Genomic DNA, 82,542 nt, shown 5'->3' with positions numbered 1-82,542 from the left:
GGAAACGAATGTTCCCGGGATTTTTTATTTGGAGTTATCTCAAACGCAATCATTAAGATTCAACTTCCGGAGTAATCAGCTTATAGCCTTTTCCGTGAATATTGATAATTTCGATTGAATCGTCTTCTTTCAGGTGCTTACGCAATTTCGTGATATACACGTCCATACTACGGGCATTGAAATAGTTATCGTCAATCCAGATTGTTTTCAGAGCGAAGTCACGTTGCAAAATCTCATTGGCATGTGCGCAAAGCAATCCGAGCAGTTCAGACTCTTTGGTAGTCAGCTTAGTTTGTTTGCCTTCTGACGACAGAATTTGTTTCTGTGTGTCGAAAGTAAACTTACCAATCTTATAGATATTGCTTTCTTTGTTCTTCTTTCCACGAACACGTCTCAAGATTGCTTCAATTCTGAATGTCAATTCTTCCATACTAAACGGTTTGGTGATATAATCATCCGCACCGATTTTAAAGCCTTCCAGGATATCTTCTTTCAGCGTTTTGGCCGTCAGGAAGATAATAGGAATTTCAGCATTTGCTGCACGGACATCCTGTGCCAGTGTGAATCCGTCTTTTTTAGGCATCATCACGTCAAACACGCACAAGTCATATTTATTCTTCAAGAAAGCCTTATAACCGGCTTCTCCATCAGGATATAACTCAGCAGAATAACCTTTTGCCTGTAGATATTCTCTTAAAAGCATGCCAAGATTTTCGTCATCCTCGCACAATAAAATACGCAGTTTCTCGTCCATATCAATTATTTTTTAATAAAGGTAATGCAATAATAAATTTAGTTCCCACGTTCAGGTCGCTTTCCGCCCGGATGGTTCCCTTATGATCCAATATAATTTTTCTCACATAAGCCAATCCCAGTCCAAAGCCCTTCACATCGTGCAGATTACCCGTATGTACACGATAGAACTTTTCAAATATCTTTTTCAGGTTCTCTTTTTTGATACCGATACCATTATCCTGTATCGAAATCATCAGTTTACCCGACTCATTCCACGTTCTCACTTTCAGTTCCAGATCCTCTTCCGGTTTCTTATATTTCACCGCGTTATCCATCAGATTAAAGATTACATTCGTGATATGCATCTCGTCTGCAAATATAACAGGATCGGTGGCCTCAAGGTTCGATGTTATCTTACCATTATACCGTTCCACTTTCAGCGCAAAGGTATTGACAACTCCTGCTATTAATTCATTCGCATCAATCTCCTTCATCTTCAAAGTGGCCTTCTGACGTTCGAACATCGACATCTGGAGCACCTTTTCCACCTGGAAGCGCAAGCGCTTGGTTTCATCATTAATCACTCCCGATATATGCTGGAACATCTGCGGAGATTTTCCCACCGCCGGATCTTTCAACATCTGGGCTGCTAATGAAATGGTAGATATCGGTGTTTTAAATTCGTGCGTCATATTATTGATAAAATCATTCTTCATTTCCGTCAGTTTCTTTTGCCGGAATACGATATAAATCGTAAAGATGAATGTCACTAACAATACCAGTGTAAATATCAGCGACGGAATCATGAAACTGATGGAGTCAAAGATATAATCTTTCTTCCCCGGAAAGTGCACTTTCAAGATACTCATTTTGGCAGGCGGGTCATTCTTGAACAATGCCTGCTGATAAGCGTCTTCACTTCCCTTTGCCTCATAATCCGCACAACGGTAGACTTCCCTTCCGTCTTTGTCGATCACCGTAAAGTGATAAGGCAAATCTATACTATTATTATATAAGCTCGATTTCAGATAGTCATCCAGTTCTTTAAACCGTACTCTGTCTCCAATCGACTTGTCACTTCCCCGGTAAATCATCTGCCAGGCCACTTCATCGAGTAATGCCCGTTGATACATATACCGATTCTTGATGGCTTCCACTAATGAACGCGAAGTTTCCGGAATGGTCTTTGTCCCCCTGTAAGGAGAAATCATAGCCTTCGGAAGCTCGGAGGGCTTAGTGGTCATCACTTTCAGCTCAAAATCCGAATATACTTTTCCATCCTTAGACTTCACTGTAAACCGCTGCGTTTGCTGAATCAAGTTGTCTTGTTGTATGGAAGCATTATTCGCAATCAGCGCTTTTCTTTCTGCTTCTGAAATATCTTCGATCAACCAACGTCTGGTCTCTGCATATTCCACATCCTTGGAAACCTGATCCAGGCTATTGCGTACAGCCGAATCAAACTGTTCCTTACGGGTTTTCATCATTTCCTCTATATAACTTACCTGCAAATACAGCAAGCTAAGGAAGGAAAGCCCCATTACAATACCTAATATCCAAATTGTTGACTTCTTCATAGCAACAAAATTAACACTCCCTAATTAACACTCCTAATGCATTAACTTGATTTAACCGGAACTTCCCGGAAATTAACCGTAAGGAGCTATTTAGGTTGTATTCTGATTACTACAACAATAAAACCCCTCCTTTGGTTTGCAAATTTAATAAAAAATTAAATCTTCTCCTTGTGTTTTTCCATCTTTATTAATCATAGTTAAACAAAAACCGCCCCCTTTTACTTAAAAAAGGCGGCGGTTTTAACGTTTTAGTTGATTCTTTATGCCTAACAGATGATAAATACCGAATATTATAGTGAATATTCAATCAATTATCACCTATCATTTATACTTATTCTTCAGTTTGTTTAGCTTCAAAGTCCTTCATTAACTTATCTTGAACATCCGTCGGCACAAGCTCATAACTAGAGAATTTCATAATGAACGAAGCACGTCCACCCGTGAGAGAGCTAAGCGCCGTAGAATAAGATGACATTTCTTTCAAAGGTACTTTCGCAACCAGTTTCTCAAAACCTTTTTCACTACTCATACCCATAATCATGGCACGACGTCCCTGCAGATCTCCCATCACATCTCCCATCCTATCAGACGGAACGAACACTTCTACATCATAAATCGGTTCCAGAATTTTCGGACCGGCATTCTTGAAGGCTTCACTAAAGGCATTACGTCCGGCAAGCATAAAGGAGATTTCATTCGAATCTACCGGGTGCATCTTACCATCGTAAACAATAACGCGCACGTCACGAGCATACGAACCCGTCAACGGTCCTTGCTCCATACGAGACATAATACCTTTCATAATAGCAGGCAAGAAGCGGGCATCGATAGAACCACCGACGATACTGTTAACAAACACCAGTTTACCACCCCATTCCAATGGTATCTCTTCCGTACCTCTCACGGTAATCTTAAATTCCTGTCCATTGAACTTATACGTTTCAGGCACAGGCATACCTTCTTTATAAGGTTCTACGATCAGGTGAACTTCACCAAATTGACCGGCACCACCGGACTGTTTCTTATGACGATAGTCGGCACGGGCAGCCTTTGTAATCGTTTCACGATATGGAATCTTCGGTTCTTCATATTTTACCTGAAGTTTTTCGTTGTTTTCCAAACGCCATTTCAAGGTACGAAGATGGAATTCTCCCTGACCGTGTACCAAAGTCTGTTTCAGTTCTTTTGATTGCTCAATCACCCAGGTAGGATCTTCTTCGCGCATACGGTTCAGGATACTCATCATCTTTTCCACATCCGCTTCATTCACCGGCTTAATGGCACGGGTATATTTAGAGTTCGGATATTTGATAAAATTGAATTTGTAGTCACAATCCTTACCGTTCAGCGTATTACCGGTTTTCACGTCTTTCAGTTTCACGGCAGCACCGATATCACCGGCCTGCAATTCTTCCACCTTGACACGGTTACCACCGGCTACCACATAGATTTGCGCGATACGTTCCTTCGAACCACGGTCGGCATTCAGCAAATCGTCTCCCTCATGAACTTTACCGCTCATTACTTTAAAATAGGAAACTTCACCGATATGCGGTTCCACACTTGTCTTGAAGAAATAAAGAGATTCCGGTCCATTGGAGTCCGGAGCCACTTCTTTACCTTCCGTATTCTGTACCTTCGGCATTTCAGATACAAAAGGAACAACGTTACCCAAGAATTCCATCAAACGGCGAACGCCCATATCTTTACCTCCACAGACGCAAAATACAGGGAACATACCTCTGGCGATCAATCCCTTACGGATGCCTTCACGCATTTCGTCTTCTGACAGGGAATCTTGCTCAAAGAATTTCTCCATCAGATTTTCATCATTCTCGGCAGCAGCTTCGACCAATGCTTTGTGCATTTCCATAGCCTTATCCATTTCTTCTGCCGGAATATCTTCGATTGTCGGAGCCCCTCCTTCGGGTTTCCATGAGTATTTCTTCATCAACAATACGTCGATCAGCGCATTAAAGCCCGGACCGGTAGCTATCGGATATTGGATGGGAACAACCTTAGAGCCGTATGCCTCTTTCAGCTGTTCGAGGATATTATCATAATCGCATTTTTCATTATCAAGCTGGTTGACTAGAAAAATAACAGGTTTATTCAGCTTTTCTGTATAACGGAAGTGATTTTGTGTACCGACTTCGACGCCGTATTGGCCATTAAGAAGGATAATTGCTGTGTCGGTCACATTTAGTGCAGTCACTGTGCTGCCTACGAAGTCGTCCGATCCCGGACAGTCAATAATATTAAGTTTTTTATTATTCCATTCTACATGGAGAACGGTGGAGAAAACGGAGTAACCATACTCTTGTTCAACAGGAAAATAATCGCTAACTGTGTTTTTTGCGGCAACAGATCCGCGACGTTTTATAACACCACTCTCGAAAAGCATCGCTTCCACGAGAGTGGTTTTCCCAGAGCCAGAACTTCCCAACAAGGCAATGTTCTTGATTTCATTAGTCTGATATACTTTCATAATATATAAGATTTTAGTAATTACTCAGTATGTTTCTCACATACCATTAATTTTGTGATGCGCAAATTAGGGATTAATTGGGGGAAAAGCAACACTTATGGCAGTGTTACTAAACAATGTTATGTAACACATCTTTAACATGAACATTTTCGAAACGGGTTAAAAATTATTTTCGCATGGCTATAAACTAATTTCATAGTTGCAACGAGTAATCCGGCACGATGTTATTTTTAGTTGTTTTCCTTTCATACAATAGTTTCCCCGTTGCCTAATCAGTTTTCGTTTGACTTAAGTCAAGCGATAGTTTAACTTAAGTCATTCTATCGTTTGACTTAAGTCAAACGAAAACCCGGCTACAAGTTCGAATCTTATTTATAAAAGAAAAGATCTTAAATTCAGCATTGCAGGAAATTATCTTCTACTAATCGATGGGAGAATTATCTATTTAGCGTATTCCCGCCCACTATAAATAATTTCCGTCAACTGCTTTTTTGATATATCTAATAATAGTCTTACTTTTACACCCACAAACCCAAACAGCATAGCTATGGCAGGTATCTATCTTCATATTCCTTTTTGCAAAACGCGCTGCATCTACTGCGACTTCTACTCAACCACTCGCAGCGAACTCAAAACCCGTTATGTACAGGCTCTCTGCCGGGAGTTGACGATGCGTAAAGAATACCTGAAAGGAGAAGATATAGAAACTATTTATTTCGGTGGCGGAACCCCGTCTCAACTGGAAAAAGAGGATTTTGAACAAATATTTGATACCATCCGCGAGCACTACGGATTGAATCATTGTCAGGAAATCACTCTGGAAGCTAATCCGGATGATTTATCGCAGGAATATCTGGAAATGCTTTCCTCACTTCCTTTCAACCGCCTCAGCATGGGAATACAGACTTTTGATGACGCTACGCTCAAACTATTGAGACGCCGCCACAATGCCCGTACAGCCATCGAAGCAATTGACAGATGCCGGAAAGCCGATTTCCAGAACATCAGTATCGACCTAATTTACGGATTGCCCGGAGAAACAAAAGAACGATGGGAAAACGATCTCCGTCAAGCTATCAGTCTGAATGTAGAACATATCTCCGCCTATCACTTGATTTATGAGGAAGATACACCTATATATAATATGTTAAAACAGCACCAAATATCCGAGGTAGACGAAGACTCCAGTTTAGAATTTTTCACATTACTGATAGAGCATTTGCAGAAAGCAGGATTTGAACACTATGAAATTTCCAATTTCTGCCGCCCCGGAAAATATTCCCGCCACAACACTTCCTATTGGAAAGGAATAGCTTATCTGGGATGCGGACCATCGGCACATTCTTTTGACGGAATGACACGGGAATGGAATGTGTCTTCAATCGACACCTATATAAAAGGTATAGAAGAAGACTGCCGTGCTTTCGAGACAGAGTATCTGGACCCAACGACCCGCTACAACGAATTTATTATCACTACCATACGTACCGTATGGGGAACACCTATAGAGAAACTGAAACAGATGTTCGGCAATGAAATGTGGGAGTATTGTCAAAAAATGGCTGCACCTTATCTGAAAAATGGTAAACTGGAGGAATACAACGGGGCTTTGCGCCTGACGCGTGAAGGGATTTTTATTTCCGACAGTATAATGAGTGATTTACTTTGGGTAGACTAACCAAACAAACAAAAAGCCGATGACCGAATCAGAAGTAAGAAAGTTATTGCGGCAAATGAAAGAACTGGATTCGCAAACTGCTTTCCGGGACTTTTACAACATGACTTATGACCGTCTCTTTCGTATTGCCTATTATTATGTGAAACAGGAAGAATGGTCGCAGGAAATCGTTCTCGATGTATTCCTGAAACTATGGAAGCAACGCAGCAATTTGCTTGATGTGAGAAACATTGAAGATTATTGTTTCATTCTCGTCAAAAATGCTTCGCTCAATTATCTGGAAAAAGAATCAAGACATACGCTTATTCATCCCGATTCTCTGCCGGAGCCTCAAGAACAGAGCTATTCACCGGAAGAATCGCTCATCAGTGAAGAGCTGTTCGCTCTTTACGTAAAAGCACTCGACCGGCTTCCGGATCGTTGCAGGGAAGTGTTCATCCGCATCCGTGAAGAAAAACAGAGTTACGCACAAGTAGCAGAAGAATTAGGCATCAGCATGAATACAGTGGACGCACAACTTCAGAAAGCAATCACACGTTTAAAAGAGATGATTAGCCGGGCTGAAATAGATTAACATTCTTTTAGACAAAGAGCGTAGGGAGTTTCTGTCACCCTCCGGTCTTTATCAACAAATAAGTCAATCAATCACTAAAAAAGACAGAAAATGAAAAAGCTAAATGACGCAAACATGGGGATCTTTGTCCTTCTTTCAGTTTGTCTGTGCCTGTTTTCATGCAACAATGACAACGACAACCTACCAAAGGACTATGCAGGATTTGAACATTCGAAGGAAACAGTAGAATGTGAAAGCGACAAATCCGAATGTGAGTTGAAAATTAAAATCGTTGCAACAGAAAAAACAAAAGAAGACCGGACGGTAGTACTTGCCACACCTCCTCCGGTAATAGGACAAGCAGCAGTGGTACAGCTAACAGAAAAGAAAGTAATCATCAAAGCGGGTAAGAAGTCAGCAACAACTGTCATAAAAATCTATCCTAAACAGATGATATTGAAGAAGCAGAATGTCACTTTATCCTGCACTCCCCAGTGGAAAGAAGGAGGAATCAGCAAACTGACCATTCTGTTGAAACGAAAATAACAGATCAAAAGTAATACAGAAAGAACTATGAAATTTACCGATACGGAATTAGAAGAAATACTGAACAAGCTCGTCGCTTCCACGCGTTCACCGCGAGGGCGGTTTTCAGCAACAGCCAGTTACCCGGAACTAGAGAAAAGACTGAAGTCATATACCCGGCGTCTGACACTGATACGTACTTTCTCGGCAGCGGCGGCAGTAGCTCTACTTTGCCTATCGGTATGGACAGCCTATTTATATATGCAACCGGTCACGATACAAACGGTTTCCACCTTGGCAGAGACACGCACGGTCTGTCTTCCTGATGGCAGCACCGTCACTCTCAACCATTATTCTTCACTTTCTTATCCTGAAAAGTTCAAATCGGACAAGCGGGAAGTGGAGCTAAATGGGGAGGCTTATTTTGAAATAAGCAAAGACAAGAAACATCCGTTTATCGTGCAGACTGAAACGATTGACGTTCAGGTGTTGGGAACTCACTTCAACGTAGATGCCTATCAGAACAATCCAGATGTAAAGACAACGTTATTGACAGGTTCGGTAGCAGTCAGCAATAAAAGTAAGTCAGTTCGTATGATTTTGAAGCCGAATGAGATTGCTATATATAATAAGGTGGAAGAAAAACTCACCCGCAAGGTTTTAGAAAACGTAGAAGATGAAATTTCCTGGCGGCAGGGAGAGTTTATATTCGACGACCTACCTTTGCAGGAGATTGCCCGCGAACTATCCAATTCATTCGGAGCAACGATTCACATAGCCGACACGGCTTTGCAAAATTACCGGATCACAGCACGCTTCCGCAATGGAGAAGACCTGACAACTATTTTATCTGTATTACATAATGCCGGTTATTTCGACTACTCACAAAACAATAAACAGATTATTATCACTGCTAAACCAGACTAAGATGAATATTATATTCCAAGATCGCTTCCCTGTCAGAACCATTGTTCTGATAGGGGTAGCATTCCTTATCACCACACAAATATACGCGCAAAATGCGGACGCCCGACTTTCGCTGACACTACGAAACGCCACATTGAAAGAATTCGTCAAACGGATTGAGAATTCAACCGGATATTCCTTTATCTACAGTGAGGAAATTACCATAAAACATAAAATCAATTTGCAAGTAAAGGATAAGCCTTTGCGTGAGATACTTGACCTTGCGTTCAAAAATGAGCAGATCAGTTATCAGTTCACCGGCCGGCATATCCTTCTGCAAAAGAAAAAAGAATCAAAAACTGTAAGCCGCAAGTTCACTATCAGCGGATATGTCACTGATGGGACGTCTTCCGAGACGTTGATTGGAACCAACATCATTGAGAGTCATCAAAATCAAGGAACAACCACCAATCCTTACGGTTTTTACAGCATCACCCTGCCCGAAGGAGAAACCGAACTGCGTTTCTCCTATCTGGGCTATGCCACAGAAGCGCATCATTTTACGCTCTCACAAGATACATTATTAAATATCCGCATGCAGGGTAACACGCAATTGCAGGAAGTAGTCATCGTTTCCGACAAAACCGAGACAGGAACTATAGCCACCCAAATGGGATCTATCGAAATTCCAATGACGCAAATAAAAAATACTCCGAGCATACTGGGAGAGGCAGATGTAATGAAAGCCATCCAACTGATGCCCGGCGTACAGGCAGGAGTAGATGGATCTGCCGGACTGTATATACGTGGTGGAAGCCCGGATCAAAATCTAATCTTACTTGACGGGATTCCTGTATATAACGTAGACCATATGTTCGGATTCTTTTCGGTTTTTACTCCGGAAGCCGTCAAAAAAGTAACACTATTCAAAAGTTCTTTTCCGGCACGTTTCGGCGGACGGCTTTCTTCTGTCATCGACGTCCGTACCAATGACGGAGATATGCAGAAATACCACGGCACACTTAGTATCGGACTACTAACTAGCAAAATCAACCTGGAGGGTCCGATTGTGAAAGGGAAAACGTCTTTCAATATTTCCGCCAGACGTTCGTATCTCGACCTCATCGCTAAACCATTCATGCCGGATGACGAGGAATACAGTTATTATTTTTATGACATCAATGCCAAAATCAATCATAAATTCTCCGACCGGAGCCGCGTCTATCTATCTGCCTACAATGGAAAGGATCATTTTGCTGCCAATTATGACGGAAATACAGATTTCAAAGACGGAAGCAAAATGAATTGGGGAAACACGATTCTTTCTGCCAGATGGAACTATGTATTCAACAACCGTTTATTCTGCAATACGACAGTCTCCTACAGCAACTATTTATTCGACATCAACTCATATACCAACAATCAATATCTCGGCAGTAGCGGTACATCATTTACCAACCGGTATTCAGCCGATTACCGTTCGGGAATCAATGATTGGAATTACCAGATCGACTTCGATTATAATCCATCTCCCAAACACCACCTCAAATTTGGAACAGGATATATCTATCATCGTTTCCGCCCGGAAGTTATGACCTCTAAAATCTCCAATAAGACAGGAGATAAAATAGACCTGGACACAACCTACCACAGCATAGCCAACAACCGGATTTACGGACATGAGTTATCCGCTTACCTGGAAGACAACATCAAGATGAATGATCGTCTGCGCCTGAATCTCGGACTGCATTTCTCATTGTTTCATGTGCAAAAACAAAGTTACTTTTCCTTGCAACCACGTGTTTCCGCACGCTATCAATTGGGAAAAGATGTAACCCTGAAAGCATCTTATACCCAAATGAGCCAATATGTACATTTACTATCGTCAATGCCCATTGCCATGCCTACGGATTTATGGGTTCCGGTCACTAAAAAGATCAAGCCAATGCGCTCCCACCAATATTCATTGGGCGGATACTATACGGGAATCAAAGGATGGGAATTCTCGGTAGAAGGGTATTATAAGGATATGTATAATGTGCTGGAATATAAGGAAGGCGTCAGTTTCTTCGGTTCTTCCTCCGGTTGGGAAAACAAAGTGGAAATGGGCAAAGGACGTTCGGCCGGCATTGAGTTTATGGCACAGAAAACCCTTGGAAGAACAACAGGATGGTTGTCCTACACTTTATCCAAAAGTGATCGTCAGTTTGCCAAAGGCGGTATCAACAACGGTGAACGGTTCCCATATAAATATGACCGAAGACACAATATCAACCTGACAATCAACCATAAGTTCAGCGACCGTATCGACATCGGTGCTTCCTGGGTGTTCTATACAGGTGGAACAAGTACAATCCCTGAAGAGAAAACCGCTGTCATCCGTCCTAGTGACGGCACAAACAACGGATTTGGGGGAGGATATGGATATGGAGATTATTTTGATTCAAGCATAACTTCACCCACCATCGGAGAAGCTTCATATGTGGAGCATCGTAATAATTACCGGTTACCAGCCAGTCACCGGTTGAATGTGGGAGTCAATTTCAACAAAAAGACCAAACATGGTATGCGTACCTGGAATATCAGTCTGTATAATGCATATAATGCGATGAATCCTACCTTTGTATATCGCAGCACCAGCAAAAACGATCCCAACAAACCGATTATCAAGAAGTATACTATACTTCCATTAATTCCATCATTCACTTACACTTATAAATTCTAAACCCATTATGAGAACTCGTATATGTTATCCATTTATCCTGTTAATAGCATTGCTGACAACAGTTTCTTGCGAAAACGAACTCCCTTTTAGTGTAAAGGACAATCCCCCCAAACTAGTGATGAACGCACTAATCAACGCAGACAGTCTGACCAACGTTCTCTATCTCAATTTCACGGGAAGAGGATACGCCACTCATGTAGAAAATGCCACGGTGGAAGTACGTGTTAACGGACAGTTATCAGAAAGTTTACGTCCGCTCCCACCCCAAACGGAAGGAGATATGCAATGCCGTTTCCATATTTCCAGCAAATTTACTCCCGGAGATGTAGTTCGTATTGACGCCCTCACAGACGACGGACAATATCACGCATGGGCTGAAGTGACCGTACCACAGCGTCCACATGAAATAGCTGATATCGATACGGTCACCATTCCAATGACAAAGTATTATTATACGCAGAATTTTCTCCGATACAAAATCAATATCAAAGATCGATCCAACGAAGATAATTACTACCGGCTTATCATGGATAAGCAAATGACAGTGAAAGACTATAATGAAGAAACAGGGGAATTTGTCAGCCGGACAATACATCGCTATCATTTTATATCCCGCGAGGATATTGTGCTGACAGACGGACAGCCCACCAACAGCGATGACGAAGACAACGGCATGTTCGACACCGTAAAGAATATATATGGTGTATTCGACGACTCACGATTCAAAAATACATCTTACACAATGACGGTTTACAACCAGACAGATATTGACGGATTTCCTGAATACGGCACCAATGTAAAGATGGATATTATTGTACGTCTTTTAAGCATCACGGAAACAGAATACTACTATCTGAAAGCACTTAACCTGGTAGATTCCGACGCTTACGATGAAACAATAAATGAACCAATCAAGTACCCCAGCAATGTACATGGAGGAATTGGGATGATTGGAATCAGTACGGAGACAAGTAAGATCATTCATATAGAAAAACCACAACGATGAAAACAAATCATAAATTATGGATAGCAGACTGCGATAAACCGTAGTTTTGAAGATTCACCGTCTGTCAATGCCGCTTGCGTGGATGATATGGTCGAATGTCTGTCAATAGCCATGAAAGAAATCGTAGAAGAGATTAGCCAAGATTTACATTTAATACTATCTTTGCAGCCAAAAAGCAGGCACTAACTATGTTTATCATTATTGGAATTATGCTGACAGGCATGCTTCTTGGCTACTTGTTACGCAGTAAAAGACTATCATGGATACACAAGATAATCACTCTCCTTATATGGATTCTTCTCTTTCTTCTCGGAATAGATGTAGGGGGTAATGAATCTATCATCAAAGGATTACACACTCTTGGACTGGAAGCTGTTATCATCACGGTAGCTGCGGTCATAGGAAGTACTCTATGCGCATGGGGGTTGTGGTACCTATTATATAGTAAAGGAAAGGAGACAAAAGCATGAAAGGTAGTTTGATTATTGTCTCTTTTTTCATTATCGGCACTCTTTGTGGAGTTTACCATCTTATCCCATACGACTTCACCGACAGTAAACTTAGTTACTATGCCCTCTGCGGACTCATGTTCTGCGTAGGTATCAGCATCGGTAACGATCCGAACACCCTGAAGAGTTTTCGGTCCCTGAATCCCCGGCTTGTATTCCTTCCTATCATGACGATACTCGGCACATTAGCAGGCTGCGCCATAGCGGGAGCTTTTATGAGCCAGCGAAGTCCTTTAGACTGTATGGCAGTTGGAGCCGGATTTGGTTATTACTCGCTCTCCAGCATATTTATCACCGAATATAAAGGTCCCGAATTGGGAACTATCGCATTACTTTCCAATATCATGCGTGAAATTATCGCTTTGCTGTGTGCACCCTTATTAGTGAAATATTTTGGAAAGCTAGCTCCTATTTCTGTTGGTGGAGCCACAACGATGGATACCACTCTTCCTATCATTACCCGATATTCGGGAAAGGAATTTGTAATCATTTCCATCTTCCATGGCTTTGTTGTCGATTTCAGCGTTCCGTTCCTAGTCACATTCCTTTGCTCAATATCATTTTAACAGCAATAAATCCTAAAATAGAGAAATACTCTACTATCGTTTTCGCACACGTATTACAAAAATGTTTCATAAAAAGGTATTTTTATATCAAAAAGCAGATCATCTCTTGACTTACATCAAGAAATCAGCCTAAAAAGAATCTTTTCCTTTTCTTTATTTTTATGCTATAAAACATATTCTTATATTTGCATAGGTAAAAAGAAAAAACTAAGCGCTTAGACAGTATTTTCAATAGGTATTAGATTTGTTTTTAGGAATAGTTTTTAGGTATAACAATTAAAAAAGTAGGTATTATGAAACGTTTAGGATTAACATTAGTGGCAGCGCTCTGCCTTGCTGCTTCAACATTTGCAGCCGGAAATCAGCCTACAACTGCAAAATGGGAAGGTAACATCAATGTAAGTAAACTAGGCAAATATTTAAAGTTAAACTCCGATCAGAGTGAAGAAGTAGCCAATATTTGCGATTATTTCTCCACACAGATGTCAAGAGCCACAACAGCGAAGAAAGATAAAGAAGCAAAATTGCGCAACGCTGTTTATGGTAACTTGAAACTGATGAGAAAGACTCTTAGTGCTGAACAGTACGCCAAGTATGCAGCTTTGATGAATATCACTTTACAGAATAAAGGTATTGAACTGAATAAGTAAAATGATTAATATGTAAAAGAGAGAGAGGGTGGAAGCCGGTTGGCTTCCACTTTTTTTTATACTATTATTTAATAGTTACCATCGTAGCCCCAAACCCATATTCCTGGAAAGAAGCATCCTGATAACGGCAATTACTATATTTCCGTTTCAATTCATCAATGACAGCCTTTCGAAGTACCCCATCTCCCTTGCCGTGAATAAAGACAATCTTCTGTTCACGCTTATTCTTATAAGTTTCCATCACTTCGCGAAACTTATCCAATTGATAATTCAGTATTTCAGCATTGCCCATCCCTTGAGTATCATCCAGCAAAGAATCAATATGAAGATCTATTTCAATAATTCCGCTCTTTCCGCCATGAGTAGTATGGTTTGGTTTCACAATAGGTTGTGACTTCGGTTTATCTACAGATTTCTTCTGCAGCAGAGCCTCTTGAATCTCCTCCGCCGAAACATATACTTGTTTGGCAGGCATATCATCTTTCACAATGTCATAAATCAAAGCCGGTTCTTCAAAGAAATCAGAATCGCTAAAGGTATGAAGTTTATAGAACTTCACGGTATCGATCCGTATCTCCACACTAACAGCCGGTTTGATAGCCGCAGGCTTACCGTCCTTGAAGGCGATCAACTGAACAGCCACCCGCTCCATATCATTCAGTACATCTTTGGTGAACTCTTCCAACAGCAATTTTGTATTAGGCTCCACCAAACCGTGCGAACGGTTCTTCCATGCTTTTCCTTCTGCACTCAAATAAGTGTAATACAAATAATAATTGCTATCATTTACCAGATAAGTTTCAAAAGGAGTAGTCATCATCGCTTTTGCGTCTTCGGGCACATAAGCCAGAAATACATTCAAAGTATCTCCTCCACGCACCTCCGGCTGACGTTGAATAACAGGCATCTCCGGTTTTACCGGTTTAACAGGTTCTTCCGGTTTCGGCACAGACGAACCGGGTTTACGCCTCATATTATAGTCATCTGTTTCAATCACGACACACTCGCGTATCGGCATCGGAATATCAAACCCATCTGCATCTTCTACCAACACAAAATCCTTTCCCTGGAATCCAGTTACGATTCCACCGCCTACCTCACTAAGAAAGCGTATTTTATCTCCTATTTTCATTATTGTATATCCAATTAAAATTCAAACTCAAAAAAACGAGTAACAAAGATAGAGATTTCTATGAAATTAAATGGAGATTCGGTTCTAAAAACAAACCGTCTGCCTTTATTCCTCTTTTTATTGTAACTTTGCATACGAAATACCAAACAAATGATCTAAAATTCACCATTAACGACGAAAACCGATGAAAGAACTTATTAAAGTCATTGCTTTTGATGCAGACGATACCTTGTGGAGCAATGAACCTTTTTTCCAGGAAATAGAGAAACAATATACAGACCTATTAAAGCCTTATGGCACTTCTGAAGATATTTCAGCCGCTTTATTTCAAACAGAAATGAATAATCTGAAATATCTCGGATATGGAGCCAAAGCTTTCACCATTTCTATGGTAGAGACAGCTTTGCATGTGAGTGGACAAAAGATTTCAGGAACAGACATCCAACATATTATTGAATTAGGCAAATCATTACTGAAAATGCCAATTGAACTATTGCCGGGAGTAAAAGAAACGCTTAAAGTATTGAAAGAGAAAGGAAAATACAAATTAGTAGTTGCCACTAAAGGAGATTTGCTCGATCAGGAGAATAAGCTGGGACGTTCCGGATTAGCCTCTTATTTCGATCACATTGAAGTGATGTCCGATAAAACAGAGAAAGAATATCAACGAATGTTGAATATCTTACAGATTGCTCCTTCCGAATTTGTCATGATTGGCAATTCTCTGAAATCGGACATTCAACCTGTTCTATCGCTGGGAGGATATGGCATACATATTCCTTTTGAAGTGATGTGGAAACATGAAGTAGTAGACACATTCACACATGACCATCTGAAACAGGTGAAAAGATTTGATGAGTTGCTGCTTTGGTTTTAAATAAGTTCTGTTCTTTCTTCAGATAAGCTTCGAATCTGAAGAAAGAAATCAGTAAATAATGCCATCTTATTGGATTACAAATCCAACAGTTTCATCAATTCAGCAGCCCGACACGCTTCTATCGAATTACCGACAGAGAGTTTCTCCAAAATATTCTGGCGGTGTCGATTGACTGTATTCACACTAATATAAAGGGCAGCTGCAATTTCTTTACTAGATAGTCCTTTACGTATACAGCGAAGTATTTCCTTTTCGCGTTCGGATAGGATATTGCGATGTTCTTCCGAAAGAAAGAGGGTTTCGACTTCTCCACGTTCCATATGGGTAATAGTGGGATATATCCCCTGCTCCGTTCGTTGATCTGCAGACAAGGTATAAAGACAAAAAATCAACCATACACTTCCGGAAGGAGTATTTTCCATTATCTGCACTAGGTTATCAATATACTGATAGACTCCTTTCTCATTCATCATACGTATTCTGCATCTTCCCCGGTACTTCAACCGTTCTTCGGAAGACATCGAAAAGGTCTTCTGAAAAAACTGATACTCCAATAACCGCTTTTCTACCAAGTCTTCAGGATGAATACGCCGATAAATACAATCTTCATCCATAGAATCAATCACACTCAAAGCAGCTTCTTCGGGAGTTAAGCCTAGAAAATGCGCCCAAGGATGAACGGCAATGTAACTTTTCCTATTCGAAAGATCTGAAATAACAGCACATCCACCATTAATCTCCGTCAATGAATGAATAAAGCGTTGATGTTGCTCTACAACTCCATTGTCCAATATTTCATCGGCTATCAGTTGTGTCGCATAAACTTCATCTATTTCCTTTTGTAATACGTCCATCTTATAAAATGGTTATTATTCAGTATTGTTGCACACGGAGGTATGACCTATCTTTGCACCACAAAGATAATCAAATAAGAAATGATCATGAAACATTTAAAAATCAAAATGATGTCAATAGCCTTTATGGCAGTAACAACTTCTTCTATGGCACAAAGTTTGAATAAAATGAATTGGCTGAACGAGCCTCAACAATGGGAAATAAAAGATGGCAAAACCTTAGTGATGGATGTTCCTGCAAAAACAGACTTTTGGAGGATTTCTCATTATGGGTTCACAGTGGACGACGGACCTTTCTATTATGCGACTTATGGTGGAGAATTTGAAGCCAAAGTAAAGATAACCGGCAACTATGTCACCACCTTTGACCAAATGGGATTAATGCTGCGCATCGACCATGAAAACTGGATAAAAGCAGGTGTGGAATACATTGATGGCAAACAGAATGTAAGTGCCGTAGTTACACACCGAACCAGTGACTGGAGTGTAGTACAATTGCCGGATGCTCCCCGCTCTATATGGATAAAAGCAGTCCGTCGCCTGGATGCAGTAGAAATATTTTTCTCACGTGATGACAAAGAATATATTATGATGCGCACTTGTTGGTTGCAAGATAATTGTCCTGTCATGGTAGGATTAATGGGAGCTTGTCCGGACGGGAAAGGGTTCACCGCTACATTCGAAGAATTTAAAGTGACTCCATTAGCCGATCAACGAAGACTGGAATGGGCAAAAAGGCAAATAAACAAATAAAAATCAGTCCTGATGCTATTTATTTAAATAGAGAGAAAGCTCTTTATAATATAAATATGGTAGTATATCTTACTTTAAATGTTCTATTTTTAATATGATGAGTATAAATAGCATCACACGGATTTCCTCTTCCAGCAGTTCTGTTGTATAAAATAATGCAAGAATATACAGTTCCAGAGGAGTTTTTTACATAAAAACAGTCAAAAGATACACTATAAATAAACTTATTGACAATCGTTTCTTTAAAAGGAATAACCAGTTCCTTTTAAAGGAACGACTCATTGATCGGTGAGAAACACTTTATTCCTTTAAAAGGAGCATATAAAACTTTATTTTAAGTGCTATCCCAGAGCTAACCTACACTTGAAGCTGCCAACACTCCATATATCAATTTGAAATAAAATAAAGGAAAGTTCTACACATCTATTCTATAAAAAACATAGACTAAAACAAATTGTTCCAAAACGCAATCGATTTATTTCTTTTCTAAATTCGAAAACAGCAAATCCTTCTCATTTTCAACTCATACCTAAATATATCCTGCATATATGGAATTATGCAACGATAAAATATACGTTTTCTCATATTATCGCCAAAACCGTATATACTTATCTTTCTCACGATCCAACGCACCTTCATCGACACAATCATCCAACCGGAACCATGAATGTTCTATCAATGAGCCTCTCTTTTTAACAGACTTATCCCAGTTTCCTATCACTTGTCCTTCATGAAGAACAATCGGATAAAACAGACCATTATTGGTAAATGCTTTCGAGTAATGCTCTTTAGGCAAAACGTCTGTCCGGTCTTTATAACCAAGCAAATATTCATCATAAGAAGGAAGAAGATGCAAACTGCCGGTAACTTTTCCACGAGTCCGGCAATCTTCATGAATATACCATGTCTGTCCATTCCATTCTTCTGCCGTTAATTCCGAATCAATCAAATAAATAGCTTGACGTGCATCTGTAATAGGCAGCCCCGACCACCAGACAAAATCTTGCAAAACAGCAGGAGCATGACTACGAAAATAGCTTCTAGCCAAACGAGCCAAAGATTCATCTTTGGTCAATTCCGGCATCGGCGGAACACGCTCTTCCAAAAGCGCATACGTACATTTACTTCCTTTATCTTCCCCACTACATACAATCCCCACCTGCTCCGCACGAGCCATAAAGCGGGTCATACGATGATTATCCGCTACAATCCCCGAACGGTTAAAATGCTCGGCAATCTCCTGCCTCGTCAGGCTTTTCTTCCCACAAAGAATTTTCTCCAACAGATTATGACTTTTCGTATAGAGCTCTTCAGAAATTTCCAAGTCATGCCCCTTCGCATAAGACTCATTAGCAGATATAATACGCCCGGCGGAAAGTTTCAACATCCACCGGATATCTTCTGCTGCTACGAGATGCCATGTCGGACGCATTACATGAGTCCGCAGGATTTCACCATCACGGAGCGCTTTTTCCACAGTTTGAATCGTTGCTGACTTCAAACGCATTCCTACTGCCCATTTCACCATGGAATAATTCTGTGCCTGCATAGCTCCCATCCAGGACACAAGTTCCTTGGGTTGAAAGAAAAGAGGACTTAATAACTGTTGGTTGAGTAAACGTATATTCGGTATTTTCATCATACTTATTTATAAAAGAAAAAACAGTTGTTCTTTGATTAAATGACACGAGTAATGGAATGTAACAAAACAGAAGACAAGAAGTCTCTAATATAAATATGTTCTATCCCTTCATAAGTATTTTCAAACATTTTTTCTCCGGACACTACCACTTTCGGATAATTATCTTTAATCTTCAATAAATTCCCGAATTCTCTTTCAATAGTTTCCTGTTTAGAAAGTTCAAGAGAGACTTGCACATAGAGAATCTCTCCATTCCGTTTACAGACAAAATCTATTTCTTCCGTACCCAATGTCCCGATTTTTACATCATATCCACTATATACCAAATGATTATAAACCAAGTTCTCCAAACGCATCGCTCTGTCCTGTGGCTTGTACCCCGTAATCACATTACGAATCCCCATATTCTCAAAATAATACTTCTCCCCTCTTTCGAATAATTTCTTTCCGGCAATATCATACCTTCCTACCCTATGTACAATAAAAGCATCCGATAATGCCATCGCATACTCACTCACAACATAAGGAGAAATATCCACTTTCTGACTTTTCAGAAAATCACTAATACTCTTGCTGGAAAATAAGTTGCCAATGTTACCTGCCAAGAACGAAACTAGTTGTTCCAAAAAGACCGTATTCCTTATATTCTTTCTCTGAATCACATCTTTTAATATAATGGTAGAGTAAATGCTCCTCAAATACTCCATAACAACAGGTTCTTCCATCGGCAAATGTATCAGATAAGGCAATCCTCCATAATGAATATATTTCTCCAATGACGCATCCGTATTCTCCAGTTCATGGAAATCCAGAAATTCAATATACGACAAACTATAAACCACAAATTCAACATACCGACCTCCCAATTCATTCGCTAAATCACTGGAAAATATCTCTGAATTACTGCCTGTCACATATATATCATTATTATCATCCAATGCCAACGAACGGATAGCCAACCTGAAATCTTGTATTTCCTGTATTTCATCGACAAAAATATAGTTCATTCTATCATCTACCGATTTTGAAAGAATATAATCATTCAGTTCTTTATAAGTCTTTATATCTATGAAATTGACATCTTCCTTATTTATATAGATAATATTCGCATCACTCTCTTCTTTCCGTATCAACTCCATGAGTTGATACAAAATAAAGCTTTTACCGACACGACGATGACCGACCATCACTTTTACCAATGTTTTCCTCATGAAAGGTCTTATGCGGTCAACATAAGTGTTTCTTTGTTTAATTATGCGAGGTATTTTCATTCTACTTCTTTTTAAATACGATTGCAATACATCACAAATATAGCATTTATTTTAAATACAATTGTAATTTCTTGAGATTTTATCCTCTACTTCAAATACGATTGTAATTTTCCCATTCTAAATTTTCTATTGTTTTTCTGACTTTATAACTGCATATATACCAATTTATGTCTATTTTTGTCATCTCAAACCAAAGAAAATAGAAATGATGCTCTATAAACTCATCCCTCCTTCAGTAGTAACAGCAACTATCCAGTTGCCGGCTTCTAAAAGTATCAGTAATCGTGCATTAATCATCAATGCGCTGGGCAAAGGTATTTATCCTCCTGAAAACCTGTCCGATTGTGACGATACACAGGTGATGATAAAAGCTCTCACCGAAGGGAAAGAGACGATTGACATCATGGCTGCGGGCACTGCTATGCGTTTCCTTACCGCCTATTTAAGTGTGACTCCGGGGGAACGGACAATCACAGGAACAGCCCGTATGCAGCAACGCCCGATACAGATATTAGTCAATGCGCTTCGGGAATTAGGAGCTGAAATAGAGTATACCCGCAATGAAGGATATCCTCCCCTCCGCATCAAAGGTGCAGAATTGAAAGGAAACGAAATAACACTGAAAGGAAATGTCAGTTCCCAATATATATCTGCTCTATTGATGATAGGTCCGGCACTCAAAGACGGTTTGACTTTGCATTTAAGCGGTGAGATAATTTCCCGTCCTTATATCAATCTTACATTGCAACTGATGCAGGACTTTGGAGCCAAAGCTGCATGGACTTCTCCCAATAGCATTTCCGTTGCTCCACAACTCTATCAGAGCATTCCTTTCAAAGTGGAAAGTGACTGGAGCGCAGCTTCCTATTGGTATCAGATTGCTGCCTTATCTCCCAAAGCAGAAATTGAATTATTGGGGTTGTTTCCTAACAGTTATCAGGGAGATAGCCGGGGAGCAGAAGTTTTCTCACGCTTAGGTATAACTACCGAATTTACATCACAAGGTGTGAAACTAAAAAAAACAGGCAAAGCGCCGGAAAGACTGGAAGAAGACTTTGTCGACATTCCGGATTTGGCACAGACATTCGTTGTTACCTGTGCCTTGCTGAATATCCCTTTCCGTTTCACCGGATTACAAAGCCTGAAAATAAAAGAGACTGACCGTATTGCCGCCCTGCGAGCCGAGCTTAAAAAGCTGGGATATATGATCAAGGAAGAAAATGACAGTATATTAATGTGGAATGGCGAACGATGTGAACCGGAAGAAACTCCGGTGATTGAAACCTATGAAGACCATCGGATGGCAATGGCATTTGCACCGGCAATTATCCGCCATCCCAATTTACTTATTGCCGATCCGCAAGTCGTTACCAAATCATATCCCGGATACTGGGAAGATTTGAAACAGGCCGGATTTCAGGTTATAAACGAAGGCTAATTTTCATACGCTGTGGAAGATTTCAACAAATATACTTCCCACATCAACTACTCCCCTATTGTAGATTTTGTATTACAACAGGGGAAGCAGACCTATTATAAGAAAGGAGACTACTTTTCCCGCCAGGGAGAAGTATGCAAAACAATGGGGTTCGTCAGTTCCGGTTCTTTCCGGTACTGTTGCACCAACAGTGTAGGCGAAAACAGCATTGTAGGCTATACTTTCGATCATTCTTTTGTTGGCAACTATCCGGCTTTTCAGTTACAGGACAAATCAAATGTAGATATACAAGCCTTGTGTGACTGCTCGGTATACGTAATCAATTATCAGCAAATGGCAGACTTCTACGATACCAACGACGCTCACCAAAAATTGGGGCGTCGCATCGCAGAAACGTTATTGTGGGAAGTCTACGACCGGATGATTTCAATGTACAGCCTGACACCGGAAGAACGCTATCTTGAAATTATCAACCGTTGTCCCGACTTACTGAAACTGATAACTTTAAAAGAACTGGCTTCCTATCTTCTGATTCGTCCCGAAACATTAAGTCGTATCCGAAGAAAAGTCGTACAAAAATAAATTCTTGATTTCAATCAAGAGTTTATTTATTCCCTACCCTTACTTTTGCGGGCAAACAAAGTATATTGTATTTCATGAAAAAAATTATAATTATAGGTGCAACTTCCGGCATCGGTCGCGGATTGGCAGAAGTCTATTCTCAAGAAGATTATCTTATCGGCATTACCGGTCGCAGGGAAAATCTATTAGAAGAGGTATGCGCCCGGGACAAAGACAAACTATTCTATCAAGTGTGCGACATCACCGATACACAAGCTACCATTTCATCCCTCAAAACTCTCACTCAAAAGATGGGTGGAATGGATATATTGATTATCTGTGCCGGGACCGGAGAACTAAATCCCGAACTCTCCTACCAATTGGAAGAACCTACCTTACTAACGAACGTGATAGGATTCACCAACATCGCAGACTGGGGTTTCCGATATTTCGAACAGCAAAAAAGCGGGCATCTGGTTACTATTTCCTCTGTTGGAGGTACACGCGGCAGTGGCATCGCTCCCGCCTACAATGCGTCGAAAGCCTATCAAATCAACTATATGGAAGGATTACGACAAAAAGCAACTAAATCTCCTTATTCTATTTACACTACCGATATTCGTCCCGGATTTGTAGACACCGCTATGGCAAAAGGAGAAGGATTGTTTTGGGTTACTCCCGTTGATAAAGCTGTGAAACAAATTAAAAAGGCTATTTCTAAAAAGAAAAAAGTAGCTTTCATTTCCAAAAGATGGAGATATGTAACTATCCTGTTTCGTCTGTTGCCATCTGCTATTTATTGCCGGATGTAATGATAGATACTCCATAGCCAACACATATTTGTCTAAGTAAATCTAATAAAAAAACACCTGCCCCAACTGTTTATACAGATATTGGTATCTACCAAATTCTAGTTATGTATATAAGTCTGTACGGGAATCATATTAATGATAATAGCTAACTCACAAATAAACAGCTCTCTTACAATTGGAGGACACTTTTAAGGTTCAGTAATCAATGATGAAAAAATAAGTTCTTTCAGAACTAGGATGGTTTATAAAATTAGAATTAACGGCACAAATATATAATATATTTTAATACATAGCATGTATTTTCAAAAATAATATCAAATTCTCATTCATTTTTTCTTTTTAAGAATACCCAAAGCCGTATTTTATCTTCATATTGAAATGAAACTACTTGTTTATTTCATCATCCTTGTTATTTCATCTAACACAAACAGGTACGAAATAGATATAAAATGGGTATAAAACAAGTAGAAAAGATCGCTTAAAAGATGACTCTTTTTTTGAATTTAAGGCTTTGAATCCAACGTTTTACGCACGGAATAAGTTCTGAAAGAACTTATTAAAAGTAATTCCGGATTCTAGGAAAAACTCTAAATTCAATGCTATGTTAAAACAACTAAAGTCAGTTAGTATGTTGTTGTTCCTACTGACAATGTCAGTAGAAGCAGCTTATCCGGAAACTGGTGAAAGCACTCTAAAAGTTTCCGTTGTACAACAGGGTACTACTTGTAAGGGTGTAGTAAAAGATGCAGCAGGTGAAACCATCATCGGTGCATCCGTCGTAGCCAAAGGTACGACGAACGGTACAATCACCGGAATCAACGGTGACTTCTCTTTAAACAATGTAAAAACCGGAGATATTATTGTAGTCTCTTTTGTTGGTTATCAGACTCAAGAAATCAAATTCACAGGACAATCATTGAATATCATCCTTAAAGACAATACACAAACATTGGATGAAGTTGTTGTGGTTGCTTTTGGCACACAAAAGAAAGTGAATGTAACAGGATCTGTATCTACGGTAGGAGCAAAAGAAATTTCGGCACGTCCCGTTAACTCTACCATAGAAGCTTTGCAAGGTATGGTTCCGGGTATGAATATCTCTACTGGTGATGGTGGTGGCTCCTTAGGTTCAGACAAAAAATTCAATATTCGTGGTGTTGGAACAATTGGAGCTGGTTCAAAGGTAGAACCATTGGTGCTCATTGACGGTATGGAGGGAGACATGAACGCTATCAATCCACAGGACATTGAGAATATTTCTGTACTGAAAGATGCAGCCGCTTCCTCCATTTATGGCTCGCGGGCACCAGGTGGAGTCATCCTGATTACAACAAAGAAAGGTAAGTCGGGAAAAACGGTAGTTAACTATAATAACAACTTCCGTTTTGTATCTCCCTTGAATATGCCTGAAATGGCGGATTCATACAATTTTGCTCTGGCAGTCAATGACCAGTTAACTAATGGTGGACAGACTCCCATGTATAGCGCCACCAAACTTCAACAAATTCTGGATTTTCAGGCAGGAAAAAGCACACAATATATGTGGCCGACCGATGCGGGAAGATGGAATTCATTCGATGATCCCCAACGGCAAGACGTGATGCCTACCGGCAATACCGACTGGTTAAAAACGTTATTTGGTAATAGCTTTACCCACGAGCATTCATTGAGCGTAAATGGTGGAACGGATAAAATACAATATTATCTTTCTGCGAATTATCTGGACCAAGGAGGTCTCTTGAAGTTTGGAGATGATAACAAACAACGCTACTCCTTTACTGCAAAAATCAATGCGGACTTAACCAAATGGTTGAAAATAAGCTATAGTATGCGTTTTAACCGGACGGATTATGAAGCTCCTTCATTTGCCGGAGGCGATATCAAAAGTAATGTATTCTATTTCGATGTATGCCGCTACTGGCCTGTCATTCCGGTAGTAGACCCAAACGGATTCTATACTGTCGAATCCAAGATTTACCAATTAACAGAAGGAGGCCGATATAAATCACAAAAAGACGTGATGGCACACCAGCTTGCTTTCATCGTGGAACCCATCAAAGACTGGAAAATTAACGTAGAATTGAACTACCGTTCCAACTATAATTTCAACCATACCGATTATCAAACCGTTTATGGTTATGATGTGAGTAAAAATCCCTACATTATTGCCAATCAAACTTCCAGCGTTACAGAATATGCTTATAAGAGTAATTTCTTCAATCCGAACATCTTTACCGAATACGGCAAATCATTAGAAAGCGGGCACAACTTTAAAGTGATGCTGGGTTTTCAGAGCGAACTATTCAAACAACGTGATATTACCGCTTCCCAAGACGGTATCATGTCGGAAGTGGCTACCTTGAACACCACGCAGACAAATGCACAAAACAGAGGAGGGTACTCCGAATGGGCTACAGCCGGCTTCTTCGGACGTGTTAATTACGACTACAAAGGACGTTATCTGGCTGAAGTAAATATGAGATATGACGGCACTTCACGTTTCCTTCGAGATAACCGCTGGAATCTGTTCCCATCATTCTCCTTAGGATGGAACATGGCCCGTGAAGCATTTTTTGAAGATCTGACCGATTTAATCAGCACATTCAAGATACGTGGTTCATGGGGTGAATTGGGCAACCAAAACACAGATAACTGGTATCCATTCTATCGAACTATTGATATTAACAAAGACCAATGGGGCAATTACGCACTAGGCAGTTGGCTGGTAAATGGCGTAAAACCAAATATTTCCAAAGAATCTGCGCTGGTATCTTCCTTACTGACATGGGAAAAGACGCAAACACTGGATTTAGGTTTCGACTTATCTATGCTCAACAATCGTTTGAATGTAACATTCGACTATTTCCAGCGTAAATCTAAAAACATGGTAGGCCCCGCCCCCGAACTACCCAACCTCTTAGGCATTGCCGTTCCCAAAGTAAACAACCTCGATATGACTTCCAAAGGTTGGGAAATACAGGTGAACTGGCGCGACCAGATACGCGACTTTAAGTATGGAGTTACCTTATCTTTGTCAGACAATCAAGTGGTTATTGATAAATACCCCAATCCGTCAAACACAATTTTAGATAAAGACAATAATAATACGTATTATGCAGGTGCTCACGTAGGTGATATATGGGGATTCCAAACAATCGGCATCGCAAAGACCGATCAAGAGATGAAAGATCATTTGGCCGGTATGCCCAATGGCGCACAGGATGTACTCGGTTCCGGCTGGGGAGCAGGTGACATCATGTATGCGGATTTGAACGGTGACGGCCAGATCAGCAGAGGTAACAAAACACTGGCTGATCATGGTGATTTGAAGAAAATAGGCAACAGTACACCACGCTACAACTTTGGTTTGAATCTGGATGCCGCCTGGAAAGGGTTCGACCTTAAATTATTTTTCCAAGGAACGATGAAACGTGATTATATGCCGGGGAGTGGTTCTACAATGTTCTGGGGAGCAGTAGGCTACTGGCAAACCAACTTTTTCAAACCTCATCTGGACTATTTCCGCGGAGAAGATACGACTAATCCGCTAGGAGCTAACCTGGGTGGTTATTATCCGCGTCCTCTCGAGAATGATAGAAACCGTAATCCACAGACCCGATATTTGCAAAATGCGGCTTACTGCCGTCTGAAAAACGTTACTTTAGGTTATACATTACCTAAATCTTTGACAGAGAAATTCTGCGTAAACAATCTGCGATTCTTTGTTTCAGCAGAGAATTTATTTACTATTACCAGTCTGGCCGATACGTTTGACCCCGAAACTGTTGGCATCGGCAACTGGGACGGATGTACCTATCCGCTATCCAAGACTGTATCATTCGGTTTAAGTGCAACATTTTAAATGATAAACGATTATGAAAAAACATATTAAACTTTTGACAATAGGAACATTGCTATTGGGCGGACTGACCGGTTGCAATGATTTTCTCGACAGGGAACCACTGGATAAAGTAATTCCCGAAAAATATTTTGCATCCGAAAGTGATCTGGCTGCATACACAATCAATGCTTACCCATTTGAAACAGTGACCGATGCGTATGGCATCAATTTCTTCGGCAAAGATAATGATACTGATAACCAAGCCAGTGGTGACTCACCGGCCTTCTGGATACCCGGGCAAAAGAAGGTGCCGTCAGGTGAAGGCGAATGGGACTGGAGTAAAATACGAACCTGCAACTATTTCTTTGATAATACTTTACCGAAATTCGAAGCCGGCACTATTACCGGCAATCAGGATAATGTGAAGCATTATATCGGAGAAATGTACGTGATCCGGGCATACAATTATTATAAATTACTGGTTTCTTTAGGAGATCTGCCTATTATCACTACTGCATTGCCCGACATAGAAGAGACCTTGGTGGAATCCAGCAAGCGCCAGCCGCGTAATAAGGTGGCACGCTTCATTCTGGACGATTTGCAAAAAGCAACAGAATTGTTGCTTGATAAAAGTCCCGGTGGCAAGAATCGCATCAGCAAAAACGTAGCTCACTTGCTACGTGCACGCGTTGCCCTCTTCGAAGCAACTTGGGAAAAGTATCACAAAGGAACAGCTTTTGTACCCGGTGGAAAAGGATGGCCGGGTAATCCCGCAGATGTAAGCGGTTTTAATAGTGATGCAGAAGTGGCTTATTTTCTTGATGAAGCAATGAAGTCATCAAAAGTGGTAGGCGACTATATCGTCGGAAAACTGGCAGACAATACCGATACCCCCGAAGGTATGAACGCCAGTCTGGTTTCCATCAATCCTTACTACACCATGTTCTGCGATGAAAACATGGAAGGATATGATGAAATACTGATGTGGAAACAGTTCAAGGAAGGATTGGTAACCAGCAACTTGCAAATGGAGTTGGCACGCAATGGCGGTGGTTCCGGATGGACTCGTGGCATGGTCAATTCATTCCTGATGCGCAATGGGCTTCCCATCTATGCAGCCGGTTCCGATTATAATCCCGATTGGGAGAAAGAAGGAGTAAATTCCACTTTACAGAATCGTGATTCACGCATTGTTATCTTTACCAAAAAGCCGGGTGATGCCAACACTGAAAATAAAGGTGATGTGAATTATTACGGTGATGACGGAACTCCCAGTTATTGCTCAATCCGTTTCATTTATGGCGATAAAGGAAGTTTGGCAACAACCGGATTCATCATCAAAAAAGGCAAACACTACTCCAGTCACATGGCAAATGACCATAGTGCGGGAACATCAGGTGGTATTGTTTTCCGTGCGGCAGAAGCCATGTTGATTTACATGGAAGCTTCGTATGAAAAAAATGGTAGAATCGACGGAACAGCCGACGGATATTGGAAAGCTTTACGCCGACGCGCCAAAGTGGACGAAGACTATAATAAGACAATCGCTGCAACACAGATGAGCGAAGAGGCTAAAGGCGATTTCGGTGCTTATTCTCATGGCCAATTGATAGACGCGACGTTATATAATATCCGCCGTGAACGCCGTAACGAACTTTGTGCAGAAGCTTTGCGCTGGGAAGACTTGAAACGCTGGCGTGCATGCGACCAGTTGATATCCAAACCTTACCGTGTAGAAGGTATGCTATACTGGGGAAGCAACTATGAAACGCAACTGGCAGATTTATGTAAAGTAGATCCGGCAGAAGGTAATATGTCCTCACCTGATTTAAGTAAATATATTCTTCCATACGAAAAAATCACGAAGAATAATCTGATTGCCGGGCAGAAGGGATTCCTCTTTACACCTGCTCATTATCTGAATCCGATAGGTATGGCTGTATTTCGTCAGACAGCCTCGGATAAGAATGATTTTACAAGTTCAGTCGTTTATCAGAACCCGGGATGGAAGATTGAAGGCGACACCGGCGCACAACCTGTAGAATAATAAAAAGATAAAAGAACAACTCTTTGAGCTTACAAATATATCGACCTTAATATTATATATCTGTTATCTTTTTATTTTTATAAACTTCATTGTCTCGCTTCAGATTAGGTAGAACTGCGGTCAATCTAATCCTAAGTTAGGCAATGAAGTTTTACATTCGCATGAGTTCTCGTTCAACATCCTCTGCAGATGTATAAAAAGTCTTTGTGATTTCCATAGTCACCCAACAGAGATTATCCGCAAAATTCACTACATTTGTATTTGCTTATCTGTCAACCGGGCTAATCAAGTATTACAATTACTACACTATCCGATTGATAATATCTAACTTGAAACAAAGGTGTATATGAATACTGACTTTACAAACTTAACAACAGAAAATCTTTCTAATGAGCATTTATGCTGCATTATCCGCAGCAAAAAGTCTCATCCTGGTATTGAAGCAAAACGGCAATGGCTTTCTGACCGGCTGAATGAAGGCCATGTCTTTAGAAAGTTAAACGCCAAAGCTACTGTTTTTATTGAATATGCCCCTCTTGAAACAGCTTGGGTTCCCGTCATCGGCGACAACTATTATTATCTGTATTGTTTATGGGTGCTAGGTAGCCCCCAAGGAAACGGATATGGGAAAGCATTAATAGAGTACTGTATAGCTGATGCCAAAGAAAAAGGTAGATCCGGCATTTGTATGCTTGGGGCAAAAAAACAGAAGAGCTGGCTTTCCGACCAATCATTTGCAAAGAAATTTGGTTTTGAGGTGGTTGACACTACTGATAACGGATATGAATTGCTTGCTCTTTCTTTCGACGGAACAGTACCGCAATTTGCGCCAAATGCCAAAAATCTGAAAATAGAAAGTGAGGAACTGACGATTTATTATGATATGCAATGCCCCTACATCTATAAATACATTGAAATGATCAAACAATATTGTGAAACAAATGATGTCCCTGTTTCTTTTATTCAAGTAGATACGCTACAGAAAGCAAAAGAGTTACCGTGTGTTTTTAATAATTTTGCAGTATTTTATAAAGGAAGTTTTGAGACTGTGAATTTGCCACCTATCGACTATTTAAAAAGAATACTCAAAAAATAAGAAATACAATCCTGACTTTTCCCATTAATTATCAGGATTGTATTTTATCTGCTTCATTAAAAAGACTTCTCATTTGCCATCTTCCACATATTGAGAAAAGAGGCTTTAGTGATTTCTACGACCTTATCCCAATTCAATCGGTCAGCATGATCGGAAGGCTGGTGATAATCAGGATGCCCGTCCGTATGATACCAGATGATCGGAATACCTACTTTGGCAAACGAACCATTATCACTTCCTCCTATCGGATTTTCCCAGGCGCGGTAATCCGGTTCCAATTGCAAACCGTATTTTCTGATATCCTCTTTCAACCAATCCTCAAAGACCGGATGGGCGGCTGTATAAAAATAAACGACCTGTTTAGGCTGTTGAGGTTTGTTATTACGGCCAATCATGTCAAAGTTCAGATAGCCTTTGATTTGAGATAGGAAAGGACAAGTTTGTACAAAATATTTAGAGCCAAGCAGTCCTTTTTCTTCTCCATCCCAAAAAGCAAAGATTACATTTCTTTCGGGTTGCTGTCCACTGGCTAAAAAGGCTCTTGCAATTTGCAGCACTGCCGATACACCGGAAGCATTATCGTCAGCACCATTGTATATTTGGTCGCCATCAAGTACAGGATCAATACCTAAATGGTCGAAATGAGCCCCCACAATCACATATTCTTTGGTATTTTTACCGGGAATCATTCCCAATACATTCCTCATGGTAAGCTTCTGATGAACTTCCTGTTTCAGTTTTGCTATGGAATCAGGATGTACTTCCAGACGTCCTTTTTTCTGACGTTCTTTACGGTAAGCATCAAAAGGCTGGAAATAGCTGTCAGCCAAAGGCGATACTCCCATCCATTGCAACAAAGAAACAATATATTCCGAAGTCACACGCGAACCGTGAAACCCCGCCTCACGCCCTTGCAATTCATCACTAGCCAAAAAATTGATAGTAGCTTCGGCAGAGGAACGGTTGATTGTATTCAAGGCCCTCTCAATAGGAGATTGGGCAAAAGTAATATTTCCAACCAACAGTAACGCTAATAGTAAATAATCTCTCTTCATTGTACTTCAAATATCTTAAGTCATTTTCATTGATTGGTGAAATTTAATTCACCCGCCAATGTTTATTTTGTAGGTAACATACAAAAGTACGAAAGAAATAGATAGCATACATGATAGAATGCAAATTTATAAGTAACTTTGCACAAAATTGATTGGTAACTGTTATATTGTCATGTGGATACTTATTATAAGTCTGGTGTTGCTGGGTGTCATTGCGCTGATAGCCGGAATTATCCGCAACAAAAGACTGCAAAAGAAAATAGAAAAGGGCGAACTGGACCGTATGCCGGAAGTGAAGGAAGTAGATGTGGAATGCTGCGGACAACACGAAGTATGCGAACGGGATAGCCTGCTGGCAGCTGTCAGCAAAAAAATAGAATATTACGATGACGAAGAACTGGATCAGTTCATTGGCAAGGCAGGAGATGCGTATACAGAAGAAGAAACAGAAATGTTTCGGGATGTATTGTATACGACACTGGATGTAGAAGTGGCCGGATGGATACGTAGCCTTCAGCTCCGTGGCATTGAATTACCGGATGATCTCAAAGACGAAGTTTTTCTGATTATCGGAGAAAGAAGAAACGTAGAAGTAAAAAAAGCAGATGAGAGGTGATGGATTTACTACAATATACATTCTTTCAACACGCCCTATTGGGAAGTCTGCTGGCAAGCATTGCCTGTGGGATTATCGGTACATATATCGTAACCCGCCGCCTGGTATTTATCAGCGGAGGAATCACTCATGCTTCTTTCGGAGGAATCGGGTTAGGATTGTTTGCCGGAATTTCCCCGATACTATCGGCAGCCGTATTCTCGGTATTATCAGCTTTTGGTGTCGAGTGGCTTAGCAGACGGAAAGATATGCGCGAAGATTCTGCCATTGCAGTATTCTGGACGTTAGGGATGGCACTCGGAATTATGTTCAGCTTCCTGTCGCCGGGATTTGCGCCTGACCTGTCGGCTTACCTCTTTGGCAATATCCTGACCATCAACCAAATCGACTTATGGATGCTCGGCATATTGGCACTAATATTGACCGGATTCTTTTATCTGTTTATCCGCCCTATCGTATATATTGCTTTTGACCGTGAGTTTGCACGTTCGCAAAAGATTCCGGTAGAGATATTCGAATATGTGTTGATGATGTTCATTGCGCTGACAATTGTAGCCTGCCTGCGTATGGTAGGCATCGTACTGGCCATTTCTCTTCTCACCATTCCACAGATGACAGCCAACTTGTTCACTTATAGTTTCAAGAAGATTATCTGGTTATCAATCGGCATCGGTTTCTTGGGCTGCCTGGGTGGATTATTTATTTCTTATCACTGGAAAGTCCCTTCGGGAGCTTCCATCATATTCTTCTCTATCCTGATTTACGCTGTTTGTAAAATCGGAAAGAGTTGTTGCAGGAAAAAGTCATAATAATAGATAGTATATGGAAATCAAAATTCAATCACTGGAAAGTATCCATGAAGCAGCCCGTGAATTTATCGCTGCTATGGGCGACAACACTGTATTTGCTTTATACGGAAAGATGGGTGCCGGCAAAACGACATTCGTCAAAGCACTTTGCGAAGCATTGGGCGTAACGGATGTTATCACTTCTCCTACTTTTGCCATTGTCAACGAATACCGTTCGGACGAAACCGGAGAATTAATCTATCACTTCGATTTTTACCGCATCAAGAAACTAAGTGAAGTGTACGACATGGGCTACGAAGACTATTTCTACAGTGGCGCTCTCTGCTTTATTGAATGGCCGGAACTGGTAGAAGAATTACTTCCGGGAAATGCCGTAAAAGTAACGATTGAAGAACTGGAAGACGGAAATAGAGTAATCAGACTATGACCGGACAATATATCGTACAAGGAATCTTTGCGCTAGCAGGAATCGTCTCCCTGCTGGCGTCATTGCTGAACTGGGACTGGTTCTTTACAACGCGCAACGCACAAACCATTGTCCGGAATGTAGGACGCAACCGGGCAAGACTCTTCTATGGGATACTGGGAATTATCATCATTGGAATGGCTATATTCTTCTTTGTGGAAACACGGAAAGCCATCACTCTTTGACACATTTTTTCAGACAAAAGAACATAAGTACAAAAAACTACAAAAATATGTTCTTTTGTTCTTATGTCTAAAGCAACTGTCGTGACTTCATCTCCAGATACTTATTAATCACATCAATCGAAAGATTCTCCGGTGTAGTTAATAAAGAATAGATGCCATGTTGTTTCAAAGTAGATACAATCAGCCGCTTCTCGTAAGCGAACTTTTCTGCAATCACGTGCCGATAATACCCTTCCGTATCTTTTGCCGGTTGGGCGATATATTCCTTCAAATCGACATCTTCAAAAAAGACTACGAGCAAACGGTGCTGGCGGTTTAGTTGTTTCAGGTAAGATAATTGACGGTTCATTCCTCCTATGCTCGAGAAGTTAGTATATAGTACCAGCAGGCTACGTTTACTGACATGTTTGTTCAAATGAACGCAAAGAGCCGAGAAGTCTGTCTCCCCAAAAGTGGTCTGCTGGCTATAAAGACTTTCCAGCAATGTCTGCATATATCCCGATTGCTTGGAAGCAGGCACAAAAGTATCGAAGTGTTCATCGAAAGTCACTAATCCGGCTTTATCTTCTTTCCGCATGGCAACATACGAAAGCACCAGCGAAGCATTAATTGCATAATCCAGCAAGGTCATTCCACAGAAAGCTTGCTGCATCACTCTACCTTTATCGATCACATTATAAATCTGCTGTGAGCGTTCGTCCTGATACACATTCACCATAAGTTCATGCCGACGGGCACTTGCTTTCCAGTTAATCGTACGGTAATCATCCCCCTTTACATACTCTTTAATCTGCTCAAACTCCGTATGATGCCCAACCCGGCGAATACGTTTTATTCCCAGTTCTGTCAGATTATCACTTATTGCCAACAATTCATATTGATGGAGCATCAGATATGACGGGTACACTTTGATATCCAAAGGTTCTGCACAAGTATAGCGCCGGGATATAAAGCCGATTTTTCCGGTCACAAAAACTCTAATATGACCGAAAGAGTAAACACCACGATGAGTAGGTCGAAGACGATAGGTAACTGTTTTTCCCTCGTTTGCTCCAAGCTTCACCTGAAAGTCGACATCACGTTTCTGAAAGATAAAAGGGATCTCATCTATGATTTCTAAAGATACAGGATGCGGATAACTACTTTCTACCCGAATACTTACTTCATTTTCGTCGCCATTAGAGAAACGGTCGGCACACTGGCGGAAAGCATGGATTCCACGAATACGATAAAGAGAATATACGTCTGCCAGTACCACCAAAAGCAAGACAAAGAGTGCCCACTGCCCGATAACAAAGAACGGAGCAAAAACATATCCGCTACCCAACAACAGGATAACTACGACAAGGGCAATATGGAAACGACGAGTTAGAAACAAATGATTTATGATTTATGATTTATAATTTCTTGGGTTTACGATTTCTTCAACTTACAATTTACGTACAGTTTATAATTTACGATTTATGATTTCTTCGATTTATGTTATGAATAGAGTCAGACATCCAACGCGCAGCCCAAATCATAAATCAGAATTCATAAATCATAAATCTTTTCATTTTGGTACTTCCACTTTATCAATTAAGCGTTGCGTCACTTTCACTGGAGAATAGCCTTCCATTTCAGCTTCGGCAGTCAGGATCAGACGGTGCTGAAGTACATAAGGAGCTACAAACTTGATATCTTCCGGTGTCACAAAATCACGTCCCTGCAAAAGAGCATACGCTTTCGACGATTGCAGCATGGCTACAGATGCACGTGGAGAAGCTCCCAAATATACAGCTTTGCTGGTACGGGTCTGCTGTACAATCAATGCGATATATTGAAGTAACGTGCGGTCTACAAATACCTGATTCATAAAAGCACGAAGCGACAGCAGTTCTTCTTTGGTAATAGCGGGAACGATGTCGTCCAACTTCACCAATGCGGCATTGGTATGATGACGTTCCAAGATATTCACTTCCTCTTCCAATGAAGGATAATCCATCGTTATCTTCATCAGAAAACGGTCGAGCTGTGCTTCGGGAAGTTTGTATGTTCCCTCCTGCTCTACCGGATTCTGGGTAGCCAAAATCGTATAAAGATCTCCCATCCGGTGAGTCGTTCCATCAATACTGATCTGGCGCTCTTCCATTACCTCAAACAAGGCAGCCTGTGTCTTGGCAGGAGCACGGTTGATTTCATCGACCAATACAATATCTGCAAAAATCGGTCCCTGATGAAAATCAAAACCATTGGTTTTCATATTAAACACAGTCGTACCTAATACGTCACTCGGCATTAAGTCCGGAGTGAACTGGACACGACTGAAGTCTGCATCAATCAGACGAGCTGTCAAACGGGCCAACAGTGTCTTCGCAACTCCCGGAACACCTTCTATCAATACGTGTCCATTAGCCAAAATCGCTGTCAGTACCAAATCGACTGTCTGCTCCTGCCCAACTATGACGGAAGCAATCCGGTCTTTCAACTCTTGTATCTTCTCGGAAAAGAGAGTTAAATCTACTCGCTGTTCTGTATTCTCTTCCATAAATTTCTTCTTTAGATATGATTGATTATTTCATTCATTTTATCGATATATACCTTCATCTGCTCCGCATCAATAACACGTCCTCCGTAAATCACGGGTCTGACTTCGCGGATAAATTTAGCAATCTCTCCGGCATCCATTCCGGTTTTCCGGGCAATCCGGTGAAAAGAGCGTTCATCGTCGGCCACTTCTTCAATATCCACCTGAATCTCTCTCCGAAGTTCTTCGGCCAAATAGGAAAACTTCTTGCGAACTAAATCCGCATGGTCTTTCTTCTGAAAGTAAAGCGTGCCTATCAGTTCGGTAAATTCAAGAGATTTATTCGCCGGCTCGTGAATAACAGGGATCACCCGTTGCCGCCTCTTCGCTGTGAATATCATAAAGAGTATGATGGTAATCATCGTCAGATACAAAGCCCAACGAAGCGGTTCATGTGCCAGAAAATAACGGAAAGGTGATTGCTGCACCTGTGCCGTTTCTTTCATGTACCCCTCCGTGCGAACGATGGGAAGCTTCCCCATCTGCGACAACAAACGGAAGATATAGGTTGCATTTTTGCCGTCCAACATTCCGTAATTGGTAAAAATCAAAGGAGTGGAAACTAAAATAACTTCTCCTTTCCCCCACCGACGGGACATCGCTACAGGCATATAAACAAGACTATCCGTTGTCAACGAGTCCGCCTCTGTTTCATACCGGAACTCATTCGACTCAAAAACTCTTTGTGCCAACACCCTTTCCGGAAGTGAATCTCCCCAAAAATAAGAGGAGCACAACTGGGGATAAAAATAGAAAGTCTGACGGGGATAAACCGTCGAATCTCCTATCCAATGCAAGCTATCTTTTTTCAAAAATGAAGTTGCATATTTCTTCAAAGCCATCGGACTGAAGTAAGAATAGTAAGACCTGAACTGCAAGGTATCTTCCAAATATCTGCCGAACAAGGTACTCACCAACATGATCTTATCTCCGCGTTCCGCCATTTTCAACAGAGCGTTTACATCGACGTCCGACAATCGCAAATTATCAGAGATAACCAATATACCTCTGCGTTGCGTCGTATCTTCCTGCTCCAATTGATAAAGACTTTTCCTCGAAAAAGTGTAGCCCTGTGGCAAAGAAGAAGACAATACGGTATCGAATACTGCACATCCGAAAGGTTGCTCGTCATGATGTCCGAAAGTGGGCTTCCACACAAAATTCTTCGGCAAATGATATTCTATTGCAAACATGATGAATAGAAAAGCGACAATAAAGACAATAAACCAGCGACTTCCTTTCATGAGACGCCTCCTTTCTCTATTTCTTCCTGCAAGGTCTGCATTACCCGGAAAAGTTCTTCCGTCGCCTCAAAGTTGCCATAACGTACCCGCAGGAAATGATTGGTCAGTTGCCTGAAAGCCGGTAGCCGGACTTCATTGATATACTGGGTAGGCGTTTTATAAAGTTGCCAGTCAATACGTTCAGCGTCACTAAGTTGTTTCAAAGTTTGCAGATAGAGCAAACGTACTGCTTCCCGGTAATTCTGACGGGAAAGCGCTTCCGCAATCCCTCCCGGAAAATCTACTCCGTAAATGGTGTCTTCTTCAACTGTATAAGGCAACGCATTTTTATGCGAGACCATAAACAATTCCGGGCGTTTCCGATAGACAAACCAAACAATCAGCAATAAAAGAAGAATGGCAATACATACCAGGATAAGCCCTGAATACTCTTCAGCAAAATGACTGCCGAATATTTTACGCAACAACTCCCCAAACTGCCGACTGATCCACTCAAAGACATTCATCTCCGGAGTAATCAGTTCACAATTATAGTTGTATGCCGGATCAGACTGCCAGAGGGCAATCTGCGCCGTATCACAGACTAGTGTATCAGCCGGGGAAGTGAGATTCATCTAGTGGAGGTTTGGTTTAGAGTTTATCAAAATTGTCAATATCACTTTCTACCGTTATGCTGTCCACCACTTCCGATGCATGACCATACTGATAAACCAGACCGACGATACCGAATATAGCCGATAAGTAAGAACCATACAACATCAGGATAGAGAACAAATATTGCGCAAAGTTCAGTCCGACTGATGAAGAGGTTGCACCTCCGTCACTCATCGTAAAGATCATTTTTACAATATAGATCACATACCAGGGTATAGAAACGATTCCTTGTAACACACTGGCAATAATCCCCATCACAATTAAAATTAGAAAGACGCCTCCCCAGGTAGCAAATCCCAACCGGAATGTTTTTGCAAATGCCTCACCCAACGAAATGTCTTCAAATAAGTAGATGGGAGCCATTAATGCCAAAGGAACCATAAAGGCGAATAAAAGCGGGATGGTCAGAATGAGTGTGAAAGGTGTCAATACAGCCAATAAGACAATAAAGATCACCGCAAAGATGAATAAAAAGCTGCAGGCGATCCCCATCAAAAACAGTCTTTTAATATTACGGAGCAACAACGATTTTATATCGCCGAATACAATCCCGCTCAGACGTTCTTCCCGTTCATTATACAATCGTACCATCGCATAAATCAAGGAAGTCATCAACAAAGCTCCCAAACATGAAAAAAAGATAACTCCTGCATAATTCAGTGCAAATGAAGGTCCCAGAGCAGCTAAAGGATTATCACTTATTCCTCCGGACGCCTGCATAGCAGTAATATCTGTCATACTTCCCATTAAACCGCTAAAGTTTGCGGCTTGAATTAAGCATATAGGGAGTATCAGATAAGTTGAATACTTAAACAATTGTTTCCAATTCTCTTTTATAAAATCAAAAGAAGCGTTCAACTTCTCACCGAAAGGACGTTTCACATACATCGCAATCTTAGGTTTCTGTGATTCCATGTTTTTTTCTATTTGGTAAATAAATATAGTAGAATATAATAAATGCCAGAGAAGTGAATATCACGCCAAGCCTCAACACATCGGGAAGCTCTGTGTGCCGGGTAAGAAAACCTTCTATAAAGCCTGCCATAATGAATACCGGAACAGTGCCGATCACTATTTTCAAGCCTCGCTTCGCTCCTCTTCTGAAAGATTCCAGGCGAGAATAGGTGCCGGGAAACAGCCAGCCGTTGCCCAAAGCCAATCCGGCGGCACCGGCTACGATAATCGCCCAGATTTCAAGCGTTCCATGCAACCAGATGGCAAGACTGGATTCCCACAACAAATCGTGTTGATAAAAGAATGTTTGAAAAGCTCCTACCATGATACCATTGGAGAGAAGCATATACCCTGTTCCAAAACTGGTCAGCAATCCCATTGCAAAGCAGTTGAAAGAGACCATCACGTTATTAAGTGTAATGCCCAAGAACATCGGTACTTCGGAAGAACCATTATATACGGCCATCGGCTCACCATTGGCAATATTGTCGAGTGTCATATCCACATAACCGTTTCCCAATATCAGCCGGACAAAATCCGGGTCATTCGCTGCTGATAATACGCCGATTAATGCGCTGGCAACAAAAATCAAAAAGGAAGTCAGTAATTCGCGCCGTGCATCGTGCATGGTTCGTGGTACTTCCTGTGTCCAGAAGGTAACAATCCGTGTCCACTTCTCGCGTTTATTGCGGTAGATTTCGTTGTGCAACGCTGAAGCCAGATTATTCAGATAAATAGTAATACGAGAAGTTGGGAAATGTGTTTGGGCAAATGCCAGGTCAGCTGTCAAGTCCGTATACGCATCGGCTAGTTGGTCGGGGGACAGACTTGCCGCCCGCTCCACAACTTTCTCTGTCTCCTTCCATTTTTCAATGTTCCGACGAATAAACGTTACTTCTTTCATGCTTTTCAATAGATTTCGGATAAGTTTTGTCCGAAACCGGAAGCAAAAATAAGAGAATTATGATATATTTGCAACGGAATCCTAAAAATGTTTAACCTGAAATGGCAGAATCTACGATAATAACCGGACAATTCGTTCGTATCAGCCAAACGCCCGCCAGTATCGGCGAACGACTGATGGCTTTAATCATCGATTATTTTCTGATCGGGCTTTACATCTTGTCCACTATTACGCTCTTGTCTAAATTAAGTTTACCGTCAGGATTCAGTTTGTTCTTTTTTCTGTGCGTCGTTTATTTACCGATTCTCGGTTATTCTTTTCTTTGCGAGATGTTCAATCACGGACAGAGCTTTGGCAAAAAACTCATCAATATCCGTGTCGTAAAAGTAGACGGTTCTACTCCAAGCATCGGCTCTTATCTGTTACGATGGCTTCTTTTCCCAATTGATGGTCCCATCACAAGTGGCCTTGGACTTCTGGTCGTTTTATTGAATAAGAACAACCAACGATTAGGGGATCTAGCTGCCGGCACTATGGTAATTAAAGAGAAAAACTATCGTAAGATACATGTCAGCCTGGATGAATTTGATTATCTGACCCAAAATTATCATCCGGCATATCCGCAATCGGCTGATTTATCTCTCGAACAAGTGAATGTAATTACCCGGACTTTGGAATCCAGCGAAAAAGACCGGGCAAGACGTATCACGGCACTTGCCAAAAAAGTACAGGAATTACTTTCCGTTACTCCCCGTGAGGGTAATCAAGAGAAATTTCTTCAGACAATACTTCGCGATTATCAGTATTATGCATTGGAAGAAATATAACCAGAATACGCTGTTTCAGACTATTCAGGCAAGGGATTATTCTCACTGTAGTGAGAATTAATTCTCATAGCAATGAGTATTTTTTCTCATTATAGTGAGAACTTTTTCTCATAGCATAAAACTGTTTGAGAAAAAGCCCGCAAAAAAAAGGGGTATACTCACAGAGCACACCCCTTATCTTAATTTTATCTGCAATGAGACCGGACGTCGTTTAGTCCACCTGTCCCAGAGAGTTTCCGTATTCCATTTCTCCCTGAACCACAAAGAGGACTTCTTCAGGATCGTATTCCCCTATTTCATCCTTTTTGGCTTCCTTTACAATGTAAGCCACAACCTCTTCCAAATCGATGTTAACATAGCCGTCTTCATCGGGTTGAGCGTCGAGAATACCACTTTCAGAGTAATACTCGTCGATTAAATCGAGAAAATAATACAATTCATCGTCCGAAAACTTCCCTTTCAGTTCTTGAGGCAGATAGTTTTTGATAAACTCGATGGTCTTTTCGTCATCGGCATCTGCTAATAAAAAATCGTCTTCCAGTCCCATTTTTTTAAGTATTAAGTGATAAGTATTAAGTATTATCGACTATAAAAGCTTCTTCACCTTTTCTGCGAATACCGGTTTGCCAACTGCACCTACCTGTTTGTCTACTATTTCACCGTTCTTGAAAAACAATACAGTAGGAATATTACGGATACCATATTCAGCAGCCATATCACCATTTTCGTCTACATCGCACTTACCGATGATTACTTGTCCTTCAAACTCCGCAGCCAATTCTTCAATGATAGGAGCCACCATCTTGCATGGGCCACACCAAGGAGCCCAAAAATCTACAACAACCGGTTTTCCTTCTGCAAGAACCTCTTTATAGTTGCTGTCTGTAATTTCTAAAGCCATTTTTTTAAGTATTAATTATTAAATGTTATTTCGTTAGCTTATTCTCGCCACAAATATAATCAATTTATATGAAATCCCAGTTCGGGACGTTCCTTTAAATATGTTATTAAATCCCGCCCCACCGAAAGCTTAATCGGACGAGAAATCAAATCAATTGACATGTGACTTACATCGGCATCATCCGTCACTTTAAAATACAATTCCGTATTTCCCGGATGTTCTTTGGTCAGAGTGGCAAGCTCAGTAACCAAAGCCGAGTTCAAGACTGACAGAGGAATGATAATCGTGATCTTCTGTACCAGTTCTTCTTTCACGTCGGGAAGAAGTTCCATAGAAGTGATTTTCACCTCCAATTCATCCTGTCGCCATTGTTTCGCTTGACAACGGGCTTTAATATATAGGAACGTTCCTTCGTTGAGATATCCCTGATAAGTCACCCAGTCATTTCCCCAGAATGGGATTTCGGTAGAACCGGAATAATCTTCAATCTTAGCAATACCATACGGATTTCCATTCTTGCTGACTCCGCGACGAACACTAGTCACAATCCCTCCCATCGTTATTTCACGACCAACAAGTGCAGCTTTATCTTCCAAATCCGCCATCCGTGTATTGCAGACATGTTCCAATACGATAGAAAATTCATCCAACGGATGAGCAGAAAGATAGATACCTACCAAATCACGCTCACGATTCAGACGATCGAGATCACTCCAACGTTCTGCACCTTGAGGAATTTCAGGAGTTGCAACATCAATAACGTTTTCACCACCGAACAAAGAATTGAAAGCAGCTGCCTTATCTGCCTGATAACGGTTGCCATAACGCATCAACGTTTCCAGAAATACTTCACCCTTAGAATTTACAGCAAAGTATTGCTCCCGCTTCAGTTCCGGGAAACTATCAAACCCTCCGGCTAATGCCAGACACTCCATATTCTTCTTGTTGCAGGCATTCAGGTTGACACGTTGCACAAAGTCGAATATACCGAGGAAAGGACCATTCTTACTACGTTCCTCCATAATACTATGAACAGCAGCTTCACCTACACCTTTGACAGCCCCTAGTCCAAAACGGATATTACCATCATGGTTTACTGTAAACTTCAGGTTACTTTCGTTTACATCCGGCCCCAGCGTCTGAATACCCATTGCCTTACATTCGTCCATCAGTTTCGTAATATCGGTAATGTTCGACAAGCTTCGGCTCATCACAGCAGCCATATATTCAGGAGGATAATTAGCTTTTAGATAAGCGGTTTGGTAAGCTACCCACGAATAACAAGTAGCATGTGATTTATTGAAAGCGTATGACGCAAACTTTTCCCAGTCGGTCCAGATTTTTTCAAGAACTTTCGGGTCATGCCCGTTCTTACGCCCACCTTCAATAAATTTAGGTTTCATGTGGTCCAGCTTGTCACGCAGCTTCTTACCCATCGCTTTACGGAGTGCATCAGACTCACCGCGGGTAAAGTCCGCCAATAAACGCGACAGAAGCATCACCTGTTCCTGATAAACCGTAATACCATACGTATCCTTCAAGTATTTCTCCATTACCGGAATATCATACTCAATCGGCTTACGCCCATGTTTACGGTCGATAAAATCAGGTATATAATCCATCGGTCCCGGACGATAAAGGGCATTCATGGCAATCAAATCTTCGAATGTAGAAGGCTGCAATTCGCGCAGGTATTTCTGCATGCCGGCAGATTCAAACTGGAATGTACCAATCGTCCGTCCGTCACTATATAATTTATAAGTAGCCGGATCGCAGATGTCTATCGCATCGACGTCTACTTCAACATTACGACTTAAACGGATATTTTCAACGGCCTCTTTGATAATAGACAAAGTTTTCAGACCAAGGAAGTCCATCTTAATCAATCCGGTATCTTCAATCACCGAACCTTCATACTGGGTAACAAGCATTTTTTCGCCCGTTTCCTTATCATCAGCAGTGCTGACAGGTACCCAGTCGGTGATATCGTCACGACAGATAATCGTACCACAAGCATGTACACCTGTACCACGTACGTTACCTTCGAGCATCTTAGCGTACTTGATCGTATCCCGTACCAACGGATCGGATGATGCTTCCGCAGCTTGTAGTTCGGGAACATATTCAATCGCATTCCGCAAGTTCAGTTTCTTATCAGGAATCTTATCCGGCACTAATTTAGCCAATCGGTCAGACTCCGATAGAGGCAGCTTTTGCACACGGGCAACATCCTTGATAGCTAACTTGGTAGCCATTGTACCATAAGTGATGATATGAGCTACTTTTTCCTGACCATATTTATTCGTTACCCAACGAAGTACCTCTCCACGCCCGTCATCATCAAAGTCCACATCGATATCGGGCAAGGAGATACGGTCCGGATTCAAGAAACGCTCAAACAGCAAATCGTACTGGATAGGGTCGATTTTCGTAATTCCCAGACAATAGGCCACCGCCGAACCGGCAGCCGAACCACGTCCCGGACCGACCGACACACCCAATTCCTTACGTGCCGCATTGATAAAGTCCTGTACAATCAAGAAGTATCCTGGGAAACCCATCGTTTTCATGATATACAGTTCAAAGTTCATTCGCTCTTTGACTTCTTCCGACAGAGGTTCACCATAAATTCTCTTAGCTCCGTCAAAAGCTAGTTTCGCCAAGTAATCTCCTTCAAGTTTAATACGATAGAGTTTATCATAGCCACCCAAGCGTTTGATTTTTGCTTTCGCATCCTCTTCACTCAATACCACATTACCGTGCTCATCTTGAGTAAACTCATCAAACAGGTCTTTTTCCGTAAACTTCGCCCGATAGCCTTCTTCCGTCCCAAAATCTTCGGGAATAGCAAAAGTAGGCATGATAGGTGCATGGTCGATGGAGTAATATTCTACCTTGTCAAGAATCTCCAGCGTATTGCTCAACGCTTCGGGAACGTCGGCAAAGAGTTCGTTCATCTCTTCGCGTGTTTTCATCCATTCCTGTTTGGTATAAAGCATACGGCTAGGATCATCCAAATCCTTACCGGTACTCAAACAGATCAAACGGTCGTGCGCTTCCGCATTCTCTTCATCTACAAAGTGAACATCATTCGTACAAATTAGTTTGACATTGAACTTCTTAGCATATTCAATCAGATATTTGTTCACATTTACCTGCAACGGATAACATTCGTGATTAGCACGGGGAACAGTCGCTTTATGACGCTGCATCTCCAGATAATAATCATCCCCAAACAGGTTCTTATACCATTGTATGGCTTCTTCGGCTTCTGCAAATTGCCCGGCAGTAATCCGCTTCGGCACTTCACCACCGAGACAGGCCGAACAAACAATAAGTCCTTCGTGATATTTTTCCAGTTCGCTACGATCAGTACGCGGGCGCATATAATATCCGCGTGTCCATGCGTGCGATACTAATTTAATAAGATTATGATAACCTTTTTCATTCTTAGCCAATACAATCAAGTGATAACCACTTTGGTCGGGCTTACCTTCTTTTAAGTCCATAGTGCGGCGCGCAACATACATTTCACAACCGATGACAGGTTTGAAAAGCTTGTTTTCCGCTTCCACTATCTTAGCTTTGCAGGCAGCAATCTCCGCTTCTTTATCCGCGCACTCTATTGTGCCGGCCTCAATTCCTGCAATTCGCTTCTTCAGGTCTTTGACTTCACCTTTCGGACCGCTGTTCTTTTTATTAACGTAGTTCGTAAATTCCTTAATACCGAACATATTTCCATGATCGGTCACGGCAATACCCTTCATCCCATTTTGCATGGCTTTATCGACCAGACGAGCTACACTAGCCTGACCATCCAACAGAGAATATTGAGTATGGACATGTAAATGAACGAAATCCTGCATAATGATAAGTAGTTAATTTGAAGGCATAAAATTACTACCTCTTGGGTTATAAACAAAAATAATCCTCAAAAAGTTATCAACATTCGCATTTCTATGCTCATTTACTTGCTGATTTTTTAAATTAAGTATATTTTTGCAGACAATATCATTAAACAGCATTCATGGGCCGACTAAAGAAATTGAAGAAAATACGTATTCACCGCGAAGGAACACATATATTATGGGCAAGCTTTTTGCTATTGCTATTGATTAATGCAGCTCTTTATTGGGGAATCGATTGCAAAATACCTTTTTATGTGGTAGCAGTAGCGAGTATAGCAGTCTATCTGCTGATGGTGAATTTCTTTCGATGTCCGATCCGTCTCTTCGGGCAGGACACTGAAAAGATTGTCGTAGCACCCGCCGATGGAAAAATCGTCGTCATCGAAGAAGTGGATGAAAACGAATATTTCCATGACCGCCGCTTAATGGTATCTATTTTTATGAGCATCGTGAATGTACATGCCAACTGGTATCCGGTAGATGGTACTATTAAAAAGGTAGCGCATCATAATGGCAATTTTATGAAAGCATGGCTGCCGAAAGCCAGCACAGAAAACGAACGTTCTACGGTAGTGATCGAAACTCCGGAAGGAGTGGAAATACTCACCCGGCAAATCGCCGGAGCAGTGGCACGCCGTATTGTCACCTACGCTGAAGTAGGAGAAGAATGTTATATTGACGAACACATGGGATTTATCAAATTCGGTTCCCGCGTGGATGTGTATTTACCCATTGGCACGGAGATTTGTGTAAAAATGGGACAATTAACGACCGGTAACCAAACGGTTATCGCCAAACTTAAATAATTCTGTCACAATGACAAACGTTATTAAAAATAGTATTCCGAATACCGTAACCTGCCTGAACCTTTTCTCCGGTTGTATTGCTTGTGTCATGGCTTTTGAAGCAAAATATGAACTGGCTCTACTTTTCATCGCTTTAAGTTCTATTTTTGATTTCTTTGACGGATTGTTGGCTCGTGCACTCAATGCACATTCCATTATCGGAAAAGACCTGGATTCATTGGCAGATGATGTCAGCTTCGGAGTTGCTCCCTCACTGATCGTATTCTCCTTGTTCAAAGAAATGTACTATCCGGCAAATATGGAGTTCATCGCTCCTTATCTACCCTATTTGGCATTCTTGATTTCTGTTTTTTCTGCCTTGCGCCTGGCTAAATTCAACAATGACACACGGCAGACCAGCTCTTTTGTCGGACTCCCAGTACCAGCCAATGCTCTGTTTTGGGGCTCATTAGTGGCAGGGGCACATGACTTCCTGATATCAGACAACTGCCATCCTGTCTACCTTCTTATACTTGTCTGTCTATTTTCCGGACTACTGGTATCAGAAATACCGATGTTTTCTTTGAAATTTAAAAACCTGTCATGGAATGACAACAAAATCAGTTTTATATTCCTGATTATCTGCATTCCTCTTCTTCTATTTCTTGGAATTAGCAGTTTTGCCGCCATTATTGTATGGTATATTTTACTTTCACTTTTTACAAGAAAAAGTAAATAAACAATCTCTTGGCACGTTTGTTGTACTATGAGTTTTATCAAAGTAACAACATAAAAATCATAGTCCGATGCATATACTTTTATTCATACTCATTTTTATCATTGCCATTTTCGTATTTGGCCTTTCTATTGTCGGCTTCATACTAAGAACGATTTTCGGATTAGGACGTAGTTCTTCTTCATCCCGCCCGAAACAAACGGAATCAGGACGTACAAGCCAACAAAGCTATAACCAAACGAATCGCCGTTCAAATGATGATGAAGAAGAAATATATTCCGAGAATGTTCCGGAGAAAAGACATAAAAAAATATTCACCCAGGATGATGGCGAATATGTAGATTTTGAGGAAATCAAATAGCCATTACACTGCTTTCATTTCCGTTTCGCAGCAAAGAACTCTTTCATTAGTGCAGCACATTCGTCAGCCATTATCCCTTTTACAACCACTGTTTTAGGATGTAGAGCCGAACCGGCATATTTCTGATAGCCGCGTTTTTCATCTTCGGCACCAAACACAAGCTTGCCTGTTTGTGCCCAAGCAATAGCCCCTGCGCACATCACGCAAGGCTCAACGGTAACATACAGGGTACATTCGTTCAAATACTTACCACCAAGCACGTTGGCAGCAGCCGTAATAGCCTGCATCTCGGCATGAGCCGTTACATCATTCAATGTTTCTGTGAGATTATGGGCACGCGCAATAATCCGCTCTTTACAAACCACGACAGCTCCAACGGGAACTTCTCCCCGCTCGGCAGCCTTACCTGCCTCTATCAAAGCTTGTTTCATGAAGTAAATATCGTCCAGCATTCCCCGCTTTAATTTTTAATTTTCAACTATCGTCTCATATCATGTTCACCAAAAAGGGTGGGATAATCTTCTTCCATATTCTTATGGATAAACATGAGAATTGTTTCACGAAGCCAACGTGACTTGTTCGTTATCTTATATTTCTCAAGATAACGATCTACAATCAGCTGTTCTTCGTCGCTCAATAAAATGCTCATCCGTCGTTCCCTTTTGGTACACTCGGCATGCATTTTCAGGCACTTCTTACTCCTTTTTCTCATATCTTCTGCAAAATTACTTTTACTTCTGTAAAAACAAAGAATAAAAGCAGTAAATTTGCAAAAAAAGATGGCTGAACATAATGATTTAGGAAAATCCGGAGAAAATGCCGCCGTAGCTTATCTTGAGCAGAAAGGTTATCTTATTCGTGACCGGAATTGGAGAAGAGGACATTTCGAACTGGACATTGTAGCTGCAAAAGACAATGAACTGATTGTAGTAGAAGTGAAGACGCGCAGTGACACTCTGTTTGCAGCCCCGGAAGATGCTGTAGATTTACCCAAAATAAAACGTACAGTACGTGCAGCAGATGCCTATATCAGATTGTTTCAGATTGACACTCCTGTACGCTTCGATATCATCACTGTAGTAGGCAACGACGGGAGTTTCAAGGTTGAACACATAGAGGAAGCGTTTTATCCTCCTCTATATTAAAGAAAGCTGTGGATTTAGATATTCATCATTATAAAAGCCGTGAAATTCGTGCAATCTGCGCTTTAATTTATGATATAACCAATTATGAAAACATACTATAATTATTAATTCATTATGAATGTAGAAACTGTCAGAGAATACTGCTTGAACAAGAAAGGAGTCACCGAATCTTTTCCTTTCGATGATGTATCACTGGTTGTAAAGGTAATGAACAAGATGTTTGCTCTCATTGACCTGGAAGAGGCTAATCACATCGCACTAAAATGTAATCCGGAGAAAGCAATCGAATTGCGTGAACATTATTCGGGAATTGAAGGGGCTTATCATTTTAATAAAAAGTACTGGAATAGTGTCCGCTTTGACAGTGACGTAGACGATAAATTGATGAAAGAGCTTATTGACCACTCTTATGATGAGGTAATCAAGAAATTTACTAAAAAGTTACGCGCAGAATATGATGCTCTCCCCTGATACATTCCCGGTTTCATTGATTCATATCAACGAGACGAACTCTACCAACAATTATCTGCAATCTCTCTGTTCTGAACAGAAAGTGGAGGAACTAACTGTCGTTGTCGCCGATTTTCAAACTTCCGGTCGGGGACAGCGTGGAAATTCGTGGGAATCAGATCCTAGCAAGAATCTTCTTTTCAGCACCGTTATCTTCCCCGAGTTTTTGGAAGCACGACGTCAGTTTCTTATTTCACAGATTATATCTTTAGCTATTAAAGAAGAATTGGATACCTATACCACCGACATTTCTATCAAATGGCCGAATGATATTTATTGGAAAGAAAAAAAAATATGTGGGATGTTGATAGAAAACGATCTGATGGGGCGGAACATCAGTCAAAGTATTGCAGGAATCGGAATTAATATTAATCAAGAGATATTTCACAGTTCTGCTCCTAACCCCGTTTCACTACTACAAATCACAGAAGAAGAGCATGACCTATTCAAAATACTGAAAAATATCATGCTGCGTATCCAATCTTATTATAGTTTGCTCAAAAAAGGCGATACAACATCAATAGCCTGTCAATATGAAAAATCTCTTTTCAGAAGGGAAGGAATGCATCAATATAAAGATGCCAATGGAGAATTTCTTGCACGAATCGTTTGTGTAGAACCTGAAGGAAGATTAATATTAGAAGATGAGAAGCTGATTAAAAGAGGGTACATGTTTAAGGAAGTAGAATATTTACTGAAATAAGCTATTCTATTCCAGATCAAAACATTATCTTTGGAACGTGCGTTTTTATATAAAATTCTTTCATTTATGAAAACAAGACTAATTTTCCTTCTTCCATTGTTATGGGTATTAATAGGATGCGATGATTCAGATTCTGCAACATTGAATATATCAGAATCGAAGTTTGATAACATCAGCGCAAGTGGTGAATCATTAACGATAGATATTACATGTAGTTCCTCATGGACTGTAACAAGTAATAAACAATGGTGTATCCCCAGTACACAAAAAGGAGAAAACGATGGAAAGTTAATCTTATCTATTAATGCAAATCTGGAATCTAATTCCAGAACAGCAACTGTCACTATCATAAGTCATAAGGTTAGCAAAACTGTTCAAATCATCCAAAATGGCTCTACCAATACAGCTGAAGAATACCATTATGAACTCCCTGTAATCTTTCATGTATTGTATAAAGAAAATGAGAATTCTCTACAAAAAGTAAATTCAAGCCGTTTATCCCATATACTAGACAAAGTGAACAATCTGTATAAAAGCAAGAATAACAGTGTAGACATGAATCTTACTTTTACATTGGCAACAACAGATAAAAATGGAGAAACATTACCCAATCCTGGTGTAGAATATATCCAATGGTCAGAGTCATACCCTATCGATTGTGAAACTTTTATGAAGGATAATTCGGGAAAATATGTAAAATACTTATGGGATCCGAACTCATATATCAACATCATGGTTTATAATTTTACAACTGAACCGAATTCAAATTCAGTAACATTAGGTATCTCTCATATTCCTTTTTCTACTACAGGCGAGCATTATTTAGAAGGGCTTGGTGAAACAGACCGCTCTCATCTAACATTAGCAAATTTACAATTCCCACTATGTGTCTCCATTAATAGCCTATATATTAATGAAGAATCTACTCCAACAGAATATAGTACAGCAGACATTGCTGTCACGCTAGCTCATGAATTAGGACATTACCTAGGACTGCATCATGTCTTTGCCGAAACCGATAATGGCACGTGTGAAGATACGGATTATTGCAAAGATACTAAAAGCTATAATAAACAAGAGTATGAGAGCAATTGTGATTACATATATGAAAATGAGAGAGAAAAATACACATTTAAAAATTTGGTAAAACGAACAGGATGTAATGGTATAGAGTTTATCTCTTATAATATCATGGATTATGCTATTAGTTATTCAAACCAATTCACTCAAAATCAACGTGAACGTATCAGACATGTCTTATCCTATAGTCCTCTGATACCCGGACCGAAGAAAGGAGACATTGATACCCGAGCGCTTAATGAAGGACCTTTGGATTTACCAATACGCACTATAAAATAACAAATTGAATATAATTGAAAAGAGGTGAATCGCTTAGCGATTCACCTCTTTTTCTATCCTCAATATCTTATCCAATGTCTTTTGAGCTTCTGTTGATGGAAAACGCAAAATCACTTTCTGCAAAGAGTTACGCGCTTTCTCATACCGGGTAGTAAATAACTTCGATAATCCATCCCGGTAGCGGGCATACTGCATTTTAGTGGGAGAAGAAAGTTTTTTATAATCCGTCTCCAACTTTTTTTTCTCCTGTTCTGCTGTCAAATAATAATAGTTTCCTAAAAAGATATTAGCCGCCAGATTATCCGCCTCAAGTTGCAATATTTTTTCGTACATACGCAAAGCATCTTTCTCCTGCCCGCGACATACCTGCATTTCTGCGCAAGCTTCCAAACAATCTACATTATTAGGAGCCTTTTGCAGTAATTCCTTGTAAAATAAATAGGCTTTGTCGTAATTCCGATTCTTTTTATAGGCAAGCGCTAATTCTGTAGCCAGTTTGGAGCTAATTTCACTGTTCTTGTCTACATTCGTCCAATAATACATTTCCGTACGGTCTATATTCAGAGCGATTGTCTGCCGGAAATAGCTCACAGCCTGCCCATTCTGCCCTGCCTCAATGGCAGCAGACACTTTTTGTAACATCTCATCAACCGACTGCGCATTCAGTACCAGCGGCAATGAAAATAAAGAGATAAGAAAAATAGTTAAGGTCCTCATAATCCATCTGATTGCTATTTAGTTCGTGACACACAAAGATACAATAAAAAAATAAAAAATGTACCTTTGTTCGCGAAAAGAACAATCAAATTGATAAAAGTGTTTTTATACAATGACAGATAAAAAAAAATCCTCCGTAAACAGACGAATATTACAGATAGCCATCCCATCGATTATATCGAATATTACCGTTCCGCTACTGGGACTTATCGATGTCACGATTGTAGGACATCTCGGTTCTCCGGCGTACATTGGAGCCATTGCAGTAGGGGGAATGTTATTCAATATTATCTACTGGATTTTTGGATTCCTGCGCATGGGAACAAGCGGAATGACTTCACAAGCGTACGGTCAGCATGATTTAAACGAAATCACCCGGTTACTACTACGTTCTGTTGGAGTAGGATTATTTATAGCACTTTGCCTGTTGATACTCCAATACCCTATCCTGAAACTGGCATTTACACTGATACAAACCACACCGGAGGTCAAGCAACTGGCAACAACCTATTTCTACATCTGCATTTGGGGAGCTCCTGCCACATTAGGGCTTTATGGATTCGCCGGCTGGTTTATCGGGATGCAGAATTCACGTTTTCCCATGTATATCGCTATTACTCAAAATATTGTCAACATTGTAGCCAGTCTATGTTTTGTCTACTTATTGGACATGAAAGTAGCAGGAGTGGCAACAGGGACTTTAATTGCCCAATATGCAGGTTTCTTCATGGCTATTTTGTTATACATGCGTTACTATAGTGTGCTTAAAAAACGAATCATATGGAAAGAAATCATACAGAAACAAGCCATGTACCGTTTCTTTCAAGTCAACCGGGACATATTCTTCCGTACCCTCTGCCTTGTTATAGTCACTATATTTTTTACCTCTGCAGGGGCCGCCCAAGGAGAAATCGTATTAGCCGTAAACACCTTGCTCATGCAATTATTTACCTTGTTTTCGTACATTATGGACGGATTTGCTTATGCCGGTGAAGCACTGACCGGCCGTTACATTGGTGCCAAAAACCAAACAGGCTTACGTAACACAGTGCATCACCTTTTCTATTGGGGATTCGGTCTTTCACTGGTATTCACGATTCTCTATACAGCTGGCGGAAAAGAATTCCTGGGATTACTAACCAATGACACTTCAGTAATCAGCGCTTCAGACACTTATTTTTACTGGGCACTCATTATTCCGTTAGCCGGTTTCTCCGCTTTCTTATGGGATGGCATTTTTATCGGTGCCACTGCTACCCGGCAGATGCTTTACTCCATGTTAGTTGCCTCTGCCAGCTTCTTTGGAGTCTATTACGCTTTCCATCCCCTTTTAGGAAATCACGCCCTGTGGCTGGCTTTTCTCGTTTATCTTTCATTGCGGGGAATTGTACAAACCCTTTTGGGAAGACAAATAATGAAAAAAGTAATCGTATCCCGGTGAGGCTATCCGATAAATTATCTCTATATTTGCGGCAAACAATAAAAAGCAAAAGGTATGGCAAAGTATAAAAGAATCTTACTAAAGCTTAGTGGAGAGAGCTTAATGGGCGAAAAGCAATATGGCATTGATGAAAAAAGACTGGCAGAATATGCTGAACAAATCAAAGAAATCCACCAGCAAGGGGTACAGATTGGTATCGTTATCGGAGGAGGCAATATATTTCGCGGACTAAGCGGAGCCAATAAAGGTTTTGATCGTGTGAAAGGAGACCAAATGGGAATGTTGGCTACCGTAATCAACAGTCTCGCTCTAAGTTCTGCTCTTGTGGCTACCGGTGTAAAGGCACGTGTGTTGACAGCAGTCCGGATGGAACCTATCGGTGAATTCTACAGTAAATGGAAAGCTATCGAATGTATGGAGAACGGCGAAGTAGTCATTATGTCCGCTGGAACGGGAAATCCTTTCTTTACTACTGACACCGGTTCTTCACTTAGAGGCATAGAAATCGAAGCAGACGTTATGTTGAAAGGTACTCGTGTAGATGGTATTTACACAGCTGACCCCGAAAAAGATCCTACCGCTACCAAATTCGACGATATTACATACGATGAAGTACTGAAACGTGGTTTGAAAGTCATGGATTTGACAGCGACTTGTATGTGCAAAGAAAACAATCTGCCAATCGTCGTATTTGATATGGACACAGTAGGCAACTTAAAGAAGGTTATCAGTGGAGAAGAGATAGGTACGTTAGTACATAACTAATTTTTCACTACCGATATTCATTTGTCTATCAGATGATACTCTACTCTGATAAGACATTGATTATTCATTTAAAAATAAGAAGTGCGAATTTTGCAGTATAGCTTTAATCAAAACTAATCCTGTAAAATTCGCACTTTGTTTTTCCTCTCAAATATTATATAGAAACAAACACCTATTTATCAAAATACTGAATCAAATCATACGCATTAAAATTCAATTCGCGGGCAAAGAAAGATAAATAAGGAAAGAGTTGATAAGAATTATCATAAAGACCTTTATTAGCAGGTTTCGACGAATTATCCGTACCATCATCATCCTGATATTTGAACCAATGCCATCCGATACAATTCTTAGCTTCAAGCAATCCTAATGTAAAATGCTGATAAGCATAAGCTCTCTCGTTTTGTGTAGGGACAGAATATCCGGCTCCCGACTGGTTATTCAGATCAGAGTCCTCCACCCCTTTCGTATAAAACTCACTTACAAGAAACGGTTTGTCCGCCCAATTAGCCCAATCAGCAATCGCTGTTGTCAGTTCAGGACTCCAACGACTATAATAGTTGATAGAAATAACATCACAATATTTTCCGGCAGCTCTCACTACTCCTTCCATATATTTAGGAGTTCCATGTAATCTAGTTCCCAGATAAAGCAACTTATCATCTACTTTCTTCACTGCCTCTTTCACTGCTTTATAATATTTCTCTGCTACAATCCCGGCAAACTCATTATTCAAGTCATCCGTCACACTTTGCGTACCTTTAGAATCCATAAAAGCTTTCGCCGCAACATAAGCCGGATCACTTGAGTTACTGATAGCCAGAAAACGATCCAAAATCCGGGAACTGTTTGAAGAGAAGTTTATCTCATTATCAGAAAAGAAACCTAGCACATTAGGATCCCGCAAATAATCTGCGAAAGCACTACCTGCCAAATATGATTCACACCATTCAGTCCATCCATTATAAAACACAAGACCTGCCGCGTTATCATCGCTTCCTCCGGGATAATTATAAGACTTCGCACTCTTGAACTGGCTTAAAAAAGCAAATGAAGGCGCCAAAGTTAACGGACTGCTCGGATTGGAAGCATTATGAGTCTGAATCAGTGAATAAGTTCCTGTGCAGAAAGCACCTGTACCGTGAAAGCCGATCTCACTCAATTCACGTTGAGTAGTAGACAACCATTTTTCGTCAGTTCCAAACCTGCTATTCCAGGCCGTTTTATTACGACTGGAAGTTCCCTTACGCAAAGAAGTCGCACTACGTTCCAGATGCAGACAACCTTCCGGATCAACCAACCACCAACGTCCGTCTATTTTCTTCGTATAAAATCTTCCCGTAGCCGCCTGTTTCGGAAGTGTAGTCGAACTTCCGTATTTATTAACCGACTCCTGATACGCTTTCAACGTTTTAATAGCCGGCTTATACCCGTCCATATACGCAATAATACGTGTATTCTCTGTTTTCCAACTAGATATAGGCGGATAAGCACTGGAATACTTAACACTGATAGGGCGATACATATTGGCATTTAATGACGGAGTATACATCACAGAAGCTCCGGGAGCAGGCAAATCCTCCGGATATTCCGACTCTACATCTCCCCCTCCCATCACTATGTCAGGAGGCATAAAATTAGGATCTTTATCATCATCATCCGTACAAGACACCATAGGAATAGAACTTATAAACAGAAAAGTTCCCAATATAAATAGTTTTTTCATGGTATGTATTTTATTTATTATTAGTTGATTGTTGGTCGAACCAGTCAGCCAAACGATAAGCGTTGATATTCAATTCTTTCATAGCATCAGCCAACGGTTTATAAAAATTGTATTCATTATCTACCAGTCCCTTGTTAGAGTCCAGATTCGAAGGATCTACCCCTTTTGCCGTCGGATCATTATCCTGATAACGGAACCAATGCCATCCGACACAATTCCCACTTTCCAATAATCCTAAAACAAAATGCTGGTAGGCATATCCACGTTCCTGCTGGGTTTGAACGGTGAAACCTGCCCCTGTTGTGTTTGCCAGCCCTGAATCCATTCCTTTCGTATAAAATTCCGTGATGATGAAAGGTTTTTGAGCCCATTCGCCCCAATGCTTCATGGTCTTCTCATTCGGTGTCCATGCACCATAGTAGTTAATAGCAACGACATCACAATACCTGCCTGCCGCTTCCACAATCTGGCGGACAAACTTAGGTTTTCCATGTAGACGACTACCTAAATAAAGGTGATTGGGATCATACTTCCGAATCGCTTCCGACACCACTTTGTAGTATCGTTCCGCTACTACTCCCGCAAACTCTTCCCGATGTTCGTCCGTAATTTGTTGCAAAGTAATACCCTGCTGTTTCAACCAGGATTCTGCATACAATCTTCCCGGATCATTGGGATTCTTCAAAGTCAGATACCCCTCCAGATTCTTCGGCCCGAACGGCAATTCATTATCCGAAAAATAGCCGATGATATTTTTATCCGTTTTATTTGCGACCAGTTTTTGTGCCATCTCATCGCAATAGGTTTCGAACTCCGGGTCAAAAACGAAAATACACTGATTAGGATATCCCGTATTACCAGGTAACTGATAAGTTCCTCCTCGTTTCTTCCCATATCCACTCATCAGGTTCAGAATGATTGAGCGAGTCAGTACCTCCTTATGAGAGGCATTGTAAGAGGCAATAGCTTCTTCATTACTCCAGGAGCCGGCCCCGGAAAAGCCCAGCGAATGAATCATCCGTGCCGTTCCTTCGATCCATTTTTCCTCCGTACCGAATTTGTCCAGCATTGCTTGTTTATTGCGTTCGGAAGTACCTAAACGTACTCCTACCACCACTTTCTGCAAATGCCGATACCCATCGGGATCAATCATCCACCATCGATCTCCGATACGTTCTACCCTGAAAAATCCTGTAGCCCGATGCCTGGAAGCATCCAAATCACTTCCATACTTATTCACACGTACTTTACCAGTAGGTTTGAACCCATCCAATTGAGCAATAGTACGGGTATCATACTCTTTCCAAGGCAGATTTTTCTGTCCTTTCACCCACGGACGGGCAGTGACCTTAAATGTACGTCCCTGGGCATAACCAAACTGGGATAACAGCAGTAAAAACAATATAACTATACTATTTTTCATCATCTAATATTCTTTTACGATTCGTATTGCATTTAAAATGGGCACAGACTCCACCGCTCCAAAACGAACAACAAGCCCCTTTCCTTGTGAAACCGGAACAATATATTTCTTAATAACCGCACGTTCGGAACCGTATTCTTCTGCAATATTCAGTTGCTTGGCAACAGATACTCCATTTATATCCACAGAAAATACCCGGTTAATATAGTCCTCCCTCACCACATCATTTCCTAAATTATACACCAAAGCCTCTCTTTTATTTTCAGAAGTAAGTTCTGTCCAATACAAATATACAGCATAAACACCATCCGGTACATCTGCCTTAAAAGCTTCAATGCCTACTCGCTGTGTCTGGAAGACAGGATCCTGATCCGTCCCCAGTATATCTGTATCGCTGGCCGGCAAAGAACCGTAACGAGTTTTGTTCGGAGCCACTTCCCCACCAATATATCCCCATGAACCTTCTGCATAAGCCTGTTCGGGTATCCAGCACATCTCTGCTATCCGGTCCTCAAAATAGCGTCGAGCACCCAGTAATACATTGATTTCCGTAAAGCCATTCTTCACATTGACACATTTAAAATCACAAACATACTGGTCACGATATTCACGTCCCTCCTTTTCAATCACAGCATCCACCACATTCTTTCCGTTTACAAAAGGAATGTCCACGGAAACCACCTTATCTGCTACCGGATATACTCCCAAACTTTTTCCATTCAAAAAGACCTCCACCTTATCCGCGTTAGTATAAACTTTCAGCGGTTGCGTACAACTCTTTCCATCCCGACTGGCTCCTGCCCTATTCTTCCAAGATTTAGAAGCAATATGCAGGACAGGTGACTCTTTCAGATAAGCCTGATAAAGATAATATCCATCCTTACGTTCTCTATCCGTACTTACCAACCCTTTATTGTTCACATGAGGCATAGCATTTCTTCTGGCTTCGGAATAAAAATCATTCAAATTCCAGACCATAGCCCCCACTATATAATCCCTCTTTAGAATTTCAGGCAAATAATGTTCATGATAGACAGAACCAAACTCACAACTAAAATCAAACCGCACCGGCGAAAAAGAATGAATACGAGTATCTACATCCGCCCCATATTCGGTAATAAGCAACGGTTTATGAGGAAACTCCTTGTGAAGTTCTTCCAGTTTCTCTTCAAATCCGTCCAAATTACCACCATACCATCCATTATAAAGATTAAATCCCAATAACATCGGCAATTCAGTAATCCCTGCTTCCTGATAGATTTGGGAAGCAGAATGACAAGGCAACATGGTATAGCGTTCCGAGTCCAGACTTCTGATCTGCGCCTCAACAGCCGAAGCTATTTGATGAAGAAACTTCATATATTCCGCCCGTTCTTTCTTGTTGTCAGGATTAAAGGGAGGACGCAAAAGCACTTCATTCATGTAAGCCCAAATGATGACAGACGGATAATTATAGTTCTGACAAACCATTTCCGTAGCCTGTTCCACACAGTTGTCCATAAACGCCCTACTTTGAGTAATGGCATTTACAATCGGAATTTCAACCGAAGTCAACAGCCCCAACTTATCACACATCTGCATCACAACCGGATCTTGCGGATAATGAGCCACTCGCAGGAAATTACTTCCCATATCCTTACTCAACTGTATATCCCGGATATGCATTTCATCCCGCAAGGCATTCCCCATTCCTTTGTAATCCTGATGCCGGCTGGTACCAATCAATTTCCGATATTTTCCGTTCAGGAAAAAACCTTTCTCCGCATCAAAATGATATTCACGGATTCCCAGCGGATTAACAACGCAATCGAGAACTTCTCCCTTTTTATTCTTCAAACGGCTATACACCTTATATAAATAAGGAGAATCAACATCCCACCGTTTGGGTTGCGCAATAGTCATCAACGCTTCAAAGGCTACATTCTTCTCTCCTGCCTTCACATTCACTTTCTTTGCGGAAAGTGCCACTCTATTGCCGTCTGCATCCAAAATCTCCGTTTCAAGAATCAATGCCTGATTACTTTTCAAAGCATTGGACAAGAATGTTTTTGCACACACTTCCGCTTGAGCGTCTGTTATTCCAACAGTTTTGAGATATACTCCACTGGAAGCATAATGGGTGGTAGACAGTTGCACGGGCGAAGTATACACCAGATAAACATCCCGATAAAGTCCGCCGAAGAAAGTAAAGTCTGCCGAAAGAGGAGCAATATCCGGATTATAAGAGTTGTCAACACTCACTGCTACCAGATTGCGTCCGGTATGAACATAGTCAGTCACATCAAACGTAAAAGCAGAATAACCACCTTTATGATTCCCTACCAACTTTCCATTCACAAATACATTTGTCTCCTGATTGGCTCCTTCAAAACAAAGATAAACTCTTTGACCTGCAATCAGTTCCTCCACTGTCACGGCTTTCCTGTACCAGCCTTTTCCCCGGAAATAACCGGGGATTTCATCTTCTGCATCTTTTGAATTCCAAGTATGAGGAATGGAAACGTCAGTCCAACCGGACACATCAAAGTCAGCAGTGGACGCGTCTCCCTCAAAGAGGGAGAACTTCCAACCATCGTTGATCGTTTGCGTCACACGCTGACCGCAGACCGTGCTGGCAACAATCAATAACAAGCAGGCTAAGATTATTTTTCTATATACCTTATACATTCCTAATACCATTATTTCGAGATTGAACGGACTGCGCGAATATATCTTGCCCCAGACTTTTTCCCATTTGCTTTATCCCAAGCAAGCGGTTTTCCAAAACGTACATAAAATGCATTTGTACCACTTGACGTTTCACGACTAGCCCAATAAGAATCTCCGGTAGAAGAAGCCGCTGCCGTATTCATAGCAGTTCCTCCTACATTAGTAACTATCAGATCCCATGCCGCACGATTTGCTTTCTCAAAATCAGTAATCGCATTCGGATTATCCTCCGTCGCATCTGCTACTTTAGTCCCATTATAGGTTTCAAACATCTGTTCCAGATCCGATCTTGTAGGCCAATACCATCCGGAACCTTTATCCATGCAATATTTAAGAGCAGGCATTTCCGCTGCATTCGGCAATGCTGCCAAGGCAGTAGTATTTGCCAAACCGTTATCATTAGATAAAGTCAAACCAGTAGAAGCCGGAGAGCCTGCTGTAGACCATGCCAAATTCTCTCTGTCCAACGACATAATCTTAGCCTTACCACGATTAGTTGCATCTACCCAGAAAACAATGCCTCCTTTCAACGATCCATTATCCGCAATTACCTGTCCCACCGCAAACTCGGAACTTAAAAGTCCTCTCTGTGTAATCGTAACCTCTTGTTTAGGCGCATTCGCTCCGCTTCCGGCTGTTACCGTAGCAGTCGTTACCCGGCTAGAACTATTCAGATTGGGAGATAAAGTCCAAAAATAAAGAGTTTTACTTGTTACATCAACATACGCTTTCACCCAAGATTCATCAGTGATATTTATTGCAAATTCCGTCTCATCAGAAATCATTGTAATTACCTCTGATTTTGCTACCGCATCAGGAGTAATAGTCACCGCATTGGTACTCAATTCGAGGGAAGCGTCTCCCTCGGCAGCTACATTTTGATTCACTGTTACCTCCACTGCTTTTGCGGCTGCGCCAGTACCGGCTGTTATTGTAGCAATTGTCGTACGAATATTACCAGTGGTATTTTTTGATTTTGCCTTGAACGTAACTGTAGTACCTGAAATAGTATATGAAAGCCAGGAATCATCTGCCAACACTACGCTGAATACACTCTTATTGGATGTCAACGTAACATTTGCTTCCGCTTCGTTAGCACCTTCCAATGTCACAGGATTGGGAGCCACCGTCAGAGTTGCCGGCTCTTCAGGATAAGTATAATCACCAATTGTGCGCATACATCTCACAAAACGGTTGGTAGCTGTTTTATTTCCTGCATCAGCACCAGACTTTCCGAAACGTACCCAATAAGCCTTATCCCCTGCTGCATTTTCCGTACTCGACCAATAGCTTTCCCCATTGCCCGAACCGGCAGCCTCGTTTATTACATCACCCTGCAAATCGGTCAACATCTTATCAAATGCCGCACGTGCCGCTTTTTCAACTTCCGTCAACTTATCAGGTACAACCGAAGCAAAATCCGGGTCAGCATGTCCAATACCGTTGTAAACATCAAACAACTCCCATAACTCATCACGTGCAGGCAGATACCATCCCTCACCCAGCGACTGACAGTATGCCACTGCATCATTTGCAGCAGGAGCAGTAAACAAAGCCGTATTGGCATATCCATTCACTGTAGAAAGCGCATTATGAGACATCACAGAGGCCTCAAAAGGATTTCCTCCCTGACGTTTTACAGATACAGCTTTTCCTACCATCTTGTCCGAAGGATCCACCCAGAAAATCATACCGATACCATCATCTACACTTTGTCCTACCTTCAAAGAAAGGTCCGGTTCTTTGGAATCCTGTGTAACCGTCACTTCCACTGTATATGAACCGCAAGTCAGTTTCACGACAGTACTCCTTGCATCCTCACCGTCATTCTGCGTCAAGGCAGTGTATATTACACTTTTAGCGTTTACATCTACAGAAAGCCACTCCGCTTGATATTGAGCAACAACCTGACCGACATTAGTATATAATAGCGATGTGACGGAAGAACCCGCCGCTTTTGCCAGGTTTACTTTTGTATCTTTACAATTAAATTCAGGCATCACACGTACCGACGCATCATCGACACAGGAAAGCAGCCCCAGATTTAAAATCAATAACAGATATATTATTCTTTTCATACTCATTCATGTTTTACAGATAATCAATCGCTTAATACCAATTCTCATTCTGCGGAAAATTCTCTTTCCCCATCAAGTCAATCTGCTCCTGTGGAATAGGCCAACATTCGTGCTTTCCAACTACAAAACTGGTACGACATTCCGCATAATCTTTATCTAAATAAGGATTTTCAGCTTTTGTCTCGCCATAATGCGCTTTCACCCTTTCACCCAAAAGCCCCAAACGTTTTAGTAAAGGCCAACGGACTCCCTCGAAGTTCAGTTCACGGGCATATTCATCCAAAAGAATATCTTGCGTCAGAGGTCCCGCAAATTTGTCATTCCCGGCACGTTCCCATGTTTTATTGTAACAGCGCAGAGCATCCGTGCTCATTCCTCCGTCACGGCGCATATACGCTTCTGCCGCCATTAAGTAAGTTTCAGCCAGTCGATAGACAATCAAATCCTTGAATCCCGTTGTCCGGTCCGGATTATCGGCCATAGTCCACTGATCAAAGTATTTTTTCGACATGAAATGCAACGTCTCACAATAACTGGAACTTTTCGCAAGGGGAATCAATTCGCCATATTTAGGAGAAGTAGGATCATTGTATTTGAAACGGTGTACGAACAATTCATTGTATCGTGTATCTTTAGCCTGATCATACAAACTCAATAAATAGGTATTCGGATAAATACGTCCCCAACCATATCCACCCTGATCGGCCGTATTGATACAACCTGCAATTTTATTGATTCGGGTAGTGGTCTGAATAGAGATACGATGTCCGGCAACCGGAGTTCCGGAACCTCCTCCACCCAAGTTTTGTGAATATTGGAAACTCCACAACACTTCCGGGGATTTCAAATCTGCGCTATTAAATACATTCTCGGCCTTCTTTTCCATTGAGTAAATGCCCTCCTGTTTAAAGATGTCTTCACATTCCTCAATGGCTGTATCCCAATCCGATTCCCACATGGCAACCTGTGCACGGACATGTTTGGCAGTCGCTTTCGTTACCCGTCCATACAATACATTTCCGTTATTTTGAGGAAGCGACCAGTCCAGACCTTTCATCGCATCATCCAAGTCAGTCGTCATCAGTGTCATCAGTTCTTCATGAGAAGCCGGTTTATACTCCCGTTTCAGATTATCGACAGTGGTTGGAGTGACATTCAGATAAAGGCGGTCAAAGCGTTTCCAAAGTTCAAAATAGCTCCGTCCTCTGAAGAATTTCGCTTCACTCCATGCGTGCAATACGTCGCTGTCATCCAGTCCCAAGGCTTCTGCCGCTACAATAATTTCATTTGCTTTTCCGATAATCCCATAGTGATGTTTCCAGAACTTATTGACATCTCCAGTACTTGGAGTAAAACTTGTATTCAAACGTCCGATTGAGGTAGAAACACCTGCTCTAAGTATGGCAATATCCGTATTAAAGTCACACATGGTAACGATGTACAGATTAGATTCGTTATTATCCGCTCCACCCGGCAATTCACGTGCCAGGGAATACAATCCTGTAACGGCAGTATTCAATCCTTCGGGAGTAGTGAACAGATAATTATTCGTCACGTCTGTTTTTGATTCCAGATTTAATAAATCCGAGCAGGAAGCGGTCAACATTCCGCAAATGACAAAGGCTGTATATATTAACTTTTTCATAAGGATTCTTTATTTTAGAATGAAACATTGACACCAAACACATATTGTCTGGACTCCGGATAAGACCCTGGAGTCAGTTCGGGACTATAAGATTTAAACTCCGTAAATGTCAGCAAGTTAGTAGCAGTTGCATACAATCGTAATTTATGAATCGGAGTATTCTTCAATAGTCGGGTGGGGAAAGTATATCCCAGTTGTAAGGTGCGTAAACGGATATAAGAAGCATCCTGAATGGCAATGGCACTCAAATATGCAGGGTCCGCACTATAAGAAGGACGTGGGAATTTGTTCGAAGGATTGAACGGAGTCCAATAATCCACCTTCACCCCATTCAATTTTCCACGTAAAGAACCACCGGAATTATACTCGTACAAATAACCGTTCTTAATCTTTCTGCCGGAAACTCCATACCAGTCCATGAACAGGTCAAATCCTTTCCAGTTCCATGTAGAAGAAAGGGAGAGTGTAAACTTCGGATCTTTACGGATAGGTACCCTGTCATCAGCTGTAATCTTTCCATCCCCGTTGTTATCACGCACCTTGACCATTCCCGGTTCAATAGCGCCACCGTAATTAATCGGACTGTCGACCACACCGTCATTATCACTATCATAGGTATTTTTCAGTGTATAGACCAGATTTCCCGTACCATCACGAGTGATATCAAAATCATCATACTGAAAAATTCCATCTATCAGATAATCATAGTATACATTGATCGGTTCTCCGATAATCCACCCCTGGGCTACCTGACTTGCCGGTTTCCCGTTCTCATCGAGAGTATCGTCAATACGGATAATCTCATTCTTATACATGCTGAAATTAGTTCCGAGTGTCCAGGTAAACTCCTTTGTACGTACCACGTCACCATTTAAAGAAAGATCGATACCACTGGATTTCGTCTTTCCCAGATTATCTAGCATGGTAGTATATCCGAGTGACGCATTCAGGGAACGTTTCACCAACAAATCCTTCGTATGAGTATTATAATACTCAACCGTACCATTCAGACGCCCATTGAAGAAACTAAAGTCAACACCAAAGTTAGCTGTTGCAGACTGTTCCCATTTCAGGTTTGGATTAGACAGTTCCTTGCCCGGCAAATATCCCATTTGAAAAACATTTCCAAACTCATACCCTTTATTATCAGCCAGTCCCAAGGTAGTATAATTGCCGATACCGTTCTGATTACCTACAATACCATAACTCACACGCAGTTTCAGGTTATCAATCCACGACACATCTCTTAGGAAACTCTCCTGATTGACACGCCAGGCAAAAGCTGCCGACGGGAAAGTTCCCCATTTATTTTCTTTTCCGAAACGGCTGGAACCGTCACGGCGGACAGCCACGTTCAACAAATAACGATCTAAAAGCGAATATTGCGCCCGAGCCATGAAAGACACCAAGTTATTTTCATTAAACTGACGACGAGGCTTGCCTGTAAACTCACCTTGAGAAATGAAGTTCCAGTCTTTATCCACCGGAAGATTCTCAACCGAGTACCCGACAGACTTCGAACCATTATGGTCGACAGACTGAACGCCGGTCAATGTCAACTGGTGTTTCTTGTTCCGAATAGGCACTTTATAGGTCACAATGTTCTCAACCAGCCAGTTCTGTGTACGCGATTCGTCAAGAACGGCCGTTCCTCCGCCTCCCGGATATTGGGAATCTTTATAAGAACCGTCTTCAGACGTCTGATTATAAACAGAAGTATTCAGACGATAATTGAATCCCTTGAAAGGTTTCACATCCATAAAAAAGTTCAGGCGGTAATTATCACGGGTTACTTCACGTCCATAATGTTCGGCACGGTACAAAGGATTATAATTTCCTTCCGAGTTGATATATTTTGTATACTTGCCATCCGCATCATATATCTCCGCCAATGGAGAACTGGTAATAAAATCATTAAAGTTACCATCCTCACGATCTTGTTTTGTCATCGCATAAGAAGAATTGATACCGAAACTAATCCATTTAGCTATTTCAAAGTCCAGATTCAGTCTTAAAGAAAACTTCTGATACCCCGATCCGGTAACCACCATTCCTTGTTGGTCAAAGTAGTTGGCACCTGCCGATACTTTGATTTTTTCTGTTCCTCCACGTACACTGACGTCGTGATTATGATAGATTGCATTTCTGAACATTTCTTTTTCCCAGTCGATAAACTTTCCACTGGCCCATACCCGCTGCATCACCTCGTCTTCCAACGCTTCGGCTATAGAAATCTCACGCGCATCAATTATTCCTTTATCATGCGCCTTTGCTTCACGACGAAGCTGCATATATTCTTCGGGAGAGTAGAAATCGAAATTTCTCCAGAGAGATTGAATACCCAGATAACCATTATAGTTGACTTCCACTTTTCCAGCTTTACCACGTTTGGTAGTCACCAGTACCACACCGTCACTGGCGCGTGCACCATAAATAGCCTGTGACGCAGCATCTTTCAGGATTTCAACCGATTCAATATCATCCGCACTCAACGTACTGAACTCTGTTGCACTGGAAGGAGAACCATCTATAATATATAAAGGTGCATTGTCCGCACTGATAGAACGGGAACCACGAATGGTAATCGAAGGAGTCGATCCCGGTCGTCCGGAACTACTCGTTACATTCACACCTGCGGCACGTCCACGTAACATATCAGCCACATTGCCGGCGGGAAATGTTTTCATTTCATCCGCTTTGACCGAAGCTACCGAAGTGGCTACATCACTCTTACGCTGAACTCCATAACCGACAACCACCAATTCATCGAGCATTTTCGACTCTTCCACCATATTCACATTCAGTACCGTTTTCGTACCGACACGTATTTTTTGTTCCTTATATCCTATACAAGAAAAAACAAGGGTAGATTTAGCCGATACACTGATTGAATATTTTCCATTTACATCCGTCACTGTACCGTTAGTAGTCCCCTCCTCCATGATATTAACTCCGGGGATCGGTCCAAGTGCGTCTGTCACCACTCCAGAAACTCTGACATTTTGAGCACTAAGCTCTAAAGAGATAAGAAAGGCTGTCAGGAACACAGCCCATTTAATTACGATGTTTTTCATACTATGTAATAATTTGAATGATTACAGCGCAAAAATCCCAATTATTAATGATTTCGAATAATAGAATCGTCCGTATAAAAGTTCAAATAGTACAAATCTCGTCAGGCAGAAAGCACCTAAAACGCTATAAATTAAGAGTTTGCATATTTCCGTCTATAAGCAGCCGGAGTAATATCATAAGCATTTTTAAAACACCGGATAAAATAACTTGGATTAGAAAAACCGTAATCAAATGCTATATCAGCAATCAGGGCATTGGGGTCATTCCGCAATTTTTCTGTTGCTTTTTTCAGTCTCAAAGATAAAATAAAGTCATTCGGGGTCTGTCCGGTCAATGCTTTCAATTTGGTGAAAAGCAACGTTCTGCTCATACACATTTCTCGTGCAAAAGTAGCTACGTCAAAGTCTGGGTTATCAATATAAGATTCCACAATCGCCGTAGCATCCATCAACATCTTTTTATCGATCGGATTAAACGGAAGGTCTTCCACTTTAGGTTCGTCGTTTCGAACAAACCGTTGTTGAAGTAGTTTACGAGTCTGGATGATATTGTTGCACCGGGCTACCAATATCTTGATATTAAAAGGTTTGGAGATATAATCATCCGCACCTGTCTGCAAGCCTTCCAAGGTATGTTCTTCCCGGTTGCGGGCTGTCAGCAAGACAACAGGTATATGGCTGGTCTGCAAATTACTTTTCAACTTCTCGCACATTTCCAGTCCGGACATGACAGGCATCATGATGTCACTTACAATCATCTGCGGTTGGAGCGAAGAAGCCCGTTCCAATCCTTCCTGCCCGTCGGCAGCCGTATATACCTCATATATCTGTTCAAAAATCTGCGTCAATACTTTACGCATTTCCGGGTTATCTTCTACAATCAGTATTTTCACCGTTTTATCCGGCTTCACCATTTCCGAGATTTCTTGAGGCTCTATTATATAATGTTCGGCAACGTGCTCGTCTGCGGAGGAAGAGGCTTCCATATTCATATTCGCATCCCGGTGGAGAGTAACGGTAAAAGAGGTAACTCCATTCAGTTCGCTTTCCACTCCGATGGTTCCCTGATGCAACTCTACAATTCCTTTCGCCATCGCCAATCCAATGCCCGATCCTTTGACAGTTCGTGTGGTTGTTGCCGAATCATCCTGCCAAAACCGTTCAAATACATGTTTGATCTTGGATTTATCAATGCCTACCCCCAGGTTGTTGACTGAAATCACAATGTCATTATCTCCTTCCGCTGACAGCTCAACAGAAATCCAGTCACCAGGCTTCGTATACTTAAAAGCGTTGGACAATAAATTATAGAATACTTTCTCTATCTGTGTTTTGTCAATATACAAATCAGCTTCTTTCAGAGTGGAAGAAAAGCGGAGATCTATCTTATTCAGTTGGGCATAACTATAGAAAGAGCCACAAATTTCCTCTATCACCGCCACAATATTCTCTTTAGAAATCTTTAGTTTCAAGTATCCCTGATCCTGCTTACGGATATCAATGACTTCATCCACGAGGTTATTCATCCGGCGGGAATTTTTATAAATATCCAGAATCTTATTATATACTTCAGGAATAATGTCCTTATGCATCAGGAGCATTTCGAGCTGGCTGGATATAAGCGTTAACGGAGTACGGAATTCATGCGATACATTGGTAAAGAAACGCAGTTTGGACTGGTTCACACTTTCGATATACTCTTTTTCCCGTTTCTCGGCCAATAAAGAGTGCCGCAAGGTTTTTCGTATCCAGAACATACGGATAATATAGCCGGCAATAAGGATAGCTGCCAGCACCATCAACAAAATAAACCATGCCCGCTGATAAACCGGAGCCTCCACTATCAGCTCAAAACTAACGGAAGGTGCTTCCCGACCGTGAACGCCCACCTGGTCGCCACGGACATGGAAAGTATAATGCCCCGGATGAAGATTGGTATAGGTAATCATCGTATTATCGCCCGCCTTCATATATTCGTTATCAAAGCCTTCAAGTTTATATTCCAGACCGATATTAGAAATATTATTCAGGGTGTTACTTGCTATCTCAAAAGTGACGGAAGAATATCTGGGCGGCAATACTAACCGATGTTCATACAATACGGTTTCTTTGATAAGCCCCAACGAATCAAGCGGTTGTATTTCCGTATTATCCACAAGCACCCGTTTTACAAACACATCATAGTCAACAGACTGTTTGTTCAGCTTTTCCTGGGCGATAGAGACAATACCCGCCAGACCACACACGTAAATATCGTGGTCGGACGCAATATACAGCCCTCCATCATTTACATTATTCAAGGGAAAATCACTCTGTCTGTTATAGTTCTCGAATGTAGTCGTTGCCAGGTTGAATTTAGAGAAACCACCATTGGTTGCCACATAGATAGAACCATCCAAAGGGCTCTCCACCAATCCGGTTATAAATCCATTTTCCAATCCCTGTTTCGCTCCGTATCCCACAAAAGAATCTGTCTTCTTATCAAATAGATAAATTCCCGAGCCTGTCGATCCCAGCCATATACGTCCTTTCTTATCACATAAAATGTGGTTGATGTGATGCTGCGCTGTACTCTGCGCTATTTGGGAGAAAGGATAACTATGGGCAATGCCCGCTTTGAGGTTGACTCGTATCAGATCAAAAGAGGTAGTCAGCCATAAATCCCCGTCTTTGTCAAACGTCATATCCCAAACCTGCGACAGATGTTTGGCAGCCAACGAAGGGTGTTCGAAATGATGAAGTCGAAGGTGTTTTTTATCCAATACAAGCAATCCTCCCTTGGCAGCTATCAATAAAGAATCGTGGCCGGCAAACTCTATCATTTTCACCAGATTATAGGCTCTGTCAACAACTGTTTTTCCTTCCGGAGTATAGATGTTTTCCGGGATAGATTCTATATGTCCGGTCGACAGATTAATCCGGTTGATTCCCTGATAAAGAGAAGCTACCCAAAGATAATCCGGCTCTTTCTCATAATAAAGAGACTTCACTATCTTAAAAGAAAGCTCTTGAGAATAGACCTTTTTTAAAGGGAAAAAGCGTTTGGTATGTTTATCATAATAGTTCAACCCGCTTCCTTCACTTGCAAACCAGATCCGGCCGGAACGGTCTTCGGCAATGGAACTGATAATATAAGAATTCAAATGACCGCCAACAGCCGTAGACGAGCGGTAAAAATGGAAAGCATCATTCGCTACATTATAATATTGGATTCCCTGATAAAAAGTCCCCAACCATAAAGTCCCCGAAGTGTCGTAATGCATCGAAATAATGGAACGTATATCGGCCGCCTCCACATTCAAGTCATATTCATAATCTGTAAACTCTCCAGTAAACAGGTTTAAAGTCTGCAAACCGGCATAGGTTCCGATATACAGGAGACTATCATTAGCTTGCGTCACATGACGCACATTATTATGGTTAATCGTATTTTCAGCTACCTTATTATGCTTGAAAAGAGTAAGTTTTCCATCTTCATCCAACCGTATGAGCCCTCTGTTTCTGGTAGCTATCCAGATACTCCCGTTCCTGTCTTCCGTTATTGAATTGACAGCTCCCACATCCATACGTCGGGTGATATGTGCAGACTGGTCGATGCAGTATACACCTTTCGAAGAAGTCCCCACCACCACTGTCTGATTCTGACGAACCATGAGACTGTTCATCAATACATCCTCCTCATCCGAAGGAAATGAAAAGAATAACTCGGGCGCCTGGTCGAGGTTGCGATAACGGTAGATTTCCTTTCCGGTAGCTATCCATAATGCATCGTGCGCATAACAGATTCCCGCAACTTCTCCTTCACGCAACACCCTAAAACGATTCAAACGCATATCATAAAGACTCACGCTCTGCAAACTGCGGATAAAGAGCAATCCGGCTTTATTTCCGCAAACCTGCCTGATATTATTGATATTGATGGAATAAGGATTAGCGTTATCCGGCTTGAATACTTCAAACTTACGTCCGTCAAATCGATTCAGCCCGTCTTGAGTGCCGATCCACAAAAATCCGAATTCATCCTGATAGAAACAATTGACCGTTTGATGAGAAAGTCCCTGCCTTACGTCCTTAAAGCGCATATTGATATCCTTCGTCACATTTGCCATGCAACAAAGTCCCGATATGAACAGGCAATAAACAACAAGAAATTTAGCTTTGGCCATCTGTGTTTTTCGATAATTCAGATGCAATATTCGGGAAAATCCAAGATATATGCAAGTGTTTATTCAAAAACCTGATTGCCTATTGCCTGCAGACTATTACTCGGGAGGCGTATAACTAATCTCCCTACCGAATAAAATTAATCATCTGACGGTTAATTCTTTTTCGTCTGACTATAGTCAGACGAAAGTTCAACTATAGTCAGACGTAAGTTTAACAGTAGTCAGACGCAAGTTCGACTATAGTCAGACGATTAATTTTATGCATAAACAAGATTAGTTATCTCTTTACCAAGAAATAGTTTTTAGCATACGAAAGATTAAATTATACTATCAACCGCCTAAACACTTGTTTATCATTGGTGAACTGCGTACTTTTGCACGCCATTAAAAAAAGCAAAACAATGACTAACAAAACCAAAGGTTTTATCTATGGAGCGATTGCCGCTGCGAGCTACGGTATGAATCCTCTTTTTGCACTTCCGCTCTATGCAGCCGGAATGAGTGTCGATACCGTTTTATTCTACCGGTACTTCTTTGCGACAATCGTATTGGGTATTCTGATGAAAATGCAGCACCAGTCTTTTGCACTTCATAAGGCAGACGTTTTGCCCTTAGTCATTATGGGATTGTTATTCTCTTTTTCATCACTGCTTTTGTTTATGAGTTATAATTATATGGATGCCGGAATTGCTTCAACGATTCTGTTTGTTTATCCGGTGATGGTAGCTGTCATTATGGGAATATTCTTCAAGGAAAAGATTTCCGCCATTACCGTTTTCTCCATCCTGCTGGCACTTTCAGGCATTGCCTTGCTTTATCAGGGAGACGGCAACAAACCGCTATCGACTTTGGGAATTATCTTTGTTCTGTTGTCTTCTCTCTCTTATGCTATATATATAGTAGGTGTAAACCGTTCGACATTGAAAAACCTGCCGACCACGAAACTTACCTTCTATGCCATTTTGTTCGGACTATCGGTTTATATCGTCCGTTTAAATTTCTGTACGGAACTGCAAGTAATACCGTCTGCCTGGCTCTGGGCCGATGTATTATCACTCGCCATCCTGCCAACTGCCGTATCACTGGTCTGTACCGCACTGGCCATCCATTATATAGGCTCTACACCAACGGCAATATTGGGTGCTCTGGAACCAGTGACAGCTTTATTCTTCGGTGTTCTCCTGTTTCACGAAAAACTGACTCCCCGCTTAATGATGGGTATTTTAATGATTATCACCGCCGTTACCCTGATTATCATTGGCAAGTCACTCATAAAAAAGATGGGTATGCTGTTGCAGATGAACAAAAAATAATATACTTTTGCTACTTAATCAATCAAAATGCAATTTTAAATCTCAAAAAATATGGTAGACGTAAAGACTTGCCTTGACAATGCACAAGAAAAGATGGATATGGCCATCATGTATCTGGAAGAAGCACTGGCACATATCCGCGCCGGAAAAGCGAGTGCACGCTTATTAGATGGTATCCGCGTAGATTCTTACGGAAGTATGGTACCTATCAGCAATGTAGCAGCAATTACTACTCCGGACGCCCGCAGTATCGTGATCAAGCCTTGGGATAAAAGCATGTTCCGTGTCATCGAAAAAGCAATTATCGACTCTGACCTCGGTATCATGCCCGAAAACAATGGAGAAATGATCCGTATCGGCATCCCTCCCCTGACGGAAGAACGCCGTAAACAACTGGCAAAACAGTGTAAAGGAGAAGGCGAAACGGCTAAAGTAAGCGTACGCAACGCGCGTCGTGACGGCATCGACGCACTGAAAAAGGCCGTAAAAGACGGATTGGCAGAAGACGAGCAGAAGAATGCGGAAGCCAAACTGCAAAAAATCCATGATAAGTATATCAAACAAATCGATGATATGCTGGCTGAAAAGGATAAAGAAATTATGACCGTCTAAAAAATAATGAAGAATTAAGAATGAAGAATGAGGAATTATAATGCTGTATTATTCAGTTGAAACACAGCCTGAATTCTTCATTCTTCATTTTTAATTTATAATTTATATGAAAGGATTAGTAATCAAAAACACGGGTAGTTGGTATCAGGTGAAAACCGATGACGGACAATCTATTGAATGTAAAATCAAAGGGAATTTCCGATTGAAGGGGATTCGCAGTACTAATCCTGTTGCAGTGGGTGATCGTGTCCGGATTATACTTAATCAGGAAGGCACTGCTTTTATCAGTGAAATAGAAGATAGAAAGAACTACATCATCCGCCGTTCATCCAATCTTTCCAAACAATCTCATATCCTTGCTGCCAATCTCGACCAGTGTATGCTGGTGGTAACCATCAATTATCCGGAAACTTCCACTATTTTTATTGATCGTTTTCTTGCATCCGCAGAGGCCTATCGCGTCCCTGTCAAACTGGTATTTAATAAGGTAGATGCTTACGACGAAGATGAGCTCCGCTATCTGGACACACTTATCAACTTATACACACAAATCGGCTACCCTTGCTTCAAAGTTTCCGCAAAGAACGGCACTGGAGTGGCTGAAATCAAAAAAGCACTGGAAGGCAAGATTACTTTATTTTCCGGACATTCGGGAGTCGGCAAATCGACTCTTATCAATTCCATACTGCCGGGCATAGAAGCCAAGACCGGCGAAATTTCTTCTTACCACAACAAAGGAATGCATACTACTACTTTCTCCGAAATGTTCCCTGTGGAAGGAGATGGCTATATCATCGATACTCCGGGTATCAAGGGCTTCGGCACATTCGATATGGAAGAAGAAGAGATCGGACATTATTTTCCCGAAATATTCAAAACCTCCGCCGACTGCAAATATGGCAACTGTACACATCGTCATGAACCGGGATGTGCCGTACGCAAAGCAGTGGAAGAGCACCTCATCAGCGAATCCCGTTATACCTCTTATCTGAATATGTTGGAAGATAAAGAGGAAGGAAAATATCGGGCTGCCTACTGATTAACTCTTTTTTACTCTTCCTTTCTTTAAACCTTTCCCATCAGGGAAAGTCTAATCTTCAAAGATTATATTATAATTGCCATATACAATACTAAACCATGAATAAGAAGACTAAATGGGGCATCATTATTCTTGTTGGTGCCGGGATTATCGGTGGAGGAATCTACTCACAATTACCGAAAAAAAACGACGAACTAGCAGCCGCCGACAAAGTGATGGGCGGTAATAAAAAAAGAGGGAAACAAGTTTTAAATGTAAATGCCAAGGTCATAAAACCGCAATCTCTGACAGATGAATTCACCACTACCGGTGTACTTCTGCCCGATGAAGAAGTGGATTTGTCTTTCGAAACGTCGGGAAAGATTGTAGAAATCAACTTTGAAGAAGGAACAGCCGTAAAGAAAGGCCAATTACTAGCCAAAGTGAATGACAGACAGTTGCAGGCACAATTGCAAAGGTTGATTTCGCAATTGAAACTGGCAGAAGACCGTGTATTCCGCCAGGATGCTTTATTGAAACGGGATGCTGTCAGTAAAGAAGCCTACGAACAGGTGAAAACGGATTTAGCAACTCTGAATGCCGATATAGAAATTATCAAAGCTAATATTGAACTGACAGAGCTACGTGCTCCGTTTGACGGAGTGATCGGACTTCGCCAAGTCAGTATCGGTACGTATGCGTCTCCGACCACAGTCGTTGCCAAGCTGACAAAAATCGCTCCACTGAAGGTTGAATTTTCCGTTCCGGAACGTTATGCCAAGCAAATCAAAAAGGGTACCAATCTCAATTTCAGCGTTGAAGGAACATTGGATGCTTTTGGCGCACAGGTATACGCTGTAGAATCTGCCATCGATCCGAATCTGCATCAATTTACCGCCCGTGCATTATACCCGAATGTCAATCGCACCCTACTTCCCGGCCGTTATGCCAGTGTACTGTTGAAAAAGGATGAAATACCTAATGCAATAGCCATCCCAACGGAAGCAATTGTGCCGGAAATGGGTAAAGATAAAGTCTATCTGTATAAATCAGGAAAGGCCGAACCGGTGGATATCATTACTGGTATCCGCACCGCATCTGAAGTGCAAGTGATTAGAGGATTGCACGTAGGAGACACAATCATCACTTCAGGAACATTGCAACTCCGTACCGGACTCGCCGTAACACTTGACAATATTGAAGAATGAGAATTTATGATTTATGAATTCTGATTTATGATTTATAAGCCAAATAATTTATGATTTATAAGTCAGCAAAATACAGCAAACATTCAGAAATCAGAAATCATAATTCAAAAATCAGAAATCTTCAATCCATAACTCAGAAATCATAATTCAGAAATCAGAAATCATAAATCAATGAACATCTCCGAATTAAGTATACGTCGCCCGGTATTAGCCACAGTATTAACGATTATTATCCTCCTTTTCGGATTCATCGGATACAACTATTTGGGTGTCCGCGAATATCCGTCGGTAGATAATCCGATTATTTCTGTCAGCTGCTCTTATCCGGGAGCTAATGCCGACGTTATCGAAAACCAGATAACTGAACCGTTGGAACAGAATATCAACGGTATTCCCGGTATCCGTTCTTTGTCCAGTGTGAGCCAACAGGGGCAAAGCCGTATTACAGTAGAATTTGAATTGTCCGTCGATCTGGAAACAGCGGCCAACGACGTACGTGACAAGGTTTCACGTGCCCAACGTTATCTGCCTCGCGACTGTGACCCACCGACAGTTTCAAAAGCAGATGCCGATGCCATGCCTATCTTGATGGTTGCTCTTCAGAGTGACAAACGTTCTCTGTTGGAATTAAGTGAAATAGCGGATCTGACTGTGAAAGAACAATTACAGACTATTTCTGATGTAAGTAGTGTATCTATCTGGGGAGAGAAGCGTTACTCCATGCGCCTTTGGCTCGACCCGGTAAAGATGGCAGGTTACGGTATCACTCCCGTCGATGTTAAAAACGCTGTAGATAACGAAAATGTGGAACTTCCTTCAGGTAGTATCGAAGGAAATACCACCGAGTTGACGATCCGTACACTAGGATTGATGCATACCGCAGATGAATTCAATGACTTGATTGTCAAAGAAGAGAATAACCGTATTGTACGATTCAGTGATATCGGACGTGCTGAACTGGGGCCGGCTGATATTAAGAGTTATATGAAGATGAACGGCGTTCCTATGGTGGGTGTCGTAGTCATTCCACAGCCGGGAGCCAACCATATTGAGATTGCGGATGCGGTATACCAGCGTATGGAGCAGATGAAAAAGGACTTGCCGGAAGACGTACACTATAACTACGGTTTTGATAATACCAAGTTTATCCGTGCGTCTATCAATGAGGTAAAGTCAACAGTGTATGAGGCTTTTGTACTCGTAATCATCATTATCTTCCTCTTCCTGCGTGACTGGCGCGTTACATTGGTGCCTTGTATCGTAATTCCTGTCTCCCTCATCGGTGCATTCTTCGTCATGTATCTGGCAGGATTCTCCATCAATGTGCTTTCCATGCTCGCCATCGTACTATCGGTGGGACTGGTGGTAGATGACGCCATCGTTATGACAGAGAATATCTACATCCGTATAGAGAAAGGAATGGCCCCGAAAGAAGCGGGAATAGAAGGAGCCAAAGAAATTTTCTTTGCCGTTATTTCCACCACTATTACGCTGGTAGCGGTATTCTTCCCTATCGTCTTTATGGATGGAATGACGGGACGATTATTCCGTGAGTTCAGTATCGTAATTTCGGGTTCGGTGATTATATCCTCATTTGCCGCATTGACTTTCACTCCGATGTTGGCAACGAAGTTACTCATTAAACGAGAAAAACAAAGTTGGTTCTATGCAAAAACAGAACCGTTCTTTGAAGGAATGAATCGGCTATACAGCCGTTCGCTTGCCGCTTTTCTTAGCAAACGCTGGATCGCTCTTCCATTTACTTTCATCACCATTTGCCTGATTGGTATTCTATGGAATGCAGTTCCTGCGGAAATGGCCCCACTTGAAGACCGTTCGCAAATCAGTATCAATACACGAGGAGCGGAAGGCGTCACCTATGAATATATCAGGGATTACACAGAAGACATCAATCAACTGGTAGACTCCATTCTGCCTGATGCAGAGGCTGTAACTGCCCGTGTATCCAGCGGTAGCGGAAACGTGCGCATCACGCTGAAGGATATGAATGAACGTAATTATACCCAGATGGATGTGGCAGAGAAAATATCAAAAGCGGTACAGAAGAAAACAATGGCGCGTTCATTCGTACAGCAGCAGTCTTCTTTCGGCGGACGTCGTGGAAGCATGCCTGTACAATATGTACTTCAGGCTACCAATTTGGAAAAGCTGGAAGAAGTGTTGCCCAAGTTTATGGCTAAAGTATATGAGAATCCTGTTTTCCAGATGGCGGACGTTGATTTGAAGTTCAGTAAACCGGAAGCTCGTATTCAGATCAACCGTGACAAGGCCAGTATTATGGGGGTAAGTACCAAAAACATTGCTCAAACGCTGCAATATGGATTAAGTGGACAGCGTATGGGATATTTCTATATGAACGGTAAACAATACGAAATTCTTGGTGAAATCAACCGCCAGCAACGAAATAAACCGGCCGACCTGAAAGCTATTTACGTCCGTAGCAGTAGCGGGGATATGATTCAGCTGGACAACTTGATTGAATTGGAAAGCGGTATTGCACCTCCAAAGTTGTATCGTTATAATCGTTTTGTGTCAGCTACCATCTCTGCGGGATTGGCAGACGGCAAAACAATCGGGCAAGGCTTGGATGAAATGGATAAGATTGCCAAAGAAACATTGGATGACACTTTCCGTACTGCCCTGTCGGGAGACTCGAAGGAATATCGTGAAAGTTCTTCCAGTCTGATGTTCGCCTTTATCCTGGCTATCCTTTTGATTTACCTGATTCTGGCAGCCCAGTTTGAAAGTTTCAAAGATCCATTGATTATCATGTTGACAGTGCCGCTGGCTATTGCCGGAGCTTTGGTCTTCATGTATTTCGGAGATATTACGATGAATATTTTCAGTCAGATCGGTATTATCATGCTGATCGGTCTGGTGGCGAAGAACGGTATTCTTATTGTAGAATTTGCCAATCAGAAACAGGAAGCCGGAGAGGATAAAATGAGTGCCATCAAAGATGCTGCCCTTCAACGCCTCCGTCCGATTCTGATGACAAGTGCCTCTACGGTTTTGGGACTTATCCCGCTGGCATTTGCCACCGGAGAAGGTTGTAACCAGCGTATTGCCATGGGTACGGCAGTGGTGGGTGGTATGGTCGTATCCACTCTGCTTACGATGTACATTGTACCGGCTATTTACAGTTACATTTCGACTAACCGAATCAAAAAACTACAAGAATGAAACAGAAAGGAATTTGCATGAAACGCATCATTTATATCACCATTGCATGTGCCTTCTTATCAGTCTCTTTTGCAAAGGCACAAGTTCTCACTCTCAAGGAGTGTCTGGAAGAAGGATTGCAAAACAATTACTCTTTACGTATCATCCATAACGAAGAGCAGATCAGCAAAAACAACGCAACGTTGGGAAATGCGGGTTACCTGCCTACACTGGACTTCTCTGCCGGATATACCGGAAACCTGGACAATATTGAGACCAAGGCGCGTGCTACCGGAGAAATAACAAAGAACAACGGAGTCTACGATCAGACAGTTAATGTCGGTCTTAACCTCAACTGGACTATTTTCGACGGATTCAATATCAGTACCACCTACAAACAGTTGAAAGAGCTGGAACGTCAGGGGGAAACCAACACGCGTATTGCCATTGAAGATTTTATCGCTGCCCTGACTTCCGAATACTATAATTTTATCCAGCAGAAGATTCGTCTGAAAAACTTTCATTATGCAATGTCACTTTCCAAAGAGCGCTTGCGCATAGCCGAGGCTAGTCACCTGGTCGGTAAGTTTTCAGGGCTGGATTATCAGCAGGCAAAGGTGGATTTCAATGCAGACAGTGCCCAATACATCAAACAACAGGAATTGCTACATTCTTCACGCATCCAGTTGAATGAACTGATGGCTAACAACAATGTCAATCAAAACATTATTATCAAAGACTCCACTATCGACGTACACAGCGACTTGCAATTTGATGATTTGTGGAATTCTACGTTAGCAACCAATGCTTCTTTGCTCAAGGCCGATCAAAACACAGTACTTGCCCAATTGGACTACAAGAAAATAAACTCACGCAACTATCCATATCTCAAATTAAATACCGGATATGGATATACGTTCAACAAGTATGACATCAATGCAAACAGCAGAAGAGGTGAACTGGGCTTCAATGCCGGAATAACTGTCGGTTTTAATATCTTCGACGGTAATCGTCGCCGCGAAAAGAGAAATGCAAGTCTGGCTTTCAAGAATCGTCGCCTGGAACGACAGGACTTGGAATTAGCACTCCGCTCTGATCTCAGTAACCTATGGCAAGCCTATCGCAACAATCTTCAATTGCTGAATCTGGAACGTCAAAACCTGATAACCGCCAAAGATAATCACGATATTGCCATGGACCGTTATATACAGGGAGACCTCTCCGGTTTTGAAGTGCGTGAAACACAAAAAAGTTTGTTAGATGCAGAGGAACGCATCCTCTCTGCTGAATATAACACGAAACTTTGCGAAATATCCCTGTTGCAAATCAGCGGAAAGATTACGAAGTATCTGGAATAAGGAAGTAGTTTCCATTTATTTTTTTATTGGGTTAATCTTCTTATCGGGAGGGTTAACCCAATTTTTACTGTATAAAAAACAGTTATTACATACCGATGTTTTTCTTTCTTCCTACATTTGCATACTATAAAAACATTTAATAATAAAAGCCATGAGAAAACTAAGTCTTTTCTTACTATTACTTTTTATCCTGGCAAACGCCTCAGCCCAAAAAGCAACAGATTACAGAAAACAACAGAACTACAAAGAATGGGTACACATCGCTCCCAAATTTGACGATGATTTCTTCAAGACGGAAGAAGCCCAACGCATCGGTGACAACGTGTTACTCTATCAACAAACGACCGGAGGCTGGCCCAAGAATATCTATATGCCGGCGGAACTGACGGAACAAGAATATAATGCAGCACTAAAAGCTAAAGAAAATACCAACCAAAGCACCATTGACAACAATGCCACCACGACAGAAATAGAATATTTGTCACGGCTTTATCTGGCTACGCAAAAGGAGAAATATAAAGAAGGAGTGCTGAACGGTATTCAATATCTGCTCAAATCGCAGTATGAAAACGGTGGATGGCCTCAATTTTATCCGCGTCCCAAAGGTTATTACGTACAAATCACCTACAATGACAATGCAATGGTGAGAGTCATGAATCAACTTCGGAGCATATACGAAAAGAAAGCTCCGTACACTTTCCTTCCTGACAATATCTGTGAACAAGCACGTAATGCATTTAATAAAGGGATAGAGTGTATACTCAAAACGCAGGTGCGCCAAAATGGAGAGTTAACAGTGTGGTGCGCCCAACATGACCGCGTCACTTTGGAACCCTGCAAGGCACGTGCCTATGAACTCCCGTCACTAAGCGGACAAGAGTCTGACAATATTGTATTACTGTTGATGTCACTTCCCCATCCATCTGCATACGTTGTAAAATCCATAGAAGGTGCTATCAAATGGTTCCAAAAGTCTGAAATAAAAGGAATACAGAAAGAATATTTCACTAACAGTGATGGCAAAAAAGACTATCGCATGGTTCCCTGTGAAGACTGTCCTACTCTTTGGGCACGTTTTTATGATCTGGAAACAAACCGGCCTTTTTTCTGCGACCGTGATGGCATTAAAAAATATGATATATCGGAAATCGGACACGAACGCCGAAATGGTTATAGTTGGTATAACAAAGATGGAAGCAAGGTGTTGAAGAGATATGAAAAATGGAAAAAAGAACAGAATAAGTAATCATAACTGATGAAAGGTTGATATTTACACTGAAAAAGTAAATATCCGGAAAGTCTTTAAGTCCTTAAAATAAGAAGAGGGGCTGTCTAACAATAAAATAGTCAGACAGCCCCTTTATTAATTCAAGGCATTTACAGCCTCTTCTTATAGTTTTATCCCAACAGGTATCAACCGATTATTTTTTGCAATTCCACGGTTTCAACTGTTTGAAGAAGTCGTTACCCTTATCATCTACCAAGATAAATGCAGGGAAGTTTTCTACTTCGATCTTCCAGATAGCTTCCATTCCCAATTCCGGATATTCCACACATTCAATGCTCTTGATGTTGTTCTGTGCAAGGATAGCTGCCGGACCTCCGATAGAACCAAGATAGAAACCACCATATTTCTGACAAGCATCTGTCACCTGCTGGCTACGGTTACCTTTTGCCAACATCACCATGCTGCCGCCATGACTTTGGAACAGTTCTACATAAGAGTCCATACGTCCTGCCGTAGTAGGCCCCATAGAGCCACACGCCATGCCTTCCGGAGTTTTTGCCGGACCTGCATAATAAATAGGATGATCCTTAATATATTGTGGCAAGTCTTCACCGCGGTCCAAACGTTCTTTTAGTTTAGCATGAGCGATGTCACGACCTACAATAATCGTTCCGTTCAATGACAGACGGGTAGCAACCGGATATTTAGTCAGTTCTTTCAGGATTTCAGGCATCGGACGGTTCAGATCGATCTTCACAACATCACCTTCACCTGCCTGACGCAGTTCAGCCGGAATCAGTTCACCCGGATTTGAATCCAGTTTCTCAATCCAGATACCTTCCTTATTGATTTTACATTTGATGTTACGGTCGGCAGAGCAAGATACGCCCAAACCTACCGGACAAGATGCACCATGACGAGGCAGACGGATGATGCGTACATCGTGAGCAAGATATTTACCTCCGAATTGTGCACCCAACCCAATCTTGTGAGCTTCTGCCAATACTTCTTTCTCCAGTTCGACATCGCGGAATGCACGACCATATTCGTTTCCGGTAGTCGGCAGGTTATCATAGAAATGAGTAGAAGCTAATTTCACTGTCAACAGGTTCTTTTCAGCAGAAGTACCACCTATCACGAAAGCGATATGATAAGGAGGACAAGCGGCTGTTCCCAATGTTTTCATCTTTTCAACCAGGAACGGAACCAATGTACCGGGATTCAGGATCGCTTTTGTTTCCTGATACAAATATGTCTTGTTGGCAGAACCACCACCTTTTGTTACACAAAGGAATTCATATTCCATACCTTCGGTAGCTTCGATGTCAATCTGTGCAGGGAGGTTACATTTTGTATTTACCTCATCATACATATTCAGAGGCGCATTCTGTGAATAACGCAGGTTTTCTTCAGTGTATGTTTTATATACGCCCAGTGAAAGTGCCTCTTCGTCAGAATATCCAGTCCATACCTGCTGTCCCTTTTCACCGTGGATAATAGCAGTACCGGTGTCCTGGCAGAATGGAAGTACGCCTTTTGAAGCAACTTCTGCATTGCGCAGGAAAGTCAACGCCACATACTTATCGTTTTCGCTTGCTTCCGGATCACTCAGAATCTTAGCAACTTGTTCATTGTGTGAACGACGAAGCATGAATGATACATCACGAAAAGCAGCATTAGCCATCGCAGTCAAACCTTCTTTTTCAATTTTCAGGATGGGATTTCCTTCAAACTCGCTTACTGATACATAGTCTTTTGTAAGCAGATAATACTCAGTTGTATCTTTTCCCTTTTCAAACATGGGCTGATACTTAAACGGAGGTGTTGCCATAAGTTTCTTATTTTATTACGTAATGTTAGTTAGTGTGGCAAAGGTAATGATAAATTAAGAATTGAGAATTAAAAATTGAGAAATAAAACATTGTAGGATAAAAATAGGTAGGTCAAT

At 41.4% G+C, this 82,542-nt stretch carries 66 protein-coding genes; 38 read left to right on the top strand and 28 right to left on the bottom strand.

The window, feature by feature from the left end:
- Window positions 1-52: 52 nt before the first annotated feature.
- From rprY to BXY_RS05385, 3 genes are all read right to left on the bottom strand, one after another.
- Window positions 53-754 (bottom strand): response regulator transcription factor RprY, encoded by a 702-nt coding sequence (rprY, locus tag BXY_RS05395; RefSeq protein ID WP_004299326.1) that lies wholly within the window; start codon window positions 752-754, stop codon window positions 53-55.
- Between the two features lies 1 nt (window position 755).
- A complete protein-coding gene (locus BXY_RS05390) occupies window positions 756-2,312 on the bottom strand; it encodes a sensor histidine kinase (protein WP_004299325.1) in 1,557 nt (518 codons plus the stop codon).
- Window positions 2,313-2,643: 331 nt separating this feature from the next.
- Window positions 2,644-4,800 (bottom strand): elongation factor G, encoded by a 2,157-nt coding sequence (locus BXY_RS05385; protein WP_004299324.1) that lies wholly within the window; start codon window positions 4,798-4,800, stop codon window positions 2,644-2,646.
- A 547-nt stretch (window positions 4,801-5,347) separates the two neighbouring features.
- Here BXY_RS05385 and hemW point away from each other — a divergent pair.
- The 9 genes from hemW to BXY_RS05340 all read left to right on the top strand — a co-directional run bounded on the left by hemW (window position 5,348) and on the right by BXY_RS05340 (window position 13,918).
- Window positions 5,348-6,478: a radical SAM family heme chaperone HemW gene (gene hemW / locus BXY_RS05380; RefSeq protein ID WP_015531373.1), complete on the top strand. Its 1,131-nt coding sequence runs from the start codon at window positions 5,348-5,350 to the stop codon at window positions 6,476-6,478.
- 19 nt (window positions 6,479-6,497) lie between these two features.
- Window positions 6,498-7,052, top strand: coding sequence for an RNA polymerase sigma-70 factor (locus BXY_RS05375; protein WP_004307962.1), 555 nt, complete (start codon window positions 6,498-6,500; stop codon window positions 7,050-7,052).
- Between the two features lie 90 nt (window positions 7,053-7,142).
- Window positions 7,143-7,577: a hypothetical protein gene (locus BXY_RS05370; protein ID WP_015531372.1), complete on the top strand. Its 435-nt coding sequence runs from the start codon at window positions 7,143-7,145 to the stop codon at window positions 7,575-7,577.
- 27 nt (window positions 7,578-7,604) lie between these two features.
- Entirely contained in the window at window positions 7,605-8,483 is an 879-nt protein-coding gene (locus BXY_RS05365; RefSeq protein ID WP_004307960.1) for a FecR family protein, read from the top strand.
- A gap of 1 nt (window position 8,484) precedes the next feature.
- Window positions 8,485-11,187, top strand: coding sequence for a TonB-dependent receptor (locus BXY_RS05360; protein WP_015531371.1), 2,703 nt, complete (start codon window positions 8,485-8,487; stop codon window positions 11,185-11,187).
- Window positions 11,188-11,194: 7 nt separating this feature from the next.
- On the top strand, window positions 11,195-12,193 hold the full coding sequence (locus BXY_RS05355) for a DUF4249 domain-containing protein (RefSeq protein WP_004307958.1): 999 nt from the start codon (window positions 11,195-11,197) through the stop codon (window positions 12,191-12,193).
- Between the two features lie 188 nt (window positions 12,194-12,381).
- Window positions 12,382-12,663, top strand: coding sequence for a LysO family transporter (locus tag BXY_RS05350; protein ID WP_004307957.1), 282 nt, complete (start codon window positions 12,382-12,384; stop codon window positions 12,661-12,663).
- Window positions 12,660-13,268, top strand: coding sequence for a LysO family transporter (locus BXY_RS05345; protein WP_004307956.1), 609 nt, complete (start codon window positions 12,660-12,662; stop codon window positions 13,266-13,268). The genes BXY_RS05350 and BXY_RS05345 overlap by 4 nt, the downstream gene beginning before the upstream one ends.
- Before the next feature lie 293 nt (window positions 13,269-13,561).
- The gene (locus tag BXY_RS05340; protein WP_004316265.1) at window positions 13,562-13,918 is read left to right on the top strand and encodes a hypothetical protein; all 357 of its coding nucleotides are present in this window, start codon (window positions 13,562-13,564) and stop codon (window positions 13,916-13,918) included.
- 64 nt (window positions 13,919-13,982) lie between these two features.
- Here the strand turns inward: BXY_RS05340 and BXY_RS05335 are convergent, their stop codons facing one another.
- Complete coding sequence (locus tag BXY_RS05335) at window positions 13,983-15,050, bottom strand: DUF2027 domain-containing protein (protein WP_015531370.1); 1,068 nt, start codon at window positions 15,048-15,050, stop codon at window positions 13,983-13,985.
- 184 nt (window positions 15,051-15,234) lie between these two features.
- Between BXY_RS05335 and BXY_RS05330 the strand changes: the two genes are divergently transcribed.
- Entirely contained in the window at window positions 15,235-15,927 is a 693-nt protein-coding gene (locus BXY_RS05330) for an HAD family hydrolase (protein WP_004299303.1), read from the top strand.
- Between the two features lie 74 nt (window positions 15,928-16,001).
- Here the strand turns inward: BXY_RS05330 and BXY_RS05325 are convergent, their stop codons facing one another.
- A complete protein-coding gene (locus tag BXY_RS05325; protein WP_004306596.1) occupies window positions 16,002-16,781 on the bottom strand; it encodes a response regulator transcription factor in 780 nt (259 codons plus the stop codon).
- A gap of 81 nt (window positions 16,782-16,862) precedes the next feature.
- Between BXY_RS05325 and BXY_RS05320 the strand changes: the two genes are divergently transcribed.
- Complete coding sequence (locus BXY_RS05320; RefSeq protein ID WP_015531369.1) at window positions 16,863-17,534, top strand: DUF1349 domain-containing protein; 672 nt, start codon at window positions 16,863-16,865, stop codon at window positions 17,532-17,534.
- A gap of 586 nt (window positions 17,535-18,120) precedes the next feature.
- Here BXY_RS05320 and BXY_RS05315 read toward each other — a convergent pair.
- The gene (locus BXY_RS05315) at window positions 18,121-19,173 is read right to left on the bottom strand and encodes a winged helix DNA-binding domain-containing protein (protein WP_004307951.1); all 1,053 of its coding nucleotides are present in this window, start codon (window positions 19,171-19,173) and stop codon (window positions 18,121-18,123) included.
- Between the two features lie 38 nt (window positions 19,174-19,211).
- Window positions 19,212-20,447 (bottom strand): ATP-binding protein, encoded by a 1,236-nt coding sequence (locus BXY_RS05310; RefSeq protein ID WP_004299291.1) that lies wholly within the window; start codon window positions 20,445-20,447, stop codon window positions 19,212-19,214.
- A 208-nt stretch (window positions 20,448-20,655) separates the two neighbouring features.
- Between BXY_RS05310 and aroA the strand changes: the two genes are divergently transcribed.
- The 6 genes from aroA (at window position 20,656) to BXY_RS05280 (ending at window position 30,242) form a co-directional block, all read left to right on the top strand.
- Window positions 20,656-21,885, top strand: a complete 1,230-nt coding sequence (gene aroA, locus BXY_RS05305) for a 3-phosphoshikimate 1-carboxyvinyltransferase (RefSeq protein WP_074705902.1) — start codon at window positions 20,656-20,658, stop codon at window positions 21,883-21,885.
- 12 nt (window positions 21,886-21,897) lie between these two features.
- On the top strand, window positions 21,898-22,467 hold the full coding sequence (locus tag BXY_RS05300; RefSeq protein ID WP_004306591.1) for a Crp/Fnr family transcriptional regulator: 570 nt from the start codon (window positions 21,898-21,900) through the stop codon (window positions 22,465-22,467).
- 74 nt (window positions 22,468-22,541) lie between these two features.
- Window positions 22,542-23,258: an SDR family NAD(P)-dependent oxidoreductase gene (locus tag BXY_RS05295; RefSeq protein ID WP_015531366.1), complete on the top strand. Its 717-nt coding sequence runs from the start codon at window positions 22,542-22,544 to the stop codon at window positions 23,256-23,258.
- A 628-nt stretch (window positions 23,259-23,886) separates the two neighbouring features.
- Entirely contained in the window at window positions 23,887-27,120 is a 3,234-nt protein-coding gene (locus BXY_RS05290) for a SusC/RagA family TonB-linked outer membrane protein (protein ID WP_008018912.1), read from the top strand.
- 13 nt (window positions 27,121-27,133) lie between these two features.
- Window positions 27,134-29,146 carry a RagB/SusD family nutrient uptake outer membrane protein gene (locus BXY_RS05285; protein WP_008018909.1) on the top strand — a complete coding sequence of 671 codons (2,013 nt, stop codon included), beginning with the start codon at window positions 27,134-27,136 and terminating at the stop codon, window positions 29,144-29,146.
- Between the two features lie 346 nt (window positions 29,147-29,492).
- Window positions 29,493-30,242, top strand: a complete 750-nt coding sequence (locus tag BXY_RS05280; protein WP_015531365.1) for an N-acetyltransferase — start codon at window positions 29,493-29,495, stop codon at window positions 30,240-30,242.
- Between the two features lie 56 nt (window positions 30,243-30,298).
- On the opposite strand, the gene BXY_RS05275 is transcribed toward BXY_RS05280, so the two are convergent.
- On the bottom strand, window positions 30,299-31,297 hold the full coding sequence (locus BXY_RS05275; protein WP_015531364.1) for a M28 family metallopeptidase: 999 nt from the start codon (window positions 31,295-31,297) through the stop codon (window positions 30,299-30,301).
- Window positions 31,298-31,469: 172 nt separating this feature from the next.
- Between BXY_RS05275 and BXY_RS05270 the strand changes: the two genes are divergently transcribed.
- From BXY_RS05270 to BXY_RS05255, 4 genes are read left to right on the top strand one after another with little or no spacing between them, the layout of a single operon-like run.
- Entirely contained in the window at window positions 31,470-31,913 is a 444-nt protein-coding gene (locus BXY_RS05270) for a hypothetical protein (protein WP_009040871.1), read from the top strand.
- On the top strand, window positions 31,913-32,722 hold the full coding sequence (locus BXY_RS05265; RefSeq protein ID WP_004307944.1) for a metal ABC transporter permease: 810 nt from the start codon (window positions 31,913-31,915) through the stop codon (window positions 32,720-32,722). The genes BXY_RS05270 and BXY_RS05265 overlap by 1 nt, the downstream gene beginning before the upstream one ends.
- 13 nt (window positions 32,723-32,735) lie before the next feature.
- Window positions 32,736-33,149: a tRNA (adenosine(37)-N6)-threonylcarbamoyltransferase complex ATPase subunit type 1 TsaE gene (tsaE, locus tag BXY_RS05260; RefSeq protein ID WP_015531363.1), complete on the top strand. Its 414-nt coding sequence runs from the start codon at window positions 32,736-32,738 to the stop codon at window positions 33,147-33,149.
- Window positions 33,146-33,373 (top strand): immunity 17 family protein, encoded by a 228-nt coding sequence (locus tag BXY_RS05255; protein ID WP_004307942.1) that lies wholly within the window; start codon window positions 33,146-33,148, stop codon window positions 33,371-33,373. The genes tsaE and BXY_RS05255 overlap by 4 nt, the downstream gene beginning before the upstream one ends.
- A gap of 67 nt (window positions 33,374-33,440) precedes the next feature.
- Here the strand turns inward: BXY_RS05255 and BXY_RS05250 are convergent, their stop codons facing one another.
- The 6 genes from BXY_RS05250 to BXY_RS05225 form a co-directional block, all read right to left on the bottom strand.
- On the bottom strand, window positions 33,441-34,751 hold the full coding sequence (locus tag BXY_RS05250) for a DUF58 domain-containing protein (protein ID WP_004323474.1): 1,311 nt from the start codon (window positions 34,749-34,751) through the stop codon (window positions 33,441-33,443).
- Window positions 34,752-34,925: 174 nt separating this feature from the next.
- Window positions 34,926-35,900: an AAA family ATPase gene (locus BXY_RS05245; protein ID WP_015531362.1), complete on the bottom strand. Its 975-nt coding sequence runs from the start codon at window positions 35,898-35,900 to the stop codon at window positions 34,926-34,928.
- A gap of 11 nt (window positions 35,901-35,911) precedes the next feature.
- On the bottom strand, window positions 35,912-37,183 hold the full coding sequence (locus BXY_RS05240) for a DUF4350 domain-containing protein (protein WP_015531361.1): 1,272 nt from the start codon (window positions 37,181-37,183) through the stop codon (window positions 35,912-35,914).
- Entirely contained in the window at window positions 37,180-37,797 is a 618-nt protein-coding gene (locus BXY_RS05235; protein ID WP_004316289.1) for a DUF4129 domain-containing protein, read from the bottom strand. Before BXY_RS05235 ends, BXY_RS05240 begins: the two co-directional genes overlap by 4 nt.
- A gap of 16 nt (window positions 37,798-37,813) precedes the next feature.
- On the bottom strand, window positions 37,814-38,752 hold the full coding sequence (locus BXY_RS05230; protein ID WP_015531360.1) for a hypothetical protein: 939 nt from the start codon (window positions 38,750-38,752) through the stop codon (window positions 37,814-37,816).
- Window positions 38,733-39,695, bottom strand: coding sequence for a stage II sporulation protein M (locus BXY_RS05225; protein ID WP_004316293.1), 963 nt, complete (start codon window positions 39,693-39,695; stop codon window positions 38,733-38,735). Before BXY_RS05225 ends, BXY_RS05230 begins: the two co-directional genes overlap by 20 nt.
- 101 nt (window positions 39,696-39,796) lie before the next feature.
- Here BXY_RS05225 and BXY_RS05220 point away from each other — a divergent pair, with 101 nt between their 5' ends.
- The gene (locus BXY_RS05220) at window positions 39,797-40,522 is read left to right on the top strand and encodes an RDD family protein (protein WP_008640839.1); all 726 of its coding nucleotides are present in this window, start codon (window positions 39,797-39,799) and stop codon (window positions 40,520-40,522) included.
- A 211-nt stretch (window positions 40,523-40,733) separates the two neighbouring features.
- Here BXY_RS05220 and BXY_RS05215 read toward each other — a convergent pair whose 3' ends face one another.
- The 3 genes from BXY_RS05215 to dnaE are packed head-to-tail and all read right to left on the bottom strand — an operon-like array spanning window position 40,734 to window position 45,289.
- Window positions 40,734-41,069 (bottom strand): hypothetical protein, encoded by a 336-nt coding sequence (locus BXY_RS05215; RefSeq protein WP_008640838.1) that lies wholly within the window; start codon window positions 41,067-41,069, stop codon window positions 40,734-40,736.
- A 39-nt stretch (window positions 41,070-41,108) separates the two neighbouring features.
- Window positions 41,109-41,423 carry a thioredoxin gene (gene trxA / locus BXY_RS05210; RefSeq protein WP_004306576.1) on the bottom strand — a complete coding sequence of 105 codons (315 nt, stop codon included), beginning with the start codon at window positions 41,421-41,423 and terminating at the stop codon, window positions 41,109-41,111.
- 59 nt (window positions 41,424-41,482) lie between these two features.
- Complete coding sequence (dnaE, locus tag BXY_RS05205) at window positions 41,483-45,289, bottom strand: DNA polymerase III subunit alpha (RefSeq protein WP_008640837.1); 3,807 nt, start codon at window positions 45,287-45,289, stop codon at window positions 41,483-41,485.
- A gap of 161 nt (window positions 45,290-45,450) precedes the next feature.
- Here dnaE and BXY_RS05200 point away from each other — a divergent pair, with 161 nt between their 5' ends.
- From BXY_RS05200 to BXY_RS05190, 3 genes are all read left to right on the top strand, one after another.
- Window positions 45,451-46,137, top strand: coding sequence for a phosphatidylserine decarboxylase family protein (locus BXY_RS05200; protein WP_004316298.1), 687 nt, complete (start codon window positions 45,451-45,453; stop codon window positions 46,135-46,137).
- Between the two features lie 10 nt (window positions 46,138-46,147).
- Window positions 46,148-46,855 carry a CDP-diacylglycerol--serine O-phosphatidyltransferase gene (gene pssA, locus BXY_RS05195; RefSeq protein WP_004316300.1) on the top strand — a complete coding sequence of 236 codons (708 nt, stop codon included), beginning with the start codon at window positions 46,148-46,150 and terminating at the stop codon, window positions 46,853-46,855.
- A 67-nt stretch (window positions 46,856-46,922) separates the two neighbouring features.
- Window positions 46,923-47,213 carry a DUF4834 family protein gene (locus BXY_RS05190; RefSeq protein WP_004316302.1) on the top strand — a complete coding sequence of 97 codons (291 nt, stop codon included), beginning with the start codon at window positions 46,923-46,925 and terminating at the stop codon, window positions 47,211-47,213.
- 14 nt (window positions 47,214-47,227) lie between these two features.
- Here the strand turns inward: BXY_RS05190 and BXY_RS05185 are convergent, their stop codons facing one another.
- Window positions 47,228-47,665 carry a nucleoside deaminase gene (locus BXY_RS05185; protein ID WP_008640836.1) on the bottom strand — a complete coding sequence of 146 codons (438 nt, stop codon included), beginning with the start codon at window positions 47,663-47,665 and terminating at the stop codon, window positions 47,228-47,230.
- Between the two features lie 26 nt (window positions 47,666-47,691).
- Entirely contained in the window at window positions 47,692-47,925 is a 234-nt protein-coding gene (locus BXY_RS05180; protein WP_008025069.1) for a hypothetical protein, read from the bottom strand.
- Window positions 47,926-47,992: 67 nt separating this feature from the next.
- Between BXY_RS05180 and BXY_RS05175 the strand changes: the two genes are divergently transcribed.
- The 4 genes from BXY_RS05175 to BXY_RS05160 all read left to right on the top strand — a co-directional run bounded on the left by BXY_RS05175 (window position 47,993) and on the right by BXY_RS05160 (window position 50,930).
- Window positions 47,993-48,358: a YraN family protein gene (locus BXY_RS05175; protein ID WP_015531358.1), complete on the top strand. Its 366-nt coding sequence runs from the start codon at window positions 47,993-47,995 to the stop codon at window positions 48,356-48,358.
- A gap of 114 nt (window positions 48,359-48,472) precedes the next feature.
- The gene (locus tag BXY_RS05170) at window positions 48,473-48,829 is read left to right on the top strand and encodes an MmcQ/YjbR family DNA-binding protein (protein ID WP_015531357.1); all 357 of its coding nucleotides are present in this window, start codon (window positions 48,473-48,475) and stop codon (window positions 48,827-48,829) included.
- A complete protein-coding gene (locus BXY_RS05165; protein ID WP_015531356.1) occupies window positions 48,813-49,571 on the top strand; it encodes a biotin--[acetyl-CoA-carboxylase] ligase in 759 nt (252 codons plus the stop codon). Before BXY_RS05170 ends, BXY_RS05165 begins: the two co-directional genes overlap by 17 nt.
- 66 nt (window positions 49,572-49,637) lie before the next feature.
- Window positions 49,638-50,930 carry a zinc-dependent metalloproteinase lipoprotein gene (locus BXY_RS05160; protein ID WP_015531355.1) on the top strand — a complete coding sequence of 431 codons (1,293 nt, stop codon included), beginning with the start codon at window positions 49,638-49,640 and terminating at the stop codon, window positions 50,928-50,930.
- 33 nt (window positions 50,931-50,963) lie between these two features.
- On the opposite strand, the gene BXY_RS05155 is transcribed toward BXY_RS05160, so the two are convergent.
- A complete protein-coding gene (locus BXY_RS05155) occupies window positions 50,964-51,647 on the bottom strand; it encodes a tetratricopeptide repeat protein (RefSeq protein ID WP_015531354.1) in 684 nt (227 codons plus the stop codon).
- Between the two features lie 112 nt (window positions 51,648-51,759).
- Here BXY_RS05155 and BXY_RS05150 point away from each other — a divergent pair, with 112 nt between their 5' ends.
- Complete coding sequence (locus BXY_RS05150; protein WP_015531353.1) at window positions 51,760-53,088, top strand: MATE family efflux transporter; 1,329 nt, start codon at window positions 51,760-51,762, stop codon at window positions 53,086-53,088.
- A gap of 54 nt (window positions 53,089-53,142) precedes the next feature.
- Window positions 53,143-53,853: a UMP kinase gene (gene pyrH, locus BXY_RS05145; protein ID WP_004299207.1), complete on the top strand. Its 711-nt coding sequence runs from the start codon at window positions 53,143-53,145 to the stop codon at window positions 53,851-53,853.
- A gap of 172 nt (window positions 53,854-54,025) precedes the next feature.
- Here pyrH and BXY_RS05140 read toward each other — a convergent pair whose 3' ends face one another.
- The 7 genes from BXY_RS05140 to BXY_RS05110 all read right to left on the bottom strand — a co-directional run bounded on the left by BXY_RS05140 (window position 54,026) and on the right by BXY_RS05110 (window position 70,674).
- Window positions 54,026-55,579 (bottom strand): glycoside hydrolase family protein, encoded by a 1,554-nt coding sequence (locus tag BXY_RS05140; RefSeq protein ID WP_015531351.1) that lies wholly within the window; start codon window positions 55,577-55,579, stop codon window positions 54,026-54,028.
- 10 nt (window positions 55,580-55,589) lie between these two features.
- Window positions 55,590-57,002 carry an agarase gene (locus tag BXY_RS05135; protein ID WP_134993071.1) on the bottom strand — a complete coding sequence of 471 codons (1,413 nt, stop codon included), beginning with the start codon at window positions 57,000-57,002 and terminating at the stop codon, window positions 55,590-55,592.
- 3 nt (window positions 57,003-57,005) lie between these two features.
- Window positions 57,006-59,669, bottom strand: coding sequence for a glycoside hydrolase family 2 TIM barrel-domain containing protein (locus BXY_RS05130; RefSeq protein WP_195436542.1), 2,664 nt, complete (start codon window positions 59,667-59,669; stop codon window positions 57,006-57,008).
- Between the two features lie 11 nt (window positions 59,670-59,680).
- Window positions 59,681-61,795: a BACON domain-containing protein gene (locus BXY_RS05125; RefSeq protein ID WP_015531348.1), complete on the bottom strand. Its 2,115-nt coding sequence runs from the start codon at window positions 61,793-61,795 to the stop codon at window positions 59,681-59,683.
- A 25-nt stretch (window positions 61,796-61,820) separates the two neighbouring features.
- Window positions 61,821-63,434 (bottom strand): RagB/SusD family nutrient uptake outer membrane protein, encoded by a 1,614-nt coding sequence (locus tag BXY_RS05120; RefSeq protein WP_015531347.1) that lies wholly within the window; start codon window positions 63,432-63,434, stop codon window positions 61,821-61,823.
- 14 nt (window positions 63,435-63,448) lie between these two features.
- Window positions 63,449-66,508, bottom strand: a complete 3,060-nt coding sequence (locus BXY_RS05115; RefSeq protein WP_015531346.1) for a SusC/RagA family TonB-linked outer membrane protein — start codon at window positions 66,506-66,508, stop codon at window positions 63,449-63,451.
- 131 nt (window positions 66,509-66,639) lie between these two features.
- Window positions 66,640-70,674, bottom strand: coding sequence for a hybrid sensor histidine kinase/response regulator transcription factor (locus BXY_RS05110; RefSeq protein WP_015531345.1), 4,035 nt, complete (start codon window positions 70,672-70,674; stop codon window positions 66,640-66,642).
- A 401-nt stretch (window positions 70,675-71,075) separates the two neighbouring features.
- On the opposite strand from BXY_RS05110, the gene BXY_RS05105 reads away from it, so the two are divergent.
- The 7 genes from BXY_RS05105 (at window position 71,076) to pelA (ending at window position 80,612) form a co-directional block, all read left to right on the top strand.
- Window positions 71,076-71,987, top strand: coding sequence for an EamA family transporter (locus BXY_RS05105; protein WP_004299199.1), 912 nt, complete (start codon window positions 71,076-71,078; stop codon window positions 71,985-71,987).
- A gap of 51 nt (window positions 71,988-72,038) precedes the next feature.
- Entirely contained in the window at window positions 72,039-72,599 is a 561-nt protein-coding gene (frr, locus tag BXY_RS05100; protein WP_004299198.1) for a ribosome recycling factor, read from the top strand.
- A gap of 106 nt (window positions 72,600-72,705) precedes the next feature.
- The gene (rsgA, locus tag BXY_RS05095; protein WP_015531344.1) at window positions 72,706-73,638 is read left to right on the top strand and encodes a ribosome small subunit-dependent GTPase A; all 933 of its coding nucleotides are present in this window, start codon (window positions 72,706-72,708) and stop codon (window positions 73,636-73,638) included.
- A gap of 98 nt (window positions 73,639-73,736) precedes the next feature.
- The gene (locus tag BXY_RS05090) at window positions 73,737-74,825 is read left to right on the top strand and encodes an efflux RND transporter periplasmic adaptor subunit (protein WP_004299195.1); all 1,089 of its coding nucleotides are present in this window, start codon (window positions 73,737-73,739) and stop codon (window positions 74,823-74,825) included.
- A gap of 171 nt (window positions 74,826-74,996) precedes the next feature.
- On the top strand, window positions 74,997-78,029 hold the full coding sequence (locus BXY_RS05085; protein ID WP_004299194.1) for an efflux RND transporter permease subunit: 3,033 nt from the start codon (window positions 74,997-74,999) through the stop codon (window positions 78,027-78,029).
- Window positions 78,026-79,366, top strand: coding sequence for a TolC family protein (locus BXY_RS05080; protein WP_004299193.1), 1,341 nt, complete (start codon window positions 78,026-78,028; stop codon window positions 79,364-79,366). Before BXY_RS05085 ends, BXY_RS05080 begins: the two co-directional genes overlap by 4 nt.
- 151 nt (window positions 79,367-79,517) lie before the next feature.
- Window positions 79,518-80,612: a pectate lyase gene (gene pelA, locus BXY_RS05075; RefSeq protein ID WP_015531343.1), complete on the top strand. Its 1,095-nt coding sequence runs from the start codon at window positions 79,518-79,520 to the stop codon at window positions 80,610-80,612.
- 175 nt (window positions 80,613-80,787) lie between these two features.
- On the opposite strand, the gene BXY_RS05070 is transcribed toward pelA, so the two are convergent.
- Window positions 80,788-82,425, bottom strand: a complete 1,638-nt coding sequence (locus BXY_RS05070; protein ID WP_004306525.1) for a fumarate hydratase — start codon at window positions 82,423-82,425, stop codon at window positions 80,788-80,790.
- Between the last annotated feature and the right edge of the window lie 117 nt (window positions 82,426-82,542).

It is taken from the genome of Bacteroides xylanisolvens XB1A, from assembly GCF_000210075.1.
GTDB lineage: Bacteria > Bacteroidota > Bacteroidia > Bacteroidales > Bacteroidaceae > Bacteroides > Bacteroides xylanisolvens.
This window is presented reverse-complemented; position numbering and strand designations above follow the sequence as displayed.

Excerpts from the sequence above, each read along its gene's own strand:
- rprY (WP_004299326.1), bottom strand. The coding sequence starts at position 754 with ATGGACGAGAAACTGCGTATTTTATTGTGCGAGGATGACGAAAATCTT.
- BXY_RS05390 (WP_004299325.1), bottom strand. The coding sequence starts at position 2,312 with ATGAAGAAGTCAACAATTTGGATATTAGGTATTGTAATGGGGCTTTCC.
- BXY_RS05385 (WP_004299324.1), bottom strand. The coding sequence starts at position 4,800 with ATGAAAGTATATCAGACTAATGAAATCAAGAACATTGCCTTGTTGGGA.
- hemW (WP_015531373.1), top strand. The coding sequence starts at position 5,348 with ATGGCAGGTATCTATCTTCATATTCCTTTTTGCAAAACGCGCTGCATC.
- BXY_RS05375 (WP_004307962.1), top strand. The coding sequence starts at position 6,498 with ATGACCGAATCAGAAGTAAGAAAGTTATTGCGGCAAATGAAAGAACTG.
- BXY_RS05370 (WP_015531372.1), top strand. The coding sequence starts at position 7,143 with ATGAAAAAGCTAAATGACGCAAACATGGGGATCTTTGTCCTTCTTTCA.
- BXY_RS05365 (WP_004307960.1), top strand. The coding sequence starts at position 7,605 with ATGAAATTTACCGATACGGAATTAGAAGAAATACTGAACAAGCTCGTC.
- BXY_RS05360 (WP_015531371.1), top strand. The coding sequence starts at position 8,485 with ATGAATATTATATTCCAAGATCGCTTCCCTGTCAGAACCATTGTTCTG.
- BXY_RS05355 (WP_004307958.1), top strand. The coding sequence starts at position 11,195 with ATGAGAACTCGTATATGTTATCCATTTATCCTGTTAATAGCATTGCTG.
- BXY_RS05350 (WP_004307957.1), top strand. The coding sequence starts at position 12,382 with ATGTTTATCATTATTGGAATTATGCTGACAGGCATGCTTCTTGGCTAC.
- BXY_RS05345 (WP_004307956.1), top strand. The coding sequence starts at position 12,660 with ATGAAAGGTAGTTTGATTATTGTCTCTTTTTTCATTATCGGCACTCTT.
- BXY_RS05340 (WP_004316265.1), top strand. The coding sequence starts at position 13,562 with ATGAAACGTTTAGGATTAACATTAGTGGCAGCGCTCTGCCTTGCTGCT.
- BXY_RS05335 (WP_015531370.1), bottom strand. The coding sequence starts at position 15,050 with ATGAAAATAGGAGATAAAATACGCTTTCTTAGTGAGGTAGGCGGTGGA.
- BXY_RS05330 (WP_004299303.1), top strand. The coding sequence starts at position 15,235 with ATGAAAGAACTTATTAAAGTCATTGCTTTTGATGCAGACGATACCTTG.
- BXY_RS05325 (WP_004306596.1), bottom strand. The coding sequence starts at position 16,781 with ATGGACGTATTACAAAAGGAAATAGATGAAGTTTATGCGACACAACTG.
- BXY_RS05320 (WP_015531369.1), top strand. The coding sequence starts at position 16,863 with ATGATCATGAAACATTTAAAAATCAAAATGATGTCAATAGCCTTTATG.
- BXY_RS05315 (WP_004307951.1), bottom strand. The coding sequence starts at position 19,173 with ATGAAAATACCGAATATACGTTTACTCAACCAACAGTTATTAAGTCCT.
- BXY_RS05310 (WP_004299291.1), bottom strand. The coding sequence starts at position 20,447 with ATGAAAATACCTCGCATAATTAAACAAAGAAACACTTATGTTGACCGC.
- aroA (WP_074705902.1), top strand. The coding sequence starts at position 20,656 with ATGCTCTATAAACTCATCCCTCCTTCAGTAGTAACAGCAACTATCCAG.
- BXY_RS05295 (WP_015531366.1), top strand. The coding sequence starts at position 22,542 with ATGAAAAAAATTATAATTATAGGTGCAACTTCCGGCATCGGTCGCGGA.
- BXY_RS05290 (WP_008018912.1), top strand. The coding sequence starts at position 23,887 with ATGTTGTTGTTCCTACTGACAATGTCAGTAGAAGCAGCTTATCCGGAA.
- BXY_RS05285 (WP_008018909.1), top strand. The coding sequence starts at position 27,134 with ATGAAAAAACATATTAAACTTTTGACAATAGGAACATTGCTATTGGGC.
- BXY_RS05280 (WP_015531365.1), top strand. The coding sequence starts at position 29,493 with ATGAATACTGACTTTACAAACTTAACAACAGAAAATCTTTCTAATGAG.
- BXY_RS05275 (WP_015531364.1), bottom strand. The coding sequence starts at position 31,297 with ATGAAGAGAGATTATTTACTATTAGCGTTACTGTTGGTTGGAAATATT.
- BXY_RS05270 (WP_009040871.1), top strand. The coding sequence starts at position 31,470 with ATGTGGATACTTATTATAAGTCTGGTGTTGCTGGGTGTCATTGCGCTG.
- BXY_RS05265 (WP_004307944.1), top strand. The coding sequence starts at position 31,913 with ATGGATTTACTACAATATACATTCTTTCAACACGCCCTATTGGGAAGT.
- tsaE (WP_015531363.1), top strand. The coding sequence starts at position 32,736 with ATGGAAATCAAAATTCAATCACTGGAAAGTATCCATGAAGCAGCCCGT.
- BXY_RS05255 (WP_004307942.1), top strand. The coding sequence starts at position 33,146 with ATGACCGGACAATATATCGTACAAGGAATCTTTGCGCTAGCAGGAATC.
- BXY_RS05245 (WP_015531362.1), bottom strand. The coding sequence starts at position 35,900 with ATGGAAGAGAATACAGAACAGCGAGTAGATTTAACTCTCTTTTCCGAG.
- BXY_RS05240 (WP_015531361.1), bottom strand. The coding sequence starts at position 37,183 with ATGAAAGGAAGTCGCTGGTTTATTGTCTTTATTGTCGCTTTTCTATTC.
- BXY_RS05235 (WP_004316289.1), bottom strand. The coding sequence starts at position 37,797 with ATGAATCTCACTTCCCCGGCTGATACACTAGTCTGTGATACGGCGCAG.
- BXY_RS05230 (WP_015531360.1), bottom strand. The coding sequence starts at position 38,752 with ATGGAATCACAGAAACCTAAGATTGCGATGTATGTGAAACGTCCTTTC.
- BXY_RS05225 (WP_004316293.1), bottom strand. The coding sequence starts at position 39,695 with ATGAAAGAAGTAACGTTTATTCGTCGGAACATTGAAAAATGGAAGGAG.
- BXY_RS05220 (WP_008640839.1), top strand. The coding sequence starts at position 39,797 with ATGGCAGAATCTACGATAATAACCGGACAATTCGTTCGTATCAGCCAA.
- BXY_RS05215 (WP_008640838.1), bottom strand. The coding sequence starts at position 41,069 with ATGGGACTGGAAGACGATTTTTTATTAGCAGATGCCGATGACGAAAAG.
- trxA (WP_004306576.1), bottom strand. The coding sequence starts at position 41,423 with ATGGCTTTAGAAATTACAGACAGCAACTATAAAGAGGTTCTTGCAGAA.
- dnaE (WP_008640837.1), bottom strand. The coding sequence starts at position 45,289 with ATGCAGGATTTCGTTCATTTACATGTCCATACTCAATATTCTCTGTTG.
- BXY_RS05200 (WP_004316298.1), top strand. The coding sequence starts at position 45,451 with ATGGGCCGACTAAAGAAATTGAAGAAAATACGTATTCACCGCGAAGGA.
- pssA (WP_004316300.1), top strand. The coding sequence starts at position 46,148 with ATGACAAACGTTATTAAAAATAGTATTCCGAATACCGTAACCTGCCTG.
- BXY_RS05190 (WP_004316302.1), top strand. The coding sequence starts at position 46,923 with ATGCATATACTTTTATTCATACTCATTTTTATCATTGCCATTTTCGTA.
- BXY_RS05185 (WP_008640836.1), bottom strand. The coding sequence starts at position 47,665 with ATGCTGGACGATATTTACTTCATGAAACAAGCTTTGATAGAGGCAGGT.
- BXY_RS05180 (WP_008025069.1), bottom strand. The coding sequence starts at position 47,925 with ATGAGAAAAAGGAGTAAGAAGTGCCTGAAAATGCATGCCGAGTGTACC.
- BXY_RS05175 (WP_015531358.1), top strand. The coding sequence starts at position 47,993 with ATGGCTGAACATAATGATTTAGGAAAATCCGGAGAAAATGCCGCCGTA.
- BXY_RS05170 (WP_015531357.1), top strand. The coding sequence starts at position 48,473 with ATGAATGTAGAAACTGTCAGAGAATACTGCTTGAACAAGAAAGGAGTC.
- BXY_RS05165 (WP_015531356.1), top strand. The coding sequence starts at position 48,813 with ATGATGCTCTCCCCTGATACATTCCCGGTTTCATTGATTCATATCAAC.
- BXY_RS05160 (WP_015531355.1), top strand. The coding sequence starts at position 49,638 with ATGAAAACAAGACTAATTTTCCTTCTTCCATTGTTATGGGTATTAATA.
- BXY_RS05155 (WP_015531354.1), bottom strand. The coding sequence starts at position 51,647 with ATGAGGACCTTAACTATTTTTCTTATCTCTTTATTTTCATTGCCGCTG.
- BXY_RS05150 (WP_015531353.1), top strand. The coding sequence starts at position 51,760 with ATGACAGATAAAAAAAAATCCTCCGTAAACAGACGAATATTACAGATA.
- pyrH (WP_004299207.1), top strand. The coding sequence starts at position 53,143 with ATGGCAAAGTATAAAAGAATCTTACTAAAGCTTAGTGGAGAGAGCTTA.
- BXY_RS05140 (WP_015531351.1), bottom strand. The coding sequence starts at position 55,579 with ATGAAAAAACTATTTATATTGGGAACTTTTCTGTTTATAAGTTCTATT.
- BXY_RS05135 (WP_134993071.1), bottom strand. The coding sequence starts at position 57,002 with ATGAAAAATAGTATAGTTATATTGTTTTTACTGCTGTTATCCCAGTTT.
- BXY_RS05130 (WP_195436542.1), bottom strand. The coding sequence starts at position 59,669 with ATGTATAAGGTATATAGAAAAATAATCTTAGCCTGCTTGTTATTGATT.
- BXY_RS05125 (WP_015531348.1), bottom strand. The coding sequence starts at position 61,795 with ATGAGTATGAAAAGAATAATATATCTGTTATTGATTTTAAATCTGGGG.
- BXY_RS05120 (WP_015531347.1), bottom strand. The coding sequence starts at position 63,434 with ATGAAAAAGTTAATATATACAGCCTTTGTCATTTGCGGAATGTTGACC.
- BXY_RS05115 (WP_015531346.1), bottom strand. The coding sequence starts at position 66,508 with ATGAAAAACATCGTAATTAAATGGGCTGTGTTCCTGACAGCCTTTCTT.
- BXY_RS05110 (WP_015531345.1), bottom strand. The coding sequence starts at position 70,674 with ATGGCCAAAGCTAAATTTCTTGTTGTTTATTGCCTGTTCATATCGGGA.
- BXY_RS05105 (WP_004299199.1), top strand. The coding sequence starts at position 71,076 with ATGACTAACAAAACCAAAGGTTTTATCTATGGAGCGATTGCCGCTGCG.
- frr (WP_004299198.1), top strand. The coding sequence starts at position 72,039 with ATGGTAGACGTAAAGACTTGCCTTGACAATGCACAAGAAAAGATGGAT.
- rsgA (WP_015531344.1), top strand. The coding sequence starts at position 72,706 with ATGAAAGGATTAGTAATCAAAAACACGGGTAGTTGGTATCAGGTGAAA.
- BXY_RS05090 (WP_004299195.1), top strand. The coding sequence starts at position 73,737 with ATGAATAAGAAGACTAAATGGGGCATCATTATTCTTGTTGGTGCCGGG.
- BXY_RS05085 (WP_004299194.1), top strand. The coding sequence starts at position 74,997 with ATGAACATCTCCGAATTAAGTATACGTCGCCCGGTATTAGCCACAGTA.
- BXY_RS05080 (WP_004299193.1), top strand. The coding sequence starts at position 78,026 with ATGAAACAGAAAGGAATTTGCATGAAACGCATCATTTATATCACCATT.
- pelA (WP_015531343.1), top strand. The coding sequence starts at position 79,518 with ATGAGAAAACTAAGTCTTTTCTTACTATTACTTTTTATCCTGGCAAAC.
- BXY_RS05070 (WP_004306525.1), bottom strand. The coding sequence starts at position 82,425 with ATGGCAACACCTCCGTTTAAGTATCAGCCCATGTTTGAAAAGGGAAAA.